This is a genomic window from Mucilaginibacter calamicampi (genome assembly GCF_042676765.1).
GTDB classification, from domain to species: Bacteria; Bacteroidota; Bacteroidia; order Sphingobacteriales; family Sphingobacteriaceae; genus Mucilaginibacter; species Mucilaginibacter calamicampi.
Window position 1 is genome coordinate 113,177 of record NZ_JBHTHU010000005.1, and the last position, 115,343, is coordinate 228,519.

Annotated in this window: 105 protein-coding genes and 1 tRNA gene (2 of these 106 running past the window's edge); 44 read left to right on the plus strand and 62 right to left on the minus strand. The window is 43.3% G+C overall.

Going from position 1 to position 115,343, the window contains the following annotated elements; all coding sequences use genetic code 11:
• On the minus strand, window positions 1-29 hold the beginning of the coding sequence (locus ACFQZS_RS06125; RefSeq protein WP_377098315.1) for a dihydrofolate reductase family protein. 352 nt of this gene lie to the left of the window's left edge; 29 of the gene's 381 nt are visible here — the first part of the coding sequence; it begins with the start codon at window positions 27-29; its stop codon lies beyond the left edge, outside the window.
• A 191-nt stretch (window positions 30-220) separates the two neighbouring features.
• Here ACFQZS_RS06125 and ACFQZS_RS06130 point away from each other — a divergent pair, with 191 nt between their 5' ends.
• Window positions 221-775, plus strand: coding sequence for a hypothetical protein (locus ACFQZS_RS06130; protein WP_377098317.1), 555 nt, complete (start codon window positions 221-223; stop codon window positions 773-775).
• Window positions 776-839: 64 nt separating this feature from the next.
• Here ACFQZS_RS06130 and ACFQZS_RS06135 read toward each other — a convergent pair.
• The 5 genes from ACFQZS_RS06135 to ACFQZS_RS06155 all read right to left on the minus strand — a co-directional run bounded on the left by ACFQZS_RS06135 (window position 840) and on the right by ACFQZS_RS06155 (window position 4,879).
• Window positions 840-911, minus strand: a tRNA-Cys gene (locus ACFQZS_RS06135).
• Window positions 912-920: 9 nt separating this feature from the next.
• Complete coding sequence (locus tag ACFQZS_RS06140) at window positions 921-2,351, minus strand: S10 family serine carboxypeptidase-like protein (RefSeq protein ID WP_377098319.1); 1,431 nt, start codon at window positions 2,349-2,351, stop codon at window positions 921-923.
• Window positions 2,352-2,654: 303 nt separating this feature from the next.
• Window positions 2,655-3,329 (minus strand): O-methyltransferase, encoded by a 675-nt coding sequence (locus ACFQZS_RS06145; RefSeq protein ID WP_377098321.1) that lies wholly within the window; start codon window positions 3,327-3,329, stop codon window positions 2,655-2,657.
• Window positions 3,330-3,340: 11 nt separating this feature from the next.
• Window positions 3,341-3,538 carry a hypothetical protein gene (locus ACFQZS_RS06150; RefSeq protein ID WP_377098323.1) on the minus strand — a complete coding sequence of 66 codons (198 nt, stop codon included), beginning with the start codon at window positions 3,536-3,538 and terminating at the stop codon, window positions 3,341-3,343.
• Between the two features lie 480 nt (window positions 3,539-4,018).
• Window positions 4,019-4,879 (minus strand): WG repeat-containing protein, encoded by an 861-nt coding sequence (locus ACFQZS_RS06155; protein ID WP_377098325.1) that lies wholly within the window; start codon window positions 4,877-4,879, stop codon window positions 4,019-4,021.
• A 941-nt stretch (window positions 4,880-5,820) separates the two neighbouring features.
• On the opposite strand from ACFQZS_RS06155, the gene ACFQZS_RS06160 reads away from it, so the two are divergent.
• A complete protein-coding gene (locus ACFQZS_RS06160; RefSeq protein ID WP_377098327.1) occupies window positions 5,821-6,051 on the plus strand; it encodes a hypothetical protein in 231 nt (76 codons plus the stop codon).
• 91 nt (window positions 6,052-6,142) lie between these two features.
• Here ACFQZS_RS06160 and ACFQZS_RS06165 read toward each other — a convergent pair whose 3' ends face one another.
• The gene (locus ACFQZS_RS06165) at window positions 6,143-8,185 is read right to left on the minus strand and encodes a M13 family metallopeptidase (protein WP_377098328.1); all 2,043 of its coding nucleotides are present in this window, start codon (window positions 8,183-8,185) and stop codon (window positions 6,143-6,145) included.
• 287 nt (window positions 8,186-8,472) lie between these two features.
• Here ACFQZS_RS06165 and ACFQZS_RS06170 point away from each other — a divergent pair, with 287 nt between their 5' ends.
• The gene (locus ACFQZS_RS06170) at window positions 8,473-11,088 is read left to right on the plus strand and encodes a glycoside hydrolase family 3 C-terminal domain-containing protein (RefSeq protein WP_377098330.1); all 2,616 of its coding nucleotides are present in this window, start codon (window positions 8,473-8,475) and stop codon (window positions 11,086-11,088) included.
• A 214-nt stretch (window positions 11,089-11,302) separates the two neighbouring features.
• Here the strand turns inward: ACFQZS_RS06170 and ACFQZS_RS06175 are convergent, their stop codons facing one another.
• Together ACFQZS_RS06175 and ACFQZS_RS06180 are read right to left on the minus strand one after the other, a co-directional pair.
• On the minus strand, window positions 11,303-12,148 hold the full coding sequence (locus ACFQZS_RS06175; RefSeq protein WP_377098332.1) for a metallophosphoesterase family protein: 846 nt from the start codon (window positions 12,146-12,148) through the stop codon (window positions 11,303-11,305).
• A 51-nt stretch (window positions 12,149-12,199) separates the two neighbouring features.
• Window positions 12,200-12,730, minus strand: a complete 531-nt coding sequence (locus tag ACFQZS_RS06180; RefSeq protein WP_377098334.1) for a YfiT family bacillithiol transferase — start codon at window positions 12,728-12,730, stop codon at window positions 12,200-12,202.
• A gap of 90 nt (window positions 12,731-12,820) precedes the next feature.
• Between ACFQZS_RS06180 and ACFQZS_RS06185 the strand changes: the two genes are divergently transcribed.
• Window positions 12,821-14,146, plus strand: coding sequence for an FAD-dependent oxidoreductase (locus ACFQZS_RS06185; protein ID WP_377098336.1), 1,326 nt, complete (start codon window positions 12,821-12,823; stop codon window positions 14,144-14,146).
• Between the two features lie 47 nt (window positions 14,147-14,193).
• Here ACFQZS_RS06185 and ACFQZS_RS06190 read toward each other — a convergent pair whose 3' ends face one another.
• Both ACFQZS_RS06190 and ACFQZS_RS06195 read right to left on the minus strand, forming a co-directional pair.
• Window positions 14,194-14,505 carry a Dabb family protein gene (locus ACFQZS_RS06190; RefSeq protein ID WP_377098338.1) on the minus strand — a complete coding sequence of 104 codons (312 nt, stop codon included), beginning with the start codon at window positions 14,503-14,505 and terminating at the stop codon, window positions 14,194-14,196.
• A 48-nt stretch (window positions 14,506-14,553) separates the two neighbouring features.
• Window positions 14,554-15,210: an HAD family hydrolase gene (locus ACFQZS_RS06195; RefSeq protein ID WP_377098340.1), complete on the minus strand. Its 657-nt coding sequence runs from the start codon at window positions 15,208-15,210 to the stop codon at window positions 14,554-14,556.
• Window positions 15,211-15,370: 160 nt separating this feature from the next.
• Between ACFQZS_RS06195 and ACFQZS_RS06200 the strand changes: the two genes are divergently transcribed.
• The 3 genes from ACFQZS_RS06200 to odhB all read left to right on the plus strand — a co-directional run bounded on the left by ACFQZS_RS06200 (window position 15,371) and on the right by odhB (window position 21,444).
• Complete coding sequence (locus tag ACFQZS_RS06200) at window positions 15,371-16,654, plus strand: DASH family cryptochrome (RefSeq protein ID WP_377098341.1); 1,284 nt, start codon at window positions 15,371-15,373, stop codon at window positions 16,652-16,654.
• Between the two features lie 312 nt (window positions 16,655-16,966).
• Window positions 16,967-19,771, plus strand: coding sequence for a 2-oxoglutarate dehydrogenase E1 component (locus ACFQZS_RS06205; RefSeq protein WP_377098343.1), 2,805 nt, complete (start codon window positions 16,967-16,969; stop codon window positions 19,769-19,771).
• 134 nt (window positions 19,772-19,905) lie between these two features.
• Entirely contained in the window at window positions 19,906-21,444 is a 1,539-nt protein-coding gene (gene odhB / locus ACFQZS_RS06210; RefSeq protein WP_377098345.1) for a 2-oxoglutarate dehydrogenase complex dihydrolipoyllysine-residue succinyltransferase, read from the plus strand.
• 210 nt (window positions 21,445-21,654) lie between these two features.
• On the opposite strand, the gene ACFQZS_RS06215 is transcribed toward odhB, so the two are convergent.
• The 5 genes from ACFQZS_RS06215 to lpdA form a co-directional block, all read right to left on the minus strand.
• Complete coding sequence (locus tag ACFQZS_RS06215; RefSeq protein ID WP_377098347.1) at window positions 21,655-22,443, minus strand: PhzF family phenazine biosynthesis protein; 789 nt, start codon at window positions 22,441-22,443, stop codon at window positions 21,655-21,657.
• 13 nt (window positions 22,444-22,456) lie between these two features.
• Window positions 22,457-23,113 carry an ATP-binding cassette domain-containing protein gene (locus tag ACFQZS_RS06220; protein ID WP_377098349.1) on the minus strand — a complete coding sequence of 219 codons (657 nt, stop codon included), beginning with the start codon at window positions 23,111-23,113 and terminating at the stop codon, window positions 22,457-22,459.
• Window positions 23,114-23,514: 401 nt separating this feature from the next.
• Window positions 23,515-24,375 carry a sigma-70 family RNA polymerase sigma factor gene (locus ACFQZS_RS06225; RefSeq protein ID WP_100341901.1) on the minus strand — a complete coding sequence of 287 codons (861 nt, stop codon included), beginning with the start codon at window positions 24,373-24,375 and terminating at the stop codon, window positions 23,515-23,517.
• Between the two features lie 137 nt (window positions 24,376-24,512).
• On the minus strand, window positions 24,513-25,352 hold the full coding sequence (locus tag ACFQZS_RS06230; RefSeq protein WP_377098351.1) for an MBL fold metallo-hydrolase: 840 nt from the start codon (window positions 25,350-25,352) through the stop codon (window positions 24,513-24,515).
• Between the two features lie 148 nt (window positions 25,353-25,500).
• Window positions 25,501-26,889 carry a dihydrolipoyl dehydrogenase gene (gene lpdA / locus ACFQZS_RS06235; RefSeq protein WP_377098353.1) on the minus strand — a complete coding sequence of 463 codons (1,389 nt, stop codon included), beginning with the start codon at window positions 26,887-26,889 and terminating at the stop codon, window positions 25,501-25,503.
• 339 nt (window positions 26,890-27,228) lie between these two features.
• Between lpdA and ACFQZS_RS06240 the strand changes: the two genes are divergently transcribed.
• Both ACFQZS_RS06240 and ACFQZS_RS06245 read left to right on the plus strand, forming a co-directional pair.
• Window positions 27,229-30,603, plus strand: a complete 3,375-nt coding sequence (locus tag ACFQZS_RS06240) for a TonB-dependent receptor (protein ID WP_377098355.1) — start codon at window positions 27,229-27,231, stop codon at window positions 30,601-30,603.
• A 38-nt stretch (window positions 30,604-30,641) separates the two neighbouring features.
• Window positions 30,642-31,193 carry a hypothetical protein gene (locus ACFQZS_RS06245; RefSeq protein ID WP_377098357.1) on the plus strand — a complete coding sequence of 184 codons (552 nt, stop codon included), beginning with the start codon at window positions 30,642-30,644 and terminating at the stop codon, window positions 31,191-31,193.
• A gap of 437 nt (window positions 31,194-31,630) precedes the next feature.
• Here the strand turns inward: ACFQZS_RS06245 and ACFQZS_RS06250 are convergent, their stop codons facing one another.
• Complete coding sequence (locus tag ACFQZS_RS06250) at window positions 31,631-32,812, minus strand: AIR synthase related protein (protein ID WP_377098358.1); 1,182 nt, start codon at window positions 32,810-32,812, stop codon at window positions 31,631-31,633.
• 78 nt (window positions 32,813-32,890) lie between these two features.
• Between ACFQZS_RS06250 and ACFQZS_RS06255 the strand changes: the two genes are divergently transcribed.
• Window positions 32,891-34,249 (plus strand): chloride channel protein, encoded by a 1,359-nt coding sequence (locus ACFQZS_RS06255; RefSeq protein ID WP_377098360.1) that lies wholly within the window; start codon window positions 32,891-32,893, stop codon window positions 34,247-34,249.
• A gap of 69 nt (window positions 34,250-34,318) precedes the next feature.
• Here the strand turns inward: ACFQZS_RS06255 and ACFQZS_RS06260 are convergent, their stop codons facing one another.
• The gene (locus ACFQZS_RS06260) at window positions 34,319-36,493 is read right to left on the minus strand and encodes a glutamine synthetase III family protein (protein ID WP_377098362.1); all 2,175 of its coding nucleotides are present in this window, start codon (window positions 36,491-36,493) and stop codon (window positions 34,319-34,321) included.
• 587 nt (window positions 36,494-37,080) lie between these two features.
• Here ACFQZS_RS06260 and ACFQZS_RS06265 point away from each other — a divergent pair.
• On the plus strand, window positions 37,081-38,157 hold the full coding sequence (locus ACFQZS_RS06265) for an outer membrane beta-barrel protein (RefSeq protein ID WP_377098364.1): 1,077 nt from the start codon (window positions 37,081-37,083) through the stop codon (window positions 38,155-38,157).
• A 70-nt stretch (window positions 38,158-38,227) separates the two neighbouring features.
• Window positions 38,228-38,818: a DUF4468 domain-containing protein gene (locus tag ACFQZS_RS06270; RefSeq protein WP_377098366.1), complete on the plus strand. Its 591-nt coding sequence runs from the start codon at window positions 38,228-38,230 to the stop codon at window positions 38,816-38,818.
• A 194-nt stretch (window positions 38,819-39,012) separates the two neighbouring features.
• On the opposite strand, the gene ACFQZS_RS06275 is transcribed toward ACFQZS_RS06270, so the two are convergent.
• Window positions 39,013-39,345: a cupin domain-containing protein gene (locus tag ACFQZS_RS06275; protein ID WP_377098368.1), complete on the minus strand. Its 333-nt coding sequence runs from the start codon at window positions 39,343-39,345 to the stop codon at window positions 39,013-39,015.
• Window positions 39,346-39,634: 289 nt separating this feature from the next.
• On the opposite strand from ACFQZS_RS06275, the gene ACFQZS_RS06280 reads away from it, so the two are divergent.
• The 3 genes from ACFQZS_RS06280 (at window position 39,635) to gloA2 (ending at window position 43,330) form a co-directional block, all read left to right on the plus strand.
• Complete coding sequence (locus ACFQZS_RS06280; RefSeq protein WP_377098370.1) at window positions 39,635-40,462, plus strand: energy transducer TonB; 828 nt, start codon at window positions 39,635-39,637, stop codon at window positions 40,460-40,462.
• A gap of 256 nt (window positions 40,463-40,718) precedes the next feature.
• Window positions 40,719-42,941 (plus strand): phosphoribosylformylglycinamidine synthase subunit PurL, encoded by a 2,223-nt coding sequence (purL, locus tag ACFQZS_RS06285; RefSeq protein ID WP_377098371.1) that lies wholly within the window; start codon window positions 40,719-40,721, stop codon window positions 42,939-42,941.
• Complete coding sequence (gloA2, locus tag ACFQZS_RS06290) at window positions 42,938-43,330, plus strand: SMU1112c/YaeR family gloxylase I-like metalloprotein (protein ID WP_377098372.1); 393 nt, start codon at window positions 42,938-42,940, stop codon at window positions 43,328-43,330. Before purL ends, gloA2 begins: the two co-directional genes overlap by 4 nt.
• A gap of 305 nt (window positions 43,331-43,635) precedes the next feature.
• On the opposite strand, the gene galB is transcribed toward gloA2, so the two are convergent.
• The gene (galB, locus tag ACFQZS_RS06295) at window positions 43,636-46,359 is read right to left on the minus strand and encodes a beta-galactosidase GalB (RefSeq protein ID WP_377098373.1); all 2,724 of its coding nucleotides are present in this window, start codon (window positions 46,357-46,359) and stop codon (window positions 43,636-43,638) included.
• A 383-nt stretch (window positions 46,360-46,742) separates the two neighbouring features.
• On the opposite strand from galB, the gene ACFQZS_RS06300 reads away from it, so the two are divergent.
• The 4 genes from ACFQZS_RS06300 to ACFQZS_RS06315 are packed head-to-tail and all read left to right on the plus strand — an operon-like array spanning window position 46,743 to window position 49,997.
• On the plus strand, window positions 46,743-47,366 hold the full coding sequence (locus ACFQZS_RS06300) for a hypothetical protein (protein WP_377098374.1): 624 nt from the start codon (window positions 46,743-46,745) through the stop codon (window positions 47,364-47,366).
• A gap of 4 nt (window positions 47,367-47,370) precedes the next feature.
• Entirely contained in the window at window positions 47,371-48,570 is a 1,200-nt protein-coding gene (locus ACFQZS_RS06305) for a beta-ketoacyl-[acyl-carrier-protein] synthase family protein (RefSeq protein WP_377098375.1), read from the plus strand.
• Between the two features lies 1 nt (window position 48,571).
• Window positions 48,572-49,630, plus strand: coding sequence for a beta-ketoacyl synthase chain length factor (locus ACFQZS_RS06310; protein ID WP_377098377.1), 1,059 nt, complete (start codon window positions 48,572-48,574; stop codon window positions 49,628-49,630).
• A gap of 4 nt (window positions 49,631-49,634) precedes the next feature.
• Window positions 49,635-49,997: a hypothetical protein gene (locus tag ACFQZS_RS06315; protein WP_377098379.1), complete on the plus strand. Its 363-nt coding sequence runs from the start codon at window positions 49,635-49,637 to the stop codon at window positions 49,995-49,997.
• Window positions 49,998-50,384: 387 nt separating this feature from the next.
• Here the strand turns inward: ACFQZS_RS06315 and ACFQZS_RS06320 are convergent, their stop codons facing one another.
• From ACFQZS_RS06320 to ACFQZS_RS06355, 8 genes are all read right to left on the minus strand, one after another.
• Window positions 50,385-50,648: a phosphopantetheine-binding protein gene (locus tag ACFQZS_RS06320; RefSeq protein WP_377098380.1), complete on the minus strand. Its 264-nt coding sequence runs from the start codon at window positions 50,646-50,648 to the stop codon at window positions 50,385-50,387.
• A 7-nt stretch (window positions 50,649-50,655) separates the two neighbouring features.
• A complete protein-coding gene (locus tag ACFQZS_RS06325; protein ID WP_377098381.1) occupies window positions 50,656-51,933 on the minus strand; it encodes an ABC transporter permease in 1,278 nt (425 codons plus the stop codon).
• Window positions 51,933-52,685: an ABC transporter ATP-binding protein gene (locus ACFQZS_RS06330; protein ID WP_377098382.1), complete on the minus strand. Its 753-nt coding sequence runs from the start codon at window positions 52,683-52,685 to the stop codon at window positions 51,933-51,935. Before ACFQZS_RS06330 ends, ACFQZS_RS06325 begins: the two co-directional genes overlap by 1 nt.
• The gene (locus ACFQZS_RS06335; protein WP_377098383.1) at window positions 52,676-53,686 is read right to left on the minus strand and encodes a BtrH N-terminal domain-containing protein; all 1,011 of its coding nucleotides are present in this window, start codon (window positions 53,684-53,686) and stop codon (window positions 52,676-52,678) included. Before ACFQZS_RS06335 ends, ACFQZS_RS06330 begins: the two co-directional genes overlap by 10 nt.
• Window positions 53,676-54,083, minus strand: coding sequence for a hypothetical protein (locus tag ACFQZS_RS06340; protein ID WP_377098384.1), 408 nt, complete (start codon window positions 54,081-54,083; stop codon window positions 53,676-53,678). Before ACFQZS_RS06340 ends, ACFQZS_RS06335 begins: the two co-directional genes overlap by 11 nt.
• A gap of 121 nt (window positions 54,084-54,204) precedes the next feature.
• Complete coding sequence (locus tag ACFQZS_RS06345) at window positions 54,205-55,344, minus strand: beta-ketoacyl-ACP synthase III (RefSeq protein WP_377098385.1); 1,140 nt, start codon at window positions 55,342-55,344, stop codon at window positions 54,205-54,207.
• 9 nt (window positions 55,345-55,353) lie between these two features.
• Window positions 55,354-56,253 (minus strand): hypothetical protein, encoded by a 900-nt coding sequence (locus ACFQZS_RS06350; protein WP_377098386.1) that lies wholly within the window; start codon window positions 56,251-56,253, stop codon window positions 55,354-55,356.
• A gap of 1 nt (window position 56,254) precedes the next feature.
• Window positions 56,255-56,746: a hypothetical protein gene (locus tag ACFQZS_RS06355; protein ID WP_377098387.1), complete on the minus strand. Its 492-nt coding sequence runs from the start codon at window positions 56,744-56,746 to the stop codon at window positions 56,255-56,257.
• A gap of 126 nt (window positions 56,747-56,872) precedes the next feature.
• Between ACFQZS_RS06355 and ACFQZS_RS06360 the strand changes: the two genes are divergently transcribed.
• From ACFQZS_RS06360 to ACFQZS_RS06380, 5 genes are all read left to right on the plus strand, one after another.
• On the plus strand, window positions 56,873-57,670 hold the full coding sequence (locus tag ACFQZS_RS06360; protein WP_377098388.1) for an SDR family oxidoreductase: 798 nt from the start codon (window positions 56,873-56,875) through the stop codon (window positions 57,668-57,670).
• A 103-nt stretch (window positions 57,671-57,773) separates the two neighbouring features.
• Window positions 57,774-58,241, plus strand: a complete 468-nt coding sequence (locus ACFQZS_RS06365; RefSeq protein ID WP_377098389.1) for a 3-hydroxyacyl-ACP dehydratase FabZ family protein — start codon at window positions 57,774-57,776, stop codon at window positions 58,239-58,241.
• Window positions 58,234-59,502, plus strand: a complete 1,269-nt coding sequence (locus tag ACFQZS_RS06370; protein ID WP_377098391.1) for a beta-ketoacyl-[acyl-carrier-protein] synthase family protein — start codon at window positions 58,234-58,236, stop codon at window positions 59,500-59,502. Before ACFQZS_RS06365 ends, ACFQZS_RS06370 begins: the two co-directional genes overlap by 8 nt.
• On the plus strand, window positions 59,502-59,759 hold the full coding sequence (locus ACFQZS_RS06375; RefSeq protein ID WP_377098392.1) for an acyl carrier protein: 258 nt from the start codon (window positions 59,502-59,504) through the stop codon (window positions 59,757-59,759). Before ACFQZS_RS06370 ends, ACFQZS_RS06375 begins: the two co-directional genes overlap by 1 nt.
• 186 nt (window positions 59,760-59,945) lie before the next feature.
• Window positions 59,946-60,770: a hypothetical protein gene (locus tag ACFQZS_RS06380; RefSeq protein WP_377098393.1), complete on the plus strand. Its 825-nt coding sequence runs from the start codon at window positions 59,946-59,948 to the stop codon at window positions 60,768-60,770.
• Between the two features lie 5 nt (window positions 60,771-60,775).
• Here ACFQZS_RS06380 and ACFQZS_RS06385 read toward each other — a convergent pair whose 3' ends face one another.
• Complete coding sequence (locus tag ACFQZS_RS06385) at window positions 60,776-62,677, minus strand: OmpA family protein (protein WP_377098395.1); 1,902 nt, start codon at window positions 62,675-62,677, stop codon at window positions 60,776-60,778.
• A 42-nt stretch (window positions 62,678-62,719) separates the two neighbouring features.
• The gene (locus tag ACFQZS_RS06390) at window positions 62,720-63,343 is read right to left on the minus strand and encodes a 7-carboxy-7-deazaguanine synthase QueE (protein WP_377098397.1); all 624 of its coding nucleotides are present in this window, start codon (window positions 63,341-63,343) and stop codon (window positions 62,720-62,722) included.
• Between the two features lie 141 nt (window positions 63,344-63,484).
• Here ACFQZS_RS06390 and ACFQZS_RS06395 point away from each other — a divergent pair, with 141 nt between their 5' ends.
• A complete protein-coding gene (locus tag ACFQZS_RS06395; RefSeq protein ID WP_377098399.1) occupies window positions 63,485-64,252 on the plus strand; it encodes a hypothetical protein in 768 nt (255 codons plus the stop codon).
• 5 nt (window positions 64,253-64,257) lie between these two features.
• On the plus strand, window positions 64,258-64,596 hold the full coding sequence (locus ACFQZS_RS06400; RefSeq protein ID WP_377098401.1) for a Rieske (2Fe-2S) protein: 339 nt from the start codon (window positions 64,258-64,260) through the stop codon (window positions 64,594-64,596).
• A gap of 463 nt (window positions 64,597-65,059) precedes the next feature.
• Here the strand turns inward: ACFQZS_RS06400 and ACFQZS_RS06405 are convergent, their stop codons facing one another.
• Window positions 65,060-66,460 (minus strand): FAD-binding oxidoreductase, encoded by a 1,401-nt coding sequence (locus tag ACFQZS_RS06405; protein WP_377098403.1) that lies wholly within the window; start codon window positions 66,458-66,460, stop codon window positions 65,060-65,062.
• A gap of 1 nt (window position 66,461) precedes the next feature.
• Window positions 66,462-66,821 (minus strand): dihydroneopterin aldolase, encoded by a 360-nt coding sequence (folB, locus tag ACFQZS_RS06410; RefSeq protein WP_377098405.1) that lies wholly within the window; start codon window positions 66,819-66,821, stop codon window positions 66,462-66,464.
• Between the two features lie 114 nt (window positions 66,822-66,935).
• On the opposite strand from folB, the gene ACFQZS_RS06415 reads away from it, so the two are divergent.
• Entirely contained in the window at window positions 66,936-68,117 is a 1,182-nt protein-coding gene (locus ACFQZS_RS06415; protein ID WP_377098407.1) for an acyl-CoA dehydrogenase family protein, read from the plus strand.
• Between the two features lie 80 nt (window positions 68,118-68,197).
• Here the strand turns inward: ACFQZS_RS06415 and ACFQZS_RS06420 are convergent, their stop codons facing one another.
• Together ACFQZS_RS06420 and ACFQZS_RS06425 are read right to left on the minus strand one after the other, a co-directional pair.
• Window positions 68,198-69,118, minus strand: a complete 921-nt coding sequence (locus ACFQZS_RS06420) for a hypothetical protein (protein WP_377098409.1) — start codon at window positions 69,116-69,118, stop codon at window positions 68,198-68,200.
• 214 nt (window positions 69,119-69,332) lie between these two features.
• Window positions 69,333-69,770 (minus strand): Hsp20/alpha crystallin family protein, encoded by a 438-nt coding sequence (locus ACFQZS_RS06425; protein WP_377098411.1) that lies wholly within the window; start codon window positions 69,768-69,770, stop codon window positions 69,333-69,335.
• A 134-nt stretch (window positions 69,771-69,904) separates the two neighbouring features.
• Here ACFQZS_RS06425 and ACFQZS_RS06430 point away from each other — a divergent pair, with 134 nt between their 5' ends.
• A complete protein-coding gene (locus ACFQZS_RS06430) occupies window positions 69,905-70,351 on the plus strand; it encodes an acyl-CoA thioesterase (protein ID WP_377098413.1) in 447 nt (148 codons plus the stop codon).
• Window positions 70,352-70,447: 96 nt separating this feature from the next.
• Here ACFQZS_RS06430 and ACFQZS_RS06435 read toward each other — a convergent pair whose 3' ends face one another.
• From ACFQZS_RS06435 to lepA, 3 genes are read right to left on the minus strand one after another with little or no spacing between them, the layout of a single operon-like run.
• Window positions 70,448-71,329 carry a bifunctional 5,10-methylenetetrahydrofolate dehydrogenase/5,10-methenyltetrahydrofolate cyclohydrolase gene (locus ACFQZS_RS06435; RefSeq protein ID WP_377098415.1) on the minus strand — a complete coding sequence of 294 codons (882 nt, stop codon included), beginning with the start codon at window positions 71,327-71,329 and terminating at the stop codon, window positions 70,448-70,450.
• On the minus strand, window positions 71,329-71,667 hold the full coding sequence (locus ACFQZS_RS06440) for a hypothetical protein (RefSeq protein ID WP_377098417.1): 339 nt from the start codon (window positions 71,665-71,667) through the stop codon (window positions 71,329-71,331). Before ACFQZS_RS06440 ends, ACFQZS_RS06435 begins: the two co-directional genes overlap by 1 nt.
• A 12-nt stretch (window positions 71,668-71,679) precedes the next feature.
• Window positions 71,680-73,467: a translation elongation factor 4 gene (gene lepA / locus ACFQZS_RS06445; protein WP_377098418.1), complete on the minus strand. Its 1,788-nt coding sequence runs from the start codon at window positions 73,465-73,467 to the stop codon at window positions 71,680-71,682.
• 67 nt (window positions 73,468-73,534) lie between these two features.
• On the opposite strand from lepA, the gene ACFQZS_RS06450 reads away from it, so the two are divergent.
• Complete coding sequence (locus tag ACFQZS_RS06450) at window positions 73,535-74,401, plus strand: fructosamine kinase family protein (protein ID WP_377098420.1); 867 nt, start codon at window positions 73,535-73,537, stop codon at window positions 74,399-74,401.
• A gap of 220 nt (window positions 74,402-74,621) precedes the next feature.
• On the opposite strand, the gene ACFQZS_RS06455 is transcribed toward ACFQZS_RS06450, so the two are convergent.
• The 10 genes from ACFQZS_RS06455 to ACFQZS_RS06500 all read right to left on the minus strand — a co-directional run bounded on the left by ACFQZS_RS06455 (window position 74,622) and on the right by ACFQZS_RS06500 (window position 84,096).
• Complete coding sequence (locus tag ACFQZS_RS06455) at window positions 74,622-74,807, minus strand: hypothetical protein (protein ID WP_377098422.1); 186 nt, start codon at window positions 74,805-74,807, stop codon at window positions 74,622-74,624.
• Window positions 74,808-74,869: 62 nt separating this feature from the next.
• The gene (locus ACFQZS_RS06460; protein ID WP_377098424.1) at window positions 74,870-76,264 is read right to left on the minus strand and encodes a hypothetical protein; all 1,395 of its coding nucleotides are present in this window, start codon (window positions 76,262-76,264) and stop codon (window positions 74,870-74,872) included.
• Window positions 76,265-76,540: 276 nt separating this feature from the next.
• Window positions 76,541-77,959 carry a hypothetical protein gene (locus ACFQZS_RS06465; RefSeq protein ID WP_377098426.1) on the minus strand — a complete coding sequence of 473 codons (1,419 nt, stop codon included), beginning with the start codon at window positions 77,957-77,959 and terminating at the stop codon, window positions 76,541-76,543.
• A gap of 332 nt (window positions 77,960-78,291) precedes the next feature.
• Window positions 78,292-79,089 (minus strand): M48 family metallopeptidase, encoded by a 798-nt coding sequence (locus ACFQZS_RS06470; protein ID WP_377098428.1) that lies wholly within the window; start codon window positions 79,087-79,089, stop codon window positions 78,292-78,294.
• Between the two features lie 75 nt (window positions 79,090-79,164).
• Window positions 79,165-79,812, minus strand: a complete 648-nt coding sequence (gene plsY / locus ACFQZS_RS06475) for a glycerol-3-phosphate 1-O-acyltransferase PlsY (RefSeq protein ID WP_377098430.1) — start codon at window positions 79,810-79,812, stop codon at window positions 79,165-79,167.
• A 110-nt stretch (window positions 79,813-79,922) separates the two neighbouring features.
• Window positions 79,923-80,768 (minus strand): carboxylating nicotinate-nucleotide diphosphorylase, encoded by an 846-nt coding sequence (nadC, locus tag ACFQZS_RS06480; RefSeq protein ID WP_377098432.1) that lies wholly within the window; start codon window positions 80,766-80,768, stop codon window positions 79,923-79,925.
• 173 nt (window positions 80,769-80,941) lie between these two features.
• Window positions 80,942-82,297 (minus strand): hypothetical protein, encoded by a 1,356-nt coding sequence (locus tag ACFQZS_RS06485; protein WP_377098434.1) that lies wholly within the window; start codon window positions 82,295-82,297, stop codon window positions 80,942-80,944.
• Window positions 82,294-82,863 carry an RNA polymerase sigma factor gene (locus ACFQZS_RS06490; protein ID WP_377098436.1) on the minus strand — a complete coding sequence of 190 codons (570 nt, stop codon included), beginning with the start codon at window positions 82,861-82,863 and terminating at the stop codon, window positions 82,294-82,296. Before ACFQZS_RS06490 ends, ACFQZS_RS06485 begins: the two co-directional genes overlap by 4 nt.
• Before the next feature lie 51 nt (window positions 82,864-82,914).
• Window positions 82,915-83,598 carry a DUF4397 domain-containing protein gene (locus ACFQZS_RS06495; protein ID WP_377098438.1) on the minus strand — a complete coding sequence of 228 codons (684 nt, stop codon included), beginning with the start codon at window positions 83,596-83,598 and terminating at the stop codon, window positions 82,915-82,917.
• A gap of 105 nt (window positions 83,599-83,703) precedes the next feature.
• Window positions 83,704-84,096 carry a DUF4783 domain-containing protein gene (locus ACFQZS_RS06500; RefSeq protein ID WP_377098440.1) on the minus strand — a complete coding sequence of 131 codons (393 nt, stop codon included), beginning with the start codon at window positions 84,094-84,096 and terminating at the stop codon, window positions 83,704-83,706.
• Between the two features lie 87 nt (window positions 84,097-84,183).
• Here ACFQZS_RS06500 and gpmI point away from each other — a divergent pair, with 87 nt between their 5' ends.
• Together gpmI and ACFQZS_RS06510 are read left to right on the plus strand one after the other, a co-directional pair.
• Window positions 84,184-85,707: a 2,3-bisphosphoglycerate-independent phosphoglycerate mutase gene (gpmI, locus tag ACFQZS_RS06505; protein ID WP_377098442.1), complete on the plus strand. Its 1,524-nt coding sequence runs from the start codon at window positions 84,184-84,186 to the stop codon at window positions 85,705-85,707.
• 396 nt (window positions 85,708-86,103) lie between these two features.
• A complete protein-coding gene (locus ACFQZS_RS06510; protein WP_377098444.1) occupies window positions 86,104-86,592 on the plus strand; it encodes a hypothetical protein in 489 nt (162 codons plus the stop codon).
• Window positions 86,593-86,632: 40 nt separating this feature from the next.
• Here ACFQZS_RS06510 and ACFQZS_RS06515 read toward each other — a convergent pair whose 3' ends face one another.
• Together ACFQZS_RS06515 and ACFQZS_RS06520 are read right to left on the minus strand one after the other, a co-directional pair.
• Window positions 86,633-87,046 carry a DUF6691 family protein gene (locus tag ACFQZS_RS06515; RefSeq protein WP_377098446.1) on the minus strand — a complete coding sequence of 138 codons (414 nt, stop codon included), beginning with the start codon at window positions 87,044-87,046 and terminating at the stop codon, window positions 86,633-86,635.
• Window positions 87,047-87,049: 3 nt separating this feature from the next.
• Window positions 87,050-87,604: a YeeE/YedE family protein gene (locus ACFQZS_RS06520; protein ID WP_377098448.1), complete on the minus strand. Its 555-nt coding sequence runs from the start codon at window positions 87,602-87,604 to the stop codon at window positions 87,050-87,052.
• A gap of 194 nt (window positions 87,605-87,798) precedes the next feature.
• Between ACFQZS_RS06520 and ACFQZS_RS06525 the strand changes: the two genes are divergently transcribed.
• The 4 genes from ACFQZS_RS06525 (at window position 87,799) to ACFQZS_RS06540 (ending at window position 92,397) form a co-directional block, all read left to right on the plus strand.
• Window positions 87,799-88,215: a DUF5077 domain-containing protein gene (locus ACFQZS_RS06525; RefSeq protein ID WP_377098450.1), complete on the plus strand. Its 417-nt coding sequence runs from the start codon at window positions 87,799-87,801 to the stop codon at window positions 88,213-88,215.
• 24 nt (window positions 88,216-88,239) lie between these two features.
• Complete coding sequence (locus ACFQZS_RS06530; protein ID WP_377098452.1) at window positions 88,240-89,277, plus strand: zinc-dependent alcohol dehydrogenase; 1,038 nt, start codon at window positions 88,240-88,242, stop codon at window positions 89,275-89,277.
• A gap of 280 nt (window positions 89,278-89,557) precedes the next feature.
• The gene (locus tag ACFQZS_RS06535) at window positions 89,558-91,636 is read left to right on the plus strand and encodes an alpha-glucuronidase (protein ID WP_377098454.1); all 2,079 of its coding nucleotides are present in this window, start codon (window positions 89,558-89,560) and stop codon (window positions 91,634-91,636) included.
• 209 nt (window positions 91,637-91,845) lie between these two features.
• Window positions 91,846-92,397: a hypothetical protein gene (locus ACFQZS_RS06540; RefSeq protein WP_377098456.1), complete on the plus strand. Its 552-nt coding sequence runs from the start codon at window positions 91,846-91,848 to the stop codon at window positions 92,395-92,397.
• Here the strand turns inward: ACFQZS_RS06540 and ACFQZS_RS06545 are convergent, their stop codons facing one another.
• Entirely contained in the window at window positions 92,398-93,027 is a 630-nt protein-coding gene (locus tag ACFQZS_RS06545) for a tetratricopeptide repeat protein (RefSeq protein WP_377098458.1), read from the minus strand.
• Between the two features lie 356 nt (window positions 93,028-93,383).
• On the opposite strand from ACFQZS_RS06545, the gene lon reads away from it, so the two are divergent.
• A complete protein-coding gene (gene lon, locus ACFQZS_RS06550; protein ID WP_377098460.1) occupies window positions 93,384-95,858 on the plus strand; it encodes an endopeptidase La in 2,475 nt (824 codons plus the stop codon).
• 66 nt (window positions 95,859-95,924) lie between these two features.
• The gene (locus ACFQZS_RS06555; RefSeq protein ID WP_377098462.1) at window positions 95,925-96,887 is read left to right on the plus strand and encodes a lipid A deacylase LpxR family protein; all 963 of its coding nucleotides are present in this window, start codon (window positions 95,925-95,927) and stop codon (window positions 96,885-96,887) included.
• Here the strand turns inward: ACFQZS_RS06555 and arfB are convergent.
• Entirely contained in the window at window positions 96,884-97,294 is a 411-nt protein-coding gene (arfB, locus tag ACFQZS_RS06560; protein WP_377098464.1) for an alternative ribosome rescue aminoacyl-tRNA hydrolase ArfB, read from the minus strand. The two genes, ACFQZS_RS06555 and arfB, sit on opposite strands and share 4 nt — an antisense overlap.
• Window positions 97,295-97,399: 105 nt before the next feature.
• Here arfB and cmk point away from each other — a divergent pair, with 105 nt between their 5' ends.
• Together cmk and ACFQZS_RS06570 are read left to right on the plus strand one after the other, a co-directional pair.
• Complete coding sequence (gene cmk / locus ACFQZS_RS06565) at window positions 97,400-98,089, plus strand: (d)CMP kinase (protein WP_377098466.1); 690 nt, start codon at window positions 97,400-97,402, stop codon at window positions 98,087-98,089.
• A gap of 103 nt (window positions 98,090-98,192) precedes the next feature.
• The gene (locus ACFQZS_RS06570) at window positions 98,193-98,918 is read left to right on the plus strand and encodes an EcsC family protein (protein ID WP_377098468.1); all 726 of its coding nucleotides are present in this window, start codon (window positions 98,193-98,195) and stop codon (window positions 98,916-98,918) included.
• Window positions 98,919-98,966: 48 nt separating this feature from the next.
• On the opposite strand, the gene ACFQZS_RS06575 is transcribed toward ACFQZS_RS06570, so the two are convergent.
• The gene (locus ACFQZS_RS06575; RefSeq protein WP_377098470.1) at window positions 98,967-99,434 is read right to left on the minus strand and encodes a DinB family protein; all 468 of its coding nucleotides are present in this window, start codon (window positions 99,432-99,434) and stop codon (window positions 98,967-98,969) included.
• Between the two features lie 74 nt (window positions 99,435-99,508).
• On the opposite strand from ACFQZS_RS06575, the gene ACFQZS_RS06580 reads away from it, so the two are divergent.
• On the plus strand, window positions 99,509-101,224 hold the full coding sequence (locus ACFQZS_RS06580) for an ArnT family glycosyltransferase (RefSeq protein WP_377098472.1): 1,716 nt from the start codon (window positions 99,509-99,511) through the stop codon (window positions 101,222-101,224).
• A 13-nt stretch (window positions 101,225-101,237) separates the two neighbouring features.
• The gene (locus ACFQZS_RS06585; RefSeq protein WP_377098474.1) at window positions 101,238-102,260 is read left to right on the plus strand and encodes a hypothetical protein; all 1,023 of its coding nucleotides are present in this window, start codon (window positions 101,238-101,240) and stop codon (window positions 102,258-102,260) included.
• A gap of 138 nt (window positions 102,261-102,398) precedes the next feature.
• Here the strand turns inward: ACFQZS_RS06585 and ACFQZS_RS06590 are convergent, their stop codons facing one another.
• Window positions 102,399-103,130: a head GIN domain-containing protein gene (locus ACFQZS_RS06590; RefSeq protein WP_377098476.1), complete on the minus strand. Its 732-nt coding sequence runs from the start codon at window positions 103,128-103,130 to the stop codon at window positions 102,399-102,401.
• A gap of 57 nt (window positions 103,131-103,187) precedes the next feature.
• On the minus strand, window positions 103,188-103,673 hold the full coding sequence (locus tag ACFQZS_RS06595) for a GyrI-like domain-containing protein (RefSeq protein ID WP_377098478.1): 486 nt from the start codon (window positions 103,671-103,673) through the stop codon (window positions 103,188-103,190).
• 55 nt (window positions 103,674-103,728) lie between these two features.
• Between ACFQZS_RS06595 and ACFQZS_RS06600 the strand changes: the two genes are divergently transcribed.
• Complete coding sequence (locus ACFQZS_RS06600; RefSeq protein ID WP_377098480.1) at window positions 103,729-104,070, plus strand: protein tyrosine phosphatase; 342 nt, start codon at window positions 103,729-103,731, stop codon at window positions 104,068-104,070.
• A gap of 6 nt (window positions 104,071-104,076) precedes the next feature.
• Here the strand turns inward: ACFQZS_RS06600 and ACFQZS_RS06605 are convergent, their stop codons facing one another.
• Complete coding sequence (locus ACFQZS_RS06605; protein WP_377098482.1) at window positions 104,077-104,994, minus strand: alpha/beta hydrolase; 918 nt, start codon at window positions 104,992-104,994, stop codon at window positions 104,077-104,079.
• 91 nt (window positions 104,995-105,085) lie between these two features.
• On the minus strand, window positions 105,086-105,280 hold the full coding sequence (locus ACFQZS_RS06610; protein ID WP_377098484.1) for a YqaE/Pmp3 family membrane protein: 195 nt from the start codon (window positions 105,278-105,280) through the stop codon (window positions 105,086-105,088).
• Window positions 105,281-105,398: 118 nt separating this feature from the next.
• Between ACFQZS_RS06610 and ACFQZS_RS06615 the strand changes: the two genes are divergently transcribed.
• Window positions 105,399-106,247, plus strand: coding sequence for a hypothetical protein (locus ACFQZS_RS06615; RefSeq protein ID WP_377098486.1), 849 nt, complete (start codon window positions 105,399-105,401; stop codon window positions 106,245-106,247).
• 21 nt (window positions 106,248-106,268) lie between these two features.
• On the opposite strand, the gene ACFQZS_RS06620 is transcribed toward ACFQZS_RS06615, so the two are convergent.
• From ACFQZS_RS06620 to ACFQZS_RS06645, 6 genes are all read right to left on the minus strand, one after another.
• On the minus strand, window positions 106,269-107,189 hold the full coding sequence (locus tag ACFQZS_RS06620) for a DUF58 domain-containing protein (protein ID WP_377098488.1): 921 nt from the start codon (window positions 107,187-107,189) through the stop codon (window positions 106,269-106,271).
• 75 nt (window positions 107,190-107,264) lie between these two features.
• Window positions 107,265-107,585 (minus strand): thioredoxin, encoded by a 321-nt coding sequence (gene trxA, locus ACFQZS_RS06625; protein ID WP_100342052.1) that lies wholly within the window; start codon window positions 107,583-107,585, stop codon window positions 107,265-107,267.
• A 483-nt stretch (window positions 107,586-108,068) separates the two neighbouring features.
• On the minus strand, window positions 108,069-111,659 hold the full coding sequence (dnaE, locus tag ACFQZS_RS06630) for a DNA polymerase III subunit alpha (RefSeq protein WP_377098490.1): 3,591 nt from the start codon (window positions 111,657-111,659) through the stop codon (window positions 108,069-108,071).
• 192 nt (window positions 111,660-111,851) lie between these two features.
• Entirely contained in the window at window positions 111,852-112,727 is an 876-nt protein-coding gene (locus tag ACFQZS_RS06635) for a cupin-like domain-containing protein (RefSeq protein ID WP_377098492.1), read from the minus strand.
• A gap of 161 nt (window positions 112,728-112,888) precedes the next feature.
• Entirely contained in the window at window positions 112,889-113,143 is a 255-nt protein-coding gene (locus ACFQZS_RS06640) for a SemiSWEET transporter (protein ID WP_377098494.1), read from the minus strand.
• A gap of 5 nt (window positions 113,144-113,148) precedes the next feature.
• The gene (locus tag ACFQZS_RS06645) at window positions 113,149-114,846 is read right to left on the minus strand and encodes an amino acid permease (RefSeq protein ID WP_377098496.1); all 1,698 of its coding nucleotides are present in this window, start codon (window positions 114,844-114,846) and stop codon (window positions 113,149-113,151) included.
• A 79-nt stretch (window positions 114,847-114,925) separates the two neighbouring features.
• On the opposite strand from ACFQZS_RS06645, the gene ACFQZS_RS06650 reads away from it, so the two are divergent.
• Window positions 114,926-115,343: the 5' portion of a phosphatase PAP2 family protein gene (locus tag ACFQZS_RS06650; protein ID WP_377098498.1), read on the plus strand. 236 nt of this gene lie beyond the right edge of the window; the window shows 418 of its 654 coding nt (coding positions 1-418); its start codon is at window positions 114,926-114,928; the stop codon falls past the right edge of the window.

The window sequence follows — 115,343 nt, forward strand, 5'->3', positions numbered from 1 at the left end:
AGGTTGATCCCGTAAACTACTTTTCTCATTTTGTATTTAACTAATTACTCCAAAAATAAAGTATCACAACTGTTGCGCAGGGGCCGGTTTGGACAAATACAAGGCTGTTCGCGTCGCGTTAACTTGCCTTCCCGGTATTTAACAATGTTTAACATCTGCTGCAATACCTAATAGGCCGAACAGGCCGTTTAGTTTTCTTTATTTAACAAAACTAAATATCATGAAAACCAAAACATCAAAATCATTAAGCGCAGTTTTAGTGGCATTAACGCTATTTATATGTGTTAACGCAAAGGCGCAGTCTGTCCCGGCAAGCAAATTCCGGTTCGGTATCGGGGTAGAGGGGCTTTTGCCGGTAGGTAATACTGCAGACGTTGCCAATTTCGGGCTGGGTTTAACCCCACGGTTACAGTACGGCTTGTCAGACAAGGTTGCTTTAACCTTTACCAGCGGTCTCTACCATTTTTTTCCTAAAACGCGTACTTACCCCGAATATGGTTACTATCCGGGCGCTGTCTCTAAATACAAATCAGACATCATTCCGATTAAAGTAGGTGTCAAATATTTTGTAGGCGGCAACTTTTATATAGCCGGAGAGGTGGGTGCAGCATTCGAAGTTGCTGAGCGCGGCCAATCCAAACACTTTTTATGGTCGCCGGGTATAGGTTACGCTACCAAAAAATGGGATATAGGCGCGCGCTTTGAAAACTTTAGCGGCAACAATTACAGCGATGGCATAATTGGTTTGCGCGTGGCTTACGGTTTCGGCTTGTAAAAAAAGTAAAGCCCCTGATGGGCAGGGGCATTTACTTAACCAATTATAAACCAAATGAAGAGAGAGGCGTGAGAATGGGTTCGAACCATTGTAAAGAGTTTTGCAGACTCCCACCTAGCCACTCGGTCACTCCGCCTTGTATTATTTAATTCTTCCTGTTGGCATAAAAGGTTTTACTATCAGCATAAAATAAAGCGTTAACCTTATCGTCTGTATATATCATGTGCCCCGCATAGTAGTAGTTGCTGCTTATTTGCGCGCCACCGGCATCGGCCACTGCTTGCTTAATGGTTTCAACAGGAGTAGCCAGATCATAGTAACCACCAACCACATGTACTTTTAGCGCGGCATTGCCTTGTATAAGCTGTTTAAGCGTTGGCACCACATTAAGGTAATAATCAGGTTTTTTTGAGCCGAAGTTCCAATCGGCAACAGAAATAGTAGCGCGATAGGGGAGCTCATTTACATACTTTAGCTCTGTTTTAAAGTAACGCGTAAGTGCCTTAGGGTAAATAGTGCGTAAGGCAGCTTCGCTTGGGTCGCCCTTTTTATCGGTGCCTGCAACGCGGGCATCAAAAATTCCGGTTTTGCTGCCGCCCTCGTTTAATACCAGGCGGGCAAACTCATGGTCTGTTATGCGGCCATTGTGTTGCTTTAGCCAGGTTTTATCTATGCCGGTAAAATAGCTAAGTGTATCTAAAGTATGCGCCAATGCTGTGGTATCGCCATTAAGCAGATCAAGATATGTGCCGTTGGCAAAAGCTTTAGCCTTACTTGCTAAAGCTTGCGGACTAAGCGCTTGCAGCTTCGGCGTTAGCCGGTTGTGGTATTGCGCTATCATAGCGTAAGTGGGTAAGTAAAGTGGATAGGCATCATCTTTACCTGCCTTAAAACTAAGGCTTTGATAATTTAAGGCCGGCGAGATCAGTGTTAACCCCGTCACCTTTATTTTGTAATTGTTTTGCAGCTCCGCCGCTAAACCCACAGCGCGGGCACCGCCATAGCTTTCGCCTGCCAGGTATATATCACTCTGGCCACGGTTAGTACCTTTTAAGTATTGATCAACAAAGTTGGCTATAGCGTTTACATCTTCATTAAAACCAAAGAATTGGTTTTCGTTAACGCCTTCGGCAGCACGGCTGTAGCCGGTGCCTACGGGATCAATAAAAACCAGATCAGTAAAACCCAACCAGGTTTGCGGGTTATTGCTATAAGCTGCATTGCCGCTTTTAACCCTTACCGGTGCTAAAGCCCCCATGTGCAGCCATATTGAGGCAGAGCCAGGGCCGCCATTAAACACAAAGGTAACAGGGCGGTTGGCCTGGCTGTTTAAGGTATAAGCCGAGTAAAATATTTTGGCAGCAAGCTTGTTGCCGTTTTTTATTGGGAGATACCCGGTAGCAGCATTGTAGATATATTGTTTGTTATTAAAGGATATAGAATGGACGCTTGTTTTTGCGACAAATGAATTGCCTGGCTTAAAACCAGCCCATGAGCTTAGCAGTATTGATAAGGGTACAGCCAAAAAGCTTAGCGTAAAAACGCGTGCTGTAAACCTGAAAGAAGATGTGAACATGGAAAATTGATATTAAAGTATTTTTACCTGATGCATTAAGCGGTTAAACCGCGGGAGATTAGCAGCAACAGCAGCAACACATGCCGTGTTGTGCTATGCGCATTCGCATCAAAAAATAGCTTATAATATCTTTAACTGACATACTGTGTTTTTCTATCTGCATCAGCAGACACAACAAATGTAAATGGCATTTTTAATATATCCAAGAAAAATCTATAAAATCTATCTTTTTTATAGATTTTATTTTAAAATGTCTCTTTATCACATTATTAAATATGCCTTAAAATATTTCTGACTATCCTGCTAAGATTGCACAATAGCCAAAATGAAGCCATCATAACCTTTTTCACCTACGGTCTGTATAGCGGTAGCACTTAACCGGGTTTCTTTGGCAATCAGTTCAGTAAATTGCTGCACGCCCTTTACGTTAGCATCATCGCTGTCAGCATTGGTTACGGCTCCGTTTCGCACCACATTGTCTGCAAAGATCACCGTGCCGGCGCGGGAGAGTTTTAAGGCCCACTCTAAATAAATGGGATTGCTGGGTTTATCGGCATCAATAAAAATAAAGTCAAAGGGGGCATAGCCTTTTGCCGCCAAAGTTGGCAGGGTATCAACGGCAGCACCTGTTATAATCTCAACCTTATTATCCAAGCCTGCCCTCGCTATACTTTTACGAGCAACCTCGGCCCGTGTGGGGTCTATCTCAAGAGAAATAACCCGGCCGCCCTCGGGTAAAGCTCTTGCTATCCAAATAGTGCTGTAGCCGCCCAGCGTTCCAATTTCAAGTACAGATTTGGATTGGTGCATACGCATTAACAGCGCGATCAACTGACCCTGGCTGGGGCTTACGTTGTGCATGGGCATTCCTGCTTCAGCAGCATCGCTTAGGGCAACATCAAGATATTGGTCGGCAGGGAGAAGCAGGTTATTAAAATAGGTGTCTACCGCCGTCCAGGTTGTGTGACTGTCATTCATAAAAAACGTGTTTAAAGGTTGCGGTATAAAGATAAGGGCAATTGACCAAATACCCCTAAAGCAAAACAGGAGCCCGCATCTTGCGATGGGTCTCCCGTTTCAAACTTTAGCTCAACCGTGGCCGGGCATAAAGTAATCAGGTTTTTGTAGCTATAACCGGCTTGCTTAGGCGGGCGTTCCCTTGCGGGTGCTGCCTGGTGCGAAGTCATTATCACCGCTGCTTATCTCCGTAAAAATAGCAGGGCTAAATAATACCTTATCCAAATTACATTGCAGTTTCTGCGGCTGTCGCCGTTTTTGTTTTGTGTAAATCAGGCGGTCCCATGATCTTTGACGCTTCCGAAGATTTGCCCGATTCACTTTCCGTTATTCCTGTAAGGCTGTTAAAGTACGTCGTTCCCGATGATTCTAATATCGCAAGGCCCTATTGGTTTTGCAAATTTTTTTACGCGTTTTTATAAACAGGTTGTTAACAGGGGAGGTGGGGTTGTTAACATGGGTGGGATCTCGGATTTCGCATGTCGGATCTCGAATTTATGGGTCATCGCAGGGTTTTAGATTGCTTCGTACCTCGTAATTACGAACGGTTGTTAACACTCAACTTATAAACAGTAAATGCAGTTTGAGGGGATTCTTGTAGCAGAAGAAAATCTTAAAATTGGGAATTATCGTTTTAAAATATTTGAGTACTACTCTTTAGGAATAACTTTCCGTCCATTTTTATCCAGGTAATAAATGCCTCCCGAAAAATGAAAACCCCCGTAATAAACAATTAAATCACCTTGGAAGCCAAGGTAGCAATGCATGGGTACTTGATTAACAAGCTGACCTTTTATATTAATTATTGCATCCAAATAGAAATCATTTATAGTAACAAATGGTGCATAATGAATCCGTACCCCACATAAGCCATTTTCAAATCTGTCAACTAAATAGAATGTTGGTGGGATAATAACGTCGCCTTTTAAATTTTTAAATCCCCATAAGCTGTCCTGTTTGAATTTAACCAAAGTATCTTTATTGGCTTCAACAGGATCGGCCAATTTGCTATTGACAATGATTCGTGAATAAGTTGAGTTTTCTAACCTCTTTCCATTTGTATCTATTGGATAAAAATCAGTGAATTCTACATCACTTACGAAAGCTACGCCATTTTTGAAATTTCCCTGGCCATCTTTCCATGTCTTATCAAAAACTTTTTTACCCTTCTTGTTAATGAACCATTGTTCTGTAAAACTACTTATTCTGGCAAAGCTTTCTCTGAAACCGGTTTCAGGAAAATTGTCCTTTATGTCAAAAACCTCATTTCCTACAGTGTCAATACATATCCATTTGTAGCCTTTTGATGAAACTTCTTTAGAAACAAAGCACAATCCATCGCTAAAGTCGTTAACGCGCAAATAATTGGGTTTTACTTTAACATTACCATACTTATCTATAAAGCCATATTTATTATTTTTTCCAATGAAAGCGTAAAGCCCATTACCCTGACCTAGAGAAGAAAACGCAAAAGAAAAAAATATAAGTACAGTTAATATTATTAAACGCATATCATGGTCGGAAGTGTTTTAAAGCCTATTTAATATTTTGATCAAAAGCTCCCCAACTATCAAAATCCGAAATTGAACATCCGAAATTCGAAATCAAAAAATCCTTTAAAAAGCAAAACGGGAGTCCGGCTCTTTCAAGTGGATCTCCCGTTTTTAACTTTATCGTCAACCGTAGTCGATTATAAAGCATCAAGTTTTGTGTAACATTACCGACCTGCTCTCATCTTCGCTTCATCCAACCGCTTACCTACAACCCGAGGGTTATTAATAATTCTGGTTTCGCTTTACTTGATCTGTTGCTGCCCGCCTAAACGGACTAACCTATCTTTCCTGCGCTACCGCTGATCTATCATATGTCCTTGCGGATTTTTAATAGTTCCCGATGGTTTTAGCTCCAATTGCTTCAAGGTCATTATTTGCGCTGCTTTCCTCCATAGAGTAATCGTTTTGCTAATAATACCCCGCTAACCGTACGCTTTGTCATACCCTCTCGGGCTTGTCATTTTGTATCAGTTCAGGCTTTCCCGTGATCCTTAGCTCCTCCGAAGATTTGCCCGATTTCACTTTCTGTTGTCCTGTGAGGCTGTCAATGTACGTCGTTCTTGATGATTTCAATATCGGGACAATGTTCAATTTTTGCAAATTTTTTTAATTGCTTTTATAAACAGGTTGTTAACATGTAAATTGTAGTTATTAACATTTTTATCAAGGTTTATAATTGTGATAAGGATTTTATTCATAGCTGAATAACCTATAATTACCATTAAGTTGATTGTGGGTTATTAACATTTTTGTAATTCACAATTTGCCTGTAAAAGTAGGTTTTTAGGCGGGGTAAAAAAGTCGTAAATCAGGCGGGTAACTTCTGGCTATTGATTTTAACCTTGATTCTCCCTTTCAAGTTTAATGAAACACAAGTACCGAAAGGCTGTTGTATTGTTATGAACTTTACAGAATTTAACGCTACGTTAACCGGCTCGGATGGCCAGGTAAGCGGTGTGGTAAAACATATGCCTAATGGTGTTTACCGTTTTACATCAATTGACGAATCGCTCATACTTGTTATTGCTAAAGATGCTGAGGCGCAATGGCAGCGTATTGACGGCACAGAACCCTATTTTGCAAGTTGGGTTGAGGAGTTGGCTGCTCAGATAAACCACGGTGATTTATAATGAATAAAAAGCCCCGCTTATTTAATAAGCGGGGCTCTTTCCATTTATGATAGAAAACTGATCTCTAATCAACTAGTCTCTAGTCAACTAATTACCACACCCTTATCCTATCGGCAGGTGCTTTGTACATTTTATCACCCGGTTTAACATTAAACGCGGTATACCATGCATCAATATTAGTGATAGGCGCGTTAACCCTGTGCGAGGCAGGCGAGTGCGTATCTGTTGTTATCCTTTGTGCAGTTGCCTCTGGACGCATAATGCTGCGCCAAACCTGCGCGTAAGCCAAAAAGAAACGCTGATCAGGCGTAAAGCCATCAATTTTCTCGTTTGAATTACCTTGTTTGGTTTTTTTGAATGCCTGGTAGGCAACATTAACACCACCAAGATCGGCAATGTTCTCGCCCAGGGTTAACTTACCATTTACGTGTAGGGTATCCAAAACCGTAAGCGCGTTATACTGACCCACAACCTGATCTGCCCGTTTGGTAAATTTGTCGTTATCGTCTTTGGTCCACCAGTCGCGCAGGGTGCCATCAGCATCAAATAAACGGCCCTTGTCGTCAAAGCCGTGGGTCATTTCGTGGCCTATAACCGCGCCTATGGCGCCATAGTTAAAGGCATCATCGGCACCTTCGGCAAAGAACGGGAACTGCAAGATCCCCGCAGGGAAAACTATCTCGTTATTCTGCGAACTGTAATAAGCATTTACAGTAGGCGGGGTCATGCTCCAGCGGCCTTTGTCAACCTTTTTACCTAAGCGGGTAATATTATAGTTATAACGCCATGCTGCAATACGGTTAACATTGCCGAAGTAGTCGTTACGGTTAATAACCAATCCGTCATAGTTCTCCCATTTATCAGGATACCCTATCTTAACCGTAAAAGCGTTTAGCTTTTTAAGCGCTTTGGTCTTGGTTTCGGGGCTCATCCATTCCAGTCCCTGCAAACGTTCGCCCAGCGCTACTTTAAGGTTGTTTACCAGGTTTAACATGCGTTGTTTAGCAGCAGGGGTGAAGTATTTTTGTACATATAGTTGCCCCAATAATTCGCCTACGCTGCCATCTACCAAATTAGCCATACGCTCATTGCGCGGTGCTTGTACGGTTTGGCCGGTAAGCACTTTGTTAAATGCAAAGCGGGCATCAACAAAGGGCTTACTTAAAGTAGCGGTGTTGTTTTTAAGGATGTTCCAGGTTAGGTAAACTTTCCATTGCGATACCGGGATGGTTGCCACCATTTCATCTGCAGTTTTAAAAAAGTCGGGGTCGTCTACCAGGATGCTGTCTTGTGGCGTCGCTTTCATCAATACGCTTAGCTTGGTCCAGTTTAAATGCGGCGTTTTCTTGTTAAAATCGCTCACCTTATATTTATGATAAGTAAGGTTAGGGTCGCGGCGGTCAACCCGGCTCATTTGCGCTTTGGCCAGGGTAGTCTCCATGCTCAAAATTATATCCGCATTTTTTTCGGCCGTAGCTCCTTTTGAGCCGGTTAGCGTAAACAAACTAACAATGTATTTTTTATACGCTTCGCGGATTGTTTTTGTACGGGCATCGTCTTTTAAATAATAATCCCGATCGGCAAGGGTAGTACCTCCCTGATCGGCATCTATCATATAATGAGCCGGATTTTTTGAATCGCGTGCCACGCCAAAGCTAAACAGTGTGCCGCCTTCGCCGTTTACACGGGCAAGTGCTACCTCGTTCAATACGCCATTAATGTCCGTTATTTTATTAACGCGTGCCAACAGTGGTTTTATGGGGTTGTAGCCACGCTTTTCAATGGCAATGCTATCCATACCGCTGGCATACAGATCGCCCACGCGTTGTTTTAAGCTTCCTTTAGGCTGTGCAGGCATTTTGCTTACGGCGTCAACCATTGCAATTAGCTTGTCTGTGTTTTCCTGTATCAACACGTTAAAACCACCCCAGGCAGTTTGCTTAGCCGGGATAACGTTGTTTTTGGTCCAGCCGCCGTTGGCGTAAGCGTAAAAATCATCTCCGGGTTTAACCGAAGGATCCATATTAACCGGATCAATATATTTTACAGGAAGGTCGGACTGCTGATTGTCAATAATAAATGCTGATGCGACAAGGCATACTATGCCCGTCGCTAATAAATAGGTTTTCTTCATGGAAATAATAAAATCAGTTAATGCAAATGTAGCAGATAAAAAGACAAATTAAAACTTAAGGGTGTATACAAGTTGTTGTATAGCGATGGGTTTCAAACCCATCGCTACGTGTAATGTTGTTTGATTTTTAATGCTACCCTAAACGTTAACTCAATCCCAGCAAATAAATTTTAACAGTTTATCTGTAAAAAAATTAATTTAGCGAAGGATTTTGTACTTAGCTAATTGTTAACCTATAAACCCAACCAAAAGTACCCAGCTTTTATACTCAATAAACAACAACCATTATGAGATTTAATTACAGGCATTTATTATTTGCATTGATTTTTTTGCCCTGCACGCTTTTAGCGCAAACGGCAAAATATCCCTACCAAAACACAAAGCTTAGCTTTACCACCCGCGTTAACGATCTGGTTAAACGCATGACGCTTGAAGAAAAAGTTAGCCAGATGCTTAATTCTGCACCAGCAATAAAGCGCCTGGGTATACCGGCCTATGATTGGTGGAACGAGGTGCTGCACGGCGTTGCCCGTACACCGTACAAGGTAACCGTATACCCGCAAGCTATTGCAAATGCTGCCTCGTTTGACAGGAACGCGCTGTTTACAATGGCCGATTATGCCGCTTTAGAGGGTAGGGCGGTGCATAACAAAGCAGTTGAGCAGGGCCGTGATAACGAGCGCTATATGGGCCTGACTTACTGGACACCCAACATTAACATTTTCCGCGACCCACGTTGGGGCCGTGGCCAGGAAACTTACGGTGAAGACCCGTATCTGACCGCAACTATGGGCAGTTTCTTTGTAAGAGGCCTGCAGGGTAACGATCCAAAATACCTTAAAGCGGCAGCATGCGCCAAGCACTACGCCGTGCACAGTGGTCCGGAGCCTACCAGGCACGTTTTTAATACGGATGTAAGCAATTACGATCTGTGGGATACTTACCTGCCTGCTTTCAAAAAATTGGTTACCGAAACAAATGTTGAAGGCGTAATGTGTGCTTATAACGCATTTCGCACCCAGCCTTGCTGCGGCAGCGATGTGCTGATGGTTGACATTTTACGTAACCAGTGGGGCTTTAAAGGTTATGTAACTTCTGATTGCTGGGGTATTGATGATTTCTTTAAAAACCATAAAACACATACTAATGCCGAAACTGCTTCGGCTGATGCGGTGTTACACGGTACCGATTTAGAGTGCGGAACAGATGCTTACCTATCATTAATTGCCGCCGTAAAAAATGGCCGCTTATCTGAAAAAGATATCGACGTTTCTGTTAAACGCCTTTTTATGACGCGCTTTAAACTGGGTATGTTTGATCCGGTTTCGATGGTAAAATACGCGCAAACACCTTCATCAACCCTTGAAAGCGCAGAACACAAAGCACTCGCATTAAAAATGGCGCGCCAGTCTATAGTAATGCTTAAAAATGCCGGTAATGTTCTTCCGCTTAAAAAAACTATAAAAAAGATAGCTGTAATTGGCCCCAATGCTGATAATGGCATCGCCATTTTAGGCAACTACAATGGTACACCTACCGATAGGGTAACCGTGTTACAAGGCATTAAAGCCAAGTTGCCCAATGCAGAGATAATTTACGAAAAGGCAATTAACTTCACCAATGATACTTTGCTGGATTACCGCGATGTTTCCCGCCAGTATAATATTGATGGACACCAGGGTTTTAAGGCTGAATATTTTAACAATGTTGATCTAAAAGGAACGCCGGTTGTTGCGTCTGAGCCTGAGGTTAACCACTTTTGGCAGGAGGGTGAAACGGTAAACGGAGCTATCAAAGCAAACAACTTCTCTGCCCGTTACACTACTAACTACACCGCCGGTAACGAAGGTTTTATCACTTTTGAAATTGATGGCGATGACGGATGGCGCTTTTCTGTTGATGGCCAGGAGGTATTAAACATCTGGACCCGTAACCGTTGGGGTGCACAACAGTATAAACTGGTAACCCAGCCGGGCAAAACCTACAAACTGCAACTGGAGTTTTGGCAAGGTGATGGCAAGTCTAACATCAGAATGACTGCCGGTACCTACAAAAAAACAGACTTTACCGCATTGGTTGAGCGTGTTAAAGATGCCGACGCTATTGTTTATGTAGGCGGTATCTCTCCGCAACTGGAAGGTGAAGAAATGAAAGTGCCTTATCCTGGTTTTGATGGTGGCGACAGAACATCTATTATGTTACCATCTGTTCAAACACAACTGATGAAGGCCTTTAAAAATACAGGCAAACCGGTTGTATTTGTAATGATGACAGGTAGCGCCGTGGCTATTCCATGGGAGGCCGAGAATATACCGGGCATTGTTAATGCATGGTACGCCGGTCAATCAGCAGGTACCGCTGTTGCCGATGTATTGTTTGGTGATTATAATCCTGCAGGCAGGCTGCCTGTAACCTTCTATAAGGGCGATAGCGATCTGCCCGATTTTAACGATTACTCTATGACCAACCGTACCTACCGTTACTTTAATGGTACGCCATTGTATGGCTTTGGTTACGGTTTAAGCTACACTAACTTTAAATATGATGTTATTGCAGCGCCAACTGCCGTTAAAAAAGGTAGTAAGGTTACTGTTAAAGTAGCTGTTACCAATACCGGCAAAATGGCCGGCGACGAAGTAGCACAGCTTTATTTAACTTATAATAACAACGCTAAAAAAACTCCGCTTAAAGCATTAAAGGGTTTTAACCGCTTATCATTAAAAGCAGGTGAGCGCAAAGAGTTTACGTTTACTTTATCAGCTGCAGATCTTTCCCTGCCTGACGCAAATGGTAAAATAACGCCGTTAAAAGGTAAATTTACCTTAAGCGTTGGCGGTTCGCAACCCGACGAGAAAAACTTAACATCGGGTAATATTGTTAAAAAGACAGTAACGATGTTGTAAAATTAAGATCCATATTAAGCAAGAAGGCCCCGATTCGGGGCCTTTTTGCTTAACGCTTACTCTGATTTGTCATTGCGAGGTACGAAGCAATCGCGAACTTTGCATGTAATTTTTCTCCGTGCGATTGCTTCGTACCTCGCAATGACATTTGTTTGTATGTTGCAATGTAAACGAGTTGCAGGTTGAGAATCTTCTAAACGGGTGCCGTGATTAATTAAAGCTTCGCCGAGTTAACAACAGGGCTCTGGCTGGCATTAACCTGGTAAGTGTTAATGGTATTATCAGCAGAAACCTCAAAAATGCGATAGCCCTTGTAAGCAGTTCCCCAATTGCCGCCAAAATGCGCGTCGAATATGTGCGGCAATTTACCGGTATAGCGTATCACATCAAGCGTGTGCTCGTGCCCGTGTAGTACGGCTTTAACGTTGGGGTAGCTATGCAGCAGCTCAATGGTATCCGGGCAACTCACAAAGTTTGCCTTTTCTTCGGGTAGCCATTGGTGCGGTGGTACATGCAGCACAACAAAAACAATGGGCTTGCTTTTAAAATCATCCAGCGATTTTTTTAAAAAAGCCGGAACAGGACAAATGTATTTGCCCATTTTATCCGTGGTGTTAGCCAATACAAAACCAATGTCGCCTTTATCAACTACGTGATTATCCTCATAGCCAAAAACAGCCTTCCACATAGCCGCGTCAACATGGTCGTGGTTGCCGGGTACGGTATAGCACGGCACGGGTAATTTATCCAGGTAGGTTTGTTTTATTTTAGGCAGCAGGTCGGGGCGGTCGTGCACAAGGTCGCCATTGATGATTACCAGATCCAGGTGATTATCCTGATGCTCTTTGTTCAGCCATTTTATCAGGTCGCCGTAAAACTTATCGCCGTCTGTGCCCGGCTGCGCATAATGTCCGTCGGATGCTACCGCAAAGCGCAGCTTAAGATCAGCCGGCTTTTTTATTGATGCAGATGATGGGCCGGCAAACAGATTGATAGACGGCAAGAAATTTAAACCGGCAAGGGCTACACCCGATTGAAGAAATTTACGGCGACTGTTCATATAAATAAAGGTAGCGTTTACTTGTTAAATCAAGTTTAAATTAAAGTACAGCTAAGCTTTAAAACTGCGCTTTGCCTGGGCAATATGTGCCAGGTGATGTTTTCCATGCCATGCGTAAATGCCAAGAACCCGCCTTAACGGTAAAGTAACGTTCATTTCGGGATGAAAAAAAGTACGGTTCCAATCGTCGGCTGTAAAGCTTTCAAACAAGGCGGTGAGGCGTGCGTGTATACCCTCTAACATTATCAGCGATGGCTCAATGGGTAATTTATAATCAGCCAGTTTTGCCCAGCGGTCTTCGTGATAGGCTTTAATTGTAGGATTATCCTCCGTCATTGTCCATTTAAAACGGATAATAGAATTGATATGGCTGTCTGCAACATGATGCACCACTTGCCTTATGGTCCAACCGCCGGGGCGGTAAGGGGTTTCCAATTGTTCGTCGGATAGATCTTTAACGGCTTCGCGCATCAGCGCCGGAAGCGCTTTAATATCTTTTTTCCATTGAGCCATAAGTTCGTCCGTATAGGCCTCTGGTACTATAAATTTTCCAATGGGGCATCTGAGTGTTTCGTCTGTCATGTTGGGTAAGGGTTATTGGCTATAATAATTTACAGCTTTATACAAGCTTTGCGCTAAATTAGCGTTTTGTAAACGCGCTTATCTCAGCCAATGGTAAAAAAACTACTTGTATTTATCCTGCTTTTTGGCTGCGGCCTTACTTATGCCGAAACCATTAAAACAGATGTGGCGGTAATTGGTAACAATACAAGCGCTATTGCAGCGGCCATTCAGAGCGGGCGCAGCAAGGTGAAGACCTTATTGTTACTTAACGGTCCATGGCTGGAGGAGCTGTCATTACAGAAAATGATAACCCTTAACGAACCTCATTACGCGCCATCAGGCATTTGGGAAGAGGTGGATAAAGAACTGCGCGACTATTATAAAAAAACACCGGGATACGATACCTTATCAAAGACCTTAAAGTTTGAACCCTTCGCCGCAGGAGCCGCCCTGAAAAGAATGGCCGATTCGGTAAAAATGCTTACCTCTAAAATTAATGTTGCTTATACATCCATAGAGAAAGATGGCACAGGTTGGAAGCTTGAGGTAGTAATAAAAGGCGAAAAGGTAACCATTAAAGCAAAGGTACTGATAGATGGTACCGAAGACGGCGAAATGATAACAAAAGCAGGCGCAACTTTGCCACCTGATATTAAAACCTGGTTGGAAAAGGGCGCTTCAACGCTCTATCGCACATCAATAGCGTCGGGTACGTATGATGATAAAGGTAGCGCGTCAGTTTATCCCAAAGGGCCTGTTTATTATATACCCTTAAGTGCGGTAGCCGTAAAGGATGCTGATAACTTGTTAACGCTGAACAAGGCAATGTTCCCAACGGGGGCGAACAACCTGACAGGTAAAATAGCCTTGGGGCAGGCAGTAGGGGCGGTAGGCGCGTTTTGCGCTTTTTTTAAAACTACCACCAAAAAGCTGGATGTTAGGGTTATACAGATAGAACTGCTTGATTTTAAATCCTCATTATTATATTTTACTGATGTTGAACGTGCCGACCCTTATTATCGCTCCATACAGCAAATTGCGGCAACCGGATTATTGAAGGGCAGCAAGGAGAGTGGAGGGGCAGAGGCTGCAGGATCAGAATTTAGTTTCATGCCCGACTCGGCAGTTACTACAGCCGAAATAAAACCGGTGCTAACAGAGGTTTATTCGCGCGTATTTTTATGGTTGAACAGGGAACAACCCGGCGAAAAGTTTACGGTGGGTAATTTACTTTCGCTGATAAGCGAGATTACTTTAACTGACCCTAACGACTTTAAAATAACCATGCAAAAAGCATGGAAAGCGCAATATAAGTTCCAATCAGATTTCGACCTGAACAAAGCCGTTACGCGCCGCGAGTTTGCCATATTGGCTAATCAATACCTTAACCCTTTTGCAAGGACAGTTGATATTAATGGGGCGATAGTTAACTGATCGCGAAACCGAACTGATCAACTACTCACCAGTCACTGATCAACTAACTACGCATCCACGCTATCAGTAACCATTACCCGGTCAACATACTGCTTAACGTAATTAGCCAAAAAATCCTGGTGAATAGGGTCTACCTGGTATACATCATGGTCTTCCTTGCTGTTAAATAAGGTAAGCAGCGATACATGGTAAGAGCTCTCTACAATCGGTTTTTCGCTCGGTACGGGCACACCTACATGCACATCGCGCAGCTGGCTTATTTGGGCAAGACCTTTAACGCCTTCAACAAAAGTGTCAATATCAGCAGGGTTTTTTAACCAGAAATATACGGTATGTACAAAAGTATCTTTAATAAACATGTTGTTATGGGTTGATGAAAGCGCTAAATTATAAAAACAACCAATAAATTAATTGAAAAGAGCAGCCAATTTTTTTACGCTTAACGCTGTAAAATCATTTATCACCATGGCGCTTGGCTGTAGCTTTTCGGCGGTATTGCCTGTGGTTATGCCAATCACTTTCATACCCGCGCCGTTGCCTGCTTTTATACCGGCTATTGAGTCTTCAATTACAGCGCAATGCTCAGGCGGAGTTTGCAAATGTGCCGCAGCTTTTAAAAATATTTCAGGGTTGGGTTTTCCCTTGCTAACCTGGCTGCCATCAATTATCACATCAAAATAATCGCGCACATGTATTCGGTCTAATACGAAATCAATGTCATGTATTGACGCTGATGATGCTATGGCTATTTTAATGCCGTTTTGTTTTAACTCATCTAAAAAGGCAATCAATCCCTTTATAGGAGCGGCATGTGGGGTGTAAAGGCGTTGATAAATCGTTTCTTTTTCGTTCACCAATTGATGCAGCCCAACGCTATCCCGATCACTAAAAATGCGTTGTACGGTGTCAAAAACCGGCACTCCGCTAAATTCAGCATAATAGGTTTGTACCGGTAATTCTCCCATGCCGTACTTCTCAAACATAACCTGCCAGGTGCGGTAATGGTAAGGGGTATTATCTACCAATGTACCATCCATATCAAAAATAACGGCGAAATTTTTCAAGCTGATTTTCTTTTAATGCCTGTTAAGCATCGCCAAAAATATTAAAATAGTCCGCTACAATGTTACCCCGGTGTCAAATATTGGTTATAAAACAATAATTAATCTAAATAATATGCAAATTTGTTGATCTAAATTCATCTAACTGCCCGCGTATGTCGATATGAGTGAGAGAACAATTTTGGTTTGGTTCAGAAATGATTTACGTATTCACGATAACGAAATACTGTTAGAGGCCGTGCGTAAAGCCGATAAGGTGCTGCCCGTATATTGTTTTGATCCGTATTATTTTCAAAAAAACGCTTCGGGCTCACCCAAAACAGGCAGCATTAGGGCCAGGTTCCTTTTAGAGTCTGTAGCAGATCTGCGCAAGAACCTACGTTCCCTGCAAAGCGATTTAATTATCCGCATAGGTAACCCTGCCGAAGTTTTACCGCAGCTGGCGTTGGAGTATGGTGTTAACGAAGTATATCATCATCGCGAGGTGGCGCACGAGGAAACCGACGTATCTGAACAGGTTGAAACAGCCCTTTGGAAAATAAAATTGAACTTAAAACATTTTATAGGCCATACCCTTTACCACAAAGAGGATCTGCCCTTCCCTATAAAAGATATTCCGGATAGCTTTTCCATATTCAGAAAGAAAACAGAACGTGAGAGTGCCGTGCGCCCGGTTTTAGATACACCTGATGTAATCAATACGCCAACTATAAATGATGCAGGCGAATTACCAACCCTTGTACAATTAGGACTGGAGCAGCCGGTAGACGACGCGCGGTCTCGCACCCGGTTTATTGGCGGCGAAACCAATGGACTGTACAGGCTTGATCAATATTTTTCTGAGGATATACAGCCAAATGCAGGTAAAAGCACGCGCAGTGCTTCTAAGCTTTCGCCCTGGCTTTCATTGGGCTGCCTTTCTATGCGGCAAGTGTATTGGGCGGCTAAAAGTCATCATAGCGATGCGCTGGTGCTGGAGTTGTTGTGGCGCGACTATTTTAGGTTCATGTTTAAAAAACACGGCACCAAATATTTTAACGCGGGCGACAGTGCTGTAGAAAATGACGCGCCCGGTGATGGCCTGTTTGAAAAATGGAAATGCGGTAACACCGGCGTGCCCTTTGTTGATGCCAGCATCCACAAGTTGAATGCAACGGGCTACATCAGCAATTTTAGCAGGCAAATGGTGGCATCCTACCTGGTAAATGATCTGGAAGTTGACTGGCGCCGTGGTGCCGCCTATTTTGAAGAAAAACTGATCGACTACTCGCCGGCAAGCAATTGGGGTAATTGGGCGTATGTGGCAGGCATAGGGCGTAACGCCCGCGACGATCGTTATTTTAACACAGGAAAAAATTTAAACGAGCTGGATATCAAAGGTGATTTTATTACCCGATGGCTTCCTTCAACTCCTGCAGGTCAGTCTCCGCTGGCGCAGACCGTTTAATTTTTTACATGTAATCAACAACATTTTCCCGGTGCTTGCGTATATTTGATATATGAACTCTTTCGAACAATTTACCATCATTATAGGCCTGCTGGCTGTTCTTTTTGAGGGCATATCTTATGTTCGTTCGTTTTTAGCAAAGTTTCTGCACTAATAATTTAACGAAAAGGATGTAGTTCATTCATCCGTGCTTGTAAAAACCAATCAGAATATTGTTTTTGTAATACAAAAAGTATTAAATCATTTACAATTTAATGTAAGGTTTATTGCACGTTATGATTACTTTTGTAGCATTGTTAAGAATGGTCGACCATGAATAGCCTCAATTATATAAATCAAGGAAACGCAGCATTTATAGATTCTTTATACGAAAATTACAAGCAAGATCCCGAATCGGTTGATTTTGGATGGCAGAAATTTTTTGAAGGATTTGATTTCGGCAGAAGCTCTGAAGCTCCCGTAGTTAGTGCAGAAACACCACAGCACTTTTTAAAAGAAATTAACGTACTCAACCTTATAGACGGCTACCGTGGCCGCGGGCACCTGTTTGCAAAAACAAATCCTGTACGCGAGCGTCGTCACTATTTCCCGGGTAAAGAGTTGGATACGTTTGGTTTAAGCGAAGCCGATCTGGATACCGTGTTTAACGCCGGTCACGAAGTTAAATTGGGTCCTGCCAAACTGCGCGATATTATACAAATGGTTGAAGATACCTATTGCGGTACAATAGGTGTTGAATATAAATATATACGTAACCCTATAAAAGTTAAGTGGTTTGAAGACCGCATGGAGAGCACACGCAATAAGCCGTCGTTCTCTAAAGAAGATAAAAAGCTGATGCTTAAAAAGGTAAGCGAAGCGGTGATCTTTGAAAACTTTTTGGGTACCAAGTTTTTAGGTCAGAAGCGTTTCTCTTTGGAAGGTGCCGAGGCGCTTATCCCTGCAATGGATTCTGTTATTCAAAAAGGCGCTACGCTTGGTATTAAAGAATACATTATTGGTATGGCTCACCGCGGGCGTTTGAACGTGCTGGCCAATATCATGAAAAAAAGTTACAAAGAGATCTTCTCTGAGTTTGAAGGTAAGAATTATGATATGGATTCTCCTTTTGGTGGCGACGTTAAATATCACTTAGGTTACTCAACCGACGTTGACGCGGAAAACGGAAACAAAGTGCACTTAAGCCTTTGTCCTAACCCATCGCACCTGGAGGCTGTTGCCCCGGTTGTTGAGGGCCTTACCCGCTCAAAGATCGACTTTAAATATAACGGAGACCACACCCAAATAGCACCTATAATAATTCACGGCGATGCTTCTGTAGCGGGCCAGGGTATTGTTTACGAGGTGTTACAGATGGAAAAACTGGATGGTTACCGCACAGGCGGCACCGTACACCTGGTTATTAATAACCAGATAGGTTTCACCACCAACTTTAAGGATGCCCGTTCAAGTACTTATTGTACTGATATTGCTAAAACCGTACAGTCGCCGGTTTTCCACGTAAATGGCGATGATGTTGAAGCTTTAGCATATGTCATTAACATGGCTATGGAGTATCGTCAGATCTTCCATGAAGACGTGTTCATAGATATTCTTTGTTACCGCCGCTATGGCCATAACGAGGCTGATGAGCCTAAATTTACCCAGCCGGTTTTGTACAAAGCTATTGACGCGCACCCAAATCCGCGCCAGGTATACTTAACAAAATTGTTGGCCGAAGGCAGTATTGATGAGGCTACAGTAAACCAGATGGAGAAGGAATTCAGAGATCTGTTGCAAAAACAACTGGAAGAAACTAAAGCGGAAGAGCGTATTACTGAATCAATAGAGATGTTTGCCGGTGCATGGCAGGGTCTGCATTTGGCAGAAGAGCAAGACGTTATTAAATCAGCCGATACCACAGTTGATAAAGAAACCTTGTTAGCAATTGGTAAAAAGCTAACAGATCTGCCTAAAGACAAAGAGTTCTTTAAAAAGATAGAGAAATTGTTTGAGGACCGTGCCAAAATGGTTAACGATACCCAGACTTTTGATTGGGCAATGGGCGAGTTAATGGCTTACGGTTCATTGTTAAACCAAGGCAACAGGGTTCGTTTAAGTGGAGAAGACGTTAAGCGTGGTACTTTCTCGCATCGTCATGCGGTGGTAACACTACCTGATACGGAAGAGGAGTATACACCGCTGGCAACTATAAATGGTGGCGAACGTTTTCATATCTATAACTCGTTGTTATCAGAATACGGCGTTTTAGGTTTTGAATATGGTTATGCTTTAGCCAACCCGCATGCCTTAACCATATGGGAAGCTCAGTTTGGCGACTTCTTTAATGGTGCACAAACTATTATTGACCAATACATTGTAAGCGGCGAAACCAAATGGCAAAGGGGTAATGGTTTGGTAATGTTGTTGCCACACGGTTATGAAGGACAGGGCCCGGAGCATTCATCAGCGCGTATTGAGCGCTTTATGGAGCTTTGCGCCGATAATAACATAATAGTTGCAAACTGCTCAACACCGGCTAACTTCTTCCATATATTGCGCAGGCAATTAGCCCGCGATTTCCGCAAACCATTGATCGTGTTTACACCTAAGAGTTTGCTGCGTAACCCTAAATGCGTGTCGCCGCTTGCCGACTTTACTGATGCAGGTTTCCGCGAGGTAATAGATGATAACTTTGCCGATAAGAAAAAAGTAAAACGCGTGTTATTCTGCTCTGGTAAGATCTATTATGATCTGTTAGAAAAACAACAGGTTGACGACCGCAAAGACGTAGCCATTGTACGTTTAGAACAACTGTATCCAACCCCGGTAGATCAGTTAGCTAAAATACGTGCCGGATATCCTAAAGCAGAAGATTTTATCTGGGTACAGGAAGAACCGGAGAACAGTGGTGCATGGCCTTATCTGTGGCGTAAATCGCGTACAGAAGATGCTTTGAAATTTGATGATGTTCTTGCCCGTTTAGAAGCCAGCAGCCCGGCAACAGGCTATGCTAAGCAACACGCAGCGCAGCAATTGCATATTATATCAAGAGCGTTTGAATCGCCTGCAGGTAAAAAGGTGAAAAAAGTAATTAAAGAAACTGCCGAGAAAATGGCGGTAGCAGGAGCGGATTAATTTTATTTTTGGTTGTAAGTTGCGTGTTGAAGGTTGTAAGTACAAACTTGTATGCCTAACTTCAACGGTGCATTACTTACAACATACAACTTGTAACATACAACTAACGACATAAAACCTACAACTATAATATAATGAGTTTAGAGATCAAAGTTCCGCCGGTAGGCGAATCAATCACTGAAGTTACCCTTGCTAACTGGATAAAAAAAGATGGCGACACGGTAGCTATGGATGAAGTTATTGCCGAGCTGGAATCAGATAAAGCAACATTTGAGTTAACTGCCGAAAAAGCAGGTACTTTAAAAACTTTAGTTAACGTTGGCGATGTAATTGCTATAGGCACCGCGGTTGCAAGTATTGAGGATGGTAACGCACCTGCTGCGGCTGCTCCTGCACCTGCAGCACAAGCTGATGCCGCTCCGGCTGCTCCTGTAGCTGCTGCTGCTCCATCAACAGGAGGCGCTGCATCTGCAATAAAAGTACCACCGGTTGGCGAGTCGATAACCGAAGTTACCTTATCGCGCTGGTTGAAAAAGAACGGCGAAACGGTAGCAATGGATGAAGCTATTGCCGAGTTGGAATCAGACAAAGCAACATTTGAATTGACTGCCGATAAAGCGGGCGTTTTAACTACTATAGCCAACGAAGGCGATGTATTAGCCATCGGTGCCGAAGTAGCCAGTATATCAGGAAGCGGTGCTGCTGCTGTTGCACCTGCCGCAACTGCACCGGCCCCTGCTGCTGCAAGCGCTCCGGTTATCGCCGATAAAAATTACGCGTCAGGCACGCCATCACCGGCTGCCGGTAAAATATTAGCTGAAAAGGGAATTGATGCATCTGCTGTAAACGGCAGCGGTGTAAATGGCCGTATCACTAAAGAGGATGCTGTGCAAGCTAAAGCTGCTGCACCGGCGCCTGCTGCTAAACCAGCTGCTGCCGCTCCGGCCGCCGCTGCTCCGGCAAAAGCAGGCGCGCGCGATGAGCGCCGCGAAAAAATGTCGCCATTGCGTAAAACAGTTGCCAAGCGTTTGGTAACCGTTAAAAACGAAACGGCCATGCTTACTACTTTTAACGAAGTGGATATGCAGCCAATAATGGAACTGCGTGGCAAATACAAAGATAAATTTAAAGAGAAACACGGTGTTGGCTTAGGCTTCATGTCGTTCTTTACCAAAGCAGTTACCGAGGCGTTGAAAGACTGGCCTGCAGTTGGTGCCCGTATAGAAGGCGAAGAAGTGGTTTACAGCAACTTTGCTGATATCTCTATCGCAGTATCAGCACCAAAAGGCCTGGTTGTTCCGGTTATCCGTAATGCGGATAGCATGAGCCTGGCAGAAATAGAAAAAGCCATCATCACACTGGCCGGCAAAGCCCGCGAAAGCAAACTGACATTAGATGAAATGACAGGCGGAACTTTCACCATCACCAACGGTGGTGTGTTTGGCTCAATGCTTTCAACACCTATCATCAATTCGCCACAATCGGCTATTTTGGGCATGCACAATATTATTGAGCGCCCGGTAGCAGTAAATGGTCAGGTAGTTATCCGTCCGATGATGTACCTGGCATTGTCATATGATCACCGCATTATTGATGGTCGCGAATCAGTAAGCTTCCTGGTAAGGGTTAAGCAATTATTGGAAGACCCTGCAAGATTGTTATTAGGCGTTTAATCAGCTTTATAATATTGAAGAGGCCCGGTTTATCCGGGCCTTTTTTGTTTAGTTGTTTTACCCCCGTTGTCATTTCGACGAACAGCGATGCGCTGAGCTAAGCGTGAGGAGAAATCTTTTCGAATATGCAATCGTCGTTATTGTCGCTTCGAAAAGATTTCTCAGTCGCGCCATTGCCCGGCCCTCCCATGCTCTTTCGAAATGACAATATTATCTAACCAAAATCTCACCCCTCAAATAAGTAACCGCTTTCCCACTCATCAACACACGGTCGCCTTTTAATTCGCACCATAGCTCGCCTTTGCGGGCAGATAGCTGGTAAGCATGTAATTTATCCTTCCCGAATATTTTGGCCCAGTAGGGGATGAGGTTGCAATGCGCGGAACCTGTTACGGGGTCTTCAGGTATACCTGCCCCCGGTGCAAAAAACCGCGAAACGAAATCGGAGTTTTTGCCTGGCGCGGTAACAATTATGCCCACTGTATCCATTTTTGATAGCGCGAACATATCAGGCGACAGATCTGTTATTTCCTCTTCTGTATCATAAACCACAAAATAATCGCGGGATCGTAAAATAGCTGTTGGTTCTGTGCCACCTAATGCTTCCACAAGTCCGTTTGGTGTTTCAATAGGAATAGGAGTTCGGCAGGGGAAGTCCATAGTGTATTTATCACCATCGCGCGTCACTGTAAGCGTTCCGGCTTTTACGGTCTCAAAATTTATAACATCACCGCCGTAAGCCAGCTCTGTAAATAATATATGGGCAGATGCCAGTGTAGCATGACCGCAAAGATCAATCTCATACTCGGGTGTAAACCAGCGAAGCAGATAACCGTTATCTTTCTTTACAAAGAAGGCGGTCTCGGCTAAGTTATTCTCTTTGGCAATTTGCTGCATGGTGTCATCAGACAGCCAGTCAACAAGCGGACAAATTGCCGCCGGGTTGCCGCCAAAAAGTTGAGCGGTAAAAGCATCGGCTTGATAAATAGGGATGGTCATAATGTTTTGGGGCTTATGTACCACTAATGTAATGATAAACAGCTAAATCGTCAACGCTGTTAATGGGTTTAGTGCTGCCGTCGTTTATGAGGATTATACGGTCGCTGATATCCATAACATTGTGGTATTGGTGGTCGGTTACTATTATACCCTTTGTTTTTCCGACGGTTTTGATGATCGGTTTAAAATAATCACACTGCACGGGCGTAACGTGGGTAAAAGGCTCATCCAGCAAAATAAACCTAGCCTTGCTATACAATATCATTAGCATTTCAAGCTGCCGAAGTTCACCCCCTGACAATTGCTCCGCCTTTTTATGGTGGTGGTTTTTATAGATGGTGAGCTGCTCAAATTCATACCAATATTGGTCATCAACCATCATTGCTGCCAGTTGGCGTATTGGAATGCCGCGTGGCAGGTAATTATGCTGGGGCAGATAGGCTATTTGGTTGTCAATATATCCTTTATAAACGAAAACATCATCAATGGCTACGTACTTGTAGTCGGGCTTGAGTGTCCCGAAAATTATCTTCAGAAGCGATGACTTACCGCAGCCGTTACGCCCCAGCAAGCCCAGAATTTCGCCCTGCCTGCATTCCAGGTAAATATCCTGCAATATTTTTCTATGGCCGAACGCCAGTTGTACGCTATCAACCTTTAGTGTAGGCATCTATTAAGTAATATTAACAGCGCATAAAGTGCCATATCAATAGAAAAAGCATTTAGATATAGCCTCCACATACTATAACCAGAATTAAGAAAATATAAATAACTCTGTTTTGCGATAAAATGATAAAGCCCGGCTGCAGATACAACTCCTATTATTTTAGCAAAAAGAAAACTTCCCGACGTAATTTGAAAACTGGGGAAACCGAAAAGGACAACAACCAGGAAAGTAAAGGTTGCGTTGTAAACCAACAGCAAACGGTAATATTGAAAAGAAAGGATTAAACGTTTCAAATTATATTGTGATAATAACTGAAACAGAATAAACTTGAAATTATTGTGCAACAAAAAAGCCGCTCCTTTTATGGGAACGGCTTCTTAATTCTTGAATCTTGCTTCTAAAGCTTACCCTAAGTATGATTTCAGGATCTTGCTTCTTGAAGTGTGACGCAGGCGTTGTAATGCTTTGTCTTTTATCTGGCGTACACGCTCGCGGGTAAGGTTAAATTTCTCGCCTATTTCTTCTAATGATAGGGGATGGTTAGTGCCTAAACCAAAGAATAATACTATTATTTCGCGTTCGCGCTCGGTTAATGTTGATAGCGAGCGTTTTATTTCTTCTGATAATGATTCGTTGATCAGGATAGAGTCTGTATTCGGCTCAGCGTTTTCCAATACGTCTAATAGCGTATTTTCTTCACCCTGAACAAATGGCGCATCCATTGATACGTGGCGGCCAGAGTTGCTTAATGTATCAGAGATCTTGTCAACAGTAGTTTCCAACATATCAGCCAGTTCTTCAGGCGATGGCTCACGCTCATACTCCTGCTCTAATTTAGAGAAAGCCTTGCTTATTTTGCTTAATGAACCTACCTGGTTCAACGGTAAACGAACGATACGTGATTGCTCTGCAATGGCCTGCAAAATTGATTGGCGGATCCACCAAACGGCGTATGAAATGAATTTGAAACCCTTGGTTTCGTCAAAGCGTTTGGCAGCTTTTATCAATCCCAGGTTACCTTCGTTAATAAGGTCGCCCAAGGTAAGGCCCTGATTTTGATATTGTTTTGCTACTGATACCACAAAACGCAGGTTGGTTTTGGTTAAACGCTCAAGCGCAGCCTGGTCGCCTTCCCTTATTTTCTGTGCTAAAATTACTTCTTCTTCGGCAGTTATCAGGTCAACTTTACCAATTTCGTGAAGGTATTTGTCAAGCGACTGCGACTCGCGATTGGTAATGGATTGGGTTATTTTGAGTTGTCTCATTTATTATAAACCTCGATTCTTTTTATTTAGAATTGAACGTGCAAAGGTATGAAAAGTTTCGCCTATATTTTGAACTAAAAAAAATATTACATTATATTCATTTTCAGGTGATAATTGCATGATTTTTGTGGTAAAAATCACACCTCATTCAGCCTAAAAACTTCGTTCAAACGTATCCCTTTTTCGGTGTTCTTTAGCGTGCAGCACTCGTTTACCGAATCGTGCTCCAAATATAAAATGTAATCGTTTGTAACCGCCTCATTTAAAATATTTTTCTTCTCCTGCAGCGTTTTCACCGGGAACATATCATAACCCATTACATAAGGTAACGGTATATGCCCTACAGATGGTATCAGATCGGCCATATATAATACCTGCCTCCCTTTATAATTGAGCTGCGGTAACATCTGCGCCTCGGTATGCCCGTAAATAAAACGCACTTTTATGTTCTCAGTAAAACTAAGGCCGTCAACCTCTTCAATAAATCTCAGCTGTCCGCTTTCTTGTATGGGTAATATATTCTCTGTTAAAAAAGAAGCTTTTTCCCGCTCATTAGGGTTAATTGCCCAGTCCCAATGCTTCGCGTTGCTCCAGTAAGTTGCATTTTTAAATGTTGGGGATAATACTTCACCCTTACGCTCAACAGCGCCGCCCACATGATCAAAATGCAGGTGGGTTAAAAATACATCAGTGATATCATCACGGTGAAAGCCATGGGCCGCTAATGAGCTATCCAGCGTAGCTGTGCCATGCGGATAGTAATAACCGAAAAACTTTTCGCTTTGTTTATTACCCATACCGGTATCAACCAGTATCAGCCGCTTGCCATCTTGTATAAGCAAGCAGCGCATGGCCCAGGTGCACAGATTATTATCATCGGCCGGGTTGGTCCTGTTCCATATACTTTTAGGAACAACGCCAAACATAGCGCCGCCATCAAGTTTGAAAAAGCCGGTGTCTATTGAGTATAAGTTCATGCCCCCTAACCCCCTAAAGGGGGAACTATAGTTTGATAGTTTTTATTAAAACGTTAAAACCGTTGTTCCCTTATAGAAAACAACGGTTAGTAATTTATCAATTATAAAGCCCCTTAACCTTTTACTCCCCCTTCAGGGGGCCGGGGGGCTACAAGTGTATACACTCCCCATACGCCTCTGCAGCCGCTTCCATAATAGCTTCGCTCATGGTTGGGTGCGGGTGTACGGTTTTAATGATGTCGTGTCCGGTAGTTTCCAGCTTGCGGGCTGCAACTACTTCTGCTATCATTTCGGTAACATTGGCGCCTAACATGTGGGCACCTAAAAACTCGCCGTATTTGGCGTCAAATATCAGTTTTACAAAACCATCCTTAACACCACCCGCGCTGGCTTTGCCCGATGCTGAGAAGGGGAACTTACCCACTTTTATCTCGTATCCGGCTTCTTTAGCCGCCTTTTCGGTATAGCCTACTGACGCTATTTCGGGGCTGCAATACGTACATCCCGGGATATTATTATAATCAAGCGGCTCCGGACTATGACCTGCTATCTTTTCAACACAAATAATACCTTCGGCAGATGCAACGTGTGCCAAAGCCTGTCCTTTTACTATATCGCCAATGGCATAAACGCCTTCAACGTTAGTTTTGTAGAAATCATCAACCAGCACTTTGCCCTTGTCGGTTTTAACGCCGGCTTCTTCAAGGCCAATACCTTCTATGTTGGTTGCAATGCCCACGGCAGACAATACAACATCTGCCTCTAATACTTCGTTTCCGGCTGCGGTTTTAACATTTACTTTGCAAACCTCGCCGCTGGTATCTACAGATTCAACGTTTGAGCCTGTTTTAATATCAATGCCTTGTTTTTTAAGTATGCGGGCCAGGCCTTTTGATACTTCTTCGTCCTCTAAGGGTACAATGTTATCCAGGTACTCAACAACAGTAACTTTGGTGCCAATTGAGTTATAGAAATAAGCAAACTCAATACCTATAGCTCCTGATCCAACCACGATCATTGATTTTGGCTGCTTAGGTAAAATCATAGCCTGGCGATAGCCAATAACCTTATTACCATCTTGTTTAAGGTTAGGCAACTCGCGCGAGCGGCCGCCTGTGGCTAATATTATATTTTTAGCGCTGTATTCTTTAACGCCGTCGTTTCCTTTTACCTCAACCACGCCTTTGCCTTTTAAGCGGCCAAAGCCCATCAGCACGTCAATTTTGTTTTTCTTCATTAAAAACTGAACGCCTTTGCTCATGCCATCAGCAACGCCGCGGCTCCTTTTAATAACAGCCTCAAAATCTACTTCGCCCGGATTGCTTATTTTGATCCCATAATCAGCCGCGTGGTTAATGTACTCAAATACCTGCGCGCTTTTTAATAAGGCTTTGGTTGGTATACAACCCCAGTTAAGGCAAATGCCACCCAGAGATTCTTTTTCTACTACTGCGGTTTTTAAGCCAAGTTGCGAAGCGCGTATTGCGGCTACATAACCACCCGGACCCGAACCAATTACTATTACATCGTAGTTCATATCAGCGTATTATTCGTTTAAATTTTGAAAGCCAAAGCTAACTAAAAGCGCTGAAAGCAAAAAACTACATCTATCATTAAATTATCATTAAATAGCCTATAAAGTCTACTAATAATAGGGATTAACTTTGGGTTAAAAAACTATAAATTAATATCAAATTTTTATTATTTCCATCATATTTTTTGGGGACTTATGCAATTGGTTGTTAAATGTTGATAAATACATAATAATTTTTTAAATTAATTAACATTGACTTAATATAAGAACGTGTTTATGTATCTATCTTTGTGCCGGTTTAGAATTCCATTTATTCACAAGTTAAAAAACAAAAGAACAAGCATGAGAAAGTTTTTACTTTTATTAATCACGGCTGTTTTTACTACTGCTGCCTTTGCGCAGGTTACTACCAGTAGTATAACGGGTACAGTTAAAGACAGCAAAGGTCTTGCTTTACCAGGCGCCACCGTTAAAGCAACGCACGAGCCATCAGGAACGGTTTACGCTGTTGCAACCAACTCTGATGGTTTTTTCAACATCCCGGGTATGCGCGTAGGCGGGCCGTACAATGTTGAAGTTACCTTCGTAAGCTTTTCCAAGCAAACTTTTTCTGGTATTACATTACAATTAGGTCAGCCTTTCCTTTTAAATGCTGAGCTTACTGAAAGCGGTACCGAACTAAAAACAGTTAACATTAGTGCCGTTGGTACAAAAAGAATTGTTACTGCAAAACTAGGTGCAAGTACAAATATTAACCGTACGCAATTGCAATCACTGCCAACGTTTTCACGCAGCATTACTGATTTTACCCGTTTAACGCCACAAGCTAACGGCGGCACAGGTTTTGCAGGTAGAGATGCCCGTTATAACAGTATTACTGTTGACGGTGCTAACCTTAATAATACATTTGGTACATCAAGTGATCTGTTGCCAGGTGGTGGTGCTCAACCGGTTTCTATCGAAGCTTATGACGAGATCTCGGTTAACATTGCTCCGTTTGACGTTCGTCAATCAGGCTTTACCGGTGCGGGTATTTACGCTACTACTAAAAGCGGTACCAACACTTTCCATGGTTCTGCTTATGGCTTTTACAAAAACCAATCATTTAACGGTACCAAAATTGGCGACCTTGATTTGAGCTTACAAAACGCCAAAGCAACTACTAAAACTTACGGTTTCTCATTAGGTGGTCCTATTCTGAAAAATAAATTATTCTTCTATGCCAACTTTGAGAAAGAAGTTGCTACCAATCCGGGCATCAACTTTTCGCCAAAAGGGGGTTCTGGTACAGGTATTGTTGCCGAAACACCTGTAGAAGACCTTCAAAAAGTTTCTGCTTATCTAAAGGACAAATTTGGATATGAAACCGGTGGTTATGACAATTTCTCTGCCTTCCAGCCAAAAAATACTAAAGCTTTAATACGTTTTGACTATAACATTAACGACAAAAATAAGCTGACAGTAAAGTATAGCTATTTAAAAGCAACAAGCGATCAAACTGTAAATAACGCAAGTACGCCAAATAATGCTGCTTATAGTGTTACAGGTTCTAACGGCTCGCCTTTGTCACGCGGCAGTGGTGGTTTGGTTAACAACCGTTACAGCAACAGGTCTATCGCTTTTGATAACTCTAACTACGGTTTCTTAAATAAAGTACATACCGGTACTGCCGAGTTAAACAGTACCATAAACGCAAAAATGAGTAACCAGTTGCTGGTAACTTTTAAAAAGTACGGTAACCCACGTACTACAAAAGGCGAAACTTTCCCAACCATTGATATTTATAATGGTAAAGGTGATAACTACATTACCGCAGGTTCTGACCCATACACCAAATACAATGATGTTGTTGATAATACAACTACTGTGTATGATAACTTCACCTATTACGCCGGTAAGCATACCTTAACAGGTGGTGTTAGCTACGAGTATCAAAAAGTGGGTAACGCTTTTATGCCCGGTGCTGCAGGCTCATACATCTATAATAGCCTTGACGACTTTTTAGCAGACAAACCACCGGTTCAGTTCACTTATAACTATTCATTAATTCCGGGCCAGGATAAAGTATTCTCTGCTAACCTGCGCATAGGTACACTTAGCCTTTACGCTCAGGATGAGTTTAACGTAAGCCCTAACTTTAAATTTACTTACGGTTTACGTGCAGAAAAATCAACCTATCTGGAAAACCCGGTTGAAAACCCTCAGTTAACCGCTCTGCAATTTCCTGATCCTTCATCAAACACAGGTGGTATGATGAGCTATAACTCTGGTGTATGGCCAACGTCGCCATGGATGCTTTCACCACGTGTTGGTTTCCGCGCTACCTTCCTTGACGATAAATCTTTGGTACTACGTGGTGGTATGGGTATCTTCAGTGGTCGTGTACCGTATGTGTTCTTAACTAACTTACCATCAAACAGTGGTATGTATAATTTTGGTGGCGTAGCTACTACCGCGCAATTGGCCGGCATTAAACTGGTAAAAGACCCAAGCACCTATGCTAACTTGTTCCCGCAATCAGCAGGTACAGCTTACCAGTCTGCAAGTGTTGTTTTGGATAAAAACTTTAAATTCCCGCAGGTATTCCGTGTTAACTTAGGTATTGATAAAAACCTGGGTAACGGTTTCAATGCAACTTTTGAAGCTTTATACACAAAAGACATTAACGCGGTACGTATGCGTAACGTTAACCTGAAAAACCCAACCGGTACCATTCAGGAAGGTGAATACACCCGCGCCCGTTATGTAGGCACAGGTACTGCTACACCTAACAACGGCTTTACCAGCGTAGGCGTAACTGCTCAGGACCGTAACATTTATCCAAACAACCCTGCATTATCTGTTATCGCTTTAGAAAACACTAACAAAGGTTACGCTACGTCTTTAACCGGCCAGTTAAGCAAAACTTTTGATAACGGTTTCAATGCATCAGTAGCTTATACTTACACTGCTGCTAAAGAGGCTTTCTCTACAGTAGGTACTACTGCAACCAACGTTTGGACCTCAACTTCTAACGTAGGTACTTCAAATGACGTTGAATTAGGTAACACCGCTTTCGTTATACCTCACCGTATAGTAGGGTCAATCTCTTACAAATTCAACTACCTTGACCATGCTTCAACTTCAATAGGCTTATTCTATCAGGGTTCTGCCCAGGCTTCAGTTAACGGCGGTTACAGCTACACTATCCAGGGTGACCTGAACGGTGATGGTAATGCTTCAACAGATTTAATGTACATTCCAAAAAGAGCAAACGAAATTACATTCCTGCCGTATACAACTACTGTTAATGGCGTAGCATATACTTACACTGCCCAACAACAATCTGCAGCGTTTGAGCAATTTGTTAACAATACACCTTACTTAAAAGATCGCAGAGGTAAATATGCAGAAAGAAATGCTGCTTACTTGCCATGGTACAACCGTATTGATGCTGATATTAAACAAGAGTTCTATATCAAATCTGGCGGTATGAAACATACTTTGCAGATCAGCGCTACCATTGTCAATCTACCTAACTTGTTAAGCAATACCTGGGGTATCCAGAAACAAACTACAACTATGCAGCCATTGGCGCTGGTTGGTGTTGATGCAAACGGTAACGCAGCTTACAACATGCGTCAGTTAAACGGATTATTGATCAATACACCATATCAAAATATTCAATCTACAAACACAACATGGAGTATTTTGATGGGTGCCAGATACAGCTTCTAATAACAAGGGATAATTGTAAAACAATAAAAGAAACGAAAATGAAAAAATATATAATCGCTTTTATGGCACTGTTAACATCAGCAACGTTCTCGTGCAAAAAAGAAGCTGATGTTGCCGGTACAGAAGCAAAACTTCCGGCAATACAATTGAGCAGCCTTGGCTACACTCAATTAAGTCCGTTCACGCTGGTAACGGCAACAGCAACTGCAACAACCCCGGCTACTATAGCCACTGTTTTGCAGATAAACTTTGGCGCTACCCTTACCAATAAAAAAACAGGTAAATTTACACTTGAGTTTTTTGACGGAACATCAATTGGCGCTACCGCAGTACCTGTTAAAACAGTTACGTTTAACAGCTGGAGTGGTAAAGATGATAGCTCTACAGCTACTACTACTGTGCACACTATTGCTTATACTTTGTTGCCAACTACTTACCAAAACACCCAGGTTATTGGTGGTACTATGCTTATCAAATTAGGCTCGTTAGGTTTAACAGCAGGCAAAACTTATTCAGTTAGAGCAACAGCTTATACTGATGACGCTAAAACCTCTGTTTTAAGCCAAACATCATTCTTTAAAACCATATAAGGTTTAAAGAATAAGCATAAAAAACCCCGGTTGGATATTCCAACCGGGGTTTTGTTTTTTAAAATTTGTTGCAACAGGATCTCATTTCATGTTATTACTTATCAGAAAACAAGAGTAAAAGCCACACAACTTATCCTCGTTGTCATTTCGACGAACCGTGTAGGGCTGAGTGGGGCGTGAGGAGAAATCTTTTCGAACTGGCACTTTATTGTCGCTTCGAAAAGATTTCTCAGTCGCGCTACAGCTTTTTCCCTCCCCCTCCGCTCTTTCGAAATGACAAAACATTTAAAAAACTAAACTCACCGACGAATATGTCTGTTGCAAACTGTTGCATGTTTGCACATTTAATTGTTGTAAGATATTTATAATAAGTTACTTGCAAAAAATATTGTTGCAAGTGTTGCAAAGTGTTGCCTATTCTTTGCAACAGCGCAATTTTAGTTATACACAAACTCCCCAAACTCAGAAGTAACGGTTACCTGCTTTTTCTCAGCCGCCTCAACACGGCCTATGACCTGCGCGTCTATGCCGAAGCTTTTTGATAAAGCGATCAGTTCGTCGGCGATATCAGCAGGTACATAAAGTTCCATACGGTGCCCCATATTAAACACCTTGTACATTTCCTGCCAGCTGGTTTTTGATTCTTCCTGTATCAGCTTAAACAGTGGCGGAATAGGGAAGAGGTTGTCTTTAACAATATGCAGGCCATCAACAAAGTGCAGCACTTTGGTTTGCGCGCCGCCGCTGCAATGCACCATACCGTGTATTCGGCTGCGGTAGCCATCTAATATCTGCTTAATAACGGGCGCGTAAGTACGCGTAGGCGATAGCACCAGCTTGCCCGCTGTAACGGTTTGCCCGTTGCCAATATCTATAAGGTCTGTAAGTTGTTTGCTACCCGAGAATATCAGGTCACTAGGCACTGCCGGATCATAAGCCTCAGGGTATTGGTTAGCTATGTTCTTATTAAATACATCGTGCCGGGCAGAGGTTAGGCCATTTGAGCCCATGCCGCCGTTGTATTCTTTTTCGTAGTTAGCTTGCCCGTATGATGCCAGGCCTACAATAACATCACCGGCCTGTATGGTATGGTTGCTGATGACATCACTGCGTTTCATTCGGCAGGTTACGGTTGAGTCTACAATTATGGTGCGCACCAGGTCGCCCACATCGGCGGTCTCGCCGCCCGTTGAGTAGATGCCTATCCCTGCTTCGCGCAGTTCGGTCAGTATTTCTTCGGTTCCGTTTATTATGGCGGCAATTACTTCGCCCGGTATCAGGTTTTTGTTTCTGCCGATGGTAGATGATAACAAAATGTTGTCAATAGCCCCCACGCAAAGCAGGTCGTCCAGGTTCATTATGATGGCATCCTGGGCAATACCGCGCCAAACAGAAATATCGCCGGTTTCGCGCCAGTAGGTATAAGCTAATGATGATTTTGTACCGGCACCATCAGCATGCATAATATTGCAGTATTGTTCGTCGCCGGTTAAAATATCAGGCACAATTTTGCAAAATGCCTGCGGATAGAGGCCCTTATCAATATTTTTTATAGCGTTGTGTACATCATCTTTTGAGGCCGAGACGCCTCTTTGATCATATCTTTGCGAAGAAGTCATGGGCAAATATACTGCTTAAAATAGTTTTGACCAGCCAAAAATGCTAGTTTTGCAATTCCTATGGGCATTCCTGTCATTGTGAAAAAAAGCGGCGCCGTTGTCAGAGCGCATTTAAAGGCTTCCTATGATCGGTTAAACAACCGGCAGCTTAAACGGAATTTACTGCAAGCAGTGCCATTTTGGATAGCGTCAGTAATAACAGGCTTAATAGCAGTTGCATACGCTAAATTATTTTCGTTGGCAGAGGGGGTTACGCATTTTGTTTTTCAGTACAATGCCTGGTTGATCTTTCTGGTGTCGCCGGCTTGTTTTGTTGCTGCATGGTGGCTGGTTAAAAAATATGCGCCCTACGCCCGGGGCAGCGGTATACCGCAAGTAGCCGCCGCGCTTGAAATAACTAACCCTAAAAACGAAAAACTGGTTGATAAACTTTTAAGCGTCCGTGTAATTATTGTAAAGCTTTTTTCCAGCCTTACAATGGCCATAGGCGGCGGTGCAATAGGTCGCGAGGGGCCAACCATACAAATAGCAGCTACGGTATTCCGTAAAATAAATAATGTATTACCTGCATGGTGGCCAAAAATTGCTAAAAGTAATGTAATAGTAGCGGGGGCGGCGGCAGGTTTGGCGGCCGCATTTAACACGCCGCTTGGCGGGATAGTATTTGCGATTGAAGAGCTTACTAAAACGCATTTCAGTTATTTTAAAACGGCCATTTTTTCGTCGGTTATTATTGCCGGGTTAACCGCGCAGGGAATGATAGGGCCTTATCTTTATCTGGGCTATCCAAAAATTGCCGGTTCATCGGCGTTTGTTTTTGTAGATGTAATTTTAGTGGCTTTGCTTAGCGGTTTAGGTGGCAGCATTATGGCAAAAATTATACTGGGCCTATTTAAATGGAAAAAGAAATTTAAGTTTAACTACCAGTTTGCTTTGTACGCCGCTGTATGCGCTGTAATTTTAGCCGCACTCGCATTTTTTATAGACCGCATTGCAATGGGGTCTGGTAAAGAATTGATGGAGCGCACGCTGTTTGAAAGTAATAAACGCGTTGAATGGTTTACCCCTTTAATCAGAATTATCGGGCCGGTTATATCATTTACATCAGGCGGAGCGGGCGGCGTATTTGCTCCGGCTCTAAGTGCCGGGGCTGGTATAGGGGCCATGGTATCTGGCTGGTTTAGTTTAGGCGAATCCAACACCAATTTGCTTGTACTTGCAGGTATGGTAGGCTTTTTAACGGGAGTAACACGTTCACCGTTCACCTCGGCGATATTGGTGCTTGAGATGACCGACCGCCATAACATTATTTTTCATCTGATACTGGCCGGCATGGTGGCCAGCCTGGTGGCATTGCTGGTAGACAAACATTCCTTTTATGATCATATGAAAAATGAATATATCCATGATCTGAAAGCGGAAGAAGAGCCCCTTTAGTAGCCGGCAAAAAAAAACAGCGACCTGGTTTCAATAAGTCGCTGTTATATGCTTAAAGTTTGCAGGCTACTATTTAAAGAACAATAACTCCCTGAATTTTGGCAGTGGCCATATAGAATCGTCAACTATCTGCTCCAGCTTGTCAACGTGGTAGCGGATGGGTTGGAAAAAGCTTTTTACCTTTTCGTCATAATCAATAGCTTTCTGGCGCACATCGTCAATTTTGTTGGCCTTTTTACGCTCCTCAACCATTTGCTCAACATTTGATTTGATGAAGTTAACATGCTCTGCAATTTGGTTAATTATGCTCAGCTGCACCTGGTAGCTTGATTCATCAAGCCCCAGTTCTTTCAATCCGCGTGCGTTTTCAACTAACTTGCTTTGATAGCTTAGCGCCGCCGGGATAATAATATTAACTACCATATCGCCAATAACGCGGGCCTCTATCTGTAGTTTCTTATAAAAACTTTCCAGTAATATTTCGTGCCTTGCATGCGCTTCGCGACGGGTATACACGCCGCTCTCGGCGAACAACAACTCAGATTTTTCGGTAACCATGGCATCAAGCGCCTTTGGCGTGGTGCGAATATTGGCTAAGCCACGTGCTTCTGCTTCTTTCTCCCACTCTTCGCTGTAGCCATTGCCTTCAAACCTGATAACTTTAGATTCTTTGATGTATTTTTTTATCACCATTAATAAGGCTACATCTTTTTTCTCGCCCTTCTTTAGCAATTTATCTACATCGTGCTTAAATTTCTTAAGCTGATCGGCAACAATGGTGTTCAGCACCGTCATTGGGCTGGCCGAGTTAGCCGACGAACCCACCGCGCGCAGCTCAAACTTATTGCCGGTAAAAGCAAAAGGCGAGGTGCGGTTACGGTCTGTATTGTCTTTTAATATCTGTGGTATTTTAGGTATACCCTGCCATAGCATGGCGTCGTCTTTTATTTTTTTGCTGATGCGCGATGTTTCTATCTCATCAAGCAGATCGCTCAATTGCGTGCCTAAAAATATAGATATAATGGCTGGCGGCGCTTCGTTGGCACCAAGGCGATGATCATTATTAACAGACGCGATAGAGGCCCGGAGCAAGTCGGCATGTTCATAAACCGCTTTTATAGTATTTACAAAAAAGGTAAGGAACATCAGGTTGTTCTTTGGCGTTTTGCCCGGCGATAACAGGTTTTTACCTGCATCGGTTATCATAGACCAGTTGTTATGCTTGCCTGATCCGTTTATACCCGCGTAAGGTTTCTCATGCAATAAAACCTGGAAGTTATGCCTTTTAGCCACACGGTCCATAATGTCCATCAACAATTGATTATGATCAATGGCTAGGTTTATCTCTTCATATATAGGGGCGCACTCAAATTGTGATGGCGCTACCTCGTTGTGGCGGGTTTTTAAGGGGATACCTAATAATAAGGCCTCGGTTTCCATATCCTGCATAAATGCATAAGCCCTGCTGGGTATTGAGCCAAAGTAATGGTCTTCTAACTGCTGGTTTTTGGCAGACATGTGCCCAAACAACGTGCGGCCTGTTAAGTGCAGATCAGGCCGTGCATGGAAAAGCGCGCTGTCAACCAAAAAGTACTCCTGTTCTATACCTAATGATGCGTTAACTTTTTCAACGCTTTTATCAAAATAGTGGCAAACATCAACCGCGGCCTTATCAAGCGCGTTAACGGCTTTTAGCAGTGGTACTTTATAATCAAGCGCTTCGCCGGTGTACGATACAAATACGGTAGGTATGCATAAGGTGCGCGCCATTAAAAAAGCAGGCGAGGAGGGATCCCAGGCCGTATATCCGCGTGCTTCAAAAGTATTTCTTATTCCCCCGCTCGGGAAGCTTGACGCGTCGGGCTCCTGTTGCGCAAGCGCGTCGCCGGAAAATACCTCTATAGCGCCGCCATCAGATGTTGGCTCAAAAAAGGCGTCGTGCTTTTCGGCAGTAGTGCCTGTAAGCGGTTGAAACCAGTGGGTATAGTGCGTAGCACCTTTGGCAATGGCCCATGATTTCATAGCAGTAGCAACATGCTCAGCCATATCACGCTGTATTGGCTCGCCCTTTTCAATAGCGGTAATTATACTTTGGTACGCGTCTTTCGACAGAAAATCTTTCATTTTCTGCATGTCAAAAACATTCGCGCCGAAATAATCGGATATCTTTTGAGAGGGCGCTTTTACATCAGGTGTTGTTCTGGTTAGCACAGCCTCCAGGGCATGAAATCTAATATTAGGCATAATTTAATTTTAGAATTGGTTTTTAAATCAAAATTAGAATTATCATTTAAAAAATCGCCTAAATTTTTAAGTATTAAATTTTGTAAAGCATATATAAGGTGTGGATTTACAGAAAAATTCGTTTTTTGTCAGTTTTCTCCATTTTAATTTCAAAATTCTCTTCTAAAACACTTAATGGCTTAAATAAATCGCTCATATCTATGTTTTAAAATTTTTTTAGGCATTTTTTTAATCTTTAAACTAATTATTATGCTAATTAATTCATTTAATGTGTAAAATTTATTCTTATTTGCTGTATAAATTAGTATTTATTTAAAAAATGAATGTAATAATTGCATGTTTTTTAAATTATTTTAATTTTTTTCTTGTTTATTATAAAATACATCCATACTTTTATCATAATTATAACAAACTGTTGTTATTAATGGTAATTATTTAAAAAATATAACTGAATTTTTAAATAAAACTATTGCCAATAGTCAATTTATAAGAAGAAATAGTTTAAAAATTTATAAAAAAATAAAAAACAGCAGTTTATTAAAGAATTTATCAATCAATTTTCATCAAAACTTATCAAATTAAACAACATGAAAAAAATCTTACTATTATCAATCATCGCTTTAGGAACATTTACTGTAAAGGCAGCCAGCATTGGCGCTAACAGTAGGTTGACTATGGTTGCCGATACCGGCGACACCCCTTTGACCATTTCAGGTTCGGTTGACGCGTACTACAAATACGATTTTGCTAAATCAAGCCAGATAGGTACAAGCTTCGCAACTGACCACAACTCATTCTCAATAGGTATGGTTGACATTGCTTTGAAGAAAACTACAGGCAAAACATCTTTTGTAGGCGAGATTTCTTTTGGTCCACGTGGTCAATCTCAATCTATTCCTGATCAGGCAGTAACCGGTGGTGCAGCATCAAGCTTCCACATCCAAAACTTATATGTAAACTATGCCGCTACAGACGCGCTTACCTTTACTATGGGTTACATGGGTACCTTTATAGGTTATGAGGTTATTAGCCCTGCAGCTAACTTTAACTACTCTACCTCTTACCTGTTCACTAACGGTCCGTTCCAAAATGCAGGTTTCAAGGCTACTTACGCTTTCTCTTCAAAAGCAAGTTTAATGGCAGGTATATTTAACGATGGCTGGAACACTTACACCTCAATGGGTAAGATAGATAACTTCGGTGCTCAGTTATTCGTTTCGCCGGTTGATGGCTGGAATGCATACTTGAACGTATTAACAGGCCACTCTGCCGGAACTGAATTTGACTTAACTACGTCTTACCAAATAACTGATGCATTTAAGTTAGGCTTAAACGCTGCTGATTATACGCTTCCTTCATACGTTGGTAAAGGTGGTTTCAGCGGTGCTGCATTATATCCTCAGTTAGCGGTATCATCATCAGTAACTTTGGGCTTACGCGGCGAGTATTTCAAACCTAAAGCAGGCGTTGCTGGTTACAGCTTTGTAGCTGCAGGCACATCAGTAACTGCTTTAACTGCTACTGCTAACATCAAATCTGGTAACTTAACTATCATCCCTGAGATCAGGTTAGATAATGGTTCTGCTAACACTTTCTTAAACAAAAGCGGTATGCCAACTAAAAAAGCATCACAAGCGCTTTTAGCAGTTGTTTATTCTTTCTAATATTTTGATAGGTATATAATTGTTTGCAAAGGCCGCCTCAAAAGGGTGGCTTTTGTTTTATATTTACAATATGAAAAAAATAGTATTAGCTACGCTTTGCCTTATTTTTAAGCTTGCTACAGCTTCGGCCCAGAGCGATTCATTGGTAATGGACGAACATAATAAGTATATATATTACCAGGTTGTTGCCCAACCTGCCACCTCTGCCGATAGTTTACAGGCGCGTGCATTAACTTTTGCAAAAAAGGCTTTTGAAACGAGTAAGCTAAAATTTAAAGACAGCGATAAAGGTACTATACGTGCTACCGGCGGCGTATTGGTATCAAAAAAATCATCGGTAGCTATGCACGAGGATGCCCGCATTGATTATACCATGACCATTGAAGTAAAAGACAACCGCTACCGCTACTGGTTTACAGATTTTGTGATAGTACCTTACGCCCGCGACCGTTACGCCAATTTTGTACCCGTAACTGGTAAAAACGTAGCGCTGGAGAACGGACTATCCACCCTGTCAAAAAAAGATCTGGATGGTTACATGGCTAAGCTGTTTGCTAATGTTAAAAATATAGGTAACAAGCTCACAACTTATATGAAAGCTCCGGTTGCTCCTGTAAAAAAGGAAGTGAAGAAAACGAGTATACCGGCTACTAATTGGTAGGGTAATTCATTTTCAACGTCTTTAGACAACCCGCCGTCCTGTTCCGCGGGGAATGTTCGCAGGAGATCACAATGCTGCGCTTCGTGATGATAAATGGGATTGTACCGACCGAGTTCACCGCGTCATGGCGAGCGCAGCGTGGCCATCTCTTTAAGCTGAGGCACCGTGTATGTTCGCCGCAAATATCCGCCGGCTTAGCTTCTTTTTTTCTCACCTCCCACCGGCCCGTAAAATAATACCCAGGTTGCAAAATCATCAGTAAAGTTTTCAAATCGGTGCTCAGTTCCCGCCGGAACAAATAAAAAATCGCCGGGTTTAAAGGCCCAGGTTTTATCGCCGTTTTTAAAAGTGCCGGTTCCGGAGGCAACTACATAAACTTCATCGCGGTCATGCGGTTGCTGCAGATCTACCTTATTGGGCTTGTAAAATTCAACCGAGAGCGTGCCATGTTTAAACACCTCTGTAAAGACACAGCCACTGGCATTAAGTAATGTTGTTGCATTGTGTATTGATATCTCTTGATCCATGCTTAAATGTAGGCATGATTTTATGCAAAATTTGTAAGTATCTCCCAAAATACGCCGCCAACGCGCAGAATTTTGCCACTTTTTAATTTTAAAGTTCTTCAGGTACAAAAAGCCATTTTTCTATAGGTCATATTTATTGCAAATATTATAACTAAATATTTAGTTAATTGCATAAAATGATGTTATAATGCAATATTGTTGCAATAATAGTAAAATGCAATAATGTTGCAACAAGTGGAGTTTTTGATACGTTTTAATAGTAAATTCAATCAATCTAAATTTAAACAAAATGCTTATCTCAAACTTCAATTTATACAAGAGCGAGTGGCTCGATCTTGTATTCGACAAACGCAACAAGGAATATGGCGCTTACAACATCAGGCAGCATTACGCGGAAAATTTGACAAGGGCTTTGCTTATCTCTGTAGCAGTGGTAGTAGGCGGGGCGGTGGCTTTAGGGGCGGCAATTAAGGTGGAGCCTGTAATAAGCGATGGCCCGGTGGTAGTAGTTGATCTAAAAGACATTAAGCAGCCATCCACTCCACCTAAAAAAGAGGAGCCGGTAAAACCTGAATTAGAAAAGCCTAAAGCTGCAGAACCTGTAAAAACCAGGCAGTATGTAGAAATGGTGGTTACTGCGAATCCAACGGAAGTAGAACCTGCTACCATTGCCGAATTGCAAAACGTAGCTGTTGGTCCCCAAAATGTTGAAGGCCCCGCAAACGGCCCCACCAGTGTACTGGTAGAGCCCGGTGCAGGCAGCGGTCCCGGCGAAGACATAACAGAAAGTAACGTCCCCGTTTCAACAGGTGTATTAAGTGTTTTACCTGCTCCCGTTGGAGGCGACGAAGCCTGGACGAAATTTCTAAGAAAGAATCTGCGTTATCCTGAGCAGGCAATGGATGCCGAAAAAGGCGGAAAGGTTTGGATAAGCTTTGTTATTGAGAAAGATGGCACCTTAACCGATATAAAAGTGTTAAAAGCCGCAGGTTATGGCATGGATGAAGAAGCCCTGCGCGTACTAAAAAAAGCACCCGCCTGGACACCCGGCATACAACGCGGCAAACCTGTAAGAGTAGCGTTTACCCTGCCAATTAATTTTTCATTGGGTAATTAAAGTTGAGTGGTGAGCAGCGAATAGTGAGTGGTTAGTGTAGGAGAGTGAATGGCGAGTAGTGCGCGGTTTATCGGTTGACTGTGCAAAACTTGCCATTCTTTTTTTAATTATCACCCTATGATATATTGCACTACTCACTAATCTCCAATCACTAATCTTTCTGCCTTTACATCTCCCGCAAACCTTTTACCTTTTACCTTTCACCTTTTACCTTAAATTACCTACTTTTGGGCTTCCTTTCAAAAAACGTATAATATTGGAGACCCAGGAACTTACCACCGTTGAAACAGCCAAAGAATTAGGCTTACAGCCCCAGGAATTTGACCGCATAAAAGAAATATTGGGCCGCACCCCCAACTTTACCGAACTGTCTATCTTCTCGGTAATGTGGAGCGAGCACTGCTCTTATAAAAACTCTATCACCTGGCTAAAAACTTTACCTAAAGATGGTCCGCGTATGCTGGCCAAAGCGGGTGAGGAAAACGCAGGTTTGGTTGACTTAGGCGATGGCATTGGCTGCGCTTTTAAAATAGAATCGCACAACCACCCATCAGCTTTAGAACCTTATCAAGGCGCTGCTACAGGTGTTGGCGGTATTAACCGCGATATCTTTACAATGGGCGCACGCCCTATAGCGCAGCTCAACTCACTGCGTTTTGGCGATCTGACCCAGGACCGTACCAAATGGCTGGTTAAAGGCGTAGTAAAAGGTATCGGCGATTATGGTAATGCCTTTGGTATTGCTACCGTTGGCGGCGAGTTGTTTTTTGACGATTGCTACAACGTAAATCCGCTGGTTAACGCCATGTCTGCAGGTATTGTTAAGGCGGGCGAGACCGTTTCTGCAACATCGTACGGTGTGGGTAACCCTGTTTACATAGTAGGTTCAGCAACTGGTAAAGACGGCATACATGGCGCGGCTTTCGCGTCAAAAAATATAACAGAAGACTCTATAAATGATCTGCCTGCTGTACAGGTAGGTGATCCCTTCCAGGAAAAACTATTGCTTGAAGCAACCTTGGAGGTAATAAAAACCGGTGCTGTTGTGGGTATGCAGGATATGGGCGCCGCAGGTATCATCTGCTCTAACTCAGAAATGTCTGCAAAGGGCGAACATGGTATGAAGATCAACCTGGATGCCGTACCCACTCGTCAGCCAAATATGCAGCCGTTTGAGATCTTGTTATCAGAATCTCAGGAACGTATGCTGATCGTAGTGCATAAAGGCCGCGAGAAAGAAGTAGAAGCCGTTTTTGACAAATGGGACCTTAACTGCGCCATTATTGGCGAGGTGACCGATACTAAACGCCTTGAATATTACGCGGGCGGCAAATTAGTTGCTGATGTTCCTGCCGATGACCTTGTTTTAGGCGGCGGCGCGCCGGTTTATACCCGCGAATACCGCGAACCTGCTTATTATGCCGAAAACCAGAAATTCAAAATTGAGGATGTTCCTCAGCCCGAAAATTTAATAGATGTTGCCGAGCATTTGATCTCACATCCAAACATCGCTTCTAAACGTTGGGTTACTGATCAGTACGACTCAATGGTAGGTGTAGCTACCATGACCACCAACCGCCCTTGTGATGCTGCTGTAGTTAACGTTATTGGTACCGATAAAGCCATTGTGCTTACAGTAGATTGTAACTCGCGCTATGTATACGCCGATCCGCAAAAAGGTACCGCTATTGCTGTTGCAGAAGCTGCACGTAATATCACCTGCGCAGGCGGCGAGCCGGTAGCTATAACCAATTGTTTAAATTTTGGTAACCCTTACGTGCCCGAAGTGTACTGGCAGTTTGTAGGCGCTATTAAAGGTATGGGCGAAGCCTGTACCAAGTTTGAAACCCCTGTAACCGGCGGTAATGTAAGTTTCTATAACCAATCATCAGATGAAGGTCCGGTTTTCCCTACGCCTACAATTGGTATGCTGGGGGTGATGGATGATGTGAGCAACATCATGACGGCCGACTTTAAGCAACCTGATGACCTGGTATACCTGATAGGTGAATCAGTTAATGATATCGCTTCATCACAATACCTGGCATCTTACCATAAAATATTAGCTGCACCGGCACCGTATTTTGATCTGGACAAGGAGTACGCTATGCACCAGGTGATAAAACAACTTATCCAGCATAAAATGATCCAATCGGCGCATGATGTTGCGGATGGCGGTTTGTTCATCACCCTTGTTGAGTCGAGCATGCCAAACGGATTGGGCTTCGATATCGCATCAGATAACAGCGTGCGTAAAGACGCCTTCCTGTTTGGTGAGGCGCAGGGCAGGGTAGTGGTTAGTGTTGCCCCGGCAGATCAGGAACGTTTTGTTGAAATGATGGCCACCAGCGAGGTTGAGTTTAGCCTGTTAGGTACCGTTAGCAATGGTTACATGCATGTAGATGAGCAGTCGTTCGGGCATATAACCGATGTTAAACTGGTTTATGATAACGTGCTTCACGCCATATTAGGAGAATGATACCGCGGATAAACCGGATCCACCACATAGCAATTATTTGCTCAGACTATAACAGATCCAGGCACTTTTATACAAAGGTGCTTGGATTTGTTGTTTTAGCAGAAGTTTACCGTGCTGAAAGGGATTCGTGGAAATTGGATCTGCAGGTAGGCGATCAGTACCAGATAGAGCTTTTCTCTTTCCCTGATCCACCCGCCCGGCCTTCGCGACCGGAAGCGGCAGGCTTGCGACACCTGGCATTTGAGGTGGATAATATTGATGATGCAGTTGCTGCGGTACAGAGCCATAACGTGCCCGTTGAGCCCATCCGCGTAGATGAATTTACCGGCAAGCGCTTTACTTTTTTTGCTGATCCGGATGGGTTGCCGATAGAGTTTTATGGAAGGTAGTCCTCTTCGAGCGCGGCTTGTCACCCTGAGCCTGTCGAAGGGGCGCGCGTAAAGGCCTGCCCGCTATGGTTCGACATGCTCACCATGACAGGCCGCGCTCCGTCGTTTTCTCCAAAAAGATTGTCATTCTGAACGCAGTGAAGAATCTTATCAAACTATACTAACCGCGTGGCTTGGGTGGTGCATAGGATTCTTCACTGCGTTCAGAATGACAATATAAATAATGCATGCGTGCTTAATACATAGCTGTTATTTACCTCTTATAGTCCCGGTATTTTACAACTCAAGAATAACAACGGGCTTTTCTATTGCGAATCTATTTTTAAAGTACTGCTGATCAATCCGTTTGATTCCGCTTTTATTTTTATAGCCCCTGACCTTCCCGCTTTTCCGCGCACAATCACCAATGCGTAACCGTTAAAAGCCTCCCGCTCATGCGATGGGAAGGGAATCATGTTTGCCGCGTCGCCATTATCGGTGGCTACTATCTCGCCCGGGCCTTCAATAGAAAATTTGATGGCGTTTTTTGCATCAGGTACGGTTAGGCCAGCGGCGTCAGTAACGCGAACTGTTATAAAAGACAGGTCATCGCCATCAGCTTTTATGGTTGTACGGTCGGCAGCCAAAGCCAGTTTTTGAGCCGCGCCGGTAGTTTTGATGGTTTCCTCAGCCCATTTGTTTCCATTTTTGTAGGCCACAACTTTTAGCTCACCCGGTTGGTATTTTACATCGCTCCAGCGGATACGGTACTCATAAGGTGCCATCTTTTTGCGCCCTAAAGATTTTCCGTTTAAAAACAGTTCAGCCTCATCGCCGGATGTAAATACATGCACCGGAGTGATCTCTCCTGCACGGTTGGTCCAGTTCCAATGCGGTAATATATGCGCCATGGGCAGTTCCGCCCGCCATTGCGACTGGTACAGATAATACCTGTCTTTCTTAAATCCGGCCAGGTCTATTATCCCGAAGTACGAACTGCGCGATAAAGAGTAGGGGGTGGGCTCGCCCAAATAGTCCCATCCGCTCCAAACAAAGCCGCCTGCTACAAAAGGATGCTTCGCCATTGTAGCGAATACTTTATCTGCCGATGAACCAAAATCTACGGTATAAAGATCATAGGCACTCACCTGTCGTGTTTTTGCATTACCGCCCTGCCCATCTTTTATCGGCGAACTATCCCCATCATACACAGGGAACATATACTCGCCGCGACTGCTTACGGCGGCGGCGTTCTCTAAGCTTACAATTACCTTATCGGGAAATTTGTTGTGAAACGCTGGGAATGACGGCGGCGCAGTTATCCCTTGCAAACCCGAATAGGCCGGGGCATTGCGTATCCCTTCGCCCTGGTAATTTAAGCCTATCACATCCACAACTTGCGGCAAAGGCATATCCGCTTTGGCGTAATTCATAGATAGGGTATAAAGCCGGGTAGGATCCTCATCTTTGGCTATGGCAATTAAACGGCTCGCTAATGCTGCGCCCTCTTTATCGGTGTATTGTTCGCCAACCTCGTTACCAAAGCCCCATAATATTATTGAGGGGTGGTTTTTATCACGGCGGATCATGGCCCGCAGATCCTGTTCCTGCCAATCCGGAAATATCAGGTGAAAATCAAGCGCGGTTTTTTTGCGCTCCCAGCCGTCAAATACCTCATCCATTACCAAAAAGCCCATTTTATCGGTCAATTCTAATAACTCAGGATCGGGCGGGTTATGCGACATGCGTATAGCGTTACAGCCCATATCGCGCAGTATTTCCAGTTGTCGCTCCGCTGCACGCCGGTTAAAGGCCATACCCAAAGCGCCCAGGTCTGAGTGTTGGTTAACGCCCTTTATTAAAGTTTTTTTACCATTAACCAGCAAGCCTTTCATGGCATCGAATTGAATATCACGAATGCCGAACGGGGTGGAGTAAGTATCAAGTGTTTTGCCGCCGTTTGTAACGGTGGTTATGGCCACATAACGGCTGTGTATTTTGGCCGGTAATGGCTCCCAAAGTTTGGGATTTAAAATGGTTGCGCTACCCAATACACTATTGGATGATCTTGCCTTTACCGTAACGTTTACCGGAGCTATGTTAGCCTCAATTTTTTTTATACCTGTTCCGTTGGTTAAGTAGATGGTTGTTTTAACGCTGTACGTGCCATCTTTTTCTGAGTCGTTATCAATAGTAGTTTTTAAATTAACTGTTGCCGATTTGGCCGACACCCTCTCTGTTTTTATAAACGTACCCCATTGTGCTACGTGCACAGTGTTGGTTTTAACGAGCCAAACGTTGCGGTAAATCCCTGCTCCCGGGTACCAGCGCGATGAGTTGGCAGGATTATCTACACGTACGGCTATTTTATTTACTCCGCCCGGCCTAACATATTTGGTAATGTCAACCCGCCATGAGTTGTAGCCATAAGGCCACCCACCGGCAAGCTTGCCATTTACCCATACCATTGCGTACGACATTACGCCATCAAAATCCAGGAATATTGATTTTTCAGCATCCTGCGCCGCTATATTTATGCTGTGCCTGTACCATGCCACACCCTGCACGGGCAGCCTGCCCATACCGCCACCTATAATGGTACCCTGGCCCTGATAAAAGGGGCCCTTAATTGCCCAGTCGTGCGGCAAGGTAACATCTTCCCATTTTGAATCATTAAAGGTGTTTTGTGTAAACTGAAAATTGGCGCCGGGGTTGCCGTCAGGGCGTATGGTGCGTTTGGTTTCATCTTTTAAAAAGGCGTTACCTGTAGGTAAAATGTAATACTTTAAAATACCTTTTGCGGCGGCCATCTTTATGGCCTCTGTAGGTTTGGCATCAGCAGCAATACCATCGCTGTTGCCGTTGGCATCGGGCCGGGCATCATAGATCAGGCTATCTGGTTTTTCATTAGGGCCGTATTTGTAAAACTTCCAGCCCTTGGTTAGGGGTATTCTGGTTGTTTGGGCAAGGGCGCCGTCGAAGTAGAATAGCAACGTAGCGCATAATAGTAATAAGCGGAGGGAGGCATATTTTGAAGAGACAAAATTCATCGGGATATTCAATTAATTAATTGCGACTGTTCCAGTACACGGTTTCTGTTGTCATCTTGAGCGATAGCGAAAGATCTTGTATAACCTGACCGGTAATCCGTAGACAAGCCGCAGGATCAGCAAGCGTATAAGATCTTTCGCTATCGCTCAAGATGACAAGAAGTTTTTTTCTAAAATTCAATTCTTAGGTAATCGGGTTATATCAAAAGTACCACAAACAAATGTTTTATATTGCGCTTTTAAAATGGAAACTGCGAAAACGTAATAGACGTGCAAGTAGATGTGGGGAAATGTTAACGGCGGGGGTGTAATTGGTAATAACAAGTACTGTCATGCTGTCATATATAAAAAAATAAAATATTAATAATCAGATATATAAACTATTGAATATAAATAATTACATAACATCAAGCTGCACTATCAGTAACAACGAGGTAAGCAAAGACGGAGCCGTAGTTTTTAAACACGAGGGGGCGTCACCGGCCGATTTTTTACTGTCGGTGTATCAAAATTTTCAGCTCAGCTATCCTAAGTTTTATAAAATGGATGTACTGAGCAAGCTGGGCTGGCTGGCTGCTGAGGTGCTGCTGATGGACAGTTTTGACAAAACCGCTTACTCCCCTGCCGAGGTAGGTATAGTGTTGGCCAACGCCAATTCGAGCTTAGACAGCGACCTTAGATACATGAAGAGTGTGGCTGATATTGCAAGCCCGGCCTTGTTTGTTTACACCCTGCCTAACATTATGATAGCCGAGATCAGCATTCGCAACGGGTTTAAGGGAGAAGGCGCTTTTTTTATATCTGAAAAGTTCGACGCGGGTTTTATAGAGAACTATGTAAATGATCTTTTTAACAACGATAATCTAAAATGCTGCATTTGTGGCTGGGTTGATGTTTTGGGCGATGATTACAAAGCCGCGCTGTTTTTAGTTGAAAAAGAGCAAAGGGAAAAGGCTATGCTGTTTTCAAAAAGCAATATGGATAGTATATTTGGCGGCGATAATTAACAGCATGGGTTCAGCAGTATATATAGCAGGCGTTGGGGTTATTTCGGCCATTGGCAACAATGTGGCCGGGAACCTGGCAGCGTTTGAAAAAGAGCAGGCGGGGATAGGCGCGATAACCCATATGAATACCAGGCACAAGGGCGAGTTACCTGTAGCGGAAGTAAAACTGGATAACGAGGAACTGGCCGCGCTGGCGCGCATGTCTGCAGAGACCAGCCGTACCAAGCTATTAAGTGTGGTGGCCGCGCGCGAGGCTTTGCGCGACGCCGGCGTGGAGAACATACCCGGCCTGCGTACCGGCTTTGTATCTGCCAATACGGTGGGCGGTATGGATAAAAGCGAAGACTTTTTTGTGGAGTTTTTGAAAGATAACAGCAAGGGCAAACTGCGCCGCATTTTTGACCACGAGTGCGGCAGCGTAACCGAAGTAGTGGCCAATCAGCTGGGGATAAGCGATCATGTATCTACCATCAGTACAGCCTGTTCATCATCTGCCAACGCGGTGTTTTACGGTGCCAGGTTAATAAAAAACGATATATTGGATGTTGTTGTAGCGGGTGGGGCCGATGCGCTTACCAAATTTACGCTTAACGGCTTTAATACGCTGATGATACTGGATAAGAACTTTTGCAAACCATTTGATGATAACCGTGAGGGGCTTAACCTGGGCGAAGGCGCGGGATATGTGGTGCTGGTATCAGATAAAGTAGCAGCGCAATTAAGCAAGCCTATGTACTGCACATTAAGCGGTTATAATAACAGCAATGATGCCTACCATCAAACCGCCTCATCGCCTGAGGGTGTAGGCTCTTTTATGGCGATGCAGGGCGCGTTGAACAAGGCGGGCTTGCAGGCATCAGACATAGATTATGTTAACTTACACGGCACCGGAACGCCTAATAACGACAGTGCAGAGGGTACAGCTGTTAAGCGTTTGTTTGGCGATAGCTACCCGGCCATGAGCTCCACCAAATCATTTACCGGGCACACACTTGGGGCCAGTGGTGGTATTGAGGCCGTGTATGCTGTACTGGCTATAAAGCATGGGCTAATTTACCCCAACCTCCGCTTTGAAACGCCTATGCAGGATCTGGATATAGTACCGCAGAAGCATATAGCAAAAGGCAAAAAGATACAGCATGTGTTATCTAACTCTTTTGGTTTCGGCGGCAATTGTACATCATTAATTTTCTCGGCCTGCTGATATGAGTATTTACATCCGTTCTGCAGCAAGCGTATCTGCCCAAAATACTTTAGGTGATAACGGGTTTTTAACTGAACCGGTTAGCTATACGGGTACACGTTTACCCGCCATTGAGCCCGATTACAAAAAATATATAGACCCGAAATTGATAAGGCGCATGAGCCATGTTATCAAAATGGGTGTAGCGGCAGCGCAGGAGTGCCTGAGCAAAGCCGCGGTTGAAATGCCCGGCGCTATAGTTACCGGTACCGCGTTTGGCTGCCTGGAAGATACCTATACCTTTTTAGGCCGGATAATTGAGATGGAGGAGGAAATGCTTCCACCAACAGCCTTTATTCAATCAACCCATAACACGGTGGGCGCGCAGGTAGCGCTGATGCTGAAGTGCCATGCCTATAACAACACCTTTGTGCATAAGGGCGTATCGTTTGAAAACGCGTTGCTTGATGGGGTTTTGCTTTTAAAGGAAGGTGATGCCGATAACGTTTTGGTAGGCGGGATTGATGAAATGACGGATGCCAGCTTTACGGTTTTAACCCGGCTGGGTTTATATAAGCGCAAACCGGTAAATAATCTGGAACTGTATACTGAGGCCTCAAAAGGCACAATAGGCGGCGAGGGAGCTTCGTTTGTATTGCTGACGGATAAAACCTCGCCAGAAAATATGGCTGAACTGACGGCCTTAAAAACGGTATTTAAACCAACCGCTCCAATCAACGAAATTGTTGAAGCGTTTTTAGCCAACGAGGGCTTAAGCGCGGCTGATATTGATGTGGTGCTAACGGGTAAAAACGGGGATACCCGCAATGATGCCGTTTATGATTTTTTACCGGACATGTTTGCGAGCAGCACTATTGCCAATTACAAGCACCTGTGTGGCGAATATCCAACCTCGTCTGCATTTGGCTTGTGGATGGCGGCTAATATGGTAAAGGCGGGCAATGTTCCTGCTGTTACTATACAAAGGGCTACGGACACAGGCAAAAAACCTAAAAAAGTGCTGTTTTATAACCATTATCAAAACGTTTATCATTCTTTAGTGCTACTTTCCGCCTGTTAAATAAATGATACAGCCCGTTTTTAAAATATCATCTGCGGATCACACTGAAAATAGCATTGTGGTGCTGTTGGAGGTAGATGCTGACAGCGATATTTTTAGCGGTCATTTCCCCGGGCAGCCGGTTGTGCCGGGTGCCTGCATGCTGCAAACGGTAAAAGAGACACTGGAAGATGTTTTTAAGGTTTCACTGAGAATGGTTAAGGCCGATAATATCAAGTTTCTGAACATAGTAACACCGGATGCCGTTGACCTGATCTTGAAGATAAGCTATACTTCAATTGACGGTGAGTTGAAAATAGCGGCTGACCTGAGCTCCGGCGAGCAGTTGTTTATGAAATTGCAGGCTGTTTTTAGTGGATTAGTGTAGGTTCGCACAGGTCTCAAATCTGTCATTTCGACGACCAGCGTGGGGTTGTGTGAAAGGGGGAGGAGAAATCTCGCCTCGAAAGAATTTCTCAGTCGCGCCGCCACAATTCCCACCCTTTGCTCTTTCGAAATGACAACGGTGATTATTTATCCCTACTGACTTGTCCTTAAAATCATTAAATGGGACAAAAAATCACCTTTTCGTATTATATCTGACTATCAATTGATTAACCCCAATTTACAGCTAATTTTCCTGACGAATAAGTTGCTTCGCTTTGTTCCGGCTATAAAATTAGAGTCCTTATTATTAGGTATTTAAGAAATATCGTGCTCCGCTGTGTTCCGCTTGTTCCGGAACACAAACTGGACAAAAAAACCAGGTAAGCTGCTATTTCTTGCCGTGTTCCAGGATGTAATCAGCCATGGTATTGATATCCACCAACGCTTTACGGCCCTCCTTAGGGTCGTTAATACTGATGCCGTATTCTTTCTTCAGCAGCACAATCAATTCAAGCGAATCAATAGAATCCAGTCCTAAACCATCGCCAAACAAAGGCTCATCATCTTTAATATCGGCGGGGGTAAGGTCGGTTAAGTTTAAAAACTGGATTATTTGTGTTTTTAGTTGCTCTTTAAGTGCTGTTTTTTCCATTAGGCAATTATATTAAATTTTTTCTTTTAAGGCCCACGTAAGTTATAACCTGCAGGGCCAGGGTAATGATCAATAACGAGGCAATATTGTTTAGGATATCTTTTAATTGCGCGCCTTCTAAAAAAAGGCCATAATAAGCCTCCAACACCCAGTGCATGGGCGAAAAGCTTGCCAGCGTTTTAGCCAAACCCTGCATGGCAAAGCTTGGCACCATTAACCCGCCTATACAGGCCAGTATAACAATGGATATGGCACCAAACCCGTTGGCTTGCTCATGTGTAGAGGCAAAAACGCCCACGCAGATAGCATAGCTAACAGCGCACCAACCGCAAACAAGCGTTACCACAAAGGTTCCGAATACATCATTAGGCAAATTAAGCGCAGGCAACCCAATTACCGGGAACAGCCAGATCCCCATGGAGAAGATCACCGCGGCTTGCAGCAGGGTTACTACCAAATAGGTAATCTGCTTGGATACAATACCCACGGCGTAATTGGTTGGCAGGGTTTTTAAACGGATAAAGCTGCCGCTTACCTTCTCTCTAACCACGCTACCCCCTAACGACATGATGACGAAGAACATGGCAAAAATGGTCCACGCCGGTACGTTATGCTGTGCGGCATTGGGTGTGGTATGGGTGCCATCTTTTGATGCCGGTATCATGTTGATGCGGGTATCAGCACTCAGCATTTCCTTTTCCAATGCCTCGGGCATATCCTTTTCATTGGTGTTGTAATACAGCGTACGCAAGGTTTGGCGGCTTTCTACCATTTGCATGGCGCTTTGTATAGCGCCCTGAATAGAAAAGCGTAACGACTGCTGTAACACAGGATTGTAGTATACCTTAAATGCATCAATAACAGGGGCGCGTGTGCCGGCGCTGTCTGCGCCTCCGTTAAACTCGGCCATAGCTTTGTCTGCGGAGCTTGCGGCTTTTGCTGAAACTTGTGCGGAGTAGTTTTTAGGGATGACAATCCCCAGCATGGCATCATGCTCATCCATATAGGGCGTCAGGCTATCAGCATTAACACGTTTAAACGTTATTACGTTAAACAACCCTATCTTATCAATATCTTTAATAAGCTGAGTACCTGATTTGCCCATATCCAGGTTAAATACTACCGCCGGCAGTTTGTTTTTATTAACCAACTGAAAGGTACTGTTTTGTATGCTGGTGACCACAACAACCAAAACAATGGGCATTAAAAACATCAGCGCGATACCGATCCTATCGCGAAGCAATACCCTAATGTCTTTCTTTATAGATATCCAGAGTTTAAACATTAGTCTCGCAGGGCTTTACCGGTTAGGTTGATGAATAGTTCTTCCAATGTTTCGTGCTTGTGCTGTGCCAGCACTATATCAATATCCCCTTCGGCTATAATTTGCCCGGCATCAATAAAGGCTATATGTTTGCAAAGGTCCTCCGCTTCGCTTAACTGGTGCGAAGTGTATATAAGCGTAGCGCCATTATCGTTTAACATTTGCAGATAATCCATTATGGCGTGGCGGGTATGCACATCAACGCCAACGGTAGGCTCATCTAAAAAAATGATCTCGGGACTATGGATCACACCAATAGCCAGGTTAACCCGTCTTTTCATCCCTCCCGAAAATTTGTCTACCGCTTTGTTGCGCACATCTTCAAGACCCAGAATGTGCAATAGTTCATCAGTACGCTGCGCAATTTGTGTTTTATTTAAACCTGCCCAGGCCCCAAAAAACTCCAGGTTTTCGGCAGGCGACAGTTCATGGTAAAAAGAAAAATCCTGTGGCACGAATCCAAACAGTCGGTTAGCAGCCTTATCAGATGCGTTAACATCATTGCCCGATAATTTGACACTGCCGGTATCAGCTTTAAGCACGCCGGTCATCAGGTTCATCAGCGTGGTTTTGCCCGCGCCATTGGGGCCGAACAAGCCAAAGCGTTCTCCCCTGGCAACTTGCAGGTTGAGGCCCGAAAACGATACATTATCGTTTCCCGGATACCTGAATCCGAGATGCTCAATGCTTACCGCCAAATTGCTTAGTGCCATTTTATATTTTTAAGCGCTTTAAACGCCTTTCTCTCTATTTCGGCAATTTCTAAAAGATAATCGCCCATGGTATTAAAATCATCCTGACTACCTAAGCGGCCCTTATATATACCCGCCGCATGAACCGCAGCCGTGCGCCAAAGGTCGCCGCTGGCGGTAAAGGTTGCTGCTATCTCCAATAACTCATCCTGTTTGGTGTAGGGATGTGCCTCTTGCAGAAAAGCCCCGTAAATGTAGCGAAATCCGCCGCCGCCCGTGCCAATTTCTTCCTGCATGCGCACCAATTGCGCTAAGTACAAGCCGGCCTCTTTTGGGCCTAACTTGTCGCGCCATTTTTTTATGCGTTTTCCTGTGAAAGTAATGCCGTTTATACCTGCAATTGGTCCCGGCATCAGCATATTAAAAGCGTTCTTTTTTATGCCGCTGATGATGCCGCGTTTTATCTGTTCGTCGGTAACCGGTTTGTTTTGTTTGGGGTAATATAACTGCCCTTTCGGTGCTAATGCTCCCTTAGCAAAACGTACCCGTTCCAATTCGTAGGGCGATAATATGTTGGTCCCTTCCATTACGGGGTCGCTTACCTGGTAGTTCCCGTCTTCGGTACCAAAAACAATAATGTTATGGGCATTAAAATGAAAGCGGTATTCTTTTGGGAAGTAGGGCAGATAGTAAACACCCACCTGGCAACCTACCGGATGCCCTTCGGCCAATCGCTCATTCAGAAACTTTTCAGCAGCTTCTTTTGAGTAGAATTTTTTACGCACCACCGGAATATCCAGCGCTTTGCAGGTGCGGTTAAATATTAAACCGGGTAAGGTGCGGAAGGCTATTACAGGGCCGTTATTAATCTTTAAAAAGGGGATATAAACAAAAAAAAGGCCTGCGCCTATTCCAAACGCCAGCGGTTCGGTTATCTGGTTTACGCCGCTATGCCTTAATAAACTGGTAGTAACGCCGTTTTCGCAATGTGCGGCCTGTATATGGTTAAAATCAAGCGTCATTAAAATTCATATTTTGCAGATCAGTTACGCTAACGTTAAATACCCCGGCGTATTTCTGCAGTTTTTTTTCGGAAAGATTTTTAAACGCCTCGGGTTTTAAGTGGCGCTTAACCTGCCATTGCCAAAAGCCCGTGTACTCAGCCAGCAGCTTTACATCCATTAAACCTTTTTCCATAAAAAACAGCAACGGACTGGCTTCTCTATTCAATACTTTTTGCTTCGCAATGTTTATGCGGTCGTCAATATCTTCCCAGGCTTTATCAAGCGCGGTTATCTTAACGTCCCATCCATCGCTTAATTGTGTGGTGTATTTACCTGTTTCGTCAGTAGCATAGCAAACCTCTTTGGTTATTTTACCCAAAGCGCTCAAATCCTGCGGAACGTCTTGTTTTTTCATTAGCCCCCTCTAAATCTCCCCCTGAAAGGCGAGACTTTTAAATTTGGTCAGATTATTTTAAAAATATCATTTGTAAAGCGAGTTTAAAGCCCTCTCCCTTTAGGGGAGGGTTGGGTGGGGCTTACACCACCGTCAGCATTGCATACATGTACGAGAAGCGCGAGCTTTCCGGCACCAGCAGCAATATCTTCTCGCCTTTTTTCAATTTACCGCTGTGGAACAGTTCGTCTATCATTAAATAAACAGATGCTGCGCCAACGTTGCCAACCGTGTATAAGTTGATGAACCACTTTTCGTACGGAATGCCCCCGCCGTAGATCTCCACCAGGTCATAGATCTTACTTTTAAAGAAGTTGCTGGATATGTGCGGTAAAAACCAGTCTATATCTTTAGCGGTTAATCCTTTACGGTCAAAGATCTCTTTTATTTTTTTACCGCCCAGCGCAACAATATTATCGCTTAATAAATTAATATCCTGTTTTATACTGAAGATAGATTTATTCTTGATCTCGTCAGGAGTAAAATCCATAAACCCTTTTATGGTGCCATCTTTTTCTTTCTCGCAGCCCATATACATACAGGCTTCCATCTCGTTGGCGTAGGATACACCTTCAATCCAATCTATACGCAAACTTATACCTTCCTGGTTAGGCTCATCATTGAGCAAAAAAGCGGATGCACCATCAGACAGCATCCAACGTAAAAACTCTTTCTGAAAGGCGATAAAAGGGTTCTCGGTTAATTCTTTCAGCTTTTGCGCTTCTTCCTCAAAAACATCAGCTACTAATAAGCCCGAAAAACGCTCAGACCCTGTAGCTATCACCTGCTTTGCTTCGCCGCTTTTAACAGCCATGTAGGCATATTTAAGCGAATGCATGCCCGCACAGCATACACCCGCAGGCGATACCACTTCTATTGGTCCCATTTCGGGCAGCCAGCCATGCGTCATTACCCCATGCGATGGCATCATTTGATCTGGCGAGGATGTACCGCATGATAGCAATTCAATTTCCTTTATTTTTTCGGGATCGTTTTTAAACAGATCTTTAACAGCCAGGGCCGTCATTTGCGCGTTGGTATGGGTAGATTTGCCGCCTTTTTCTAACGCGTAATACCTGTTGGTAATGGCGTTATTGCGTAATACTATGCTTTTTGATTTAGAGGGTTTCCCGTTAATGTAACCCAGGTATTCTTCCATATCGTTATTAGCGACAGGTTGATTAGGTAAAAATTTAGAGGTAGCGGTAATATAAACGGGCATGCCTGTTTGTTAGTTTAAATTTAAAAAATGTTGTTTCCTTGCCCTGATCCGTTTTGGCGAGGTGAACCTGAATAATATACCATCAAGCGTAATTAAAATAGGTGCGCCCACAAAAAAAGCAATTAACAGGTAATATTTATATGCTCTTATCCAGGGCAGTTTATTTTTTCTTTTTGATATAAAATTGGCCCAAACCTTAAATATTTTACCTGCCGCGCCTTCAATCACCATCAGGTTATAATTTAACACCACTGCCTTTTGCGCATCCAGTTTAGCTTGTAAGCCATCCCAGTTATCAGCATTAAAATGTTCAAGTACGCTTTGTCCAAATACTTTTGTATTCTTTATATCAGCATCAGCAACACCCGGAAGCGGGAAAATGTTTAGCAAACGGTCTTTTTTTCCTTTCAGCATCCAATGGAATATAGTAACGAAACTTACCGGGTTAGGGTGTTTATCAACCAAAGCTATGTTACCTACCAGTTTGGCACCACTTTCCCTGATGAGTTTTTTTACCCGTACAAAAGCGTTCAACCACATATTGCGGGCGCCGGTTGCCGTAATAACAGGCGTATCTTTCAATACCGCCCTTAACTGCGGCGTTAACATCAGTGAATTGAAAGGTATGCTGGGCGAAAGGAACCAGGCCTGGTAACCTAAAAAGATGAGGTCGTACTTTTTTTCTTTAAGTTCAAAGGGCTGCAATGCTGCCGGAACATCCAGCTGACAGTCAGGCATTACGCTAAAAAACGTATCGCCCGTCCAGGGGAAGTTGGGTTCATCTGCCAATCTAACTCGCACCGTTTCTACAGAAATACCCGCTTCAACTAACGGTGATGTAAAGTTTTCAATTATCTCGCCCAACTGGCCCGACTGCGAGTAATAAATAGCCAGTACTTTTTTACCCATATTAATTAAGCTCCTGAGCTGTAAGGATTTTTGAATTTTTGGTATACCCTAAAATTGCCTGCTGCACAATGGTGGGCAGGTTTTTGTATTCTTTTAATATAAACTGCTTATCAGCCTGCAGGTCCTTATTATATTTTACAATTTTGGGCGCATGCTCCTGTATGGCAAAGCGTAAAAAGCGGAATTCAGTATTGTCTTTATCGTTTTGAAGAGCGGTGTCAAACTTTATTCTGCCGGCTTTAAATAACTTCAATTTTTCGGCAGGGCGCTTTATTAACCCGGCCTTGCGCATTAATAACGCTCCCTCATAACCATCTTTATTTGGAGTGGACGATGCGGTGATGACCACCAATTCCCTGTTAACTTCGTCCAAATCGCCCGAAGACATTGCCGCGTAAAAAGCAGCCTTGTCAAATTTTTGCTGTAGATTTTTTCCGTTAACTGATGTGATTATCAGCATAAAGAAACAAATAGCTACTATTTTAAAACCCATAATATAAAATCAGTACAACGGTGAGCAAATATAATTATTTAAATACGGCGGCCTAATATCCGTTAGTTCTCCCTTAAAATATCAGGATTAACCCTATTTTAGACCTTTATTTTTTAAAAAGGTTAAGTGGATAAAGCAATAAAAGAGTTTTCGGGTAATTGGGCCGTTATTTTAGGCGGGTCAAGCGGCTTTGGCTTTGCAACGGCAGAGAAACTGGCCCGCCACGGCATGAATGTAGCTGTTTTATATCGAGAGATAGCAAATGCTGATAAAGCGGTTAAGCAAAGGTTTTTAGAAATTGCCGCTGAACATGGTGTAAATGTACTTCCTTTCAACATTAACGCATTAGATGAAAATGCCCGGAAAACTTTTATAACCGATTTTATAAGCAATAAAAAACACCAGGTTAAATTGTTGCTGCACTCCATTGCCAGAGGCAACTTAAAGCCATTGGCGGCTGATGAAGGAGCCGCGTTAACTGTTGATGATATCCAACTTACCACTTATGCCATGGCCACAAGTATATTGGATTGGGCGCGCGATTTGCTTGCTGCCGACGCTTTTTGCCCGGATGCACGCGTTATTGGTTTAACCAGCGAGGGATCGCACAAATATTGGGAAGGATATGCTGCGGTATCTGTAGCCAAAGCATCGTTAGAGAGTTTGAATACCTATATGGCGGTGGAATTGGCGCCCTTTGGCTTAAAAACCAATTTAATACAGGCGGGTGTAACTGCTACGCCATCGCTACAGCGGATACCCGATAGCGACCGGTTAATAGCAGGTGCCACGCAAAGAAATCCTTTTAAAAGATTAACAAAACCCGAAGACGTTGCAAACGTTATATACCTGCTTTGCACACCCGAAGCTGCGTGGATAAACGGAGCAGTGATACATGTTGACGGGGGAGAGCATTGTAGGTAGCGCCCCACCCGGCCTCCCCTAAAGGGGAGGAGATTAAGCGGCACTGGTAACATATTGTAAATTTAACAAAGTCTCCCCTTTAGGGGAGATTTAGAGGGGCATAATGAACGACATATTAAACTATTTACCCTACAAATCGTCTTTCCTGTTTGTTGATGATATTACTTCATTAGATGATAACGGAGTTACCGGTGAGTATACGCTAAAGGCTGATTCTTTTTTTTACGAGGATCATTTTCCGGACAATCCGGTAACGCCCGGTGTTATTATAACAGAAATTATGGCACAGATAGGTTTAGTGGTTTTAGGTATACATTTAATGTTAGGTGATGCTCCTCATGAGGGTTTTGAGATGCACGAAGATTCTTTTCCGCTGCTTACATCAACCAATGTGGAGTTCTATAAAATGGTATTGCCCGGAGAAAAAGTTGTGGTAACATCAAAAAAACAATACTTCCGTTTTGGTAAACTTAAATGCGCTATAGAAATGCATAACACCCAGGCGCAATTAATTGCAAAGGGTATATTTTCAGGGGTTATAAAAAACGCGACAGTTAATAAGCATGAATAATCGGGTAGTTATTACGGGTTTGGGCGTTGTAGCGCCAAACGGAACAAATGTGCCTGATTTTTTAAAGGCGATACAAAACGGGGTTTCGGGCATAAAGTACTTTCCTGAATACGAGGAACTGAAGTTTAATTGCCAGGTAGGTGGCGTGCCCGATTTTGAGTGGGACGTGTTGCGCAACTATATAACAGAAACCAGTCTGTACGGCCTTAAAGGCAAGGGCATTGCTTACGGAATAAAGGCGGCTTTAGACGCATGGACAGACGCCGGTAACGAAATTGTAAGCGAACAACCCCTATGGGATAGCGGTTGCATATTTGGCAGCAGTGTAGCAGATACTGATGTAATAAAAAACGCCATTAACCGCGTTGACGCGCATGAGTCGAAAAAACTAGGCTCGCGCGTGGTAGAACAGATAATGAATAGTGGCGTTACGGCCTATATTTCGGGTAGGTTGGGTTTGGGCAACAAGATCATCAATAACTCTGCCGCCTGTGCTACAGGCACGCAATCCATTTTTATGGGTTACGAGTATATAAAGTATGGTATGGCCAAACGCATGCTGGTGGGTAGTTGCGAGTTTGTAGATAAGTATGTTTTTGGCGGATTTGATTCAATGCGCGTGCTGTCTCGAAAATATAACGATGAGCCCGAACGCGCCTCGCGCCCCATGAGTGCTTCGGCTGGTGGTTTTGTTCCGGGTTCGGGTGCTGGTGCTTTGGTTTTGGAAGATATGGAGTACGCCCTGGCCCGTGGTGCAAAAATATATGGCGAAGTGCTTGGCGGATCCACCAACTCGGGCGGGCAGCGTAATGGTGGAAGTATGACGGCCCCCTCATCAGAAGGAGTGGTTAGATGTATACAAGAGGCAATGGCCGATGCCGCAATTACTCCCGACACTGTAGACCTGGTATGCGGGCATTTAACCGCTACAATAGCCGATAAAATGGAAATACAGAACTGGGTAAAGGCACTTGGGCGCAGTGGCGATGACTTCCCTTTGGTTAATTCATTAAAGTCAATGATAGGGCATTCCTTAAGCGCTGCCGGCTCAATTGAAACAGTTGCCGCAGTTTTGCAGTTAAAGTATAACTTTGCGCATCCAAATTTAAACCTGGAAGATCCGATGCCGGAAATTTTAGATGCAATTGGATCAAACAATTTGCCCTTAACTAAGGTAGACAGGCAGATTGATGTAGTGGCGAAAGCCAATTTTGGATTTGGCGATGTAAACGCCTGCTTAATATTATCAAAATTTAACTGATGGACAGAAAAGAAATTCTGAATGAATTAAAGAAAGTACTTGTACCGTATACAGAAGATAAAGCAATGCTGGAAGGGATTACGGAACAAACGGATCTTATAAAAGACCTAAAGATTAATTCTGCCAATTTGGTTGATATTATTATTGACGCGGAAGCGCAATACAACATAGAAATAGATTTTGATGCTGCTGAAAAGATGTACAACGTTGGTAACTGTATTGACGTAATTGCCGAAAAAATAAATAAAACCGCCTAAGGCGATCAGTTAAGCATCTTTTATTGCCCTTCGCTACTGTAAAAATTTACTTACAGAAATTTAACAAAGTGCGTTTGTTTGCCGTGCAGGCCCTTTGCACTTAGCAGTAGGTTCATGGCGTAATCGTTTCATTTGCTTTTTTGTGATAATAGGTTAAATTTGATTACCAATTAACCCATAGCTGTTATGAAAAAAGTTTCCTATTGCCTTGCGGCTTCATGCCTGGCGCTATTCACAGTTGCAAAGCTCAATGCGCAAACTATAGCGGTAAAAAACGCGCCTGCTACTGTTAAAATTGATGGTAATGCGGATGAATGGAAAGGATATGAGGAAAGCGTGAACGAGAAATCTCATGTAAACTATATCATATCAAGCGATAAGGATAACCTTTACCTTGTTTTGAAAACAAAGGACAGGAAGAAACAGCAGAACATTTTAGGAGCCGGAGTTACTTTTAGCGTTGATCCAGCCGGCAAGAAAAAAGAAACTTTCAGTACTACCTTTCCTCAGCCGGACATGGATGACCTGAGCGAGTTTGAGCATTTAGATGACGCTAATTTAAAGATGCGCGTTGCAGCAACCGAGTTTAAAAAAATTCGTGCTATAGGCTTTGCAGGTATTCCGCCAATAATGGGTGCTCAAAAAAACGATCAAAATATTTTTGCTTCAATAAAATACACCGCTGACGGAGAGTTGGTATTAGAGGAAGCTATTCCGCTGAAACTTTTTGCTGCTGCAGATGCAGCGTCTGAATGGGCCTTTAACATAAAATTAAACGGCCTTTTTGTAAGATTAGCGCCGAGTTTTGGCGGTAGTGCCGGCGCCAGTGATATTGCTACGCCCCCGGCAGGTGGTGGTGGCGGCGGTCGTCGCGGTGGCGGCGGTAGCACACCGCGCGTAAGCCCGGCGGGCGCCAGTTCAAGCATAGCCATGAACCTGAATAATAACGGTGGTACCCCAATAACTTCGTCGTCAGATTTTTGGGGTAAGCTTGCCTTTGCTAAACAGTAATTTAATTATTTACCTACTATTTTAAACTCTGTTCTGCGGTTTTTGCTACGGCTTTCTTCGCTGTCGTTTGGTGATATGGGTTGAGATTTGCCGTAGCCTTTAAATTGCAGTCTTGCAGCATCAACCTTGCTGCTTATTAAAAACTCGTAAACGGCTTTAGCCCTGTTTTCAGACAAGATTTGATTAAGTTCATCATTCCCAACATTGTCTGTATGGCCCGAGATCTCTATTTTAATAGATGGGTTGTAAGCTAAAAAGTTAACCAATTCCTGTAGTTCGCTTCTTGATTCAGCTTTCAGGTCAAATTTGTTGGTATCAAAAAATATATTTCGCAGCACTACTTTATTTCCTACTTCAATAGGTTGCAGCAACACCTGTATATTGAAAGGCTTATTTGATTTATAGCCAACAAGCGAAAAATTCTCCGAGTAAAAAAGATAGCCCTTTTTTGAAATATTTAATCCATAGTTCCTGTCAGACGTTAGCGTTGCCAAAAAATCGCCCTGCGCTGCCGAACTGTAATTTTGATAAACGGGTTTGCTATCCTGCAAGGCAACAATTTCAACCGTGGCCTCTAAAGGGTTTTTTGTTTCAGCATCAAATACGTAACCTTTTACGTAAGTAACAGATTTTGGCCTTATGTTGCCCGGCATTTTGAAAGAGTAAATATCAAAACCGCCCAACCCTTCCAGTTTGTTCGACGAAAAGAACGCGTAGTCTCCATTGGCGGTTAAAGTTAAGCCTGTCTCATTTCCGTTAGAGTTAATGGGATAACCTAAATTGTCGGGTGTTTGCCATTTGCCATCCTTGTTTAATCTGCTAACAAACAGATCTTGCCCACCCATTCCCGGCCATCCATCAGAACAAAAATATAATGTACTATCATCAGGATGGATAAACGGCGACTGCTCATTGTAGGGTGTGTTGACGGTCGGCCCTAAATTTTCCGGAGTTCCCCAGCCTTTGGCACCCAGCTTTGATTTCCATATATCATAGCCTCCGTATCCGCCCGGCCTGTTACTCACGAAATAAAGCGTGCCGCCGTCTGAACTTATTGATGGCTGCGATTCCCAGCCCGAGGTATTTAACGGCGAACCCAGGTTAAAAGGCCTGTCCCAATCATCACCGCGTTTTTGTACTATATAAATATCGCATCTACCCATTCCATCAGGCCGGTTGCAGCCCGTAAAGAACAGGTACTTTCCATCAGGAGATATGGCTTCAGAGCCTTCATTAAAATTAGGCGTATTTATTTGGGCACTTAAATAAGTCGCTTTTTGCCAAACGCTATCTGTTTTGGTGCTGTGGTAAAAATCTTCATTGGCGTTTATCTGCCGGGTAAAAATAACTGTCTTTTCGTCCGCAGTTATAACAGGCGAGTATTCATCTGCTGTGGTGTTAACAGCCGGCCCAACGTTTGTTGGGTTAAAAGACACCGGATGGCTTAACGCATTAATACTAAAACGGCAATCCTTAGCAAGCTTCTCGGCACGCGCCTTGTCTTTAGGTGATATAGATGGAAAGGTGAGATACTTTTCGATATGCTGTAATGCATCCTGATACCTGGCCTGGCTCAATTCAAGTTCGCCAAGGTTAAGATAGGTTGCCCTGCTAAAATCAGGGTTTAAGCTTAATACCTTTTTATATTCTTCAATAATATTTACCGGGTTTAAACGCCGTTGTCGCATTATATCGGCAAGCAAAGCGTGTGCCTCAACAAATTGATCATCGGTTTCTATTGCCGTGCGAAGATTGGCAATGGCATTGTCGTAATCCAGGTTATCCAGGCGCTGATTGGCCTCTACGTAGTATTTAATGGCCGCTTTGTTACGCGTAGAATAGATTTGCTGCCCGTAGCAAAACACCGAAATAAGTATGAGTGATAATATGGCTGTAAACTTCCTCAACCCCTTAATTAAAACGATAGTTATTAACCTAAGTTACAACTATTAAGGGATATTAAGATATTTATGTGTTTGTAATGATATTTCCCATTTTGGGTTATTCATCACATAGTCAACAATTAGCGGTGTCATTTCTTTTGATCGCGACCACTCTGGCTGCAGGTATAGTTTGCATCCCGCTTTTACCCTAAGGGCATGCTCTTCGGCAAAAGCAAAATCAGACTTATTGAAAATTATCACCTTTAATTCGTTGGCAGCATCAGCTACCTGTTGCATGGGTGCTTTAAACTTTTTTGGCGATAAACATATCCAGTCCCAGTTACCGGAAAGCGGGTAGACGCCTGATGTTTCAATAAAAGTTTGAATACCGCTTTGCTGTAACTGTGCGGTAAGATAATCAAGGTTATATATAAGCGGTTCGCCGCCGGTTACCACTACGGCTTTTGAGGGGTGTCGCTGCGCATTTTCAACAATTCTTTCAGCGGGTGTAAGCGGATGTAATTCTGCGTCCCAGCTTTCTTTTACATCGCACCAATGGCAGCCAACGTCGCATCCGCCCAGGCGTATAAAATAAGCTGCTTTACCGGTATGATATCCCTCTCCCTGTATTGTATAAAATTCTTCCATTAATGGAAGCAATGTGCCGTCGTCCGGAACTTGATGCGCCATAGTGCGCAAAGGTAGTTTTTTAAGCGCAAAGCCTAAAGCGTAAAGGCCAAAGCAGATAAAGTATGACTTAATATTAATAAAGTGTTTTAAATAAAGCTTTTAGCTTTTTGCTTTAACCTCAATCAACTATATTTGATTGACATGAAAAAACGCCTTACCTTTTTGCTTTTTTTTGTAGTGCTTAGTTTCAGCTCGTGTGTTGATATTGAAGAGGTTTACAATTTCAGGGAAGATGGTTCATGCAACGTGGTTTACAGTTTTGATATGGGCCGCGCCATTTCTGTATTTATGAATTTAATGCCCGATTCTGTCAGGTCAACACCTCAGTTTTCGCTCGTTAAAGATACCACGCTTAACTTCTTATCTGCTCTACCGGATAGTTCCCGCAGAAAATTGCGTACTGAGGAAGTAGCAATGGCCGTTAATAGCGACATGTCTGTTACAATGGATCTGAGAAAGAATATAATGAAAGTCGGTATAGCTCACGTTGCAAAAGACGCGAACGAACTGCAATATTATTTAAATCACCTATCCATTTTATCTCTTAATAGCCAATTGGGTGAGATGGCCGGAAAATCTGCTGTAGGTGGCGGAATAGGTGCGCAACCTGCGCTGTCTGCCGGTCCGGATTATTATTCCTACAAAATAACATCCAATAAATTTATGCGGATAATTGATAAGGATAAATTCAATGTTTTCCTTAAAAAAACGCAATCTGCCTTATCTGCCGCTAAAGCCATGCTGATAGATATGCCTTATAAAGTTGTGTTGAATTTTGCCAAACCGATTAAAAAAGTGGATAATCCTAATGCCATATTATCGGCAGATGGCAAACAGATAGTTATAACATCTACTATGGATGAGGTAATAAAGGACCCCAACGTTATGGATATTAGTGTTGATTTTTAATCTTTATGGATTGGCACAAAGCTTATAACGGTAAGTTAAACGCAACAACCTTTTTATTAAGAGTCAAAATTAACGGCAAAAACCTTTGCCTGGTAGGATTTGAAGACAATATTTATGCAGTAGGGGCTATCTGCCCGCATGCGGGTGCCGACCTGAGCGGCGGATGGTGTAGTGATGGAAAATTGATTTGCCCATTTCACCGCTACTCTTATGACATCAAAACCGGGAAGGGCGACCCCGGACAAAACGATTACATAGATACTTATCCGGTACAAGTGCGCGATGACGGTGTGTACATCGGTATGCATTCGTTTACCGACAAGATAAAAATGATGTTTAAATAAAAGCAAGGCCCCAACTGCTCATTTTTTAATGAAAAATTAGCCAAAACCACCTAAAATTTAACCACAGAAATAATTTTTTTTGCTTTCGCACATCCCGGGTCGGGGTTTTTAACTGTTGCGTAAAGATATATCGGTATGTATTATTAAAATAGTAATAATATGTGGTTTTTCGGATGATTTTATAATTTGATAATAGCTAAAGGCTTGCTTATTAGGAAATTTTAATTGGATTTTAATACAATTTTAATAACTCGTAATATTTTTGTGGTTATATTTGAAACGTTAACCCCCGTTACTATTATGACTACCCCCGATCAAGAAAAAAAGCGCTATCCGGCATGCCCGAGGTGTAATAATACGATGGACACACGCATTTCGCGTGGTTTCTTTGTAAGAAATTTTCTGTTCTTTTTGCAGTTTAAACGCTTTAAGTGTTCATCATGCGGCAAAAAGAAATATTTTCTTAGTTAAATATCTTGCCGGGGTTTAAAATCCCCGCTGGATCAAACACATTTTTTATTCCCCGCCATAATTGAAAGTGGATGGGCGAGTATTTTATCGGCATAAATTCGCGCTGAACAAGCCCTATTCCGTGCTCGCCTGATATGGTTCCGCCCAAAAAGGCTGTAAGTTCAAATATCTCGCGGATACCATCCTTTAATTTGGTGTTCCAGTCTTCATCGCTCATATTACCCTTCAGAATGTTAATATGAACATTGCCATCTCCGGCATGCCCATAACAAACCGACTCGAAGCCGTATTTGGTGCCTGCATCTTTAATCCCTTTTATTAATACCGGTAAAGACGCCCGCGGCACAACGCAATCTTCTTCTTTGTAAATAGAATTGGCCTTTACCGAAACTGCCATTATACGGCGCATGTGCCACATCTCTTCTTTTTGAGCTGCGGTTTCGGCAAATAACACGTCGGTGCAGCCAAACTGCTCTAAAACTGTGTTTACTTTTTCGGCTTCGCCAAATATTACGTCGGTATCTGTACCGTCAATTTCTATCATTAAAAAAGCTGCCGCATTATCCTTAAGGTCAAAATAAACGCCTTCTTTTTCTTTAACCCATTCAATACCCCTGCGTTCCATAAATTCAAGTGCTGATGGTATTACGCCTGCCCTAAAAATAGCCGAAACCGCAGACGCTGCCGTTTCATTGTCAGGAAAGGCGGCAAGCATCAGCACATCACGTGTAGGGGCCGGAATTAATTTTACAACAATTTTGGTAACAATGCCCAACGTGCCTTCCGAGCCGATAAACAGCTGGGTTAAGTTATACCCCGAGGCATATTTTAGTGTATTGGCACCCGTCCAAATAATATCGCCTGATGCCAGCACCACTTCAAGGTTAAGTATATATTCTCTAATGGTGCCGTATTTTACCACCCGCGGCCCGCCAGAGCCATGCGCCACATTTCCACCTAAAAAACAGCTCCCTTTGCTTGATGGATCAATCGGGTAGAGCAGGCCAAGCTCTGCAACCTTATTCATAAACACCTCGGTAATAACACCGGGTTCAACCGTTGCCTGCAGGTTTCGCTCGTCAATATCCAGTACTTTATTAAAACGCTCCATGGCCAGCATTAACCCACCCATAATGGCCAGTGCCCCACCTGCAAGGCCCGTGCCTGCACCGCGGGGTGTAACCGGTATGTTATGTTTTCCGCACAAAACAAGTAATGCTGCCACCTCTTGAGGTGTTGCCGGTTTTACAACAACTTCGGGGTAATACTGCAGATCCTCGGTTTCATCATGGCTATATTTTTCCAATTCGACCGCGCCTGTTAAAACATTATCTGCGCCCGCTATAGCAATTATTTCGGCAAGTACCTCGTCTGTTATTTTATTAAATGCCATTCTATCGGGTGTAATTGATGGTGATCTGCGTGTATTTTACTTTAGCACCCGCAAGCGGGTTCAGTTTTTTTATGCTTACAGTTATTTTTTCTGCAAAACTGTATTGGGCCTTAATATCCTCCATAATAAATGTGGCTACGGTCTCTATCAGCTTTTGTGGTTGCTGCATGCGCCTGCCGCATATATGGTAAAGTTCCTCATAATTAACGGTATCTTTGAGGTTGTCTGAGCTAAGGCCATTACTTCCGTCAGGCTCAAACTCCACTTCTATATCAACAATAAAACAATTGCCCGTATGCTGTTCCTCGGGATAAAAGCCGTGATAGGCAAAAAATTCTGCGCCGTGTAAAGCTACAATCATGCTTCAAATTTATATTTTTTTTGATTACTGCGCGGGTTATACGCGCCTGGCTTGCGAAACATTAATTAAAATGGCTCGTTAATCAAATAACCAACGTTTACATATATTTGTTATATGGCTAAAACAGACCAATTTGAATCGCCCGATTATTACCTGCTTGACGAATTGCTTACCGACGAGCATAAGCTGATACGTAAAAGTGTGCGCGACTGGGTAAAAAAAGAGGTGAGCCCTATTATTGAGGATTACGCACAACGCGCCGAATTTCCGAAACAGGTTTTAAAAGGCCTTGCAGAAATAGGCGCATTCGGCCCAACTATTCCTGAACAATATGGAGGTCTTGGGCTGGATTACATTGCCTACGGGCTAATTATGCAGGAGGTTGAACGGGGCGATTCGGGGATTCGATCCACGGCATCTGTTCAAGGTTCGTTGGTGATGTACCCTATATATACTTACGGTTCAGAAGAGCAGAAGATGAAGTATCTGCCTAAGCTGGCCACGGGCGAAATAATGGGTTGTTTTGGTTTGACCGAACCCGACCATGGCTCTGACCCGGGCGGTATGACCACCAATTTTAAAGATGCCGGCGATCATTACCTGCTTAACGGCGCTAAAATGTGGATCTCAAATTCGCCATTTGCTGATATCGCTATCGTTTGGGCAAAGAACGAACAGGGAAAAATACAGGGACTTGTAGTAGAGCGTGGGATGGAAGGTTTTTCAACTCCCGAAACACATAATAAATGGTCGTTACGGGCATCTGCAACCGGCGAGCTGGTTTTTGATAATGTTAAAGTACCTAAAGAAAACCTGTTGCCCAATGCAATTGGCTTAAAAGGACCCTTGGGTTGCCTTAACCAGGCACGCTACGGTATAGCCTGGGGTGCCATAGGTGCTGCCATGGATTGTTACGATACCGCGTTGCGCTATTCAAAAGAGCGCAAGCAGTTTGGCAAGCCGATAGCCGCTTTTCAGCTTCAGCAAAAAAAACTGGCCGAAATGATAACCGAAATAACAAAGGCCCAGCTACTTGTTTGGCGGTTAGGCGTTTTGAAAAGCGAGAATCGCGCTACTCCCGCCCAAATATCAATGGCTAAGCGCAACAGCGTTGAAACTGCAATAAACATTGCCCGCGAAGCCAGGCAAATATTGGGCGGCATGGGCATAACCGGCGAATATCCTATTATGCGCCACATGATGAACCTTGAATCTGTTATCACTTACGAGGGTACCCATGATATTCATTTGCTGATAACAGGGATGGATATAACAGGCGAGGAGGCGTTTAAATAGTTGATTGGTGATTAGTTGAATAGAGATTAGGCAACTTAATGATTTAAGAACTAATCAACTAATCTCAAGTCAACTAGTCTCTAATCTTCAAGCACCCCCTTCAAATTTATATAAGCATAACTGTTATGGTTAATGCCAAAGGTATTGCCGGGCGTTATGTTAAAATAAGTTTTTACATAGTTATCTAAAATAACCTTTATAGTTTCGTTGCCTCCGTCGGGGAGTGCCCACATAGAGTATAAGTAATTTATCTTCCCTTTATAATCTATCACAACTACCAGCTCAGGGTAGCTAAAATTCTTGTATTTATTTTTGATAGTGATATCGTATTTAGGCAGATCGTAATTATCATAATTGTTCATTACACTTGCTTTCACCTCAATTTTCTTTACTGTGGCCAATGGTGTTCTGCTGATAAACACAGGCGAATTAGTGGCAATAAAGCCGCTGTCAGGGTTGGTATTAACCTGCGCAACGCGGTGCTTAATAAACAAAGTATCGGCACGGGTTTTAGCCATTAATGCTTGCGGTACAGTATGTAGTACATCGCGTATATATTTGTCTGAATATAAGGTTAAAAAAACCTGCGACTTGTCCAGGTAAATTACTTTGGATTGCACTTTCATAACCTGCAAAACAAGGCTGTCCTTAGTAATTTTTTTCGCTCTGAACCATGCGCGTGCCACATGAAAAAGTGAATCGTGATCAAGCGTAACATGAAAGCCCAAAAACGCATTCGCATCCGGACTGAACACCTTTGCAGAGTCATCCGAATAAAAAGACAATTTCCACGAAGGGGTAAGGCCATAGCCATACTTGCTTACAGACAGGCCATCGCCAAAGCGGCGTTTTACTTCAATATAATTAACGCCCGCCACGCTTTTAAAAGATATGCGGTTGCGGTCTGTTGGTTTATCAAGCTTACATGCTGCAACTGTTACAGTTAAAAATAACAGGCAGAACCAAAACAAACGGGGCATCCCGGTAGTGAAAACGCGCATGCCGCTAAAATAGCAAACCTGCGCTTAGATAAAATGATGTAACTGATATTTTAGGGAAATTCAGATCAAAAAAAGAAAGGCCGCCCACAAATGGACGACCCCTCAAACTAAACCAACTTACTTATGAAAACTATCTTGAATTTCGGTAACCCAAGCCCGGCTCCGTTCCGCATCATTCAATCTGCACTGCCGGATTTGAGGTTGCTCCGAAATATTATTTTAAAGTGATCTCTCTTGATTGAAACTTTGCTTCTTCTTTTTTGGCTATGTTAAGGGTTAAAATACCATCAACATACTCAGCTTCAATTTTACTTACGTCAGCGCTTTGCGGCAAGGTAAACGACCTGCTGAAGCCGTTGAAGTTGTATTCGCGTTTGCTGAATTTTTTATTTTCATCAGTTGTTTCAGTTTTCTTTTCTGCCGAAACGCTCAATACATTTTTCTCAAGGTTGATCTTAATATCTTCTTTTTTCAAGCCCGGAATGGCCAATGCAATTTCAAATGCATTTTCATTTTCGGCAATATTAGCCGCAGGTACTACAGTGGCAATTCTTTCGTTAAGGAACGAGTCGTTTAACAATGAGTAAACGTCATTAAAAAAAGGGTTTACCAATCCGTTCTTGTGTTCTTTGCCAAATTTTACTAAAGTCATTTTTATATCCTCCTAAATTTTCTTTTTATTATTTTCGTAAGCTATTGTTCAACACTCGTACCAATGCCTGATTTATTGAGGTAAACGACAATTTGTCGCTTAAAACCCAAATCGTGCAGACATATTGACATAAAATGCCTGAAAAATTATCAGAATATAAGTTCAGTTTACCTATAGCCATCCGTTTCTCTGATATAGATGCTGTTGGCCACGTAAACAACGCCGTTTATTTAACGTACTTTGAGGATACCCGCTTTCATTACTGGAAAGATACCATTGGATGGGATTTTGATAAATGCGGCATTATAGTGGGGAGATCAGAGATCAACTATCTTAAGCAAGTAACGCTGTTTGACAAAGTAACCTGTTACGTGCGCGTTGTAAGGATAGGCAACAGCAGTTTTGATATGATGCATGTGCTGGTTAAACATACAGCGGCGGGAGATGAGATCTGCACCACAGGTAAAACGGTATGTATTTGCTATGATTATTCGGCTAAAAAGTCAATCTCAATACCCGAAACAGAACGTAACCGGATGATTGAATATGATGAACCGAGGCTGATTTTGAATACGAATTAAAACGGTTGTCATTGCGAGGAACGAAGCAATCGCAAGGAGAAAAGCGTTAATGCAATGTTCGCGCTTGCTTCGTTCCTCGCAATGACAATGTAAGTACTATTGATATACTTCCTTCTTAGCCGAAGCCAAAGTATTCTTCAACAGCCCAATAATAGTCATCAACCCAACACCTCCGGGTACCGGAGTTATCCATGATGCTTTTGGAGCTACATTATCAAAATCAACATCACCATAAAGTTTAAAACCTGATTTTGTAGTTGTTGATGTTTCGCGGTTCATGCCCACGTCAATAACCACGGCACCTTCTTTCACCATATCGGCTGTAATAAAGTTCTTTTTCCCTATGGCTACGATCAGTATATCGCCCTGCAGCGTCATCGCTTTAATATCTGGTGTGCGGCTGTGGCAAATAGTTACTGTGCAGTTACCCGGAGTAGTATTGCGCGCCATCAAAATGCTCATAGGCGAGCCCACAATGTTGCTGCGGCCAACCACTACGCAATGCTTGCCGGCAGTTTCAATACCATATTCTTTAAGCATCAATGTGATACCATAGGGAGTAGCAGGGATAAATGAAGGCAAATTGCGCTGCATCCGGCCCAGATTAATAGGGTGGAAGCCATCCACATCCTTGCGGTGATCAATACGCTCAGTTACTTTCTCGGGATCGATGTGTTTTGGGAGTGGTAGCTGAACGATGATGCCATCAATATCTGCATCCGCATTTAGCTCCTCCACTTTCTTCAGCAGTTCTTCTTCAGTAACATCGCTTTCATAACGTACCAGGCTTGATTTGAAGCCCACCTTTTCGCAGTTCTTCATCTTGCTGGCTACATAGGTTTCGCTGCCGCCATCGTGGCCGACCAAAACGGCTACCAAATGTGGTTTACGGCCGGTTTCGGCCAGTATTTGAGCCGCTTCTTCGGCTATTTCAACCTTAAGTTTTTCTGATACGTATTTACCGTCTAAAAGCTGCATTATGATATATTTGTTAAGAACTCCATTGGCAATGGTCTTAGGTCTAAACTAATAGTTTCCTCTTTTTTATTTATTAGAATTGAAGGATAACCCTTACCAAAGGATAGCCTAGTCCCATTTTTGATATTAATTTTTTCAACAACACCCTCAATTGTTTCTTTTCCGTTAGATAATAACGAATTGATAAGTTTATTGGATGGTGCGTTATCAAAAGTATCTATGTGATATACGGGCCTTTTTCCATTGTAAATTATCCATTCGCCACAAGTTGGTCCCAAATCGATAATTTGTCGAGTACCTGTAAAAGTCCAAAAACTAATTTGTAGATACTTTCTCATGTTAACGGTGGATTAATCCAATTTCAGCACCGCCATAAACGCGCTTTGTGGTATCTCTACGTTACCTACCTGGCGCATGCGTTTTTTACCGGCCTTTTGTTTTTCTAACAGTTTACGCTTACGCGATATATCACCACCATAACATTTGGCGGTAACGTCTTTACGCATTGCCTTCACTGTTTCGCGGGCTATAATTTTGGCACCTATGGATGCCTGTATAATGATTTCGAATTGCTGACGAGGCAGTAGCTCTTTCAGTTTCTCGCAAATCTTTTTACCAAAATCGTAAGCATTGCTTCGGTGTATCAATGATGATAACGCGTCAACCGGCTCAGCGTTAAGGCGGATATCCAAACGCACCAGGTCAGACGCCCGGTAACCAATCTGATGATAATCAAAAGATGCATAACCTTTTGATATGGTTTTTAGCTTATCATAAAAGTCAAATACAATTTCGCCCATTGGCATTTCAAAAGCCAACTCCACACGATCAGAAGTAAGATACGACTGATTGGTTATCATACCGCGCTTTTGTATACACAATGACATAACCGGCCCCACAAAATCGGCTTTGGTGATGATAGTAGCTTTTATGTAAGGTTCTTCAACACGGTCTATCTTGCTTGGATCGGGCAGGTCTGAGGGGTTATTAACCACCAGCTCTTCACCGCGGGTACTATAAGCCAGGTAAGACACGTTGGGAACGGTGGTGATCACCGTCATGTTAAACTCACGCTCCAAACGCTCCTGGATGATCTCCATGTGCAGCATGCCCAGGAAACCGCAACGGAAGCCAAAGCCTAAAGCTGCTGATGATTCCGGCTCAAATACCAGTGAAGCATCGTTCAATTGCAGTTTTGCCATGCTTTCGCGCAGCTCTTCAAAATCTTCGGTATCAACCGGGTAAATGCCCGCAAATACCATAGGCTTTACCTCTTCAAAGCCTTGTATCCCCTCTGCACAAGGGCGATCTATGGTAGTAATTGTATCACCTACCTTTACTTCACGGGCCTCTTTTATGCCGGATATAATGTAGCCTACATCGCCGGTTTTAATAACGTCTTTGGGTAGTTGTTTAAGTTTCAGCGTACCAATCTCGTCGGCAAAATACTCGCGTTCTGTAGCCACAAATTTTACTTTGTCGCCCTTGCGTATCTCGCCGTTAACAACCTTAAAATACGCAATTATACCTCTAAATGAGTTAAACACCGAGTCGAATATCAAGGCTTGTAGTGGTGCTTCGGGATCGCCAACCGGGGCCGGTACACGTTCTACAATCGCTCGTAAAATATCATGCACGCCTAAACCTGTTTTGCCTGATGCCGCTAATATTTCTTCGCGTTTACAGCCTATCAGATCAACAATCTGGTCCTTAACTTCCTCGGGCATTGCACCGGGTAGGTCCATTTTATTCAATACCGGGATGATCTCCAGGTCGTTCTCTAAAGCCAGGTACAGGTTAGAGATGGTTTGCGCCTGTATCCCCTGCGCGGCATCTACAATCAGCAGTGCACCTTCGCAGGCGGCAATAGACCGCGATACCTCGTAGCTAAAGTCAACGTGGCCGGGGGTGTCTATCAGGTTCAGAACATATTTCTGGCCGTCAAGCTCGTAATCCATTTGTATGGCATGGCTTTTTATGGTAATGCCGCGTTCGCGCTCAAGGTCCATATCGTCAAGCAGTTGCGCCTGACTTTCGCGCTGGGTAATGGTGTTGGTATATTCTAATAACCTATCGGCAAGGGTACTCTTACCGTGGTCAATATGTGCTATTATACAAAAATTGCGTATGTGCTTCATTCAGCGGCAAAAATAGCTTTTTTAAGCGATATTTGTAAGCTACTTTAGTTTTAGCTAATTTGACCCCATGACACCATCCAAGGGTATTACATCTATAATTGAGGATCACCTTGCTGATACCATTACAAGCTCGCGTTTTGTAAGCGGCGGCAGCATTAATATAGCTTACGAGTTGCAAACAACACGTGGCAAATACTTTCTTAAGGTAAACCATAAGGCGCTGTATCCGGGCATGTTTGAGGCCGAGGCAAAGGGCCTTGTGCTGCTTACACAAACCAACACCGTTAAAGTGCCTGTTATTGTATTACAAGGCAGTGCAGGTAACGAAAGCTTTCTGCTGCTGGAGTGGATTGATGCCAGGCGCGGCTCGGTGCAAGCCACACAGGCTTTGGGAGGACAACTGGCGCAGATACACCGCAATACCACCAGCGAGTTTGGCCTTGACCATGATAATTATATAGGCTCTTTGCCGCAAACCAACAGCAGGCACGCCAGGTGGAGCGATTTCTTTATACAGGAACGCCTGCAGCCCATGGTAAGCCGGGCGGTTGATAAGCGCATGCTTGAATACGCCGATGCCGGCAGCTTTGAAAAGCTATATGCCAAACTGCCTGAGCTGTTTGACGAGGAAGCGCCCGCACTGTTGCATGGCGACCTTTGGAGCGGCAATTACCTTACCACACCTGCCGACGAACCATACTTAATAGACCCTGCCGTGTACTATGGCAACCGCGAGGTTGATGTGGCCATGACCACCCTTTTCGGGGGGTTTAGCAACGAGTTTTACGACAGTTATAATGAAGCTTTTCCATTAGCGAAGGGCTGGGAACAGCGCATGGACCTGTGGAACCTGTACCCGCTGCTGGTGCATCTTAACCTGTTTGGCGCAGGGTACCTGGGCAGGGTAAGGGATGCGTTGAACAGCTACCTTTAGTATAGGTTTTGTCCCACGTTAGTGTGAGACAAAGCGGGACAAGGTGGGACAGGATTTTTGCTAAGTGGTTGACAATGAGTAGTTTTTTTGTTTAGCGTGGGACAAAGTGAGACAACTTATTCGTCAGGGAAATTAGCTGTAGATTGCTTGTAATTTACTTGTAGTCAACGCGTTGAAAAATAATGATTTTTTGTCTCACCCATGGGGCGGATTTTAGCCGTTATTCAAACTGCAGTTCCCACTGATCTTCGCCGCCATCTACTACACGAAAGATCTTTTTTTCTACCGTGTGTAACCCGTCTGATGAAACGAGTTGAACAACTTCGTGGTCATGGAATTCTTCTGTTTGATTTACCATAACAGCAGTTACAGTATGTGGGTCGCCGGGGATGGTTATAGATTTCATAATATTGGGTTTATAAAATTAATAACAAGTATTTTTTTAAATAGTTTCTGTTTTACATCGCATTATTGCACTGCACCGATGGATGGCGTTGCCGTATTAAATGGCAGTTTATTAAAATCTAAGGGGTCAATTAAATGCCCGCTCAGGCCTTTGTTTTTAGCTGCGGATTTGTTTGTTAATTTTAAAGTGGTTGGGTTAAAGCCCGCAGCTGTAGCATCGGCATAATAAATATTCTTGTTAGCCACTGCTTGTGCCTGCAAAGCCGCGTCTGAAAATTGAAAAATGCGATGCGGTATGCCTGTTGCTGTAAAAGTGTTATATAACATATTGTTATACACTTCCTGGGTAGACCCCGCAGGCATGGCATAATTATCAACCAGGCAAGCACCAAATCCGCTGTCTTGTTGGTAGTTAAGCTCGCCTGCGGTATTGTTGCTGAGCTTAATGTTTACGTAAGTGGTGTTAGGGGCCGCAGCTACATTCAACCCTTCGGTTGATTGCCACTCAAACGGACTATACTTGCGCGATCCTATGGCAATGTTATTATATATTAAACAATTAGCAGGCGTAGCACCAAAACTTAAAGACCATAGCCTTATCATGTGCCCCTGGTAGCTTTTAGCGTAATTACGGTAAAAGTTGGTATTGCCTATTATATGGAACAAGCCATTATCGTTATTATTAGTAGCGTTAATGTTGGTAAAAGCGTTATCATGTATGCTCATGGCATCTGTAGCGCCTGCAAATACCAGGTCGCCCGCATCGCAATTTGTCCATTGGTTATAAGCAAATTCAATGTTTTTAGTCAGGTCGGTAACCTGGGTTGTTGTTACCTGGCCCGTTAACTGGATGGTGCCGTTGCAAGCATCAAATTTATTCCGCAAAAACTTAAGGCCCATGTTTTTGACAGACGCGTCTGTTCCGTCCCACATGGTGTTGCTGCCGTATACAATCATTGGGTAATCGCCAATGTTTTTGTAGGAAAAGTATTGCAAGGTTACATTTTTATTGGTACCTGCTATGGAAGTAGGGCGGTAACGATTATCATGGATGTAAAAACCAAAATCATCTTTTGATCCGTTTCCGCTTATCAGCAAATTGCTACAGTTGGTATAATTCAATCCGGCATAAATGTTTTCATTTCCGCCCGCATAATTGCAACCATCCATGGCAACAATACCCTTGCCGTTTTTTATAGTGATCTTTGTTGCGGGGTTGATGTTCTGAATATTTATGGTGCCGTATACGCCGGGTGCAATTACAATAAGCGCATTGTCTTCATAAGCAGTGGAGTTTCCGTCAATGGTTAAATTGCCTGTACCGGCACCAACATTATAAGTTTTGCTATAGCTTTCAAGTATTGTAGTACTTGTCGCGTCTGCTATATCATTCAGTTTTTTACATGAAAAAGCAGTGCCTGCTATAAAAAACATGATCAGAAAAAGGTACTTTTTCATTGTGTAAATTGTAAGATAAGTGGTTAAAAATTACTGCTTTATTTAAACGCAGCCAGGTGTTATACGCAGCATGTACCACCAATGTTCCGTTACGAGGAAGGGTAATTTGTATTGCCCCAGCGGGGCTACCTGTTTATAGAGTATAATTTAAAGCAATCTGAGCTCCGTAGGTGCTCCCCACATTCTCTCATTTAAATTCAGGAGTATAGCATTTTGCTCCGCATGGTGCCTTTCAGCAGAGTGTGCCGGAACGAAAGGTTAACATAGGAAGTTCCGTTACTGCACGGCCCCAATTGAAGGTGCTAACACGTTAAAAGGCAGTTTATTGTAATCCAGCAGATCTATTAAGTGCCCTGCCAGCCCTTTATTTTTAGCTGCTGAACTATTTGTCAAAATCAAAATGGTTTTGTTAAAGCCCGCGGCCGCGTCATCACCATAATAAATATTTTTATTGGCCACTGCTTTGGCCTGTATGGTTGCATCAGAAAATTGAAATATGCGGTGTTGTATTCCCGATGGTGTATAGGTATTAAACAGCATGTTGTTATATACCTCCTGGGTAGACCCGGCAGGCATAACATAGTTATCAACCAAGCAAGCGCCAAATCCGGCATCATGTTCGTAGTTCAGGTCGCCCGCGGTATTATTAATAAGCTTTATGTTTACGTAAGTGGTGTTAGGCGCGGCAGCCACGTTAAGGCCCATGGTTGATTGCCACTCAAAAGGGCTGTACTTACGCGACCCCAAGGCAATGTTATTATATATTAAACAATTTGCAGGGGTAGCGCCAAAACTTAACGACCACAACCTTATCATGTGCCCCTGATAGTTTTTAGCGTAATTGCGGTAAAAGTTGGTGTTGCCAATAACAAGGAAAAAGCCATTGTCATTGTTATTGGTAGGGTTAATATTGGTAAAAGTATTATCGTGTATGCTCATGGCATCAGCAGCGCCTGCAAATACCAGGTGGCCCGCGTTGCAATTGGTCCATTGGTTATATCCAAACTCAATGTTTTTGCTTAGGTCGGTAACCCCGGTAGTTGTAACCTGCCCGCCTAATTGGGTAGTTCCGTCGCAATTGTCAAACTTGTTGCGTAAAAATTTAAGGCCCATGTTTTTAATGGAAGCATCGGTGCCATTCCACACAGTGCCACCAGCGTTTAGTGCTATGGGGTAGTCGCCAATGTTTTTGTACGAAAAATATTGCAGCGTTACATTTTTATTGGTGCCCGATATGGATGTGGGGCGGTAAAGGTTATCATGTATATAAAAGCCAAATTCGTCTTTTGACCCATTGCCGCTTATCACCAGGTTGCTGCAATTGCTGTAATTTAAACCTGCACCCAGGTTTTTAGTGCCACCTGCATAATTACCCCCATCCATCTCGACAATACCATCGCCGTTTTTTATGGTGATCTTTGTTTGGGGATTAATGTTTTTTATATTGATTGTGCCATACGTGCCGGCGGTAATTACAATTAGCGAGTTTTCTACATAGGTTGCCGAGTTGCCGTCTATAGTAAGATTACCCTTTCCGGTACCTACATTATATACCTGGCTGAATATTTCCTGTGTTGTTACATCAGGTGGTGCACCCGGTGGGGTACCAGGTGGTACAGCCGTCGCGTCGATCCATTTTTTACATGAAAATGCGCTAAGCGAAAGAACCAGGATCAGAAAAAGGTATTTTTTCATAAACGCTATAGCAGGCTAAGGTACAACAATTTGCAATTTATTAAATGCGCAAATATACCTGCCGGATTTTCTGACCTGCTGATTCGGATTTAAATTGCGAGTGTTAGAAAGATTAAAAAAAGCGGTGGGGTGGCGCGATTCGCCTCTTGAGAGGGGTGTAGGGTGTGTTTTACGTGTGCTATACACACCCCCGCCATAGCGCTTCCTTACGCACCCCCTCTCAAGAGGGGAGTTTTGGCGGACATAATTTCTTCCGAACACATCTGAACAACAAAAAAGCCGCTAAAGCAATGGCTTTAACGGCTTTTTGTTGTGTGCTGCTTGCTAATAAATTACTTCTTATAATATTTCATAGCCTCGGGTATCGCTTTTTGAATGTTAGCTATACGGGTTGCATCAGCAGGGTGAGTACTTAAAAACTCTGGCTGCGACTGACCGTTTTTTTGCGACGCCATGCGTTGCCAAAAGGTAACCGCGGTATTTGGGTCGTAACCGGCCATCGCCATAAAAGTTAAGCCTAAACGGTCGGCTTCTGTTTCCTGGTCGCGGCCATATTTTAATAAAGCCAGCTGACCGCCAACGCCATACAGCGCGTTTATTATATTGGCAGATGATTTATTGTTGGTAGCAGCGCCTACTATGCTGCCGCCTGCCTGTGCTGCCAACTCCTGAGACATACGCTCGGCAGAGTGTCTGGCTATGGCGTGCGCAATTTCGTGCCCCATAACTACCGCAAGGCCCGCGTCGTTTTGTGTTACGGGCAATATGCCGCTATAAATGGCCACTTTGCCACCCGGCATGCACCATGCATTTACTTCCTCGCTTTGTATTAAGTTAAACTCCCAGGCAAACTGGTACTGGTTAGCATAACCATTTTGATTAAGGTATTTTTCAATAGCCACGGCTAATTGTTGCCCAACGCGCTTTACACGCTGTGCATCTGCACTGTTGGTGCTGATCACTTTGGTTTTAGGATCAGACAGTAATTGCTGGTAACTGGCTGCAGCTGCCTGATTTATTTGCGAATCGTCTACCAGGCTTAATTGCCTGCGCCCTGTTAACGGCACGGTTGAACAGGAGTAAATAAAAGTGACGGTTAGGAGGGCAAGGATAAATTTTGATAGTTTCATAGGATAAAAATCACTAAAAAATAGATGTTAATTTCACTATTAACTCAATAAAATACAGAATGTTTGATTGGGAAATTAAACTTCTTTTTTCTTAAAGAAATTAACTTTTGATTCTTTGCCCCTGATAAGGCGCTCAATGTTTTTTTGATGGGTAACCAGTATTAAAACGCACATGCACATGCCGTATATAATAACTGATTTTATATAGGTAGGGAAAATAAAAGTAACGCCGATGGGATACATAAAGCCTGCCATTATTGAACCTAATGATACATAACGCGTGATAAGTAAAACGGCTATGAAAACCGATACGCAAAGCAGGGCCGAGGGAAGGTTAACAGCCAGTATCATACCAAACAAGGTGGCAATGCCCTTGCCACCGCGAAAGCCTGCAAAAACAGGAAACAGATGCCCCATAACAGCGGCTATACCCAAGGCAAGCTGAAAGTTAGTGAATGGGAGTGAGCCAACCGGCCCGGTGGTAGCAAGGCCTATCATATAGGCAAGGTTAGTGGCTGTCCATCCTTTTAAAATATCAAGCAGCATTACAGGTATGCCGGCTTTTTTGCCCAACACCCTAAAGGTGTTTGTTGCGCCTGCATTGCCGCTGCCATACTCCCGTACGTCTATATTAAAGAAAGCTTGTCCTATCCAAACCGCCGTAGGAATAGAGCCAAACAGATAGGCTAAAATAAGTACGGAAATAGAATTGACATTTATCATTCAAAAAACAAATTAAAGGCGATCAGTACACTTAACAAGTTTAGTAATATTTAGCGCGGTTGCGCAATATTTTTTGATATATATAATATTTACAGCTGCAATAAAAATTACTAATAAGCGGCTTTCAAACTCAGATCAAGGCTCTTTACGGAGTGCGTTAGCTCGCCTAAAGAAACATAATCAACACCACAATTGGCAAAATCACGTACGGTATCGATCGTTATTCCGCCGGATGCCTCGGTTATATACCGGCCCTCAATAATATCAACGGCCTGTTTAAGCTCTGCAAAATTAAAATTGTCAAGCAATATCCTGTTAATGCCGCCGGTAGCTAATACCTGTTCCAACTCATCCAGATTGCGCACCTCAATTTCAACAGCCAGTTTTTTGTTTTGTTGAGATAAATATTGGTGGGTGTTTTCAATGGCATTTCTAATACCTCCCGAGTAATCAACATGGTTGTCTTTTATCAGGATCATATCATACAAACCAAAGCGATGATTAACCCCGCCGCCAATACGCACCGCCCATTTTTCAAGGTAACGCATGCCCGGCGTTGTTTTGCGGGTATCTAATACTTTGGTATTGGTTCCTTTAAGCAGGTCAACTATATGCCGGGTTTTTGTGGCAATGCCGCTCATGCGTTGCATGCAGTTAAGCACAAGGCGTTCTGCTTTTAGTATGCTTTGTGCGTCGCCCGTAACCCATAAAACTATATCTTTTGGTTTAACAAGCGTCCCGTCGGGTATTAATACCTCTACCTTCAAAGCGGGGTCAACCTCGTTAAATATCAGCAGGGCAAGCTCTACTCCGGCTATTACGCCTTCATCTTTAACCAATAGTTTAGCTTTACCTTGCGTGCCTGCGGGTATGGTTGCTAATGACGTATGGTCGCCGTCGCCAACGTCTTCGGCCAGGGCATTTGTTATAAACCTTTTTAAAAGTTCGGTATCCAATTGTACAGGGGTTTTTACGCCTCAAAAGTAATAACATTTTTTATATGCAGGCAATTTACAGCAGTAAGATAAGGCGCGAGGGGTGGTGTTGGGTTGATGATTAGTAAGTTACGGTGGTATTTATATCCCTCTCTCAAGACGGGAGCCTTAGTGTAGTATTATTTAATTCGCTATTAAAATCCAAAACCCAACTGCACGCCGCCGTGTATCAATTGAATATTCTGCGAAGAAACGCGGCTAAACGGAACTTTTATAAACGGGGCAAAATTTAGTTTGCCACGGCCAAAGTTTATTTTCTTTCCGGCAGAAAGGGTGTAAAAGCCCACATAGCCACTTAACTTTTCGCTACTTTTCTCGGTGATCTCCTCGGTTACAACGCTTATGGTATTAGCTAAGCCATTGGCCGAAACGGTACTCACAGCACGGTTGTTAAGATAATTGTAAGACAGGTCATTAGCAATTACCGACATGGCCGATACCCCGGCACTAACATAAAATCCGTTTTTTGTTTTGTATTGAAAACTTAAGGGAATTTCAAGGCCAGAGAGGGCTAATTTTGCGCCCTGTAAAGTTTGTGCAGACGTTGAAGATGCAGCTGCCGGTTTTGTACTGTATGACGTGTTATATCCCTGTAAGCTATAATTTGGCGAAGCGTCCATAAGGCCGCCGCCCCCCCTAGTTGATGATGCATTTACATAAGTATAGGACAAACCGCTGCTAACAGAAAGGTTTTTATTGATGTTGTAAGCTACCTCTACGCCGGTACCAAAATTCATTTTCTGGTTCCCTACTGATGGCGATAATAATACCGCGTAACTTAAATTTTTATGCTTTTTCTCATCAACATCAATCGGTTTGGGTTTATTCAGGTTGGCAAGGCTGTCATAATTGAGCCTTTGCGTGCCCCTTTCATACCGCTTAGGCTCAGTATTTACCGTTGGCGGCGCATTAGTAACAGGCGCATAGGTAATAGCAACGTCAGCATCAAGCGAGCTTTTTGATGGAGTAACTGTACCGGCGATGATAGCAGGGTCTGTTTTTACCTTCACCACTTCGGCTACGTTACCTGAAACTGAAGGATTTTTAAATTCATCAGGTTTACTTACCTGCGGCAAGGCTTTTACAACAGCTTTCTCCCGTAGTATTTGTTCAATAGGTGCAGGTTGTTGCGTTGTGGTTAACGGTAAAGCGGCGGTCGCGGCACCGTTATCGCCTTTTTGAGGCACAACAGGTTGCTCAGCAAGCAAACTGTCGTGTCCCGGGCTATTTTTAGGATGGATGTAGGGTGGTTTTGCAGTATTCTTTGTTTGCTGATCTTCTGCGCCATCTTGTTTAACAGGTACAAAAAGCCACGCGGCGTAACCTAAGAATAATAATACCGCTGCGGCGGCCAGTAGCCTTATATATACCAGGCCGCGCGTACGCTTCTTCTTTTTCACAAATTCTTCCCACGCGCCGGGTACGTAAGCATCCTCGTGAGTATGCAGCACGTTACCTATCTCGTTAAACAGATCTTGCTCGTTCTTCATCGTGCGTGTTCGTTACGGTTATAAAGCGCCGCGAGTTTTGCTTTTGCCCTGGTTAAATATACCCGGCTGGTACTTGCCGGAACATTCAGCTTAACGGCTATCTCCTCGTGCGAGAATCCCTCAATTTCGTGCATATTAAATATAAGCTGTTGTACTTGGGGCAGGCAGTCAATAAGCGCTAAAATGTCCTTATAACTCAGGCTGTCGGGTGCTTCTATACCTATATCGGCCTTGCTTTCGTTGGTTATATCTTCCAGGTATATAATGGAGCGCTTGGCGCGTATGCGGTCAATAGCAATGTTGGCGGTAATACGGCCAATCCATCCTTTAAAAGCTTTCTGCTTTTCATCCGGCGGGCCGTTAAACGCGAAACTATCCAACTTTTTAAAGATACGAACGAATGAGTCGTTGATCAGCTCAACAGACTCATTGCGTTCTTTAGTATACCTGTAGGCCACACCTGATAGATAGCCAAAATAAGTTTTGTACAAAAGTTCTTCACTCCTGAAATCCTTTTTTATACACCCCTCAATCAGTTTTTCTAATGTCAGCTCCTTATTTCGCACAAGCAAATATCATAACATGGCCCCTATTTAGTGCAAAAAAAGCAGCCTTACTTAGTAATTTATAAGCACATCGCCGCTTAAAGCTGTGGCGCCTGTACCGGTGTAAAATCCTTTTGCTACAATGGTGTAAATGCGGCCTGCCTGTATGGTTACAGAAGGAAGTAGAACTTTATCAACCGTTGAACCATTTTGGCGGATAACGAAGTTATAGTTTTGGTTACCATCAACAGCTCCAAAGTCACTGCCGGATTTGTACGCGGTGTTGCTTATAACGGAGGTGCCGGTGCTGGTTACAAGGTCAAGCGCCGGAGAGCCGGGGCTCATGTTAACAAACCTTACATTAGCCTTGCCTGCAGGAGGATTAGATAACTTATCCTCTAAAATAACAAACTCAGAAGTTGCCCACGCGCCGGTTAACCATATTGAATATATGGAACCCTCTTTCAATGTTATAGTGGTATTGGTTTTTTTAATTTCGCGCTGATAAGCGGATATCTCTCTGCTTCCTGAATAAGCGTTAACATAGTAGCCGTAAGTACCATACCCTACCGAATCGGTATTTAACAGGCTGCTGTTCAATTTAAAGATAAGTTTTGGCGCATCCGGCGATACATGATAAACCGCAAGAGTTGATGTAGGGTCTGAAGGGTCGTTATTTTGCTTCGCACAACCTGCTGCCAGTAACACCGCAGCTATCCCTAACGCTAAATTTTTAAATGTTTTTAAATGTTTCATGATAGTAAAATTATAAGTTATCGTGGTATTAAACGAGGGTGAACTTCGTTTCGCTACAGCCACCTTAATTTTTTTAAATAGGATAACAATAAAGATACAGCCTGTCTATTTAACTTTTTCGGCCTCTATACGCAATTTAATTAATTGCATGGTGTTGTTTTCATTCTTCAGATTAAAAGCCACACGGTAAGGCCCCTTAGCTGTCGACAAAATAACAACGCCAAAATTGTAAGCGCTGCCGTTATTTATTTTATGAAGCAATTTACTGCCAACAGGTTTATTTTGCGCGAAGAATTTTTCTAACATGGCCGTAGCCGCCGCTTTGGAGTAGGTGTCGGGCTCTGCTGCCGGCATTTCAATTTCAACTTCGGCAGGGAAAAGCTTGGCTAGTTCATGCACGGCACCTTTGCCTATTAGTTGGGCAACAGTGTCTACTGCGTCAGATGGTGATGGAGATATCAGCAAAAACGCAATTAGCGGCAGGTAGAGTAATTTCATAGCAGGTAAGATAAGGTGAACAACGTTTGCGCAAATAAGCGCGGCCATAAATTATAATGTATAGAACGCTACATTTATATTTGCATTGTGAAAAATACGAAAAAACTAGCATTAATTATATTAGACGGCTGGGGTTATGGCCGTAACGATCAATCTAACGCCATCTTAGCGGCTAAAACACCATTTTTTGATCATCTGCTAACTACTTATCCCAACTCAAAGCTTGAAGCTTCGGGCATGGCAGTGGGTTTGCCGGATGGGCAAATGGGCAACTCAGAGGTTGGCCACATGAATCTGGGTGCCGGTCGGGTGGTTTACCAGGAACTGGGCCGCATTAACAAAGCTGTTGATGAGCACCAACTGCCGGGCAATGCTGTGTTAAAAGACGCCTTTAACTACGCCAAACAAAATGGCAAGGCCGTTCACTTTATCGGGCTGGTGTCCGACGGTGGCGTGCACTCGCACATCAAACATTTAAAAGGTTTGTGCGATGCCGCAGGCGAGTATAATTTAGACAACGTTTTTATTCACGCGTTTTTAGATGGTCGTGATACCGACCCTAAATCGGGTTTGGGTTTTATTACCGACCTGGAGCAGCATATCGCGGGCACAAAAGTTCAACTGGCATCTGCCATTGGCCGTTACTATGCTATGGACCGCGACAATCGCTGGGAACGCGTTAAACAGGCTTATGATGTGATGGTTAACGGTATAGGCGAAACGGTTGGCAGCATTACCGATGCCATTAAAAACCAATACCTGCAGGATGTAACCGATGAGTTTATGCCGCCGATAGTTAAAACTAACGCTGCCGGGCAGCCGCTTGCTGTAATTAAAGAAGGTGATGTGGTGATCTGCTTTAACTTCCGTACAGACCGTGGCCGCGAGATAACGCTGGCGCTTACCCAAAAGGCTTTCCCGGAGTACAACCTGCATCCGCTTAATTTGTATTATGTTACCATGACCACTTATGATGAAACCTATCATAACGTTAAGGTGATTTTTACTAAGGATGACCTGACGCAAACGCTGGGCGAGATATTACAGGATGCCGGCAAGAACCAGATCCGTATTGCCGAGACAGAAAAATATCCACACGTTACCTTTTTCTTTTCGGGAGGCAGAGAAGCGGAGTTTGTTAATGAAAAACGCCTGCTAGTGCCATCGCCAAAGGTAGCTACTTATGATCTGCAGCCAGAAATGAGCGCGCAGGGCATACGCGATGCCATTGTGCCCGAACTGCAAAGCGGCTGGGCCGACTTTATTGTACTTAACTTTGCCAATACAGACATGGTGGGCCATACCGGTGTATTCAGCGCGGTTATAAAAGCAGCCGAAACGGTGGACGCCTGTGCGCAATCAGTTATAGAAACCGGTATAGCCAACGGCTACTCGTTCATTATTCTGGCCGACCACGGTAACGCCGATTATATGGTAAACGATGACGGATCGCCAAACACGGCACATACCACCAACCTGGTACCTTGCATTGTTATTGACAATGATGTTACCCATGTAAATGATGGTAAGCTGGGCGATATTGCGCCAACCGTATTAAAAATATTAGGCGTTACTATTCCTGCCGAGATGAGTGGGCGAGTTTTAGTATAAACATATTTTGATATTTATGATAAAAGCCGTCCCCACAGTACTGTGAGGATGGCTTTTGTTGTTTTAACCCACTGTGTTTTTGCGAGCGATAGCGTGGCAATCCCAAAGCGATAGGTAATGAAGCGGTAATAATATGCTGTTGATAATTTAAGCGGTTAAAATTTTGTCGGTCCAAGCTGCAAGCTTGGACAGGCGCGTTATTGGTCTAAGTTGATAAACTGGGGCCTACATGGGTAACACCCACAATGACATCATATAATATTTAAAAAATAAGTAAATTTCGAAATGAATCTTTTATTGCTTTTCTATAGCTGTTTACTGGTACTGTTTTCCTGCAGTGATTGTAATCAACGTCAGGAACAAGATACAAAGCTCTTAAACTACAAGTATTTTACGATGGAGGTGCCTAAAAATTGGAAGCGGGTTGATGTTAAAGGCATCGACTCGTTTGTTGGACGCATTGATATTGATTCTGCTAAATCAATTGGCTTTAACATGGGTTGGTATTGCGACAACCTGGAAGAAGGCAAGTTTACTGATTACTACAATATAGACTTTGGTAATGTATACATTCCGGATACCAGTAAAAAACGAGCTACGGATAACACTACTTATTGGAAATACTTTGGGAAGGCCGACAGAGCTACAATAGCAAAGGTGAAAAGGCAAGTATCAGTTTACACCAATATTGATCAATACCGTGCAAAAATAGTTACGCCTAAAGTAACAGGTATAGGCATTACGGGCGTTTACATTGATAGCTTATGGAAAGCCGGAGATAGCCCAGAAGGGTTTGTGCTTTGCGGTGAAAACCTCACATTTAAGCAACAACGACAACTTTTGTCTGCTATTAAAACTTTAAGGTTTTACCAAAAATCAAAGTAATTTGCTCCGCCAAAAGGGCAGTTTGTAAGCAATTGGGTCTCTAATGCGGCAACCTACCCCTAATCATCCCATACAAATAAGTACCCAGCAACGCACCTATTATTACAATAATCATGGTTATATAACCGTAACCCACGTTTACAAACATAGGGCCGGGGCAGGCGCCGGCTAATGCCCAGCCGAGGCCAAATACCAGGCCGCCGAGGATATATTTTTTCCAGCTCTTGTCTTTATCAACGAAGACAATGGTGTTACCTTCAGAATCATTTACTCTAAACCGTTTTATAAGATACACAGCAAGCGCACCGAGAATGACCGCTGTGCCAATAATGCCGTACATCTGGAACGATTGAAAGCGAAACATCTCCTGGATCCGGTACCAGGATGCGGCCTCTGATTTTACCATCACAATACCAAAAACTACACCGGCAAGTACAAACTTTAATCCTTTCATAACTTAAAATATCAGCGGGAAAAGTAAATGCGTCATGATAAGTCCCCCTGCAAAAAAACCGATAACCGCCAACAACGATGGTAGTTGTAGGTTAGATAAGCCGCTGATAGCATGGCCTGAAGTACAGCCCCCGGCATAACGCGAGCCGAAGCCTACCAGCAAACCGCCTGTTAATAGCAAAAGCACGTTCTTTACAGAAAGCGCCTCTATGCTGTAAAGTTGAGCGGGGTTAAGTTGCCCGTCAAAATGCAGACCCAGGGCATTCAGATCTTTTATTGTTGCGGCAGAAAGTTGCAGCGGCGCGTCACTTTTTAAAAGTGTGGAAGATAGTACGCCGCCCAACACTGCACCTGTTAAAAATAAGAGATTCCATTTTTGGGTCTTCCAGTCAAAATCAAAAAAACTTGTCCTTTTGCCGGCACCCATTATGGTACACAGCGTTTGCAGGTTGGAGGAAAATCCGAATGTTTTTCCGAAATACAGCAATGCAACCATTATAGCGGCAATTGATATGCCCGACGCGTACCAGGGCCACGGTTGTTTTAAAATGTCAAGCATGTTTTAATAGCTTTCTGCCCGGCAAATGTACGTGATAACATTGCGCTTTTTTCCATTGGCCCTAATTTGCAATTAAGAAGGGTCAACTAACGTTTAGAAAAACATATATTTGAGATCAAATCTATCCTGAAAACTTACGGCCAATTACGTTTCTTATCAGTTTGAATAGACGCTAACCTATAAACAAAATAAAAATGCAAACAATTGTACTTTCCGCTGCGCGTGCCGCTGTTAACGGGGCACTTAAAATAATGAGTACGCCGCTGCCGCATACCCTGCATTACTGGAATAATACCAACGATACCATAACCTGGAATTGCGAAATACCACAACCCGGAAAGTATCTCATCAAACTTAACTATTCGTTAGATAAGCATTTAACCGGAGGCATAGTACAGATTGCTATAGGGGAGCAGAGCATAACGTTTGAGACAAGTACCACAGATAGCTGGCTTCACTTTCGAGAGGTAGATGCAGGAGTTATAAGCATTGAGCAGACAGGCAGGTTAAGCGTTGAACTTAAGGGCGTGAAATTGCCTGTGGCAAACGATAGCGCATTTCCGGATATTCATACCGTATCGCTTGTGCTAACGGACTGTGTAACCGAATAAATTAAACAGGAAATTATTATTGTAATGATGAAAGGACTGGTTGTAACAACAGATCACCGGGCAGAGTTAAAAAATATCTCATTACCCAGCCCGGGGCCGTTTGAAGCGTTGGTTAAAATTCTGGCCTGCGGCATATGCTCAACTACTGATAGCGAATTGATAAGAGGTACCCAGCCCAATAATAGCGAATACCCATGTCTCCTTGGTCACGAAGGCATTGGCGAGGTTATACAAATTGGTGCTAACGTAAAATATTTTAAAACAGGTGATTGGGTAACACGCCCTGCCGGAATTTTGCCGGGTACCACCCGCGATGGATTAACCAGCGCCTGGGGTGGTTTTGCAGAATACGGCCTGGTTACCGACTATAAAGCGTTGGCCGAAAGCGGAAGCAAGGCCATGCTTAATGATTATACCGCATTAAGGCAAAATGTATTAACAAACGGGCCGCAGGTTGGCCTTGCAGCCTCTGTGTTGTCTATCGCTTTGGCAGAAACTTTAGATTGGTCTGAAAAATTGAGTATGGCCAACAGTACGGTTTGCGTTAACGGTACAGGTATAGCAGGGTTGAGTTTGGTTTTATGGGCCAAATTAGCAGGTGCAAGCAAGGTTATTGCCTTAGGCAGAAGAACGGAACGCCTTGCATTGGCAAAAGAACTGGGTGCTGATGAATTAATAAACATAAGCGACAAGACGGGAATTGATGAAGTAAAGGCGCTAAGTAACGGAGGGGTAGATGTTTTTATGGAAGCTACAGGCGTGGCCAGCCAGATGGAGGTAGCGATCCGGTCGCTTAAGCCGGGCGGAACGGTTGGCGTTTATGGTGTTGCTACTGATAACATATATAAGCTGGATTGGAGATGGTTTCCGCCGGATATTAGATTTATGATGCACGAGCCGCAGGAACATTTGGCAAGAGCGCGCGTTATTGATCTGATAGCGAAGGGTAAAATACCCGTTGAGAAGCTGATGACGCACAACTGGCCATTAGACGATTTTCAGCAGGCATTTGATGCCGTGCAGGCCGGTAAAGTAGTTAAAGCCATGCTCATCATCGCCTGAAAAAATTAATTTTTTTTTATCATTGCGAGGTACGAAGCAATCGCACGGAGAAAAGCCCGCATGCAAAGTTCGCTATTGCGTCGTACCTCGTAGTAACAACCCGTATCTATTTTACCCTCGAGAGCTATCCCACCAAATCCGGATTGATGAGAAGACTCCTTAGCACTACTTCGTTTTCGTAAAAAATCTGTACATCAACGCCATAAATTGGGTTTTACCGGCTGTAATTTGCAGTTTTAGGGTGCTCAAAACCACGGGCGAAAAAACCATTGTAACCATTATGAAGACATCATTATTAAAATTCATTTTTATACTAACGGCTGTGTTTTACAGCGCTGCCACCTACGCCGAGAACGGTTATGACCTTTGGTTGAGGAAAGGCCCTGCAAAACCCGTTAAGGTGGTTGTATCAGGTAAAAAGTCGGCCATACTGGATGCGGCAAAGCAGGAGCTTACCGAATTTTGGCAGGGTACGCCAAATGCCACAATACAACTGGTAGTGAAAGCAGACAAGTCTCTTAAAACCGACGGCTTTAAAATTAATGGGAACGTAATTACCGCCGGTAATGATGCCGGTGTTTTATATGGTGTGTATGATATGCTGCGCAGGATGGCGAGCGGACAGTCAACAGACAATGTATTGAGCAATCCATCGTACCAGCGTCGCGTGCTGAACCATTGGGACAACCCCACCGGCAATATAGAACATGGTTTCGCGGGTAAATCCATCTTCTGGCGTAACGAGAAGGATTCGGTAACCGTTAACGCCGGCGATCTGAGCCGCTGGAAGGATTATGCAAGATTGAATGCATCAATAGGTATTAACGGCGCGGTTATTAATAACGTAAACGCGCAGCCAATGATGTTATCTGCCCCTTACCTTAAAAAATATGCTGCCATTGCCGCGGCTGTGCGCCCTTACGGTATGAAGATCTATATGGCGCCTAACTTCGCTTCGCCTATACGCCAGGGTGGTTTAAAAACAGCCGATCCGTTGGATCCGGAAGTTATAAAATACTGGCAGGCAAAAGCAAAAGAGATCTATGCCCTGATACCCGATTTTGGCGGCTTTTTAATAAAAGCCAACAGCGAGGGCCAACCCGGTCCGCAGGATTACAAGCGCACCCACGTAGACGGTGCCAATATGCTGGCAGACGCGCTTAAACCTTACGGCGGTATTGTTATGTGGCGCGCGTTTGTATATGCACCAAACGATCCGGACAGGGCAAAACAGGCTGTACAGGAATTTATGCCTTTTGACGGGCAGTTTAGAGATAACGTTATTATCCAGGTAAAGAATGGTCCGGTTGATTTTCAACCGCGCGAGCCATTTAGTCCGTTGTTTGGTGCCATGAAAAAAACTTCGGTAATGCCGGAGTTTCAAATTATGCAGGAGTACCTTGGGCAGGCTAAGCACCTGGTGTTTTTATCTACCATGTGGGAGGAGTGCCTTAAAAGCGATACTTATCAAATGGGTGCAGGCAGTACCGTTGGCAAGGTTACCGATGGTAGCGTTTATCCGCAGAAATATACGGCTATCGCCGGAGTATCTAATATCGGCTTAGACAGCAACTGGACGGCTCATCCCTTCGCGGCGGCTAACTGGTACGCCTTTGGCAGATTAGGCTGGGATAACACACTTACCAGCGCGCAAATTGCCGACGAATGGCTGAAGCTAACCTTCGCGCCGGTTACAGATGAAGGCAAAGCCGCTATGGCTGGTAAAAACTGGGATGCCGGCTTTTTGGCCCCGGTTAAAAAAATGATGCTGGATAGCCGCGAAGCAGCTGTTAACTATATGATGCCGCTGGGCTTGCACCACCAGTTTTCGGCTTATGACCATTATGGCCCCGGCTCGTGGTATGCCCCGGCCCGTACGCGTGCCGACTGGACGCCGCCATACTATCACAAGGCCGACAAGCAGGGCATTGGTTTTAACAGAACCGAAACCGGTACCGACGCGGTTAGCCAGTATCATGAGCCATTGTCCAGTACTTTCTCGTCATTAGAGAATGTCCCTGAGATGTATTTGCTATGGTTCCAGCATGTGCCGTGGACGTATAAAATGAAAAGCGGCCGCACTCTGTGGGATGAACTTTGCATTAAATACGATACCGGTGTTAAACAGGTAAGGCAGTTTCAGGTAGTTTGGGACATGGCACAACCATTTGTTGATAAGGAGCGTTTTGAAAATGTACAAAGTCGCCTGCGCATACACGCGCGCGACGCGCAGGTATGGAAGGATGGCAGCATCCTGTATTTCCAGACATTTAGCGGCATGCCCATACCATACGAAGTTGAACGCCCCGTGCGCGATCTGAGTTATATACAGAGCGTAGCGCCGGCGAGTATCAAGTAAAGTTACAGGTCATTAAAAACAAATAGCGATGGGTTTTAAACCCATCGCTATTTGTTTTTAAGCGATAGGGAAATATGCTATTCGCCTGTAGTCTTGCAATAGGAAATGCACTTAACTTGTCGCTCTTATTAGATCCTTCGCTATCGCTCAGGATGACAAATAGGATTTCTGATATTTGTAACACTGCCAAATAACCCTAATTTAGCGCAATGAAGCACTGCTTACATAAGTCTGTTTTTATGATGTTTGGAATAGTTGCGACAATCTTCTCATTCCCTTCCTGCAAACCCGACAACCTAAAGCAAGGTGCTGTAAAGGAATACTTTGATATTAAAGGCTACTTTGAAAATAGCGCTGCGCATTTAAAAAAGGAGCGTAAAACCATTACCAAAACCGTTGTGCATAACGGAAAATCCGAGAGCAAGCAGGTTGAAATTGGTAATTGGGAGGCTGAGTTGGCTTTGTTTACAGAGTCTGACATTAACAAACCGGCCTGGAACGGCAGCTATACAAAACAAGATAGCGCCGCGGTCATTACTTACACGGCTAAGGATGCTGATTTAAGAACGCGTCGCATACTGATTGATAAAGCGAAGGATGGAAGCATCAAACAAATAACCATCAACAACCAGGTTAATAATGCATTATACAACACCCGCGAAACCCTTAATTATTTCCCGGATTCGGTTTATACAATTGAAAAATATCAGAAAGTAAAGTTGCTGGGCGCCAATACCTATAAAATAACGGGAAAGTTTTAATTAGTGATGCCCTGTAGCAGTGGCTAACTTATCCTTCGTCACATCCATAAGGGATGCTATATCACCGCGGCCCGGGTCGGTATCTAAAACCTTTTGCAGGTCGTTCATGGCGGCTTTTAATGAGTTAAGTCCGCGTGTTTTGTCGTATGGTTTTGTTGCTGTTTCTAACTTAAACATCCCGTAATCGCGGTAAGCAATGGCCCTGTTCTGGAAAAAACTCGCAATTTTTGTGTCGGTGGGGCTAAGATTAATGGCTTTGGTAAAATCAACAATAGCGCCTAACAGATGTTTTTCTTTGTCAGTCGCCAGTTGGCTGCCTTTGCCCAGCCGGTATTTAGCCATAGCGCGATAGTAAAAGGCCGCAGCGTCATTTGGAGCAATAGCAATTTCTCTGGTAAACGCGATTATAGATTTTGGTAAATTATCACTGTGGTAGTAGGAGTATCCTAACATCCAAAGCGCATTGGCATCGGTAGAATCTATCAGACAGCCTCTTTCCAGCTGCTTTATAGCTGCCTTAAAATTACCGTCAATATAGGCCTGCTGGCCCATTCTAACATACGCGTTTTGCGACGCCGCATGCTCAATTGACGAGATAATTAAAAAAGATGCAATTACCGTTAACCTCATTTACGCTTAACTGTGGTATAAATAACAGTATACAAATAACTTATAATACTTTAAATTATTATAAGCAAAAGCAATTTTATTTAAAATAAGCGGCTTATTAATGCAAGAGTTTTCCACATTGCCTCCTGACTTTTTTTCATATTAAACATTTCAATCAAAATAAATGTTTTGCGTACCGCATTTTCGTAAATTGCATATAATCAATTTAATATCCGGTGGGCAGGCAGGTGATCTGCATCTTGGCATATTAGTTGAACCATAGTGCTATATTAATTTAATTGCATGCGTCAGCATAATTTGGCGGTCATTCTTCGTTTAGATGCTGACAATATGACGTTTAACAGAAAGGTGTCTTGATGAGTTTTGATCCGTTTGATTTTAAGAATACAATGCCCGTTATAAATGAAGATTCTGAGTTCTTTCCGCTCATGTCATCAGAGGATGAAGAGGAAATGAACAATGAACAAGTGCCTGACGTTCTATCCATACTACCTTTACGCAATACTGTTTTATTTCCGGGCGTTGTAATACCCATTACCGTTGGCAGGGATAAATCCATCAAACTAATACGCGACGCGAACAAAGGTAAACGCATGATAGGTGTGGTTGCCCAAAAGGATGTTGCTTATGAGGACCCTACTTTTGATCAGTTAAATAAGGTAGGTACTGTTGCATTGATCATAAAGATGCTGCAAATGCCTGATGGTAACACCACTGTTATTTTGCAGGGTAAAAAGCGTTTCTTTTTAAAAGAAGAAGTACAATCTGAGCCTTATATCAAGGCCAGCATTGAGCCGTTTAAGGACGCGAAGATCAAAGAGGACCGCGAATACAAAGCCATGATATCGTCTATAAAAGACATGGCGATGAATATTATTCAGATGTCTCCGAATATTCCCAGCGAGGCCGGTATTGCTATTCGGAATATTGAAAGCACATCGTTCCTTATCAACTTCATATCGTCAAACATGAATGCCGATATGGCGGCTAAACAGCAGTTGTTAGAAACATCTAACCGCCGCGATCTGGCCAACAGGGTGTTAGAGCATCTTACAACCGAGCTGCAAATGCTCGAGCTGAAAAACCAGATTCAAACAAGGGTAAGGGTTGATCTGGATAAGCAGCAGCGCGATTACTTTTTAAATCAGCAACTAAAAACTATTCAGGAAGAGTTGGGTGGTAACACGCCCGATCTGGAGATAGACAGCCTGCGCCAGCGTGCTGCCAAGAAGAAATGGAACGTTGAGGTTAAAGATCATTTTAATAAGGAAATAGAGAAACTGGCGCGTACCAATCCGGCTGCTGCCGATTACTCCGTGCAAATAAACTACCTGGAGCTTTTGCTTGACCTGCCCTGGAACGAGTTTACCAAAGATAACTTCGATCTAAAACGCGCTCAGAAAGTGTTGGATAAGGATCACTTTGGCTTAGATAAGGTAAAGCAACGTATAATAGAATATTTAGCTGTATTAAAGCTGAAACATAATATGAAGGCGCCTATACTTTGTTTGGTTGGCCCTCCGGGAGTTGGTAAAACATCGTTGGGTAAATCTATTGCCAAAGCATTGGGCCGTAAATATGTGCGTATGGCATTAGGCGGCATACGCGATGAGGCGGAGATCCGCGGGCATCGTAAAACCTATATTGGCGCTATGCCGGGCCGTATTATACAATCGGTTAAAAAAGCGGGCGCGGCTAACCCGGTATTTATTTTAGATGAGATAGATAAAGTAGGAAGTGATTTCCGCGGCGATCCGTCATCTGCTTTGCTGGAGGTGCTTGACCCGGAACAGAATAACTCGTTTTACGACCATTATGTTGAGATGGATTTTGACCTGTCAAACGTAATGTTCATTGCCACAGCCAACTCGTTAAGCAGCATTCAGCCAGCCTTGTTAGACAGGATGGAGATCATAGAAGTTAATGGCTATACCATTGAAGAAAAAATTGAGATAGCCAAGCAACACCTGTTGCCCAAACAGCGCGAGGCGCATGGCTTGAGCACTAAAGACGTAGCGATAAAGCCCGATGTTATTGAGAAACTGATTGAGGATTATACGCGCGAATCGGGTGTGCGTGGGTTGGAAAAGAAGATAGGTTCGGTGGTACGTGGCGTTGCTAAAAGTATAGCAATGGAAGAAACCTACAACACCAGCGTAAGTAAAAAAGATGTAGAACGTATTTTAGGCGCGCCGATATTTGACAAGGACCTTTACGAGAACAACAATAACGCGGGCGTTGTTACCGGCCTTGCCTGGACAGCCGTTGGCGGCGATATTTTATTTATTGAAGCCAGCCTTAGCCCGGGTAAAGGTAAACTAACACTTACCGGTAGCTTAGGCGATGTGATGAAAGAATCTGCCGTTATTGCTTTGGCCTACCTGCGGGCACATGCCAGCCGTTTTGGCATTGACGGCCGCTTGTTTGACCAATGGGATGTGCATGTTCACGTTCCGGCGGGTGCAACACCTAAGGATGGTCCTTCGGCCGGTGTAACCATGCTTACGGCTTTAACATCGGCATTTACACAACGCAAAATTAAACCGCATCTGGCCATGACAGGTGAGATAACCCTGCGCGGGCGCGTATTGCCCGTTGGTGGTATTAAAGAAAAGATATTAGCGGCTAAACGTGCCAATATTAAAGAGATTATTCTTTGCAAATCAAATCAGAAAGATATCCTTGAAATTAAAGAGGGTTATATTAAAGACCTGCAGTTTCATTACGTTACAGAAATGCGCGAGGTAATAGAACTTGCGCTGTTAAATGAAACCGTGACTGACGCGATAGATCTGACCGTAAAGGAAGCTGTGAAACCTGAGTTGAACTAAGGCATCGTATTCATAACAAAAAAGCCGGGGAGTGATTTCCGGCTTTTTTTTATTTTTGTAAAATCAATGAGCTTAAATTTAAAATTCCACATAATAGCAGCATGTTTAGTTGCTGCGTTTTTAACCACTAACGCGCAAACCCATAGCAGCGAAATAGGCCTGCAAAGCGATAATGACTCGTACCTGCTTCAGGGTTCAGACCGTTATTATACCGACGGTATTTTTCTGTTTTACAGGCACGCTCTAAAAACAAGCAGCAACGCGGCACTGCAAAATAAGGTGCTTGGTTTTGAGCTGGGGCAAAAAATATATAACCCGCAAACCGGTAATATCCCATCGGCTAATACGGTGGACAGGCCTTTTGCCGGCTACTTATACGCAGGTGCATCATTAAATTTGCTGTATAAAAATGAAAGTAACCTTAAGCTTGGCGCGCAGATAGGTATGATAGGCCCTGCCGCCGGTGGCGAAGGAGCACAAAAGTTTGTTCATAATACATTCGGCTTTTATTCCCTTAATGGCTGGATGTATCAAATTAAGAATGCGTTTCAATTAAATTTATCTGCGGAATATAACCGGCTGCTTGCGCGCAGCGATGGCTTTGATGTTTCTGCAAGCGGCTATGCCAACTTAGGCACAGGCTTTACCGGGGCAGGAGTAGGGCCGCTGTTTCGTTTAGGAAAATTGGGGCAGCTGTTTAATTCCATCAGCACACAAAGTACTGCTATAGCTAAAGAAAATGCGCCGCAAACCAACAACGGCGAGTTCTTTGTACATTACAAGCCGCAGTTTAATTACGTAGCGTACGATGCTACTATTGAGGGCGGATTGTTTAATAAAAAAGAGACAGGTTCGCTTGAGGTAACGCGCGTACCTGTTCGTGCTATATTCAGCAACCAGGTGGGTGTGTCGTTTGTTAGTAAACGTTGGGTGATAGATTATACGGCTACGTTCCCTACAAGTGTAGTAAAACCTCAGCATTACAGCCAGCAATGGGCCAGTATTACGTTGCTTTACCGCTTTAATTAGGTATCAAAATTCTTTTTCCGGTTTTCCTTTTTCTGCGACGTGATCTTTTTACCGGCAAGCCTGGCTTCTTTTGCCTGCCTGCTCACTTTGGTGGCTTTACGGGGTTTAGGTTTTTGTAATGAACGCACAAGCAATGTGCTTAACCGCTCTAAAGCTATCTCCTTATTTAATAGCTGGCTGCGTTCCTCATCGCATATTACCTGCACATAACCATCTTTGTTAAAGCGCGATTGCAGTTTTTGGTTTATCAATAATTTTTCTTCATCTGTAAACAGCGCAGAGTCGTTTACAGAAAACAGTAGTTCTACTTTGGTTGAAACCTTATTTACATTTTGCCCGCCTTTGCCGCCGCTGCGCGACGTTTTGTAGCTCACTTCTTTAGCCAGGGCCGCTTTCGAAAAAATCATGACGCGAATTTAGTTAATAGTTGATTAGGTGAGTGGTTATTATTGAATGGCTTTTGCACACCGGCCTGAATAACCTCTTACCAAAATTTAGTATCTTAGCGGCGCATGAGCAAAAATATAATGGTGGCCATTGATGGCTATTCTTCGTGTGGAAAAAGTACGCTGGCAAAGGCGCTGGCCAAAGAGCTACATTTTATTTATGTTGACAGCGGCGCTATGTATCGCGCCGTAGCCTTATATTTTTTGCGCAACAATATCGACCTGAAAGATGAGCACCAGATAAAGGAAGCATTGAATAATGTGCACCTTAACTTCCACTCTCGCGATTATCAGACACATATAACGTTGAATGATGAAGAAGTATCTGAAGAGATAAGGTTGATGCCGGTATCTGATATGGTGAGTGCAGTAGCCGCGCTGCATGATGTGCGTGTTGAAATGGTAAGGCAGCAGCAGCGCATGGGCAAATCAAAAAACGTGGTAATGGATGGGCGCGATATTGGTACCGTTGTATTCCCCGATGCCCAGGTAAAGTTTTTTATGACTGCCGACCCTAAAATACGCGCCGAGCGCAGGTACAAAGAACTGCTCCCTAAAAATCCGGAGATAAGTTTAGAGGATGTGTTTGAAAACCTGGCGCACCGCGATTACCAGGATACTACCCGTGCCGAAAGTCCGCTAACCAGGGCTGATGATGCCATTATATTAGACAATACAGACCTGACCCCCGAAGAACAATTAGCGTTTGCTATTAGCAAGGTTAAACCGTTTTTAGATAACCTTAGTTCACGGTAATATCCAAATTGCGTTTTTTTGTCATTGCTTCGTACCTCGCGATGGCAACTCTTTTGGTTCGTATGGTTTATAACCGGCATAATGTATGTATATTCATACAAGCATGACCTACGAAGAACAGGCACATATCCAATTACAATTTTGGCAGCATAAAATGCAGAAAAAGCCAACGCTTGGTGACCGCATTAGCAAAGGTTTGCAGGATAAGATCAATAAAATCATCCCCGAGAAATTGCATGCTGCTATTACCACCGTAATAGAGAAAATGATAAAGGGCGTTTTGTTTGGCGCACGGCATACTACCGGATCGCCTAAAGCTGATCTTTCTTTCCAGATGCGCGAGGTAAATGTTAAGAACAGAATTGAGTTTTATCAAAAAACAGCATCTGTAGAAGGCGCGGTAACCGGTGCGGGTGGCTTTTTGTTAGGCCTGGCAGATTTTCCTATTCTTATCGCCTTAAAAATGAAGCTGCTATTTGAAATAGCCGCGTTTTATGGTTTTGATGTGGATGATTACAAAGAACGCTTATACATCCTCTACATTTTCCAGCTGGCATTTAGCAGCCAGCAAAAGCGCAACGAGGTTTACAAGCTGATAGAAAACTGGAAGGAATATAGTGAAACACTTCCTGTTGATGTGCAGGAGTTTAACTGGCGTACCTTTCAACAGGAATACCGCGACTATATCGACCTGGCTAAAATGGCACAGCTACTACCGGTAATAGGAGCCGCGGTAGGAGCTGTGGTAAATTATAAGCTGATAGATCAGTTAGGTGATACTGCTATGAATTGCTATAGAATGCGGATGCAGTTAAAGCAACTCGGTTAATTAGCGCTTACCCCACTCAATCAGAATTAAAATTCCCTCAGTAGCGGATTATTGTGCCTTGCTTACCAATTTCTTCAACGCCATAATATATCCCACATGCATCCCTTCATGGTACGGTAAAAAAGCGTCGGCATCGTTAATGTTGTTAACATCAACACCTGCGCGCGTTGTCCATGCCGTATAATTATTGAACAGACCCGCATGCATGTCCAACTCATAGCGGTCTAATGATGTAGAAAACAACTCCACTATGCGTAGCACTTCTTCTTCGGTAATAAACCTTTCGGGCCGGGTACCCGGGGCGTATGTGTCAACAAACTCTGCGTCTACCACAGTATCAATACCTGCTCTGCGGTAACACACTATTTGCTGTGTAGCTATCAGGTGGGCCATATTCCAGGCTATGTTATTGTTAAAACCGGCTGGTATCTCGTTCAGTTGTGCTATGCTTAACTCTTTGGTAATGTTTGTCATTGCCAAACGTGCTTTTCTTATAAAGTCGTGACCTTTGTTCATGGTTGCGTAAAATATGGGCCTAATTTAAGGCTTAAACTTAATTTATCTACATTTGATGCGTTTTACTTTACCAGATGCAATTGTTTAGCGCACAGAAAAGCCATAGGTCTACCCAAATACTTGCCTGCTTTTTGATATGCTGGACCTTATTGAACATTGCACAGGCCTACACCCTCGAACTTCACGCCGACGAAGCCTACTACTGGATGTATTCGCGGTTTTTAGATTGGGGTTATTTTGACCACCCGCCAATGGTGGCACTATTCATCCGCATGGGCGATTCGCTGATGCATAATGAACTGGGTCTGCGGCTTATTACAATAATCACAAGCAGCTTGTCTGTTTATGTGCTCTGGCTTATCCTGAAAAAATACGCGGTGGATATTTTGCCATTTGTAATGGTAGCAGCCGGCATTTTTATCTTCAGCATTTATGGCTTTACCACCACGCCGGATGCGCCCTTGTATTTCTTCGCCATCCTGTTTTATTACGTTTATCAAAGATATATTGATAATGACGAATGGCCGCTGGCTATAGCATTGGGCGTACTGATAGCCTGTATGCTATATAGTAAATATCACGCGGTATTATTGGTGGCTTTTACGCTGGCATCAAATATTAAGCTATTAAGAAGGCCATCTTTTTACCTTATTGTAACGCTGTCAGTACTGTTATACGCGCCGCATATTTTATGGCAGGTGCAGCACGGTTACCCATCGCTTAATTACCATTTGTATGAGCGGGCGGCCAGCATCTATAATTCAGATAATACTTTCTCTTATATTCCCGGTCAGCTATTAATGGCCGGGCCGCTTATTGGCTGGTTTTTGTTTTACCAGGCCTTCAGCATTAAAATTAAAGATGCCTTTATACGCTGCCTGCTGGTAAACTGCATTGGTACGCTTATATTCTTTTTTATTACCACTTTCAGGGGCGAAGCACAACCCCATTGGACACTTATTGCCTTTGCACCGCTCGTTATGCTGGCGCTGATACGATTTAAACAAGTGGGACAAGTGCCGCGCTGGTTTTATCCTATAGCAACCATAAACATTATATTGATTGTAGCTATTAGGCTGTGCCTGATATTTGCTTTTCCGTTTGTAAAGCAATTGGGGCAGATAAAAAGCTATTACGGTTTTAGGGAATGGTCGGCCGTGGTAAAGCAAAAGGCGGGTGATGCTTATGTGGTGTTGACAGATGGTTTTCAAAATCCATCTAAATACAATTATTACACCAACAGCATGAAAGGTTTTTCGTATGATTCGCGCTATTACCATCGTACGCAGTTTGATATGTGGCCAATAGAAGAACTAATGCAGGGCAAGCGCGTGCTTTATCTGAATGACTATAAAAGCGTGCATACCACAGATTCAATTAAAAACCCGCACTGGACCTGGCATACAGAATGGATAGACGATTTCAGAACCTACCAAAAGGTAAAGATAGAAACAGAAATAAGTAGGATGACGGTTAAGCCGGGGCAGGAAATTAGTATCCCGCTAAAAATAACCAATCCTTACCTATACTCCATTAGCTTTAACAATGCCGGCCGTAAACAACAGGTTTTATTAGGTGCCTGTTATTTTATAGGCGACAGGCTTATGCACGCCCAAAAAAGCGACTCTTTATTTAGTAAAATTACTATAAAACCCGGCGGCAGCATACCTTATAAATTTGGCCTTACAATGCCCGTGCAAAAAGGCACTTACCAGTTGATTTTTTCAATTAAAACCACTCCCTTTGCGGGGAGTACTAATAGCCGCACGGTTAAACTAACAGTAGAATAACCCATTCGTTATTATGATCAGAAAAATACATCTTATACTCTTTATATTCATAATTACATCCACCACGGCACTTGCCCAAAGCTTAGATGTACACTTTAACGGTTTAGGGTTTTTAGATAACCGCGAGTATAAGGCGTTTATACCGCGCTCGCATACGTATTCCGGTACACGTATAGCTTTAGATTTTGGCTTGAACCTGGATAGCAATAACCATTTTATTGTGGGTGCCAATGCCCTGCATGAGTTTGGCGCGAAATCTTTTTTTGGCAAGGCAGATCCGGTTGCTTATTACAGCTACACAGGCAAAAACTGGCTGTTCAACGCGGGTATGTTTCCGCGCGAAGCCTTGTTGAGCAACTACCCGCGCGCTTTGCTGAATGACACATTGCGCTACTATCGCCCCAACGTGCAAGGCCTACTAACCCGCTATAGCAACGCGCATTTTACCGAAACGGCGTGGTTAGATTGGGTAAGCCGCCAAACCATTACAGACCGTGAGCAGTTTTTATTTGGTTTTGCCGGAAAGTATACGCCTGCAATTGGAGGAGCGTTTTATATTTCGCATTATTTTATGCTGATGCACGATGCCGGCGCTGAAGTACTGCTGCCTAATGATCATATTGCTGATAATGGTGGCGCGCAAATAAGGTTAGGGTTAGATTTGAGTCACAAAACCGTGTTCGATTCACTAACAGTTGAGGCAGGTGGCATGATGTCGCTGGAACGGGAGCGGGGTGTTGATGGCTTGCGTACGCCTAAGGGCTTTGTTGCAAGTGCCTATTTAAGCTATAAACGATTTGCCTTATATGATGAGTTTTATAGCGGCAAAGGCAGCAATGTTACTTATGGCGACTCTTATTATCAGAAACCAACTTACAATCGTTTAGATATAATTTATACGCCGTTTTTATTTAAAAATATTAAGGGGCAGTTTATATTCAGCTTTCATTTCTCGCCGGGCTATTATAACGATAACCAGCAGGCCTTCCGGGTTACTTATGATCTGGGTAGGAGGGTGTTGGCGCGGTTTAGGTAATGAGGGTATAACCAACGGAAATTGTCATTCTGAACGCAGTGAAGAATCTTATACGGAAACTGCTAAGCGCGTGGCTATGCAAGGTTTACAAGATTCTTCGCTATTGCTCAGAATGACAACTCATATTAAAGATGCTTATTACCCCTTGTCAATATCCCCGCTTCCTGATTTGCTTTTATTTATGCTTTTTGGATTACCTCTGTAGCGTATATCGCCGGAGCCGGATACTTTAGCATTCAGGCTCCCGGTAGCGTTTACTCTCGCATCGCCTGATCCTATCACCTCAACATAAGTGTTATTGGTTTGCAACTCAGCGGCAGTAAAATCACCGGAGCCTACCACTTTAACCTTCGCGTTTTCTGCACGGCCTGATAACCGTATGTCACCTGAGCCTGTTAAGCTGCAATCAACAGAAGTGGCAGTTATTTTGCCTGTTATATCGCCTGATCCGCTTAAAGAAATGCGCAGGTCAGCGCTCTTTATTCCCTCGTGAAAGAAAACATCGCCCGAACCTGAAAGCTGAATGCTGTTAATGTCTTTGGCGGTTATGTAAACGGCTACTTTTTCGCTGTTGAACAGGCTGGTCCAACTGGTATTGTTTTTTGTATATACGTTCAATACGCCATTCTTAACTTCGGTAACAATGTAAGATAGTATTTTGGCCGGTGCCTCAACTCTTACTGTATTGCTTGAGCCCTGTTTAATATAATAATCAAATGAACCTGACAGGCTGATGCCTTTAAAATCAGCTACCTTACGGTCTTCCGTGTCTATAATACGTGCAGGAGCAGGTTTAACGGCGGACGCAAATGCAGAACCGGTACCCACTAACAGCGCGGCAGCCAGCAAAAATTTAAAGTTTATTTTCATGATTTGTTGTTGGTTTTTTATTTGGACGTTTTTAAGCTTTAAATAGTTACAACATTTTTAAAATTGGCGCGATTTTACCGGTATATAAATATCTTCTTCCGAATCCGGTTGCTCATGCTTATACTTTTCGTCCATCAAAGCAAAGTGCGGCCTCTCGTCGATCTCGTATTCAGAGCCGGGCAACCATACACCAAAAATATACTGATAGGTTTGTGGTCCGGCACTGGCCGGGCCACGGTGCGTAAATACCGCGTATAACCCCGCCGGGATAGTTAAGCGTTCCATACCGTTTGGCTGGTCCGAGCCATCACTAACTTCAACTCCGGCCCATTTTTCAAACTCGTTAGTTGGTTTTATATCATCAAAAAAGCCAGTTGGGTATATTTCAATGGAATAAAGCGAAGCATCTGTTTGGTGTTTTATTTCTGTACGCCGGGGCATAAAGCTTTGCCATAAATGGCCGGTTTTGTTGTGGATGAACGACATGGTAACATGTGTTCCTACAATTGTTTTTGACGGTATGTTTTCAAATCGCGGTTGCATTGGTATTTAAAGTTTATGGTTAGTTATCCATCTTATTTACATATTTGCATTAAGAATGAACCGACCGAATTTACTTGTTATTTGTGGTAAAAATAAGCGCAGAAGCAGAACTGCCGAATTTATATTTAAAAACGATGCTCGCTTTAATATACGTTCTGCAGGCTTAAGCCCTAAAAGCGACAGGCGGCTAACAGAAACAGATCTGCTTTGGGCAGACCTTACCCTTGTTATGGAAACGGAGCACCGCGCCAGGCTAAAAGAGCTGTACAGCATTGCAGGCAAAAAGCCCATAGAGGTACTCTACATACCCGACGAATATGAATTTAAGGACGAAGAGCTGGTTGAAATGCTGCAAACCAAGATCAATAGCCTGCTTGGTCAATATTTCGGTATTTAACAGTGCCTATTTTGCAGCTGTAAGCAATCCGTTGGTGTCCATCCAGCCTTTGCACCAGTCAAACCAGTTTTCTTTGCTTTTGCGGTTGTTTATGCCGAAGCCATGGCCACCGGCAGGATAGATATGCATTTCAGAAGGTACCTTGTTTTTCACCAGGGCATCAAAAAACATCAGCGTGTTTTGTACAGGAACGGTTGTGTCGTCCTGGGCATGAATAATGAAAGTCATCGGCGTACTGGCGGTTACCTGTTTTTCGTTCGAATACAGATCAACCTTATCCTGGGTAGGCGTGGTGCCAATCAAATTTCTTTTTGAACCACCGTGCGTTAGCTCGCCAAAAGTTATAACCGGATATATTAATATCATAAAATCAGGGCGCAGGTTTACGCCTTTATTGTCAATTGCAGGCTTATCAAAATGTGTCCCCGCTGTTGAAGCCAGGTGCCCGCCGGCCGAGAAACCCATAATACCTATGCGGGCCGGGTTAAGGCCCCATTCAGCAGCGCGCGACCTTACCAGAACCATAGCAGCTTGCGCATCCTGCAGCGGGCCAATGGTTTTATCAACCATAATATCGTCGCTTGGTAAACGGTATTTTAATACAAAAGCTGTAACACCAATTTTGTTGAATTCCTTAGCGGCAGGGAAACCTTCGCCACGCATGGCCAGTCCGCTATACCCGCCGCCGGGGCAAATTATTACTGCCGTTCCGTTAGCGGTACCTTTTTCGGGGATGAATGGTATAAGCGTGGGTTCAATTACCTTTGATACGCTGCCGTTAACATCGCGTTCAACATAAGTATCCGGCCCTTTTTTTGAGTTAGGTACACCGTTAGTATACAATAGTATTGGTGTAGCGTCCTGCGCGTAGCTATTTGCAAAGCATAGCAGCAATGCGCCTGCTAATATGGATCTGATCTTCATTTTGCTGTGGTAATTGGTTATTACAAATATAAATAACCAACTATACAACCATTAAGCTTTGCTAATTATTAGTAACCACGTAGCGATTATTTTACGCCCTGCGCATTACCCTAACCAATTGCCTGTGCCTGCGGGCGGCATAATAATCACTGGTAACCAGCACAGCGTGTATAACACCCGGTACCCAGAAGCATATAGTTAGTATAATGCTCAGTATAAATGCGCCAATGCGTCCGGTTGTTAAAACCGCGAGTGGTGGGAAGACGATGCACAAAAAGTAACGCATAGTATTTAATTTTAGTTTAGATGAAAGTAACGCGCTGATGTTACACTTGAAATAGCATTATAATGGGCTATATTCAACTTTTTTCCCCAACTTTGGCTCCGAACTACCTATCATATTTATGGGACTAAATTTCATTAAGAGAATAAGACAGATCCGGGATATCCTAAACACAGCTATCGCGCAAAAAAATATAGACAGAGGCTTTCAGGTTGCACAGTTCCTGGAAGAGAACTTGCATAACAATCCAAAGTACGCCAATAATAAGCGCCTGAATAAAAGTGAATACCAGGTGTTTTCGCAAAATGGCGAGGACGGTATAATACAAGAGATATTTAACCGTATTGGCACCACCAATAAGTATTTTGTTGAGTTTGGCGTAACCGACGGGCTGGAAAGTAATACCTTAAACCTGCTTTATAAGCAATGGCAGGGTTTATGGATAGAAGGAAACCCCGAGGATACGAAGAAGATAAACGCCATGTTTACTGATTTTATAGGTGGCAGAAAACTAACCGTAAAAAATAATTTTATCACCGCAGAAAACATCGAATCCTTATTTAAGGAGGCAAATGTTCCTGCGGAATTGGATCTGCTATCTATCGACATTGATTATAACACGTATTATGTTTGGGAGGCTATAACCAATTACCGGCCGCGGGTGGTGGCTATAGAGTATAACTCAAACTTTAGGCCTGATACTCACTTTGTTGTTAAGTATGATGCAAAACGCATGTGGGATGGTTCAAGCTATTTTGGGGCATCGTTATTGGCTTTAGAGCAATTAGGCAAAAGCAAAGGCTACAACCTGGTAGGTTGCGTTTTTACAGGCACCAATGCTTTCTTTGTCAGAGAAGACCTTACTGCTGATCTTTTTGAAAGCCCGTATACTGCGGAGCATCATTATGAGCCTAACCGCGATTTTCTTTATTACAGAAACGGGGGCAGAAGAAACCATATACCCGCCTAACTCAGGTATAACAATAAAGCATTATATCATGCTGTTCCGCTTGATCAGGTAGGATCTTAGGATATCATAGTATCCGTCCTGAATAGAAGCATCAATAATGTCTATGTGGTATTGCGCGCATTTTAGTTCCAGTTCGCGGCGATAATGTTGTAACGAAGTTTGATATGCCTGGCGGATCTTGCCGGGATGAACCTTTATTTCTTCGCCGCTTTCCATATCAATAAAATGATGCGGGCGGTTATCAAAATTAAAGTCCATTTCTTTTTGCTTGTCATTCACATTAAATATAACTACCTCGTGCTTGTTATATTTTAAATGCTGTATAGCCGCAAAAAGCGCCTGTAACTTGGTGTTATCCATATTATTCTCCAGCATATCGCTAAAAATAATAACAAGCGAGCGTTGATGAACCTGCTCTGCAACATGATGCAGCACCTCGGCAATGTTGGTGGAGGTGCTTGTTTTAGGCTCGCGATATAATTTTTCTAATTGCGCGTACAGATAGAACAGATGCGTTGATGCCGACTTAACATGGCTCAAACTGTCTATTTTATCAGAAAAAGTGCATAGCCCGAAAGCATCCCGCTGTTTTTTAAACAGGTACATTAATGACGCAATGGCATATATAGAAAATTGCAGCTTATTTAATCCCTGCTCCGGGAAATTCATTGACGATGATGAATCAAGCAGGAGGTAACATCTAAGGTTAGTTTCTTCTTCAAATTGCTTAACAAACAGCTTGTCGGTTTTGGCAAAAAGCTTCCAGTCTATGTTTTTTACCGACTCGCCATTGTTATAAAGGCGGTGTTCTGCAAACTCTACCGAAAAGCCATGAAAAGGGCTTTGATGCAGGCCGGTAATGAAGCCTTCAACTACTTGCCTTGCCAATAATTCAAGGTTGGCTAATTGCCTTACCTGCTGATCTTCGTTAAGTTGCGACATATAAAAACTAAAATAAAACAAAAAAAGCGTTACAATTCAATTGTAACGCTTTTTAAACGAATATTTTATTGACGATTATGCCAGTTGTTTATCCAACTTGCCGGCTAAAACCGATTTTGGAACAGCACCTATTTGTTTATCCACTATCTCGCCGTTTTTAAAGTATAGCAAAGCAGGGATATTGCGGATGCCGTATTTTACAGAAATACCCGGATTATGGTCAACATTCACTTTTCCTACAACCGCCTTATCGGCATAATCTTTTGATATTTCTTCTACCACCGGGCCAACCATTCTACACGGACCACACCACTCTGCCCAAAAGTCAACTAATACGGGTTTATCTGATTTAAGCACAAGCTCCTCAAAGTTTGCGTCAGTTATTTCTAAAGCCATGATATTTAAATTTTATTGTTAAACAAATATGAGTATTCAAATTGCTTGCCACAAGTGGTGGCCTGACAATCTGACAAAGAAATTACCAACAGGCTTAGAGTTATCAACTGTATGAATTCTTTTTACTTTGGATCTACGTAAGTACTTAATTTTTTATTGCTTATCAGCAGGTTACGCTTTTTTTGGCATTTGGCGCAAAAAAAGGTTTTTATAGGTAAAAAAGAAAGTAGAAGAGCCCACCACGGTCTTGATGTCCTGAAGTGATAAGGAGCTTTGCATTTTGGACAGCGTAAATAAGGTTTGCCGGTGTTTGAACCCACAGTAGAAATATTAAAAGGTTTAATTGTATAACAGCGTTGAGCAGTGTTATACAAGGTTATATAATTTAATACAAATACGAAAATAAATTTGTTGGGGTTTGCTGTTAAGCGAAAATATAAATGTGTTAGTTTATGTTATCTGACTATTAGTTAATTGGGGCAATTAGTTTAATATAGCGGGGCTATTGGTTAACTGCATTATATCAGCCATCAAATCATCGCTGGGGTTAACTTTAAAGGTTTTTGAGCCCATATCAACAAGTAAAGCGTCGTCCCTGTCTTTTATAACGAACCTAAGGCTGCAGTTTTTTACCGGGTATTTCTCGTTATTGATGTTTACAATATTTTGTATCTCATTCATCAACTGCGCGCTTATACTATTCAGGTCCAGGGCCACAGTTACAGACTTAGTCAGTTTATCGCGCATTTCTGATAGCAGGCTCATGGTGGTTATACGCAGGTCCCAGTTATCTTTTTGCCTGAATTTTTCTTCAATGTTGCCTTTAATGTGCAGAAAATACCCGTTAACCATCAGGTTTTTGAATTTTACGTAGTCCTCGCCAAACAGAGCAAACTCGTACGATTCATTATAATCTTCCAGCACAAAGGTTCCAAATGGCTTGCCCGTTTTGGTCATTTTATGCTGTACATTACCTACTAAGCCCCCAATGCAAACCTCGCCGCGTTTTCTGAGTTGAGCAAATGCAGCCATTACATCGTCGCCACCCTCTCCTGACCGGGCTTTTTGCATGTTTTTAAGATCGGCTATTTTACTGTTGCAGTACTTTTCCATCTCCAGCTTGTAATTATCAAGCGGGTGGCCGGTTAGATATATACCAATAACTTCCTTTTCATATTTAAGCTTTTCTATCAGGGCCCATTCTTCCGCTTCAGGCATTGCAGGCTCCGGAACGTAGGATGCTATTGAGCCGCCAAATAAAGATGACTGCGAACTGCTTTGCGTATTCTGATAATCATTAGCAAATTTTATCAGGCGCTCAACACCGGTAAGTAAACCATTTTCCGTCTTGGCAAAAAACTGCGCCCTGTTTAACCCAAAGGCATCAAACGCGCCGCCATATACCAGGTTTTCGTATGATTTACGGTTAACGCTGCGGGTGTTAGATCGTTTAGCAAAATCATATACCGAAAGGTATGGGCCACGCTCTTTACGCTCCTCAATAATGCTCTCAACCGCTTTATCTCCCACGCCTTTAACGCCGGTTAAACCAAACCTTACCTGTCCTTTTTTATTTACCGCGAATGAGAGATCAGACTCATTAATATCCGGGCCTAAAACTTCAACCCCCATGCGGCGGCATTCCTCCATAAAGAAGGTAATTTTTTCTATGTTGTTCTGGTTGTTTAAAACCGCGGCCATATATTCAGACGGATAATGCGCCTTTAAATAAGCCGTTTGATACGCCACAAAGGCATAACAGGTAGAGTGCGATTTGTTGAAGGCATATTGCGCAAATGCTTTCCAGTCGGTCCATATTTTGGTAAGCTTATCTTTGGCATGCCCTTTAGCTATGGCGCCATCCATAAACTGCGACTCCATTTTGTTAAGCACCTCTATCTGCTTTTTACCCATCGCTTTACGCAATACGTCGGCATCGCCTTTACTAAAGCCGGCCAGTTTTTGCGATAAAAGCATCACCTGCTCCTGATACACAGTAATACCATAGGTTTCGCCCAGGTATTCCTCCATGTCGGCCAGGTCAAAAGTGATAGGCTCGCGCCCGTGCTTACGGCTGATAAAGTTGGGGATATATTCAATTGGCCCCGGGCGATACAGGGCATTCATGGCAATCAGGTCCTCAAACTTATCGGGTTTCAGGTCGCGCAGGTACATTTGCATACCGTCACTTTCAAACTGAAACGTGCCATTGGTATCGCCGCGCTGGTAAAGCTCAAAAGTTTTCTGGTCATCCAGCGGGATGTAATCTATATCTATTTCAACACCGTGGTTTTGCTTGATAAGGCGTAGCGCATCCTTTAAAATAGTAAGCGTTTTAAGGCCCAAAAAGTCCATCTTAATAACGCCTGCATCTTCAATAACACGCCCGTCATACTGTGTAACCAACAGGTCCGAGTCTTTCGCCGTAGCTACCGGAACAATATCGGTCAGATCATACGGCGCGATAATGATACCCGCGGCATGCACACCTGTGTTACGCACAGAACCCTCCAGCTTTTCAGCCTCGCGCAGTACAATACCTTTCAGGTCGGGTGATTTATATATGTCCTGTAGCTCAGCAACCTGTTCAATAGCTGTTTTAAGGTTGATGCCTAAAGTTTCAGGCACCAGTTTTTTAAGCGCCGTTACGTCAGACAGGGGCATATCCAGCACGCGGCCCACATCCTGTATGCTGGTACGCGCGGCCATAGAGCCGTAAGTGATGATCTGAGCTACCTGGTTTTTGCCATATTTGTCAACAACGTAATCAATTACTTTTTGCCTGCCCGCATCATCAAAATCCGTATCAATATCGGGCATTGATTTACGGTCGGGATTCAGGAATCTTTCAAACAGCAGGTTGTATTTTATCGGGTCGATATTGGTAATGCCGATGCAATAAGCCACAACTGAACCCGCCGCCGAACCACGCCCCGGACCGATAAATACCCCCATATCGCGCCCTGCTTTAATAAAGTCGGCTACAATTAAAAAGTAACCGGCAAAGCCCATGGTGCGCACCGTAAAGAGCTCAAAGTTGATACGTTCTTCAATCTCGGCTGTAAGGTCGTGATAGCGTTCTGCAGCACCCTTAAATGTGAGGTGTTTTAAGTACTCCCATTGGTTAAGCGTATCCGAATCTGGTGTGCTTTCGCTGTGTATTTTAAATTCATTGGGGATAACAAAGTTGGGCAGCAGTATATCGCGTTTTAGCTTCAATACCTCAACTTTGTCAACTATTTCGTTTGTATTATCTAAGGATTCGGGTAGGTCATGAAACAGCTTGCCCATTTCATCCTGCGTTTTAAAATAAAACTGGTCATTAGGAAAACCAAAACGATAGCCTTTACCACCTTCTTCATCGGTAGCAATAGGCGTGCTTTGCATATCACCTGTGTTTACGCAAAGCAAAATATCATGCGCGTTAGAGTCCTGCTGATCCACGTAATGTGAGTCATTAGAGCAGATAACCTTTACGTTATATTTTTTAGCGAATTTTAGCAGTTGCTGATTGATGATCTCTTGCTCAGGGATCTCGTGTCGTTGCAGTTCTATGTAATAATCCTCACCAAAAAGGTCAAGCCACCATTTAAATTCCGCTTCTGCCTCTTCCGGCGTTCCTTTTAAAATAGTTTGCGGCACCGATGCACCTATACAGCAGGTAGTGGCAATAAGGCCTTTATGATGTTTTAAAATAAGCTCTTTATCTATACGCGGCCATTTGCTGTAAAGACCTTCCATATAGCCCAATGAGCATAGTTTAACCAGGTTTTTATACCCTTCGGGATTTTTTGCCAGGAAAAGCTGATGGCGGCGTACATCTTTTTTCTCTTTGGTAAACTGCTTTTTATGGCGGTCCTCCACTACATAAAACTCGCAGCCCACAATGGGTTTAACATTGTGTTTGCCTGCCTCGGCCACAAATTTAAACACACCAAACATGTTACCGTGGTCGGTAATGGCCAGCGCCTTCATTCCATCCGCAGCTGCTTTTTTATACAGCTTTGATATATCGGCAGCGCCGTCTAATAACGAAAACTGGGTGTGTACGTGTAAATGTGAAAACTCTGGCATAAAATGTCTCGCTGTATCTCCGTCGCTCTAATCGGTAGGATACAAATTTATCAAAAAAGTAATGGGAGAGTAGAGGTGTTGAAAAATAGGCTATTGTTTAAGCTGTCTGAACCATGATTTATAGGATAAATGATTTTAGGATTTTTGGCGCGATTCTTACAATCCTAAAATCTTACAAATCTTCTGTACCGCTTAATACTTTGCCCCAAACAACTGCCCAATGCGGCACACATTGCCTATTACCGTGGCGGCTGCGTAATCTATGGCGCCTTTTAGTTTGTTGTGGAAGGCTTTGTAAACGTATACGTCGCGTTTCCAGGCGTGGTAGTTGGTTTCGTTAACCTGATTAATGATGGTTGACATGTTTTGTTGGTAAGCCACCGTTGTATGCCACATGCCGCCCGGGATGTACAGCACTTCGCCGGCTTTTAACTTGCCTTTTATCGGCGTGGCTTTTTTAAAATTGGGGTATTTGTCGTAATCAGGGTTGGTAAAAACGATGGGTGAGCGCGACTCCAGCAGACCGCCCTTGCGGGGATACATGAGTGGCTCTTCATCCCATGGGAAACAGATCACTTCCTTTTCGCCATAAAGCTGTATAAGCCAGGCGTGTACATCATAAGTGTCTTTGTGCATCTCGTAACTGTTGCCGGCACCGCCAATGTGCAGATCCATATCGCCATTGCCCAGTTTGTTTTTGAGCAGTTTACTTTTTAGCCAGTTAGGGCGAATAAAATTCAGATCAAGCGGCTGCATGTGCGGCACCATCTCGGGCAGGGTTGATTTTACCATAAATTTTACCGGGTATGGCGCAGGGTTATCAAAGGTGGCTTTTTCTGTCAGATCAAGCAATTCGGCAACGGTGTACTTGTGCGTTGGGTGATTACCGGTGCGGTCGCCAAAGTTTTTTCGCAGATATTCCGGGGTAAAAATTTGGGGGTCAGCCCAGGCGTCGGTAATATTTGCCAGTATTACCGGCAGGCCTTTTTTTTGGTACTGGTCAACAAACTCTTTGTAGGTGATGTCCGCTCTCCTGTCAATGCTGGTGAACTTCGATTTTTTCTGCATTTTTTAAGAAACTATGGTTGGTGTTTACTGCGTGATAATTGTTGATACCCTCCCGGTGGTTGTGTTTCAAGAGGATGGCGCTACAACAAGTATACAAATTTTCTTCAGATTTTAAAGCGACCCTTATCATCCTAAAATTCTCCTCATCTTAGGCCAGACAACTACTTATACCTCACCTTATAAGCCAATATAATGCCCGCCAATATAAGTGTGATGGTATTCGCTATAATTACAGGATAACTGATTATCATTATCCCGTAAATAAGCCAAAGTACTGTTCCACCCGTAAATACACAATACATACTTAATGATATGGCTGATGTATCGCGGGTACGGATAGTTTTAATGGCCTGGGGTAAAAAGGAAATAGAGGTGCATAAGGCTGCTACCAGGCCTATAATATCAATGTAATTCACACCAATTAATTGCTTTGTTTAGCTAAAACGCTGTTTTTGTAGCTGTAGGAAAAATAGATAACCAGGCCGATGATGAGCCATACCAAAAAGCGTATCCAGCTTTCGTATTCTAAAGCGGCCATCAAGTAAAAACAGCTTAACAGGCCCAACACAGGTACAAGCGAAAGATTTTTTATAAATGAGGCCACCGTTAACGCTGCAGCCAATATCACAAAGAGAAAATACGGGAAGTTTTTATGTATATCGTCGCCAGAGAAAAGGCTCATAAACTGTTTGTTAAAAACAAGCACCCCTGCTATGAACAGTGCGGGCATTATAAATTTAGAATTAATGTAAGGCATCTTAAACCTACCTTTAACACCTGCCTCTTTGGGTAGCAATAAAACACCGCCGCAAACCAGCACAAAGGCAAACAGCGTGCCTATACTGGTAAGGTTAGTTACTTCGGTCAAATTCATGAAAAGAGCCGGAACGGCTACCACAAAACCCGTAACAATGGTTGAAAATGAAGGCGTATGATATTTAGGATGGATACGCGAAAAGGCCTTAGGCAACAAACCATCGCGGCTCATGCTCATCCATATACGGGGTTGCCCCAACTGGAATATCAGCAGTACGCTGGCGGTAGCAATAACCGCGCTGATTGATATTACATAGCTTATTTTGTTTAAGCCAACACGGCCAAATACAAAGGCCAGCGGATCTGCAACTTGTAACTCTTTAAAATTAACCATGCCGGTTAGTACCAGCGCAACTAACACATACAATACCGTACAAATTACAAGCGAATAGACCATGCCGCGCGGCAGATCTCTGCGCGGGTTTTCGCATTCTTCTGCCGTTGTTGATATGGCGTCGAAACCTATGTAGGCAAAAAACACACCTGATACGCCCTTCATAACACCGCTAAAACCATTAGGTAGAAAAGGGTGCCAGTTAGCGGGAGTAACGTAAAAAAAGCCAATGATAATTACTGCAATAACAACCGCTATCTTTAAAAAAACCATAGCGTTGGTGGCTTTCTTGGTCTCGCGAATGCCAATATAAACCAGGTAAGTTATAGCAACCACAATTAACAAAGCAGGTATGTTGGCTATCAGCTTAAAACTACCCGAGCCCGGGGCAGTTGCCCATGCCTCTGCGGCTTGTTTAAGATCAGCAGTGATCTGCGTTAACTGGCCGCTGGCTGTAAGCTGCTGCACCTGTTCGTGCGCCTTAAATGCCGATAGGTAATCCATTGTCAGATAAACCGGCATGTGGATGTTAAATCCTTCCAGCAGATTTACAAAATAGCCGCTCCATGATATAGCTACAGCAATGTTGCCTATGGCGTATTCCATTAGCAGGTCCCAGCCTATTATCCAGGCAATCAACTCGCCAAATGAAGCATAGGCATAAGTATAAGCGCTCCCCGCTACCGGTATGCGCGATGCAAATTCGGCATAACATAAGGCGGAAAAACCGCAGGTAACGGCTGTTAAAATAAAAAGGATGCTTACACCGGGGCCACCGTAAAATGAAGCTTCGCCAATGGTTGAGAATATACCTGCACCTACTACGGCGGCTATACCCATCAGGGTAAGGTCTTTAACTCGTAATTCTTTTTTTAGATGTACGCCGGAGTGTTCGGCATCGCTGAAGCCGCTGGCAACGTCGGCTAAAATTTTATCAATAGATTTTTTGCGAAATAAGCTATTCGGCATTTTCAGTACAAATTCAGTCAATGGATACCAAACATAACGATTTTTTTGCTGAGTATAAGTATATGCTTTACTTTGCAGCATGAAACAAATTTTATATCAGTTAAGGTGGTTTTTTATTCCTTATCTGATAGTGCTGGCCGCTTGCCTCATCATTAAGTTAACCTACACCCGCGAGGAGATCTACTACGCCGTAAACGCCATGTACAGCACATGGGCAGATGCAGCCGCGCCCTACATAACCAACATAGGTAGCGGTTGGACGGTGGTAGTTATAACTTTGCTGCTGCTGCTTTTTAGCTACCGTAACGCCTTTTTATTTGCTACCGCCAATATGGTAACCGCGTTAGTTGCGCAGGCATTAAAACACTATTTTGATGCGCCAAGGCCACAGCTTTATTTTAAAGACAGCCTTGATAAGATACACTTTGTATTAGGCACTGAGCAGCTTACCCTGCACAGTTTCCCTTCGGGCCATACGGTAAGCGCATTTGCGTCTG

What these genes read in the sequence shown, in the direction of transcription:
- ACFQZS_RS06500 (WP_377098440.1), bottom strand. Translation starts at nt 84,096, where the DNA reads ATGAAATTACTCTACCTGCCGCTAATTGCGTTTTTGCTGATATCTCCA.
- ACFQZS_RS06530 (WP_377098452.1), top strand. Translation starts at nt 88,240, where the DNA reads ATGATGAAAGGACTGGTTGTAACAACAGATCACCGGGCAGAGTTAAAA.
- ACFQZS_RS06595 (WP_377098478.1), bottom strand. Translation starts at nt 103,673, where the DNA reads ATGCAACCGCGATTTGAAAACATACCGTCAAAAACAATTGTAGGAACA.
- ACFQZS_RS06335 (WP_377098383.1), bottom strand. Translation starts at nt 53,686, where the DNA reads ATGACGCTTGATTTTAACCATATACAGGCCGCACATTGCGAAAACGGC.
- ACFQZS_RS06390 (WP_377098397.1), bottom strand. Translation starts at nt 63,343, where the DNA reads ATGGCGCATCAAGTTCCGGACGACGGCACATTGCTTCCATTAATGGAA.
- ACFQZS_RS06280 (WP_377098370.1), top strand. Translation starts at nt 39,635, where the DNA reads ATGCTTATCTCAAACTTCAATTTATACAAGAGCGAGTGGCTCGATCTT.
- odhB (WP_377098345.1), top strand. Translation starts at nt 19,906, where the DNA reads ATGAGTTTAGAGATCAAAGTTCCGCCGGTAGGCGAATCAATCACTGAA.
- ACFQZS_RS06165 (WP_377098328.1), bottom strand. Translation starts at nt 8,185, where the DNA reads ATGAAGAAAACCTATTTATTAGCGACGGGCATAGTATGCCTTGTCGCA.
- ACFQZS_RS06355 (WP_377098387.1), bottom strand. Translation starts at nt 56,746, where the DNA reads ATGGGTTTTAAAATAGTAGCTATTTGTTTCTTTATGCTGATAATCACA.
- ACFQZS_RS06485 (WP_377098434.1), bottom strand. Translation starts at nt 82,297, where the DNA reads ATGAAGAACGAGCAAGATCTGTTTAACGAGATAGGTAACGTGCTGCAT.
- ACFQZS_RS06320 (WP_377098380.1), bottom strand. Translation starts at nt 50,648, where the DNA reads ATGGAAAAAACAGCACTTAAAGAGCAACTAAAAACACAAATAATCCAG.
- ACFQZS_RS06495 (WP_377098438.1), bottom strand. Translation starts at nt 83,598, where the DNA reads ATGAAACATTTAAAAACATTTAAAAATTTAGCGTTAGGGATAGCTGCG.
- ACFQZS_RS06170 (WP_377098330.1), top strand. Translation starts at nt 8,473, where the DNA reads ATGAGATTTAATTACAGGCATTTATTATTTGCATTGATTTTTTTGCCC.
- ACFQZS_RS06405 (WP_377098403.1), bottom strand. Translation starts at nt 66,460, where the DNA reads ATGGCATTTAATAAAATAACAGACGAGGTACTTGCCGAAATAATTGCT.
- ACFQZS_RS06370 (WP_377098391.1), top strand. Translation starts at nt 58,234, where the DNA reads ATGAATAATCGGGTAGTTATTACGGGTTTGGGCGTTGTAGCGCCAAAC.
- ACFQZS_RS06130 (WP_377098317.1), top strand. Translation starts at nt 221, where the DNA reads ATGAAAACCAAAACATCAAAATCATTAAGCGCAGTTTTAGTGGCATTA.
- ACFQZS_RS06425 (WP_377098411.1), bottom strand. Translation starts at nt 69,770, where the DNA reads ATGACTTTAGTAAAATTTGGCAAAGAACACAAGAACGGATTGGTAAAC.
- plsY (WP_377098430.1), bottom strand. Translation starts at nt 79,812, where the DNA reads ATGATAAATGTCAATTCTATTTCCGTACTTATTTTAGCCTATCTGTTT.
- ACFQZS_RS06180 (WP_377098334.1), bottom strand. Translation starts at nt 12,730, where the DNA reads ATGACAGACGAAACACTCAGATGCCCCATTGGAAAATTTATAGTACCA.
- ACFQZS_RS06175 (WP_377098332.1), bottom strand. Translation starts at nt 12,148, where the DNA reads ATGAACAGTCGCCGTAAATTTCTTCAATCGGGTGTAGCCCTTGCCGGT.
- ACFQZS_RS06330 (WP_377098382.1), bottom strand. Translation starts at nt 52,685, where the DNA reads ATGGCACTAAGCAATTTGGCGGTAAGCATTGAGCATCTCGGATTCAGG.
- trxA (WP_100342052.1), bottom strand. Translation starts at nt 107,585, where the DNA reads ATGGCTTTAGAAATAACTGACGCAAACTTTGAGGAGCTTGTGCTTAAA.
- ACFQZS_RS06325 (WP_377098381.1), bottom strand. Translation starts at nt 51,933, where the DNA reads ATGTTTAAACTCTGGATATCTATAAAGAAAGACATTAGGGTATTGCTT.
- ACFQZS_RS06645 (WP_377098496.1), bottom strand. Translation starts at nt 114,846, where the DNA reads ATGCCGAATAGCTTATTTCGCAAAAAATCTATTGATAAAATTTTAGCC.
- ACFQZS_RS06545 (WP_377098458.1), bottom strand. Translation starts at nt 93,027, where the DNA reads ATGAGGTTAACGGTAATTGCATCTTTTTTAATTATCTCGTCAATTGAG.
- ACFQZS_RS06380 (WP_377098393.1), top strand. Translation starts at nt 59,946, where the DNA reads ATGAAAAAAGTTTCCTATTGCCTTGCGGCTTCATGCCTGGCGCTATTC.
- ACFQZS_RS06245 (WP_377098357.1), top strand. Translation starts at nt 30,642, where the DNA reads ATGAAAAAATATATAATCGCTTTTATGGCACTGTTAACATCAGCAACG.
- ACFQZS_RS06140 (WP_377098319.1), bottom strand. Translation starts at nt 2,351, where the DNA reads ATGTTCACATCTTCTTTCAGGTTTACAGCACGCGTTTTTACGCTAAGC.
- ACFQZS_RS06150 (WP_377098323.1), bottom strand. Translation starts at nt 3,538, where the DNA reads ATGACTTCGCACCAGGCAGCACCCGCAAGGGAACGCCCGCCTAAGCAA.
- arfB (WP_377098464.1), bottom strand. Translation starts at nt 97,294, where the DNA reads ATGATTTTTTCGAAAGCGGCCCTGGCTAAAGAAGTGAGCTACAAAACG.
- ACFQZS_RS06190 (WP_377098338.1), bottom strand. Translation starts at nt 14,505, where the DNA reads ATGTTTATTAAAGATACTTTTGTACATACCGTATATTTCTGGTTAAAA.
- ACFQZS_RS06575 (WP_377098470.1), bottom strand. Translation starts at nt 99,434, where the DNA reads ATGAACAAAGGTCACGACTTTATAAGAAAAGCACGTTTGGCAATGACA.
- ACFQZS_RS06200 (WP_377098341.1), top strand. Translation starts at nt 15,371, where the DNA reads ATGAGTGAGAGAACAATTTTGGTTTGGTTCAGAAATGATTTACGTATT.
- ACFQZS_RS06600 (WP_377098480.1), top strand. Translation starts at nt 103,729, where the DNA reads ATGAACCGACCGAATTTACTTGTTATTTGTGGTAAAAATAAGCGCAGA.
- ACFQZS_RS06215 (WP_377098347.1), bottom strand. Translation starts at nt 22,443, where the DNA reads ATGACCATCCCTATTTATCAAGCCGATGCTTTTACCGCTCAACTTTTT.
- ACFQZS_RS06470 (WP_377098428.1), bottom strand. Translation starts at nt 79,089, where the DNA reads ATGAAACTATCAAAATTTATCCTTGCCCTCCTAACCGTCACTTTTATT.
- ACFQZS_RS06555 (WP_377098462.1), top strand. Translation starts at nt 95,925, where the DNA reads ATGAGCTTAAATTTAAAATTCCACATAATAGCAGCATGTTTAGTTGCT.
- ACFQZS_RS06620 (WP_377098488.1), bottom strand. Translation starts at nt 107,189, where the DNA reads ATGTCGCAACTTAACGAAGATCAGCAGGTAAGGCAATTAGCCAACCTT.
- ACFQZS_RS06275 (WP_377098368.1), bottom strand. Translation starts at nt 39,345, where the DNA reads ATGGATCAAGAGATATCAATACACAATGCAACAACATTACTTAATGCC.
- ACFQZS_RS06260 (WP_377098362.1), bottom strand. Translation starts at nt 36,493, where the DNA reads ATGCCTAATATTAGATTTCATGCCCTGGAGGCTGTGCTAACCAGAACA.
- ACFQZS_RS06305 (WP_377098375.1), top strand. Translation starts at nt 47,371, where the DNA reads ATGGGTTCAGCAGTATATATAGCAGGCGTTGGGGTTATTTCGGCCATT.
- ACFQZS_RS06240 (WP_377098355.1), top strand. Translation starts at nt 27,229, where the DNA reads ATGAGAAAGTTTTTACTTTTATTAATCACGGCTGTTTTTACTACTGCT.
- ACFQZS_RS06430 (WP_377098413.1), top strand. Translation starts at nt 69,905, where the DNA reads ATGCCTGAAAAATTATCAGAATATAAGTTCAGTTTACCTATAGCCATC.
- ACFQZS_RS06450 (WP_377098420.1), top strand. Translation starts at nt 73,535, where the DNA reads ATGACACCATCCAAGGGTATTACATCTATAATTGAGGATCACCTTGCT.
- ACFQZS_RS06145 (WP_377098321.1), bottom strand. Translation starts at nt 3,329, where the DNA reads ATGAATGACAGTCACACAACCTGGACGGCGGTAGACACCTATTTTAAT.
- ACFQZS_RS06160 (WP_377098327.1), top strand. Translation starts at nt 5,821, where the DNA reads ATGAACTTTACAGAATTTAACGCTACGTTAACCGGCTCGGATGGCCAG.
- ACFQZS_RS06205 (WP_377098343.1), top strand. Translation starts at nt 16,967, where the DNA reads ATGAATAGCCTCAATTATATAAATCAAGGAAACGCAGCATTTATAGAT.
- ACFQZS_RS06340 (WP_377098384.1), bottom strand. Translation starts at nt 54,083, where the DNA reads ATGAAAAAACAAGACGTTCCGCAGGATTTGAGCGCTTTGGGTAAAATA.
- ACFQZS_RS06540 (WP_377098456.1), top strand. Translation starts at nt 91,846, where the DNA reads ATGAAGCACTGCTTACATAAGTCTGTTTTTATGATGTTTGGAATAGTT.
- ACFQZS_RS06615 (WP_377098486.1), top strand. Translation starts at nt 105,399, where the DNA reads ATGGGACTAAATTTCATTAAGAGAATAAGACAGATCCGGGATATCCTA.
- ACFQZS_RS06570 (WP_377098468.1), top strand. Translation starts at nt 98,193, where the DNA reads ATGACCTACGAAGAACAGGCACATATCCAATTACAATTTTGGCAGCAT.
- lpdA (WP_377098353.1), bottom strand. Translation starts at nt 26,889, where the DNA reads ATGAACTACGATGTAATAGTAATTGGTTCGGGTCCGGGTGGTTATGTA.
- ACFQZS_RS06225 (WP_100341901.1), bottom strand. Translation starts at nt 24,375, where the DNA reads ATGAGACAACTCAAAATAACCCAATCCATTACCAATCGCGAGTCGCAG.
- lon (WP_377098460.1), top strand. Translation starts at nt 93,384, where the DNA reads ATGAGTTTTGATCCGTTTGATTTTAAGAATACAATGCCCGTTATAAAT.
- ACFQZS_RS06605 (WP_377098482.1), bottom strand. Translation starts at nt 104,994, where the DNA reads ATGAAGATCAGATCCATATTAGCAGGCGCATTGCTGCTATGCTTTGCA.
- ACFQZS_RS06460 (WP_377098424.1), bottom strand. Translation starts at nt 76,264, where the DNA reads ATGAAAAAGTACCTTTTTCTGATCATGTTTTTTATAGCAGGCACTGCT.
- cmk (WP_377098466.1), top strand. Translation starts at nt 97,400, where the DNA reads ATGAGCAAAAATATAATGGTGGCCATTGATGGCTATTCTTCGTGTGGA.
- ACFQZS_RS06365 (WP_377098389.1), top strand. Translation starts at nt 57,774, where the DNA reads ATGAACGACATATTAAACTATTTACCCTACAAATCGTCTTTCCTGTTT.
- ACFQZS_RS06155 (WP_377098325.1), bottom strand. Translation starts at nt 4,879, where the DNA reads ATGCGTTTAATAATATTAACTGTACTTATATTTTTTTCTTTTGCGTTT.
- ACFQZS_RS06185 (WP_377098336.1), top strand. Translation starts at nt 12,821, where the DNA reads ATGGTAAAAAAACTACTTGTATTTATCCTGCTTTTTGGCTGCGGCCTT.
- dnaE (WP_377098490.1), bottom strand. Translation starts at nt 111,659, where the DNA reads ATGCCAGAGTTTTCACATTTACACGTACACACCCAGTTTTCGTTATTA.
- ACFQZS_RS06420 (WP_377098409.1), bottom strand. Translation starts at nt 69,118, where the DNA reads ATGCGCGTTTTCACTACCGGGATGCCCCGTTTGTTTTGGTTCTGCCTG.
- ACFQZS_RS06515 (WP_377098446.1), bottom strand. Translation starts at nt 87,046, where the DNA reads ATGAAAGGATTAAAGTTTGTACTTGCCGGTGTAGTTTTTGGTATTGTG.
- ACFQZS_RS06635 (WP_377098492.1), bottom strand. Translation starts at nt 112,727, where the DNA reads ATGCAGAAAAAATCGAAGTTCACCAGCATTGACAGGAGAGCGGACATC.
- ACFQZS_RS06400 (WP_377098401.1), top strand. Translation starts at nt 64,258, where the DNA reads ATGGATTGGCACAAAGCTTATAACGGTAAGTTAAACGCAACAACCTTT.
- ACFQZS_RS06440 (WP_377098417.1), bottom strand. Translation starts at nt 71,667, where the DNA reads ATGAGAAAGTATCTACAAATTAGTTTTTGGACTTTTACAGGTACTCGA.
- ACFQZS_RS06265 (WP_377098364.1), top strand. Translation starts at nt 37,081, where the DNA reads ATGAAAAAAATCTTACTATTATCAATCATCGCTTTAGGAACATTTACT.
- ACFQZS_RS06435 (WP_377098415.1), bottom strand. Translation starts at nt 71,329, where the DNA reads ATGCAGCTTTTAGACGGTAAATACGTATCAGAAAAACTTAAGGTTGAA.
- ACFQZS_RS06350 (WP_377098386.1), bottom strand. Translation starts at nt 56,253, where the DNA reads ATGGGTAAAAAAGTACTGGCTATTTATTACTCGCAGTCGGGCCAGTTG.
- folB (WP_377098405.1), bottom strand. Translation starts at nt 66,821, where the DNA reads ATGATTGTAGCTTTACACGGCGCAGAATTTTTTGCCTATCACGGCTTT.
- ACFQZS_RS06250 (WP_377098358.1), bottom strand. Translation starts at nt 32,812, where the DNA reads ATGACTTCTTCGCAAAGATATGATCAAAGAGGCGTCTCGGCCTCAAAA.
- ACFQZS_RS06455 (WP_377098422.1), bottom strand. Translation starts at nt 74,807, where the DNA reads ATGAAATCTATAACCATCCCCGGCGACCCACATACTGTAACTGCTGTT.
- ACFQZS_RS06220 (WP_377098349.1), bottom strand. Translation starts at nt 23,113, where the DNA reads ATGCCTACACTAAAGGTTGATAGCGTACAACTGGCGTTCGGCCATAGA.
- ACFQZS_RS06585 (WP_377098474.1), top strand. Translation starts at nt 101,238, where the DNA reads ATGATCAGAAAAATACATCTTATACTCTTTATATTCATAATTACATCC.
- ACFQZS_RS06230 (WP_377098351.1), bottom strand. Translation starts at nt 25,352, where the DNA reads ATGAACTTATACTCAATAGACACCGGCTTTTTCAAACTTGATGGCGGC.
- ACFQZS_RS06375 (WP_377098392.1), top strand. Translation starts at nt 59,502, where the DNA reads ATGGACAGAAAAGAAATTCTGAATGAATTAAAGAAAGTACTTGTACCG.
- ACFQZS_RS06395 (WP_377098399.1), top strand. Translation starts at nt 63,485, where the DNA reads ATGAAAAAACGCCTTACCTTTTTGCTTTTTTTTGTAGTGCTTAGTTTC.
- ACFQZS_RS06535 (WP_377098454.1), top strand. Translation starts at nt 89,558, where the DNA reads ATGAAGACATCATTATTAAAATTCATTTTTATACTAACGGCTGTGTTT.
- ACFQZS_RS06310 (WP_377098377.1), top strand. Translation starts at nt 48,572, where the DNA reads ATGAGTATTTACATCCGTTCTGCAGCAAGCGTATCTGCCCAAAATACT.
- ACFQZS_RS06315 (WP_377098379.1), top strand. Translation starts at nt 49,635, where the DNA reads ATGATACAGCCCGTTTTTAAAATATCATCTGCGGATCACACTGAAAAT.
- lepA (WP_377098418.1), bottom strand. Translation starts at nt 73,467, where the DNA reads ATGAAGCACATACGCAATTTTTGTATAATAGCACATATTGACCACGGT.
- galB (WP_377098373.1), bottom strand. Translation starts at nt 46,359, where the DNA reads ATGAATTTTGTCTCTTCAAAATATGCCTCCCTCCGCTTATTACTATTA.
- ACFQZS_RS06510 (WP_377098444.1), top strand. Translation starts at nt 86,104, where the DNA reads ATGGAGGTGCCTAAAAATTGGAAGCGGGTTGATGTTAAAGGCATCGAC.
- ACFQZS_RS06415 (WP_377098407.1), top strand. Translation starts at nt 66,936, where the DNA reads ATGGCTAAAACAGACCAATTTGAATCGCCCGATTATTACCTGCTTGAC.
- ACFQZS_RS06465 (WP_377098426.1), bottom strand. Translation starts at nt 77,959, where the DNA reads ATGAAAAAATACCTTTTTCTGATCCTGGTTCTTTCGCTTAGCGCATTT.
- ACFQZS_RS06590 (WP_377098476.1), bottom strand. Translation starts at nt 103,130, where the DNA reads ATGAAAATAAACTTTAAATTTTTGCTGGCTGCCGCGCTGTTAGTGGGT.
- ACFQZS_RS06520 (WP_377098448.1), bottom strand. Translation starts at nt 87,604, where the DNA reads ATGCTTGACATTTTAAAACAACCGTGGCCCTGGTACGCGTCGGGCATA.
- ACFQZS_RS06270 (WP_377098366.1), top strand. Translation starts at nt 38,228, where the DNA reads ATGAAAAAAATAGTATTAGCTACGCTTTGCCTTATTTTTAAGCTTGCT.
- ACFQZS_RS06345 (WP_377098385.1), bottom strand. Translation starts at nt 55,344, where the DNA reads ATGCCCGTTTATATTACCGCTACCTCTAAATTTTTACCTAATCAACCT.
- ACFQZS_RS06525 (WP_377098450.1), top strand. Translation starts at nt 87,799, where the DNA reads ATGCAAACAATTGTACTTTCCGCTGCGCGTGCCGCTGTTAACGGGGCA.
- gloA2 (WP_377098372.1), top strand. Translation starts at nt 42,938, where the DNA reads ATGATACCGCGGATAAACCGGATCCACCACATAGCAATTATTTGCTCA.
- ACFQZS_RS06580 (WP_377098472.1), top strand. Translation starts at nt 99,509, where the DNA reads ATGCAATTGTTTAGCGCACAGAAAAGCCATAGGTCTACCCAAATACTT.
- ACFQZS_RS06610 (WP_377098484.1), bottom strand. Translation starts at nt 105,280, where the DNA reads ATGCGTTACTTTTTGTGCATCGTCTTCCCACCACTCGCGGTTTTAACA.